This is a genomic window from Brevundimonas sp. AVps23W (assembly GCF_058681395.1).
This window is the reverse complement of the sequence record NZ_CM178738.1, coordinates 1996439-2105899: the sequence shown is the minus strand read 5'-3', so window position 1 is coordinate 2105899 and position 109461 is coordinate 1996439. Positions and strand designations below refer to the sequence as shown.

Annotated in this window: 118 protein-coding genes, 2 tRNA genes and 1 other RNA gene (2 of these 121 only partly in view); 73 read left to right on the top strand and 48 right to left on the bottom strand. The window is 66.2% G+C overall.

The window, feature by feature from the left end:
- A protein-coding gene (locus ACW177_RS10290; RefSeq protein WP_492025626.1) for a glycosyltransferase crosses the window boundary here: on the bottom strand, positions 1–244 show its 5' portion. Its footprint begins 1142 nt before the window's first position; the window shows 244 of its 1386 coding nt (coding positions 1–244); the start codon lies at positions 242–244; its stop codon lies off the left edge, out of view.
- Positions 245–374: 130 nt separating this feature from the next.
- Between ACW177_RS10290 and ACW177_RS10285 the strand changes: the two genes are divergently transcribed.
- The 4 genes from ACW177_RS10285 to ACW177_RS10270 are packed head-to-tail and all read left to right on the top strand — an operon-like array spanning position 375 to position 3545.
- Entirely contained in the window at positions 375–1004 is a 630-nt protein-coding gene (locus tag ACW177_RS10285) for a TetR/AcrR family transcriptional regulator (protein ID WP_492025625.1), read from the top strand.
- Positions 1001–1804 carry an ABC transporter substrate-binding protein gene (locus ACW177_RS10280; protein ID WP_492025624.1) on the top strand — a complete coding sequence of 268 codons (804 nt, stop codon included), beginning with the start codon at positions 1001–1003 and terminating at the stop codon, positions 1802–1804. Before ACW177_RS10285 ends, ACW177_RS10280 begins: the two co-directional genes overlap by 4 nt.
- A complete protein-coding gene (locus tag ACW177_RS10275) occupies positions 1801–2790 on the top strand; it encodes a FecCD family ABC transporter permease (protein ID WP_492025623.1) in 990 nt (329 codons plus the stop codon). The genes ACW177_RS10280 and ACW177_RS10275 overlap by 4 nt, the downstream gene beginning before the upstream one ends.
- A complete protein-coding gene (locus ACW177_RS10270) occupies positions 2778–3545 on the top strand; it encodes an ABC transporter ATP-binding protein (protein ID WP_492025622.1) in 768 nt (255 codons plus the stop codon). The genes ACW177_RS10275 and ACW177_RS10270 overlap by 13 nt, the downstream gene beginning before the upstream one ends.
- Here ACW177_RS10270 and ACW177_RS10265 read toward each other — a convergent pair.
- Positions 3539–5599 carry a lytic transglycosylase domain-containing protein gene (locus ACW177_RS10265; RefSeq protein WP_492025621.1) on the bottom strand — a complete coding sequence of 687 codons (2061 nt, stop codon included), beginning with the start codon at positions 5597–5599 and terminating at the stop codon, positions 3539–3541. The genes ACW177_RS10270 and ACW177_RS10265 overlap by 7 nt on opposite strands.
- Before the next feature lie 126 nt (positions 5600–5725).
- On the opposite strand from ACW177_RS10265, the gene dapA reads away from it, so the two are divergent.
- Complete coding sequence (dapA, locus tag ACW177_RS10260; protein WP_492025620.1) at positions 5726–6610, top strand: 4-hydroxy-tetrahydrodipicolinate synthase; 885 nt, start codon at positions 5726–5728, stop codon at positions 6608–6610.
- Positions 6610–7083 (top strand): SsrA-binding protein SmpB, encoded by a 474-nt coding sequence (gene smpB, locus ACW177_RS10255; protein ID WP_492025619.1) that lies wholly within the window; start codon positions 6610–6612, stop codon positions 7081–7083. Before dapA ends, smpB begins: the two co-directional genes overlap by 1 nt.
- A gap of 321 nt (positions 7084–7404) precedes the next feature.
- Here the strand turns inward: smpB and ACW177_RS10250 are convergent, their stop codons facing one another.
- Both ACW177_RS10250 and ACW177_RS10245 read right to left on the bottom strand, forming a co-directional pair.
- Complete coding sequence (locus tag ACW177_RS10250; RefSeq protein ID WP_492025618.1) at positions 7405–8043, bottom strand: uracil-DNA glycosylase; 639 nt, start codon at positions 8041–8043, stop codon at positions 7405–7407.
- On the bottom strand, positions 8040–8582 hold the full coding sequence (locus ACW177_RS10245; protein ID WP_492025617.1) for a LabA-like NYN domain-containing protein: 543 nt from the start codon (positions 8580–8582) through the stop codon (positions 8040–8042). The genes ACW177_RS10250 and ACW177_RS10245 overlap by 4 nt, the downstream gene beginning before the upstream one ends.
- Here ACW177_RS10245 and folK point away from each other — a divergent pair.
- The 10 genes from folK to ACW177_RS10195 all read left to right on the top strand — a co-directional run bounded on the left by folK (position 8581) and on the right by ACW177_RS10195 (position 17598).
- The gene (gene folK / locus ACW177_RS10240; RefSeq protein ID WP_492025616.1) at positions 8581–9156 is read left to right on the top strand and encodes a 2-amino-4-hydroxy-6-hydroxymethyldihydropteridine diphosphokinase; all 576 of its coding nucleotides are present in this window, start codon (positions 8581–8583) and stop codon (positions 9154–9156) included. The genes ACW177_RS10245 and folK overlap by 2 nt on opposite strands.
- An 85-nt stretch (positions 9157–9241) precedes the next feature.
- Positions 9242–9601 carry a DNA-directed RNA polymerase subunit omega gene (rpoZ, locus tag ACW177_RS10235; protein WP_271166033.1) on the top strand — a complete coding sequence of 120 codons (360 nt, stop codon included), beginning with the start codon at positions 9242–9244 and terminating at the stop codon, positions 9599–9601.
- An 89-nt stretch (positions 9602–9690) separates the two neighbouring features.
- Positions 9691–11892 (top strand): RelA/SpoT family protein, encoded by a 2202-nt coding sequence (locus ACW177_RS10230; protein WP_492025615.1) that lies wholly within the window; start codon positions 9691–9693, stop codon positions 11890–11892.
- Between the two features lie 39 nt (positions 11893–11931).
- Positions 11932–12516, top strand: coding sequence for an orotate phosphoribosyltransferase (gene pyrE, locus ACW177_RS10225; RefSeq protein WP_154726190.1), 585 nt, complete (start codon positions 11932–11934; stop codon positions 12514–12516).
- 24 nt (positions 12517–12540) lie between these two features.
- Positions 12541–13281: a pyridoxine 5'-phosphate synthase gene (locus ACW177_RS10220; RefSeq protein ID WP_492025614.1), complete on the top strand. Its 741-nt coding sequence runs from the start codon at positions 12541–12543 to the stop codon at positions 13279–13281.
- Positions 13278–13679: a holo-ACP synthase gene (gene acpS, locus ACW177_RS10215; protein ID WP_492025613.1), complete on the top strand. Its 402-nt coding sequence runs from the start codon at positions 13278–13280 to the stop codon at positions 13677–13679. Before ACW177_RS10220 ends, acpS begins: the two co-directional genes overlap by 4 nt.
- Before the next feature lie 57 nt (positions 13680–13736).
- Positions 13737–14693, top strand: a complete 957-nt coding sequence (gene lepB, locus ACW177_RS10210) for a signal peptidase I (RefSeq protein WP_492025612.1) — start codon at positions 13737–13739, stop codon at positions 14691–14693.
- Positions 14693–15403 carry a ribonuclease III gene (gene rnc, locus ACW177_RS10205; RefSeq protein WP_492025611.1) on the top strand — a complete coding sequence of 237 codons (711 nt, stop codon included), beginning with the start codon at positions 14693–14695 and terminating at the stop codon, positions 15401–15403. Before lepB ends, rnc begins: the two co-directional genes overlap by 1 nt.
- Complete coding sequence (gene era / locus ACW177_RS10200; RefSeq protein ID WP_492025610.1) at positions 15400–16347, top strand: GTPase Era; 948 nt, start codon at positions 15400–15402, stop codon at positions 16345–16347. Before rnc ends, era begins: the two co-directional genes overlap by 4 nt.
- Before the next feature lie 15 nt (positions 16348–16362).
- Positions 16363–17598 (top strand): serine hydrolase domain-containing protein, encoded by a 1236-nt coding sequence (locus tag ACW177_RS10195; protein WP_492025609.1) that lies wholly within the window; start codon positions 16363–16365, stop codon positions 17596–17598.
- A gap of 223 nt (positions 17599–17821) precedes the next feature.
- On the opposite strand, the gene scpC is transcribed toward ACW177_RS10195, so the two are convergent.
- Positions 17822–19333 (bottom strand): succinyl-CoA:acetate CoA-transferase ScpC, encoded by a 1512-nt coding sequence (gene scpC / locus ACW177_RS10190; RefSeq protein ID WP_492025608.1) that lies wholly within the window; start codon positions 19331–19333, stop codon positions 17822–17824.
- Between the two features lie 187 nt (positions 19334–19520).
- On the opposite strand from scpC, the gene ACW177_RS10185 reads away from it, so the two are divergent.
- The 3 genes from ACW177_RS10185 to recO are packed head-to-tail and all read left to right on the top strand — an operon-like array spanning position 19521 to position 21392.
- Positions 19521–20126 (top strand): flavodoxin family protein, encoded by a 606-nt coding sequence (locus ACW177_RS10185; protein WP_492025607.1) that lies wholly within the window; start codon positions 19521–19523, stop codon positions 20124–20126.
- A 22-nt stretch (positions 20127–20148) separates the two neighbouring features.
- Positions 20149–20661 carry a nuclear transport factor 2 family protein gene (locus ACW177_RS10180; protein ID WP_492025606.1) on the top strand — a complete coding sequence of 171 codons (513 nt, stop codon included), beginning with the start codon at positions 20149–20151 and terminating at the stop codon, positions 20659–20661.
- A complete protein-coding gene (gene recO / locus ACW177_RS10175; protein ID WP_492025605.1) occupies positions 20661–21392 on the top strand; it encodes a DNA repair protein RecO in 732 nt (243 codons plus the stop codon). Before ACW177_RS10180 ends, recO begins: the two co-directional genes overlap by 1 nt.
- Before the next feature lie 23 nt (positions 21393–21415).
- On the opposite strand, the gene ACW177_RS10170 is transcribed toward recO, so the two are convergent.
- A complete protein-coding gene (locus ACW177_RS10170; protein ID WP_492025604.1) occupies positions 21416–21904 on the bottom strand; it encodes a hypothetical protein in 489 nt (162 codons plus the stop codon).
- 372 nt (positions 21905–22276) lie between these two features.
- Here ACW177_RS10170 and ACW177_RS10165 point away from each other — a divergent pair, with 372 nt between their 5' ends.
- The 11 genes from ACW177_RS10165 to ACW177_RS10115 all read left to right on the top strand — a co-directional run bounded on the left by ACW177_RS10165 (position 22277) and on the right by ACW177_RS10115 (position 26051).
- Positions 22277–22615, top strand: a complete 339-nt coding sequence (locus tag ACW177_RS10165; RefSeq protein WP_267513023.1) for a RebB family R body protein — start codon at positions 22277–22279, stop codon at positions 22613–22615.
- A gap of 35 nt (positions 22616–22650) precedes the next feature.
- Positions 22651–22974 (top strand): RebB family R body protein, encoded by a 324-nt coding sequence (locus ACW177_RS10160; protein ID WP_492025603.1) that lies wholly within the window; start codon positions 22651–22653, stop codon positions 22972–22974.
- An 84-nt stretch (positions 22975–23058) separates the two neighbouring features.
- Positions 23059–23460, top strand: a complete 402-nt coding sequence (locus tag ACW177_RS10155) for a RebB family R body protein (RefSeq protein WP_492025602.1) — start codon at positions 23059–23061, stop codon at positions 23458–23460.
- Positions 23457–23813 carry a hypothetical protein gene (locus tag ACW177_RS10150; protein WP_492025601.1) on the top strand — a complete coding sequence of 119 codons (357 nt, stop codon included), beginning with the start codon at positions 23457–23459 and terminating at the stop codon, positions 23811–23813. The genes ACW177_RS10155 and ACW177_RS10150 overlap by 4 nt, the downstream gene beginning before the upstream one ends.
- Positions 23814–23837: 24 nt before the next feature.
- Entirely contained in the window at positions 23838–24065 is a 228-nt protein-coding gene (locus ACW177_RS10145; RefSeq protein WP_492025600.1) for a RebB family R body protein, read from the top strand.
- 3 nt (positions 24066–24068) lie between these two features.
- Positions 24069–24404 (top strand): RebB family R body protein, encoded by a 336-nt coding sequence (locus tag ACW177_RS10140; protein WP_492025599.1) that lies wholly within the window; start codon positions 24069–24071, stop codon positions 24402–24404.
- A gap of 18 nt (positions 24405–24422) precedes the next feature.
- Entirely contained in the window at positions 24423–24656 is a 234-nt protein-coding gene (locus ACW177_RS10135) for a RebB family R body protein (protein WP_008262209.1), read from the top strand.
- A 31-nt stretch (positions 24657–24687) separates the two neighbouring features.
- Positions 24688–25068, top strand: a complete 381-nt coding sequence (locus ACW177_RS10130; protein WP_492025598.1) for a hypothetical protein — start codon at positions 24688–24690, stop codon at positions 25066–25068.
- A 22-nt stretch (positions 25069–25090) separates the two neighbouring features.
- Positions 25091–25441 (top strand): hypothetical protein, encoded by a 351-nt coding sequence (locus ACW177_RS10125; RefSeq protein WP_492025597.1) that lies wholly within the window; start codon positions 25091–25093, stop codon positions 25439–25441.
- Positions 25442–25461: 20 nt separating this feature from the next.
- Positions 25462–25743, top strand: coding sequence for a hypothetical protein (locus tag ACW177_RS10120; RefSeq protein ID WP_492025596.1), 282 nt, complete (start codon positions 25462–25464; stop codon positions 25741–25743).
- Complete coding sequence (locus ACW177_RS10115; RefSeq protein WP_492025595.1) at positions 25740–26051, top strand: hypothetical protein; 312 nt, start codon at positions 25740–25742, stop codon at positions 26049–26051. Before ACW177_RS10120 ends, ACW177_RS10115 begins: the two co-directional genes overlap by 4 nt.
- 94 nt (positions 26052–26145) lie before the next feature.
- Here the strand turns inward: ACW177_RS10115 and ACW177_RS10110 are convergent, their stop codons facing one another.
- Positions 26146–29439 carry an autotransporter outer membrane beta-barrel domain-containing protein gene (locus ACW177_RS10110; RefSeq protein ID WP_492025594.1) on the bottom strand — a complete coding sequence of 1098 codons (3294 nt, stop codon included), beginning with the start codon at positions 29437–29439 and terminating at the stop codon, positions 26146–26148.
- A 324-nt stretch (positions 29440–29763) separates the two neighbouring features.
- Here ACW177_RS10110 and ACW177_RS10105 point away from each other — a divergent pair, with 324 nt between their 5' ends.
- On the top strand, positions 29764–31014 hold the full coding sequence (locus tag ACW177_RS10105) for a glycosyltransferase (RefSeq protein ID WP_492025593.1): 1251 nt from the start codon (positions 29764–29766) through the stop codon (positions 31012–31014).
- A gap of 85 nt (positions 31015–31099) precedes the next feature.
- Here ACW177_RS10105 and ACW177_RS10100 read toward each other — a convergent pair.
- Positions 31100–31176: transfer RNA gene (locus ACW177_RS10100), tRNA-Asp, on the bottom strand.
- Positions 31177–31257: 81 nt separating this feature from the next.
- A tRNA-Asp gene (locus tag ACW177_RS10095) sits at positions 31258–31334 on the bottom strand.
- A gap of 392 nt (positions 31335–31726) precedes the next feature.
- On the opposite strand from ACW177_RS10095, the gene ACW177_RS10090 reads away from it, so the two are divergent.
- On the top strand, positions 31727–32455 hold the full coding sequence (locus ACW177_RS10090; protein WP_492025592.1) for an RNA polymerase sigma factor: 729 nt from the start codon (positions 31727–31729) through the stop codon (positions 32453–32455).
- Here the strand turns inward: ACW177_RS10090 and ACW177_RS10085 are convergent.
- Positions 32452–34182, bottom strand: a complete 1731-nt coding sequence (locus ACW177_RS10085; protein WP_492025591.1) for a cytochrome c biogenesis protein DipZ — start codon at positions 34180–34182, stop codon at positions 32452–32454. The genes ACW177_RS10090 and ACW177_RS10085 overlap by 4 nt on opposite strands.
- Before the next feature lie 148 nt (positions 34183–34330).
- Between ACW177_RS10085 and parC the strand changes: the two genes are divergently transcribed.
- Positions 34331–36544, top strand: coding sequence for a DNA topoisomerase IV subunit A (parC, locus tag ACW177_RS10080; protein ID WP_492025590.1), 2214 nt, complete (start codon positions 34331–34333; stop codon positions 36542–36544).
- 46 nt (positions 36545–36590) lie between these two features.
- Here parC and ACW177_RS10075 read toward each other — a convergent pair whose 3' ends face one another.
- Together ACW177_RS10075 and ACW177_RS10070 are read right to left on the bottom strand one after the other, a co-directional pair.
- Positions 36591–37328 (bottom strand): arginyltransferase, encoded by a 738-nt coding sequence (locus ACW177_RS10075; RefSeq protein ID WP_492025589.1) that lies wholly within the window; start codon positions 37326–37328, stop codon positions 36591–36593.
- 114 nt (positions 37329–37442) lie between these two features.
- Positions 37443–38342 carry a flagellar motor protein MotB gene (locus tag ACW177_RS10070; RefSeq protein WP_492025588.1) on the bottom strand — a complete coding sequence of 300 codons (900 nt, stop codon included), beginning with the start codon at positions 38340–38342 and terminating at the stop codon, positions 37443–37445.
- A gap of 125 nt (positions 38343–38467) precedes the next feature.
- Between ACW177_RS10070 and ACW177_RS10065 the strand changes: the two genes are divergently transcribed.
- Positions 38468–39328: an NAD(P)-dependent oxidoreductase gene (locus tag ACW177_RS10065; RefSeq protein ID WP_492025587.1), complete on the top strand. Its 861-nt coding sequence runs from the start codon at positions 38468–38470 to the stop codon at positions 39326–39328.
- On the opposite strand, the gene ACW177_RS10060 is transcribed toward ACW177_RS10065, so the two are convergent.
- Both ACW177_RS10060 and ACW177_RS10055 read right to left on the bottom strand, forming a co-directional pair.
- Entirely contained in the window at positions 39329–39754 is a 426-nt protein-coding gene (locus ACW177_RS10060; RefSeq protein WP_492025586.1) for a GNAT family N-acetyltransferase, read from the bottom strand.
- Positions 39755–39822: 68 nt separating this feature from the next.
- On the bottom strand, positions 39823–42057 hold the full coding sequence (locus ACW177_RS10055; RefSeq protein WP_492025585.1) for a S9 family peptidase: 2235 nt from the start codon (positions 42055–42057) through the stop codon (positions 39823–39825).
- 92 nt (positions 42058–42149) lie between these two features.
- On the opposite strand from ACW177_RS10055, the gene ACW177_RS10050 reads away from it, so the two are divergent.
- Positions 42150–42968: a trypsin-like serine peptidase gene (locus tag ACW177_RS10050; RefSeq protein WP_492025584.1), complete on the top strand. Its 819-nt coding sequence runs from the start codon at positions 42150–42152 to the stop codon at positions 42966–42968.
- Between the two features lie 26 nt (positions 42969–42994).
- Here ACW177_RS10050 and ACW177_RS10045 read toward each other — a convergent pair whose 3' ends face one another.
- Positions 42995–44779: an acyl-CoA dehydrogenase gene (locus tag ACW177_RS10045; RefSeq protein ID WP_492025583.1), complete on the bottom strand. Its 1785-nt coding sequence runs from the start codon at positions 44777–44779 to the stop codon at positions 42995–42997.
- Positions 44780–44898: 119 nt separating this feature from the next.
- On the opposite strand from ACW177_RS10045, the gene ACW177_RS10040 reads away from it, so the two are divergent.
- Positions 44899–45450, top strand: coding sequence for a cytochrome b (locus ACW177_RS10040; protein WP_492025582.1), 552 nt, complete (start codon positions 44899–44901; stop codon positions 45448–45450).
- The gene (locus ACW177_RS10035) at positions 45447–46376 is read left to right on the top strand and encodes an L-threonylcarbamoyladenylate synthase (protein WP_492025581.1); all 930 of its coding nucleotides are present in this window, start codon (positions 45447–45449) and stop codon (positions 46374–46376) included. Before ACW177_RS10040 ends, ACW177_RS10035 begins: the two co-directional genes overlap by 4 nt.
- Positions 46377–46389: 13 nt before the next feature.
- Here ACW177_RS10035 and ACW177_RS10030 read toward each other — a convergent pair whose 3' ends face one another.
- From ACW177_RS10030 to yaaA, 3 genes are read right to left on the bottom strand one after another with little or no spacing between them, the layout of a single operon-like run.
- Positions 46390–47454: a patatin-like phospholipase family protein gene (locus ACW177_RS10030; protein WP_492025580.1), complete on the bottom strand. Its 1065-nt coding sequence runs from the start codon at positions 47452–47454 to the stop codon at positions 46390–46392.
- Positions 47455–47478: 24 nt separating this feature from the next.
- A complete protein-coding gene (locus tag ACW177_RS10025; RefSeq protein WP_492025579.1) occupies positions 47479–48333 on the bottom strand; it encodes a 3-hydroxybutyrate dehydrogenase in 855 nt (284 codons plus the stop codon).
- A 53-nt stretch (positions 48334–48386) separates the two neighbouring features.
- On the bottom strand, positions 48387–49157 hold the full coding sequence (yaaA, locus tag ACW177_RS10020; RefSeq protein WP_492025578.1) for a peroxide stress protein YaaA: 771 nt from the start codon (positions 49155–49157) through the stop codon (positions 48387–48389).
- A gap of 1249 nt (positions 49158–50406) precedes the next feature.
- Here yaaA and ACW177_RS10015 point away from each other — a divergent pair.
- A complete protein-coding gene (locus ACW177_RS10015; RefSeq protein ID WP_492025577.1) occupies positions 50407–51474 on the top strand; it encodes a type I restriction endonuclease in 1068 nt (355 codons plus the stop codon).
- A gap of 472 nt (positions 51475–51946) precedes the next feature.
- Here ACW177_RS10015 and ACW177_RS10010 read toward each other — a convergent pair whose 3' ends face one another.
- Positions 51947–53746 (bottom strand): response regulator, encoded by a 1800-nt coding sequence (locus tag ACW177_RS10010; RefSeq protein ID WP_492025576.1) that lies wholly within the window; start codon positions 53744–53746, stop codon positions 51947–51949.
- Between the two features lie 85 nt (positions 53747–53831).
- Here ACW177_RS10010 and ACW177_RS10005 point away from each other — a divergent pair, with 85 nt between their 5' ends.
- The gene (locus ACW177_RS10005) at positions 53832–54131 is read left to right on the top strand and encodes a type II toxin-antitoxin system RelE/ParE family toxin (protein ID WP_492025575.1); all 300 of its coding nucleotides are present in this window, start codon (positions 53832–53834) and stop codon (positions 54129–54131) included.
- Positions 54106–54447 carry a HigA family addiction module antitoxin gene (locus ACW177_RS10000; RefSeq protein WP_492025574.1) on the top strand — a complete coding sequence of 114 codons (342 nt, stop codon included), beginning with the start codon at positions 54106–54108 and terminating at the stop codon, positions 54445–54447. Before ACW177_RS10005 ends, ACW177_RS10000 begins: the two co-directional genes overlap by 26 nt.
- A gap of 513 nt (positions 54448–54960) precedes the next feature.
- Here the strand turns inward: ACW177_RS10000 and cobS are convergent.
- Positions 54961–55965, bottom strand: a complete 1005-nt coding sequence (gene cobS, locus ACW177_RS09995) for a cobaltochelatase subunit CobS (RefSeq protein WP_492025573.1) — start codon at positions 55963–55965, stop codon at positions 54961–54963.
- Positions 55966–56137: 172 nt separating this feature from the next.
- Positions 56138–56566 carry an organic hydroperoxide resistance protein gene (locus ACW177_RS09990; RefSeq protein WP_492025572.1) on the bottom strand — a complete coding sequence of 143 codons (429 nt, stop codon included), beginning with the start codon at positions 56564–56566 and terminating at the stop codon, positions 56138–56140.
- Positions 56567–56704: 138 nt separating this feature from the next.
- Between ACW177_RS09990 and ACW177_RS09985 the strand changes: the two genes are divergently transcribed.
- The gene (locus ACW177_RS09985) at positions 56705–59110 is read left to right on the top strand and encodes a penicillin-binding protein 1A (RefSeq protein ID WP_492025571.1); all 2406 of its coding nucleotides are present in this window, start codon (positions 56705–56707) and stop codon (positions 59108–59110) included.
- 225 nt (positions 59111–59335) lie between these two features.
- Positions 59336–60458 (top strand): peptide chain release factor 2 gene (prfB, locus tag ACW177_RS09980; RefSeq protein WP_492025570.1). Its coding sequence is split into 2 segments (ribosomal slippage): positions 59336–59404 and positions 59406–60458, totalling 1122 coding nucleotides; the frame shifts between segments, so codons are not numbered across the junction.
- A gap of 43 nt (positions 60459–60501) precedes the next feature.
- Here the strand turns inward: prfB and ACW177_RS09975 are convergent.
- The 4 genes from ACW177_RS09975 to tyrS form a co-directional block, all read right to left on the bottom strand.
- Positions 60502–61074: a bactofilin family protein gene (locus ACW177_RS09975; protein WP_492025569.1), complete on the bottom strand. Its 573-nt coding sequence runs from the start codon at positions 61072–61074 to the stop codon at positions 60502–60504.
- The gene (locus tag ACW177_RS09970) at positions 61055–62203 is read right to left on the bottom strand and encodes a M23 family metallopeptidase (RefSeq protein WP_492025568.1); all 1149 of its coding nucleotides are present in this window, start codon (positions 62201–62203) and stop codon (positions 61055–61057) included. Before ACW177_RS09970 ends, ACW177_RS09975 begins: the two co-directional genes overlap by 20 nt.
- Before the next feature lie 202 nt (positions 62204–62405).
- Positions 62406–62870 (bottom strand): peroxiredoxin, encoded by a 465-nt coding sequence (locus ACW177_RS09965; protein WP_492025567.1) that lies wholly within the window; start codon positions 62868–62870, stop codon positions 62406–62408.
- Positions 62871–63007: 137 nt separating this feature from the next.
- Positions 63008–64267 carry a tyrosine--tRNA ligase gene (gene tyrS, locus ACW177_RS09960; protein WP_492025566.1) on the bottom strand — a complete coding sequence of 420 codons (1260 nt, stop codon included), beginning with the start codon at positions 64265–64267 and terminating at the stop codon, positions 63008–63010.
- A 198-nt stretch (positions 64268–64465) separates the two neighbouring features.
- On the opposite strand from tyrS, the gene ACW177_RS09955 reads away from it, so the two are divergent.
- The 3 genes from ACW177_RS09955 (at position 64466) to ACW177_RS09945 (ending at position 68143) form a co-directional block, all read left to right on the top strand.
- Positions 64466–64969: a DOMON-like domain-containing protein gene (locus ACW177_RS09955; RefSeq protein ID WP_492025565.1), complete on the top strand. Its 504-nt coding sequence runs from the start codon at positions 64466–64468 to the stop codon at positions 64967–64969.
- A gap of 240 nt (positions 64970–65209) precedes the next feature.
- On the top strand, positions 65210–66412 hold the full coding sequence (locus tag ACW177_RS09950; protein WP_492025564.1) for an exo-beta-N-acetylmuramidase NamZ family protein: 1203 nt from the start codon (positions 65210–65212) through the stop codon (positions 66410–66412).
- A gap of 1041 nt (positions 66413–67453) precedes the next feature.
- Positions 67454–68143, top strand: a complete 690-nt coding sequence (locus tag ACW177_RS09945) for a hypothetical protein (protein WP_492025563.1) — start codon at positions 67454–67456, stop codon at positions 68141–68143.
- Positions 68144–68237: 94 nt separating this feature from the next.
- On the opposite strand, the gene ACW177_RS09940 is transcribed toward ACW177_RS09945, so the two are convergent.
- Complete coding sequence (locus tag ACW177_RS09940; protein WP_492025562.1) at positions 68238–68762, bottom strand: hypothetical protein; 525 nt, start codon at positions 68760–68762, stop codon at positions 68238–68240.
- Between the two features lie 417 nt (positions 68763–69179).
- Here ACW177_RS09940 and ahpC point away from each other — a divergent pair, with 417 nt between their 5' ends.
- Positions 69180–69743 (top strand): alkyl hydroperoxide reductase subunit C, encoded by a 564-nt coding sequence (gene ahpC / locus ACW177_RS09935; protein WP_492025561.1) that lies wholly within the window; start codon positions 69180–69182, stop codon positions 69741–69743.
- A gap of 142 nt (positions 69744–69885) precedes the next feature.
- Positions 69886–71472 carry an alkyl hydroperoxide reductase subunit F gene (ahpF, locus tag ACW177_RS09930; protein WP_492025560.1) on the top strand — a complete coding sequence of 529 codons (1587 nt, stop codon included), beginning with the start codon at positions 69886–69888 and terminating at the stop codon, positions 71470–71472.
- Between the two features lie 46 nt (positions 71473–71518).
- On the opposite strand, the gene ACW177_RS09925 is transcribed toward ahpF, so the two are convergent.
- From ACW177_RS09925 to ACW177_RS09905, 5 genes are all read right to left on the bottom strand, one after another.
- Positions 71519–71728 (bottom strand): hypothetical protein, encoded by a 210-nt coding sequence (locus ACW177_RS09925; protein ID WP_492025559.1) that lies wholly within the window; start codon positions 71726–71728, stop codon positions 71519–71521.
- Between the two features lie 114 nt (positions 71729–71842).
- Positions 71843–72499: an HAD family hydrolase gene (locus tag ACW177_RS09920; RefSeq protein ID WP_492025558.1), complete on the bottom strand. Its 657-nt coding sequence runs from the start codon at positions 72497–72499 to the stop codon at positions 71843–71845.
- Entirely contained in the window at positions 72500–73222 is a 723-nt protein-coding gene (locus ACW177_RS09915; RefSeq protein WP_492025557.1) for a hypothetical protein, read from the bottom strand.
- Entirely contained in the window at positions 73219–73980 is a 762-nt protein-coding gene (gene mazG, locus ACW177_RS09910; RefSeq protein WP_492028105.1) for a nucleoside triphosphate pyrophosphohydrolase, read from the bottom strand. Before mazG ends, ACW177_RS09915 begins: the two co-directional genes overlap by 4 nt.
- Before the next feature lie 26 nt (positions 73981–74006).
- Complete coding sequence (locus ACW177_RS09905) at positions 74007–75365, bottom strand: MFS transporter (RefSeq protein ID WP_492025556.1); 1359 nt, start codon at positions 75363–75365, stop codon at positions 74007–74009.
- A gap of 302 nt (positions 75366–75667) precedes the next feature.
- Between ACW177_RS09905 and ACW177_RS09900 the strand changes: the two genes are divergently transcribed.
- The 4 genes from ACW177_RS09900 (at position 75668) to ACW177_RS09885 (ending at position 78502) form a co-directional block, all read left to right on the top strand.
- Positions 75668–76525 (top strand): D-alanyl-D-alanine carboxypeptidase family protein, encoded by an 858-nt coding sequence (locus ACW177_RS09900; RefSeq protein WP_492025555.1) that lies wholly within the window; start codon positions 75668–75670, stop codon positions 76523–76525.
- Between the two features lie 127 nt (positions 76526–76652).
- Positions 76653–77255, top strand: a complete 603-nt coding sequence (gene wrbA / locus ACW177_RS09895) for an NAD(P)H:quinone oxidoreductase (protein ID WP_492025554.1) — start codon at positions 76653–76655, stop codon at positions 77253–77255.
- A gap of 4 nt (positions 77256–77259) precedes the next feature.
- Positions 77260–78018, top strand: coding sequence for a 4,5-DOPA-extradiol-dioxygenase (gene ygiD / locus ACW177_RS09890; RefSeq protein WP_492025553.1), 759 nt, complete (start codon positions 77260–77262; stop codon positions 78016–78018).
- A gap of 103 nt (positions 78019–78121) precedes the next feature.
- Positions 78122–78502, top strand: coding sequence for an endonuclease domain-containing protein (locus tag ACW177_RS09885; RefSeq protein WP_492025552.1), 381 nt, complete (start codon positions 78122–78124; stop codon positions 78500–78502).
- 47 nt (positions 78503–78549) lie between these two features.
- On the opposite strand, the gene ACW177_RS09880 is transcribed toward ACW177_RS09885, so the two are convergent.
- Positions 78550–80094, bottom strand: a complete 1545-nt coding sequence (locus ACW177_RS09880) for an AMP-binding protein (protein ID WP_492025551.1) — start codon at positions 80092–80094, stop codon at positions 78550–78552.
- Positions 80095–80277: 183 nt separating this feature from the next.
- On the opposite strand from ACW177_RS09880, the gene lipA reads away from it, so the two are divergent.
- The 14 genes from lipA (at position 80278) to ACW177_RS09810 (ending at position 92119) form a co-directional block, all read left to right on the top strand.
- A complete protein-coding gene (gene lipA, locus ACW177_RS09875) occupies positions 80278–81240 on the top strand; it encodes a lipoyl synthase (RefSeq protein ID WP_492025550.1) in 963 nt (320 codons plus the stop codon).
- Between the two features lie 8 nt (positions 81241–81248).
- Positions 81249–81701 carry a type II toxin-antitoxin system RatA family toxin gene (locus ACW177_RS09870; protein WP_492025549.1) on the top strand — a complete coding sequence of 151 codons (453 nt, stop codon included), beginning with the start codon at positions 81249–81251 and terminating at the stop codon, positions 81699–81701.
- Positions 81698–82813 carry an NAD(P)/FAD-dependent oxidoreductase gene (locus ACW177_RS09865; protein WP_492025548.1) on the top strand — a complete coding sequence of 372 codons (1116 nt, stop codon included), beginning with the start codon at positions 81698–81700 and terminating at the stop codon, positions 82811–82813. The genes ACW177_RS09870 and ACW177_RS09865 overlap by 4 nt, the downstream gene beginning before the upstream one ends.
- A gap of 127 nt (positions 82814–82940) precedes the next feature.
- Positions 82941–83123 (top strand): 50S ribosomal protein L32, encoded by a 183-nt coding sequence (rpmF, locus tag ACW177_RS09860; RefSeq protein WP_035305966.1) that lies wholly within the window; start codon positions 82941–82943, stop codon positions 83121–83123.
- A gap of 110 nt (positions 83124–83233) precedes the next feature.
- Positions 83234–83848: a hypothetical protein gene (locus tag ACW177_RS09855; protein WP_492025547.1), complete on the top strand. Its 615-nt coding sequence runs from the start codon at positions 83234–83236 to the stop codon at positions 83846–83848.
- Between the two features lie 89 nt (positions 83849–83937).
- The gene (gene eno, locus ACW177_RS09850) at positions 83938–85215 is read left to right on the top strand and encodes a phosphopyruvate hydratase (RefSeq protein WP_492025546.1); all 1278 of its coding nucleotides are present in this window, start codon (positions 83938–83940) and stop codon (positions 85213–85215) included.
- Between the two features lie 139 nt (positions 85216–85354).
- On the top strand, positions 85355–85654 hold the full coding sequence (locus ACW177_RS09845; RefSeq protein WP_492028104.1) for an FtsB family cell division protein: 300 nt from the start codon (positions 85355–85357) through the stop codon (positions 85652–85654).
- 133 nt (positions 85655–85787) lie between these two features.
- Complete coding sequence (pdhA, locus tag ACW177_RS09840; RefSeq protein ID WP_492025545.1) at positions 85788–86816, top strand: pyruvate dehydrogenase (acetyl-transferring) E1 component subunit alpha; 1029 nt, start codon at positions 85788–85790, stop codon at positions 86814–86816.
- A 3-nt stretch (positions 86817–86819) separates the two neighbouring features.
- Positions 86820–88184: a pyruvate dehydrogenase complex E1 component subunit beta gene (locus ACW177_RS09835; RefSeq protein WP_492025544.1), complete on the top strand. Its 1365-nt coding sequence runs from the start codon at positions 86820–86822 to the stop codon at positions 88182–88184.
- Complete coding sequence (locus ACW177_RS09830) at positions 88181–88480, top strand: DUF5076 domain-containing protein (protein WP_492025543.1); 300 nt, start codon at positions 88181–88183, stop codon at positions 88478–88480. Before ACW177_RS09835 ends, ACW177_RS09830 begins: the two co-directional genes overlap by 4 nt.
- A complete protein-coding gene (locus ACW177_RS09825; protein ID WP_492025542.1) occupies positions 88477–89760 on the top strand; it encodes a pyruvate dehydrogenase complex dihydrolipoamide acetyltransferase in 1284 nt (427 codons plus the stop codon). The genes ACW177_RS09830 and ACW177_RS09825 overlap by 4 nt, the downstream gene beginning before the upstream one ends.
- A gap of 15 nt (positions 89761–89775) precedes the next feature.
- Positions 89776–90255 carry a glutathione peroxidase gene (locus ACW177_RS09820; RefSeq protein WP_492025541.1) on the top strand — a complete coding sequence of 160 codons (480 nt, stop codon included), beginning with the start codon at positions 89776–89778 and terminating at the stop codon, positions 90253–90255.
- A 2-nt stretch (positions 90256–90257) separates the two neighbouring features.
- The gene (lpdA, locus tag ACW177_RS09815; protein WP_492025540.1) at positions 90258–91664 is read left to right on the top strand and encodes a dihydrolipoyl dehydrogenase; all 1407 of its coding nucleotides are present in this window, start codon (positions 90258–90260) and stop codon (positions 91662–91664) included.
- Positions 91664–92119, top strand: a complete 456-nt coding sequence (locus ACW177_RS09810; protein WP_492025539.1) for a YcxB family protein — start codon at positions 91664–91666, stop codon at positions 92117–92119. The genes lpdA and ACW177_RS09810 overlap by 1 nt, the downstream gene beginning before the upstream one ends.
- Here ACW177_RS09810 and ACW177_RS09805 read toward each other — a convergent pair whose 3' ends face one another.
- The 3 genes from ACW177_RS09805 to ACW177_RS09795 all read right to left on the bottom strand — a co-directional run bounded on the left by ACW177_RS09805 (position 92120) and on the right by ACW177_RS09795 (position 95926).
- Entirely contained in the window at positions 92120–92302 is a 183-nt protein-coding gene (locus ACW177_RS09805; RefSeq protein ID WP_026108366.1) for a DUF3606 domain-containing protein, read from the bottom strand.
- Positions 92303–92382: 80 nt separating this feature from the next.
- Positions 92383–93474 (bottom strand): PLP-dependent cysteine synthase family protein, encoded by a 1092-nt coding sequence (locus ACW177_RS09800; RefSeq protein WP_492025538.1) that lies wholly within the window; start codon positions 93472–93474, stop codon positions 92383–92385.
- A gap of 94 nt (positions 93475–93568) precedes the next feature.
- Positions 93569–95926 (bottom strand): ATP-dependent helicase, encoded by a 2358-nt coding sequence (locus ACW177_RS09795; RefSeq protein ID WP_492025537.1) that lies wholly within the window; start codon positions 95924–95926, stop codon positions 93569–93571.
- Positions 95927–96073: 147 nt separating this feature from the next.
- Between ACW177_RS09795 and ACW177_RS09790 the strand changes: the two genes are divergently transcribed.
- Entirely contained in the window at positions 96074–96298 is a 225-nt protein-coding gene (locus ACW177_RS09790) for a hypothetical protein (protein WP_492025536.1), read from the top strand.
- Here ACW177_RS09790 and ACW177_RS09785 read toward each other — a convergent pair.
- Entirely contained in the window at positions 96279–96998 is a 720-nt protein-coding gene (locus ACW177_RS09785) for an SIMPL domain-containing protein (protein WP_492025535.1), read from the bottom strand. The two genes, ACW177_RS09790 and ACW177_RS09785, sit on opposite strands and share 20 nt — an antisense overlap.
- A 25-nt stretch (positions 96999–97023) precedes the next feature.
- Positions 97024–97248, bottom strand: coding sequence for a ribbon-helix-helix domain-containing protein (locus tag ACW177_RS09780; protein WP_492025534.1), 225 nt, complete (start codon positions 97246–97248; stop codon positions 97024–97026).
- Positions 97249–97396: 148 nt separating this feature from the next.
- On the opposite strand from ACW177_RS09780, the gene ACW177_RS09775 reads away from it, so the two are divergent.
- Entirely contained in the window at positions 97397–98290 is an 894-nt protein-coding gene (locus ACW177_RS09775; RefSeq protein ID WP_492025533.1) for a DMT family transporter, read from the top strand.
- A gap of 2 nt (positions 98291–98292) precedes the next feature.
- Here the strand turns inward: ACW177_RS09775 and ACW177_RS09770 are convergent, their stop codons facing one another.
- A complete protein-coding gene (locus tag ACW177_RS09770; RefSeq protein WP_492025532.1) occupies positions 98293–98469 on the bottom strand; it encodes a DUF4169 family protein in 177 nt (58 codons plus the stop codon).
- Positions 98466–99701 carry a patatin-like phospholipase family protein gene (locus tag ACW177_RS09765; protein ID WP_492025531.1) on the bottom strand — a complete coding sequence of 412 codons (1236 nt, stop codon included), beginning with the start codon at positions 99699–99701 and terminating at the stop codon, positions 98466–98468. The genes ACW177_RS09770 and ACW177_RS09765 overlap by 4 nt, the downstream gene beginning before the upstream one ends.
- A gap of 136 nt (positions 99702–99837) precedes the next feature.
- Between ACW177_RS09765 and ACW177_RS09760 the strand changes: the two genes are divergently transcribed.
- Together ACW177_RS09760 and ACW177_RS09755 are read left to right on the top strand one after the other, a co-directional pair.
- Complete coding sequence (locus ACW177_RS09760; protein ID WP_492025530.1) at positions 99838–100077, top strand: DUF2171 domain-containing protein; 240 nt, start codon at positions 99838–99840, stop codon at positions 100075–100077.
- Between the two features lie 91 nt (positions 100078–100168).
- Positions 100169–100564 carry a YccF domain-containing protein gene (locus ACW177_RS09755; protein ID WP_492025529.1) on the top strand — a complete coding sequence of 132 codons (396 nt, stop codon included), beginning with the start codon at positions 100169–100171 and terminating at the stop codon, positions 100562–100564.
- Positions 100565–100679: 115 nt separating this feature from the next.
- On the opposite strand, the gene ACW177_RS09750 is transcribed toward ACW177_RS09755, so the two are convergent.
- The 3 genes from ACW177_RS09750 to fumC are packed head-to-tail and all read right to left on the bottom strand — an operon-like array spanning position 100680 to position 102660.
- Entirely contained in the window at positions 100680–100997 is a 318-nt protein-coding gene (locus tag ACW177_RS09750; RefSeq protein ID WP_492025528.1) for a CcdB family protein, read from the bottom strand.
- The gene (locus ACW177_RS09745) at positions 100991–101233 is read right to left on the bottom strand and encodes a type II toxin-antitoxin system CcdA family antitoxin (RefSeq protein ID WP_492025527.1); all 243 of its coding nucleotides are present in this window, start codon (positions 101231–101233) and stop codon (positions 100991–100993) included. Before ACW177_RS09745 ends, ACW177_RS09750 begins: the two co-directional genes overlap by 7 nt.
- A gap of 35 nt (positions 101234–101268) precedes the next feature.
- Positions 101269–102660, bottom strand: a complete 1392-nt coding sequence (gene fumC / locus ACW177_RS09740; RefSeq protein ID WP_492025526.1) for a class II fumarate hydratase — start codon at positions 102658–102660, stop codon at positions 101269–101271.
- A 79-nt stretch (positions 102661–102739) separates the two neighbouring features.
- On the opposite strand from fumC, the gene ACW177_RS09735 reads away from it, so the two are divergent.
- Both ACW177_RS09735 and ACW177_RS09730 read left to right on the top strand, forming a co-directional pair.
- Positions 102740–103360: a peptidylprolyl isomerase gene (locus ACW177_RS09735; protein WP_492025525.1), complete on the top strand. Its 621-nt coding sequence runs from the start codon at positions 102740–102742 to the stop codon at positions 103358–103360.
- Positions 103357–103713 carry a RusA family crossover junction endodeoxyribonuclease gene (locus tag ACW177_RS09730; protein WP_492025524.1) on the top strand — a complete coding sequence of 119 codons (357 nt, stop codon included), beginning with the start codon at positions 103357–103359 and terminating at the stop codon, positions 103711–103713. The genes ACW177_RS09735 and ACW177_RS09730 overlap by 4 nt, the downstream gene beginning before the upstream one ends.
- Here the strand turns inward: ACW177_RS09730 and ACW177_RS09725 are convergent.
- From ACW177_RS09725 to miaA, 4 genes are all read right to left on the bottom strand, one after another.
- Positions 103682–104443 (bottom strand): C13 family peptidase, encoded by a 762-nt coding sequence (locus ACW177_RS09725; RefSeq protein WP_492025523.1) that lies wholly within the window; start codon positions 104441–104443, stop codon positions 103682–103684. The two genes, ACW177_RS09730 and ACW177_RS09725, sit on opposite strands and share 32 nt — an antisense overlap.
- Positions 104444–104506: 63 nt before the next feature.
- Positions 104507–104977: an SspB family protein gene (locus ACW177_RS09720; RefSeq protein ID WP_492025522.1), complete on the bottom strand. Its 471-nt coding sequence runs from the start codon at positions 104975–104977 to the stop codon at positions 104507–104509.
- A 90-nt stretch (positions 104978–105067) separates the two neighbouring features.
- Positions 105068–105435, bottom strand: a transfer-messenger RNA (tmRNA) gene (gene ssrA, locus ACW177_RS09715).
- A gap of 10 nt (positions 105436–105445) precedes the next feature.
- The gene (miaA, locus tag ACW177_RS09710) at positions 105446–106339 is read right to left on the bottom strand and encodes a tRNA (adenosine(37)-N6)-dimethylallyltransferase MiaA (RefSeq protein ID WP_492025521.1); all 894 of its coding nucleotides are present in this window, start codon (positions 106337–106339) and stop codon (positions 105446–105448) included.
- A 53-nt stretch (positions 106340–106392) separates the two neighbouring features.
- Between miaA and ACW177_RS09705 the strand changes: the two genes are divergently transcribed.
- Both ACW177_RS09705 and ACW177_RS09700 read left to right on the top strand, forming a co-directional pair.
- Positions 106393–107469 carry an Mrp/NBP35 family ATP-binding protein gene (locus ACW177_RS09705; RefSeq protein WP_492025520.1) on the top strand — a complete coding sequence of 359 codons (1077 nt, stop codon included), beginning with the start codon at positions 106393–106395 and terminating at the stop codon, positions 107467–107469.
- A 78-nt stretch (positions 107470–107547) separates the two neighbouring features.
- A complete protein-coding gene (locus ACW177_RS09700; RefSeq protein ID WP_492025519.1) occupies positions 107548–108645 on the top strand; it encodes an NADH:flavin oxidoreductase in 1098 nt (365 codons plus the stop codon).
- Positions 108646–108664: 19 nt separating this feature from the next.
- Here ACW177_RS09700 and ACW177_RS09695 read toward each other — a convergent pair whose 3' ends face one another.
- Positions 108665–108985 carry a YbjQ family protein gene (locus tag ACW177_RS09695; protein WP_159851431.1) on the bottom strand — a complete coding sequence of 107 codons (321 nt, stop codon included), beginning with the start codon at positions 108983–108985 and terminating at the stop codon, positions 108665–108667.
- Positions 108986–108994: 9 nt separating this feature from the next.
- Positions 108995–109461: the 3' portion of a dihydrofolate reductase gene (locus ACW177_RS09690; RefSeq protein WP_492025518.1), read on the bottom strand. It continues 61 nt past the right edge of the window; the window shows 467 of its 528 coding nt (coding positions 62–528); its start codon lies off the right edge, out of view; it ends in the stop codon at positions 108995–108997.

Genomic DNA, 109461 nt, shown 5'->3' with positions numbered 1-109461 from the left:
GCCAGCGCGCCGGGCGAGGCGGCGACGGCGTGGGGCGAAGACTGGCGATCGCAAGCGCCGCACGCCAAAGAGCGCTGATGACGAAACCGACCTGGAGCGCCACGACCAGCGTCATCAGCGTGGCGCCGGGCCAGGCGACCAGGCCCGCCGTCAAGCCGCCCGCCAGGCCGAGCGTGACCACGGCCTGCCACAGGGTCGGCGTTCGCCGCGCGGCGCCGGACAGTGGCTGCCTGCGTCTTATCATGCCTGTTCGCCCCCAAGCTGCGCAGACATACAACCCAGAATATTCAGGTTGCGCAACCTTGTTATCCAAGGGCTGTTGGCGTCGGTGGCGGATTGTCGCTATTCAACGGCGGCCTGATCCGGAGTCGCCGTTGTCCGTCGTTTCGCCATCCTCGCGTTCCAATCGCAAACCCAAGGGCGAAGGCCATTCGCGGCGTGGAGAAATCCTGGCCGCCGCCGAACGCATCTTCGTCGAGCACGGCTACGAAGGCGCGACGATCCGCAAGATCGCCGACGAGGTCGGCCTGTCCTCGACGGCGCTCTATATGCATTTCCCCGACAAGGGGGCGATCCTTCAAGAGATATGCCGGGACGCCTTCGGCCGACTGATCGCGACCGGGGCGTCGCTGGACGCGCTGGACGCAGCCCCTGAGGTGCGTCTGAGGCGGATGATCGAGGCCTATGCCCAGTTCGGCTTCGACCATCCGAACGCCTACCGGCTGATCTATCTGACCCGGCCCGTCGAGGCGCGCGAAGGCGCCCAGAGCCTGTCGCAGGAACTGGGGGCGGGCGTGTTCTCGGCGTTCGAACGGCTCGTGGGCGAAGCCGTGGCGGCGGGGCGGATGACGGGCGATCCCCGCACCATCGCCCAGGCGATCTGGGCCGCAACCCACGGCGTGGTCTCGCTGATGATCACCAAGCCCTATTTCCCCTGGGCCGACCGCGACACCCTGGTGAAGACCACATTGGACGCCGTCTTCGCCGGTCTGCTGAAGCCGTGAGACCGGTCTGGGGGCTGGCGGCTGGAGCTGTGCTTCTGGCTGCGACCGGAAGCGTCGAGGCGCGGCCGTTGCGGGTGATGGCGCTGGATCAGTGCGCCGATCAGTATGTTCTGGCCCTGGCGCCCGACGCCGACCTGGCCCTGTCGCCGCGCGCCGACGATCCTGACGCCTGGATGCGGCGCGAGGCCGCCGGGCATAGGCGGCTGCGCCCTACGTTGGAGGCGGCGGTCGGGTTCAAACCCGATGTGGTCGTGCGATATTGGGGCGGCGAGCCTCGGCTGCTGGCGGCCCTGGAGCAGCGCGGGACCAAGGTGGTCACCATAGCGGACGCGACCGATCTGGACGGCGTGCGGGCTAACATCCGTGTGGCGGCGCTGGGACTGGGACAGGTCGAGCGCGGCGCGCGGCTGGAACGGACGATGCAGGCCAAGCTGGATCGCGCGGCGCCGCCTGCCGCAGGCCCGAAGCCGGGCGCGGTCTATCTGACCTCGGGCGGCTATACGTCCGGGCCGGGCACGCTGATGGATGCGATGATGCGGGCGGCGGGGTTCCGCAATCTGACCAAAGCGCCGGGCTTTGGGGCTATCAGCGTCGAGCGGATAGCGCTGGAGCCGCCGATCCGTTTCGTGCTGGGGTTCTTTGATCAATTGCGGGCCGACTGGCGGGGGCCGGGGCGTCACCCGGTGGTGAAACGCGCCGCCCAGGGCCGAACGGCGGCGAAACTGCCTGCGGCGGTGCTGACCTGCCCCGCCTGGTTCGCGGCGGACGGGGTGGAGATGATGGCGAAGGGACGGCCATGAGCCGGACGGTTCGGTTATGTCTGATACTGGGATTGGTCTGCCTGGCGGCTGTGGCGGCGGCGGTCCTGTTCGGCGAGACGGGTTTTGACGGCGCTCAATATGCGGCGGCGTTCAGCGACCCGGCCTCGGGGCCGTGGGAAGTGCTGTGGCAGGTGCGGGCGCCGCGCGCCGTGTGTGCTTTGGTCGTCGGGGCCTGCCTGGGACTGGCGGGGGCGGTGATGCAAGGCTTGCTCCGCAATCCGCTGGCCGATCCTGGGGTGCTGGGCGTGTCGGCGACGGCGGCTCTGGGGGCGGCGCTCGCCATTGTTCTGGGCGGCGCTGTGGTGGCTGGAGCGGTCGAGATTTCGGCCCTGGTCGGGGCCGGGGTGGCGGGCGGATTGCTGATCGTCGCCGCCGGACTGATGCGGGCGCCCGAGGCGCTGATCCTGTTCGGGGTCGCCCTGTCCAGCTTTGCGGGTGCGGCGACCGCCCTGATCTTCAACCTGTCGCCGTCGCCCATCGCCCAGGCCGAGGTCATGTCGTGGCTGTTGGGATCGGTGCAGAACCGGAGCTGGGTCGATGTGGCCTGGGTCGCGCCCGCACTTGCGGTCGCGGCGGTTTTCACCGGGCTGTCGGCGAAAGGCTTGCGGATGCTGACCCTGGGCGACGAGACGGCAGCGGCGTCTGGCCTGTCCATGGGGCGGTTGCGGGTCTTCGCCCTGATCGCGGCGGCGGTGGCGACGGGCGCGGCGGTGGCCGTGGCGGGCGTGATCGGCTTCGTCGGTCTGGCGGCGCCCCATCTGGTGCGGGCGGCGGTGCGGGGGGACGCGGGACGGATATTGGCGCCTTCGGCCCTGGCCGGCGGACTGATGCTGGTGGTCGCCGATCTGGCGGCGCGGCTGACGCCGACGGATCAGGAGCTGAAGCTGGGGGTGTTCACCGCCCTGATCGGCGCGCCCCTGTTCGCCCTGATCGCCTGGCGAGCGGCGCGGGAATGGCGGCTGTGATCGCGCCTCTGACGATGTGGGACGCCGATGCTAGCCTCGGCGGCCGCAAGGTGCTGGACGGTGCGGACGTGCAGGTCGAGTATGGCCAACTGGTCGCCTTGGTCGGTCCCAATGGCGCGGGGAAATCCTGCCTCATCAAGGCGTTCGCGAGTCTGCTTGAGCTGAATGGTGGTGTGGCTCGTCTGAATGGAGACGACGTCAGGACGCTCTCGCCGCGAGAGCGCGCCAGACGCATCGCCTATCTGCCGCAGGAACGCCGCATCGCCTGGAATCTTCCGGCCGTCGAAGTCGCCGCCCTGGGCGCGCCCTTCTTGTCCGGCGCCGACGCCTTGGTCCGGGCCCATGCCGCCCTCGCCGAGGTCGGCATCGCCCACCTAGCGGATCGTGGCGTGGCCGAGATGTCGGGCGGCGAGCGCGCCCGGGTGCTACTGGCCCGCGCCCTGACGACCGATGCGCCGTTGCTCCTGGCGGACGAGCCCATCGCGGGCCTCGATCCGGATGCGCAACGCCTGGTGCTGGAGCGGCTGCGCGCGCGCGCCGACAGTGGGGCCGGGGTGCTGGTCAGTCTGCACGATCTGACCTTGGCGGCCGCCGTCGCCGACCGGGTCGTGGTCCTGGACAAGGGGCAGGTCGTGGCGGACGCCCCGCCCATGGAAGCGCTGGAGCCGGACGTGCTCCGACGCGTGTTCGGCCTGGACGGGCAATGGATCCAGGGGCCGGACGGGCCGCTGCTGGCGGCCCGCCGCGCTCAGTAGGCCATATAGGGGCGAGGACCGACGGCCGCGCCGCGCGCGATGTCGGCCGAGGGCGTCAGGGGCGCCGACCCGCCGTTCAGACGGGCCTTGTAGACCGCCATATTCTCCATGACCCGCATCATATAGTTGCGCGTCTCGGTGAAGGGGGCGCATTCGATGAAGTCGATCGCCGCATTGGCGTCGCCGCGCGGGTCGCCGCAGCGGGCGATCCACTGGTTCGGACGGGCCGGGCCGGCATTGTAGCCGACCGTGGCCAGCAGCATGGAGCCGTTATTGGCCGCCATCAGCTCGCCCAGGTGATAGCTGCCCAGGGTCATGTTGTAGTCCGGATCCCACAGCTGTTCGGCTGAGAAGCTCATGCCCAGGCGACGGGCGACGCCGGCCCCCGTGGAGGGCAGAAACTGCATCATGCCGCGCGCGTCGGCGCCGGAGCGGGCGCGGGGGTCGAAGCTGGATTCCTGGCGGGTGATGGCCTGGGTGAACTCCAGCGGCGCGGCGCCGGCGACCTGGGGCGGGATTCGGACCGGGTACATGCGTTCGGGCATGACGAAACCACGCTGACTGGCGGCGCGGCCGACCATCATGGCGGTGAAGCCTTCGCCATAGCTGCGGGTCAGGTCGATCAGCAGGGCCAGATCTTCGATGGTCGGCAGATCATTGTCGAGCTGGTAGGCGAAGACGCGCAGCAGGCTGGTCTCGCCGGTTTCTCCCAGAATGCGGGTGGCGCGGACCAGTTCGTTGGACTCGAACCGGGTGATGTCGGCCTGGGTCGGAGCCGACTCGCCGGGCAGTTGCAGGGTGGTCAGTCCCGCCTTTTCCGCCGCCAACTGGCCGTAGAAGGTCTGCCAGTGCTGGGCGCCGTTGCGATAATAGGTCTGGGCGGCGTCGCGCTCGCCCCGCGCCTCGGCGGCCCGGCCCAGCCAGTAATAGGCGCGGCCCTGGGTGATCGGAGTGGAGGAGGCGGTGCGCAGGGCTTCGAAATGGCGGGCGGCGACTTCGGGCTGATTCAGCTTGGTCAGGGCGACCCAGCCGGCGAAGAACTCCGCGTCCACCATCCGGTCGCCGGAGGTGAAGCCGTGGCCGTTCATGGCGTCATAGGCGGCGCGCCAGTTTCCTTGCTGAAGCGCGTCGAGATAATAGTTGCGGCGCTCGGTCCACAGGGTGTTGTCGCCCGCCGAGTGGGCAGGTGCGGGCGGCAGATTGGCCAGAAGCGGGAAGGCTTCCGACTGGCGGTTCTGCGAACGCAGGATGCGGACCCGTTCCAGCGTCACCGCAGGATCGGCCGCCTGGGCGGGCGTTAGGCCGGCGATGACGGCGTCGGGGCTGTAGGCGGTGCGCAGCGTCATGACCGTATTGGCGATGGCCGCCCGTTCTGGCGAGACCAGGTTGAGCATGGCGCGCGTCGCCGGGCCGTGCGGGCCGAGCAGCAGCATGTTCAGCCGCGCCTCATGATCCGCCAGGGTCAGCTCGCCGCCCCAGCGGGCGAGGATGCGCGATTGCGGTTCGGCGTCGAACGAGCGGGTCCGCCACCAGTCGCGGATCAGGGCCTGGGCCTCGCGCCGCCGTCCGCGCTGTTCGAGGGCCGAGGTGTTGGCGATGGCGCCTTGTACGGTTTCGGGCGGGTGGTCGGAGAAGAGGGCCATGATGGCGTCCGGCGTGGCGCCGACGCGGTCCAGAACCGCTTCCGCGGCGGCGCGACGTGATTCGGCGCGCGGCCACCCCTTCAACGCGGTCTGGGCCTGGGCGAGTTCGGCGTAGGATAGCTGTTCGCCCGAGGTGTCGATCAGGGCCCATTCAATCAGTTTGCGCGCCGTCGGGTCGCCCAGTTGGGAGATGGCGGACTGGGCGCCCGGGATGTCGCGCGCTCGCGCCGCCGCCAGGCCCTGGCGGAACAGCGCCGTGTCCTGATCATTGAGGACGCGGCCCTGGTAGGTGGGGCTGTAGCCGGGAACGGATTGTGAGACGGCGGAATAGGGAACAGGTTGACCAGGCAGGGCGTCCTGCGGGGTCGGAGCGAGGACGGCGAGGGCCGCCGCCAGGCTGGTCGCGATCATGATATTTCCTGTTCTCATTCATCCCGGTTGCGGCGAAGCCGCTGGCGACCTAACGTCCCGCGCTCTTAAAGACAGAGGTTCTGGACATTCGTCCATCGCCCCTCCCCACGCAGGCTAGCTAGTCCCATGACCGCCCCCTTGTTCAAGGGCGTGATCACCGCCCTGATCACACCACTTCATGACGGAAACGTGGACGAAGCCGCATTCGCCACCCTCGTCGAGCGTCAGATCGCCGCAGGCGTCGACGGTATCGTACCCGTCGGCACGACGGGGGAGGGCGCCAGCATGGATCTGGACGAGCACAAGCATGTGATCGACCTGTGCGTCCGGCTGGTGGCGGGGCGCGTCAAGGTCATCGCCGGGACCGGATCGCCCTATACCAAAGAGGCCGTCGAACTGACCCGTCACGCCAAGGCGGTGGGGGCGGATGGGGCGCTGATCGTCACCCCCTATTATATCCGTCCTTCGCAGGCGGGCATGGCGGCGCATTTCGAGGCTGTCGCCGATGCGGTCGAACTGCCGATCCTGCTGTACAACGTGCCGGGACGAACCGGGGCCGATCTGGCCAATGAGACGGTGGCGCGGCTGGCGGTCCATCCGAACATCGTCGGCATCAAGGACGCCACCGGCGACATGAGCCGGGCGAGTTGGATGCGCGCCAACATCAGCGGCCAGTTCGATCTGATCTCGGGCGATGATTCCAGCTATCTGGGTTATCACGCCCACGGCGGGGTCGGTTTGATTTCGGTGGCGTCGAACGTCGCGCCCGAGGCCATGGTGGCGCTTCACAATGCGCTGGCGGCCGGGGATTACGCCGCCGCCCGCGATTGGCAGGATCGTCTGATCGGCCTGTGCAAGGCGCTGTTCCTCGACAATTCGCCGGCGCCGACCAAATACGCCCTGGCCCGATTGGGTCTGTGCCGCGAGGAGGCGCGCCTGCCGCTGTCGCCGACGTCGGATGAGGTCAAGCCGCTGATCGACCGCGCCATGGCGGATGCGGGCGTCGTCTGATGGCGCCAAAGCCGCAGTCGAAGTCCAAGGTGATCGCTGAGAACCGTCGCGCGCGGTTCGACTATTTCCTCGAGGACAATATCGAGGCCGGAATCCAGCTGCTGGGCACCGAGATCAAGGCCCTGCGCGACGGACGGGCCAATATCGCCGAAAGCTATGCGGCGGTGGAGGGGCGCGAGATCGTCCTGATCAACGCCGACATCCCGCCGTACAAACAGGCCAACCGCTTCAACCACGAGCCGCGCCGGCCCCGCAAACTGCTGTTGCACAGAAAGCAGATCGACCGGTTGATCGGGGCGGTGCAGCGCGACGGTCAGACGATCATTCCGCTAAAACTGTATCTGAACGACGCGGGCAAGGCGAAGCTTGAGATCGCCCTGGCCAAGGGCAAGAAGCTGCACGACAAGCGCGAAGCCTCGGCCGAGCGGGATTGGCAGCGCGACAAGGCCCGGCTGATGCGGGACAAGGGCTGAACCGAGCTTTCAGCGGGCCGAGCGCTTAACCCAGCGGTCGAGCGTCGGACACGCCGGGCAGATCGGCGAATCCGTATCCTGTTCGCCCCCCTGTTCCCGCCGAGGGGTTGAACAAGCCTCCCGTGAGCAAGGTCAGCGTCGTCACCGCCACCACGATGACCGCAGCCAAGAGCGCGAGCCTGCGCTCGCTGCGTGAAAACACCCCGTTCGTGCGTCGCATAGTCCAGCCTCCCGCTGGGAGACGAACGCCAAAGGCTCGCCTCTGTTCCGCCTTATTTGGAGATTGGCGTATTCGTGCGACAGGCGAGTAACAGTTGATGGTTAGCGGGCGATCAGGTCTCGCGCCCGCTCGAAAACGGCTTCGAACATGGCGGGGGTCAGGCGGCCCGTGTTCGTGTTGAGCCGCGAGCAGTGATAGGAATTCAGGATCACATATCCGCCGGCCTCGCCTTCCGCCCCGTGGCCCGCCGGCATGGACGAGGCCGGGCGGCCGAAAGCCTTCAGAATATTGCGGCGGGAGACGTCGCCCAGGGTGACGATCACTTTGAGATTGGGCAGCAGGGCCAGGCGGTCGATCAGGAAGGGGCGGCAGGTCGTCTCTTCGATCGGCAGGGGTTTGTTGCCGGGCGGGGCGCAGCGGACGGCGTTGGTGATCATACAGTCCACCAGTTTCAGGTCGTCGTTTCCGTCCGGATCATAAGACCCCTGGGCGAATCCGGCCTTCTTCAGGGTGTCGTAAAGGAGCCAGCCTGCGTGATCGCCGGTGAAGGGACGGCCTGTGCGGTTGGCGCCGGTGCGACCCGGCGCCAGGCCGGCGACCAGCAGGCGCGCGTTCGGGTCTCCGAAGGAGGGGGCGGGACCGTTCCACCAGTCGGGGTTCTGACGGGCGTTCTCGCGGCGATAGTCCACCAGACGGGGGCAGAGGGGGCAGTCGCGCGGCGGCTCGGGCGTCAGACTCATTGGGCGCCGCCGGTCTTGGGCCGGCCGAAGTCTGTCATCAGGTCGTTGAGATCCAGGAAGGCGTCGGCCTGGCGGCGCAGTTCGTCGGCGATATGTGGCGGCTGCGTCTTCTGGGTCGAGATGACGGTGACGCGGACGCCCTTCGCCTGCACCGCCTGGACCACCCGGCGGAAGTCGCCGTCCCCCGAGAACAGCACGACATGATCGAGATGCGGGGCCAACTCCAGCATATCGACCGCGATCTCGATATCCATATTGCCCTTGATCCGGCTGTGTCCGGAGCCGTCGGTGAACCGCTTCACCGGCTTGGTCACGACCGAGAAGCCGTTGTAGTCGAGCCAGTCCACCAGGGGCTTCACCGGCGAGAACTCTTCGCCCTCGACCACCGCCGTGTAATAATAGGCGCGTGTCAGGACGGACTTCTCGCGAAACCAGTCCAGCATCCGCTTGAAGTCCAGGTCGTATTGCAGCGCGCGGGCGGCGGAGTAGAGGTTTGACCCGTCGATGAAGATCGCCAGGCGGTCGGTGGAATGAAACATGGTCGAGGCCGTCGAAAGGGATGAAGAATATGGCGTCCCGGCGGGGGCTCGGGTCGATGTGGGAATCGACGGGGCGCTCGATCTGGACGCAGCAGTCATCGTGGCGCTGGGCTGTAATGACAAGGGGGTGTGGTCCTCTTGCCGCGAGGCGCTGGAAGCGGCGCTGGCGCGTTTCCGCAGCGAAGGGATCGACATCGTGGCCCGGTCGTCATGGTGGTCGTCGATGGCCTGGCCCGATCCGCAGGACCCGCCCTTCCTGAACGGGGTGGTGATCGTGCAGACGCGCCACGATCCGCACGCCCTGATGGCGGCGCTTGGCCGGATCGAGGACGTGTTCGGCCGACAGCGGTCCGTCCGCAACGCGCCGCGCACCCTGGACCTGGACCTGATCGCCTATGGTCGGTTGAGCGGGGATCTGGACGGACTGATTCTGCCGCATCCGCGGTCGGCCGAGCGGCGGTTCGTCATGGGGCCGATCGCCGAGATCGCGGGGGGGTGGGTGCATCCTCACGGCGGCGTGGCGAGGGATCTGGCCGCTGCGGCGACCGTGGCGCAGGACGCCCATCGGGTCTGACGCCGCACTTTCGCCCCGCTAGCGTTGCAAAACACAGTCCCTATCTGTATTTGACGCGGTTCTCCCCCGCGTTCGAGGAATTTTCATGGCCCGCGTCACCGTCGAAGACTGCATCGAGAAGGTCCCGAACCGCTTCGGCCTGGTTCTGCTGGCCGGTCACCGCGCGCGCAGCATCGCCAATGGCGCCGCTCTGACCATCGACCGCGATAACGACAAGAACCCCGTCGTCGCCCTGCGCGAGATCGCTGACGACACGGTCGTGCCGGACGAACTGCGCGAGACCATCATCACCACGCTGCAACGCGTCGATGAGCGCACTGAAGCCGAGGACGAGGCGGAAACCGTCGCCCTGCTGGCCGAGCCGCAACACATGAACATGGCTGAGGCCGAGCTGATCCGCGCCCTGCAAAGCGACCGCGACGGCGGCCAGGAGGAGCGGTACTGACGCCCGAGGGAGCCCCTGGCGTCACTATCCTGCCGGCGCGGACCGAAACGGTTCCGCCGGCGCCCCAAGCTGCGAATAAAAACGATCCCATGCCGACCGCGGATGATGCGGCGCCGGCGCCGAAGCGCGCGCCCATCCTGCGCCAGTTCGAGCTGATCGAGGCCGTCAAGGCCTATGACCCCACCGCCGACGAAGCGCTGCTGAACCGCGCCTATGTCTATGCGATGAAGATGCACGGCTCGCAGATGCGGGCCTCGGGCGATCCCTATTTCGCCCACCCGATCCAGGTCGCGGGCATACTGACCGACTACAAGCTCGACACCGCGACCATTGTCACAGCTCTGCTGCACGACGTGGTCGAGGACACGTCCGCGACGCGCGACGACATCGCCCAGATGTTCGGCGAAGAGGTTGCGGTCCTGGTCGAGGGCGTCACCAAACTGAGCCGGCTTGAACTTCAAGCCGAGCATACGCGCCAGGCCGAGAACCTGCGTAAGTTCATCCTGGCCATCAGCCGGGATGTGCGGGTGCTGCTGGTCAAGCTGGCCGACCGGCTGCACAACATGCGCACGCTTCAGTATGTGAAGCCTGAGAAGCGCGAGCGGATCAGCCGCGAGACCCTGGAAGTCTATGCGCCGCTGGGGCGGTCGATCGGTATTCACTCGATCGCGTCCGAGCTGGAAGAACTGGCCTTTACTCACCTGAACCCTACGGCCAAGACCGCCATCGAGCGGCGGCTGGAGGCGCTGAAGCTGGAACACGGTCGCGCCATTGAAGGCGTGGCGGGCGAAGTCGAGCGGGTGCTGTCGGAGGCCGGGGTCGGCGCCCATGTCTTCGGCCGCCAGAAGACGCCCTATTCGATCTGGCGGAAGTTGCAGCGCAAGTCGGTCGGATTCTCGTCCCTGTCGGACATCTACGGCTTCCGCGTGATCGTGGAGGCCGAGGACGACTGCTACCGCGCCCTGGGCGTGATCCATCGCGAATGGCCGATGGTGCCGGAGCGGTTCAAGGACTTCATCTCGACGCCCAAGTCGAACAACTATCGCTCGCTGCACACGACCGTGGTCGGGCCGCGCGGTCTGCGCATCGAGATGCAGATCCGCACCGAGGCGATGGATCGGGTCGCCGAGGACGGGGTCGCGGCCCACTGGCGCTACAAGAACAAGTCTTATGGCTTCGACCGCGAGGCGATGGAGCAGGGGGGCGGTCGCGACCCGCTGCAGAACCTGCGCCACCTGGTGCAGGTGATCGAACACGGCGAGGGCGGCGAGGACTGGGTCGAGCACGCCAAGCTCGAAATGTATCTGGATCAGGTCTTCGTCTTCACGCCCAAGGGGCGGCTGGTGACCCTGCCGCGCGGGGGCATGCCGCTGGACTTCGCCTATGCCGTCCATACCGAGGTCGGGGACACGGCCGTCGGCGTCAAGGTCAATGGCGAGCTTAAGCCGATGCGCACGCCGTTGCAGAATGGCGACGTGGTCGAGATCATTCGCGGGGCCAAGCGCGAGGTGCCGGCCGACTGGCGCAGTCTGACCGTCACGGGCCGGGCGCGGTCGGCCATCCGGCGCCACATCCGCACCTCCGAGCGGGAGGAATTCGTCAAACTGGGGCGCGTGGCCTTGCAGCAGACCTTGGCGCGCATCGACAAGACCCTGGCGGAAGTCTCGTTGAAGCCGATCCTGGAGACCCTGGCGGTCGCGGCCGACGATGATGTGTTCGAGAGCCTGGGGCGTGGACGGCTGTCGCCGACAACTGTTGCCGAGACCCTGTTCCCGGCGCTGAAGGGACGGCTCAAGGCCGGGCCGGAGAAGCAGAGGATCGAGGGCGATACGGCGCGTCTGTTCGTCCGGGGCGGTGGGCTGACGCCGGGCGTCAGCGTCCATTTCGGCCAGTGTTGCACGCCTGTGCCGGGAGACCGGATCGTCGGCATTCTGGAGCCCGAGGTCGGACTGACCGTCCACACCATCGACTGCCAGTCGCTGGCCGCCTTCACCGATGACGATTCGGTCTGGCACGACCTGCAATGGACGCCTCAGGCCGAGACCGACGCCGTGGCGGCGGTTCGCCTGAACGCCACCATCCGTAACGCGCCCGGCGTGCTGGGGCAGGTGACGACCCTGATCGGGGAGGCCGGCGGCAATATCATCAACCTGTCGATGGCCTATCGGCAGCAGGATTTTTTCGATGTGACCCTGGATGTCGAGGTCGAGGACGCGAAACACGCGACCATGATCATGGCGGCGCTGCGGGCCAATCCGTCGGTCGACAACGTGGATCGCGGTCGAGGCTGAGCCTTTCGCTCGGCGGGGCGAGGCGCTAAGACCGCCGCCATGAACACCCAAGACGTCCTCAACGAGTTCCGCGACGCCGGCGCCCTGCGCGAAGGCCATTTCGTCCTGTCTTCCGGCCTGCACAGCCCGGTCTTCCTGCAGAAGAACCTGGTCTTCATGCAGACGGACCGCTGCGAGCGGCTGTGCAAGGCGCTGGCGGACAAGATCGTCGCCACTGTCGGACCGGTGGATGTCGCCATTTCGCCGGCCGTGGGCGGCATCATCCCGGGGTATGAGACCGCGCGTCATCTCGGCGTGCCGTCGATGTATGTCGAGCGCGAAGGCGGCCAGTTTAAACTGCGGCGCGGCTTCTCGGTCGAGCCGGGGCAGAAGGTGGTGATGGTCGAGGATATCGTCACCACGGGCCTGTCGTCGCGTGAGTGTATCGCCGCCATCCAGGCCGCCGGGGGCGAGGTCGTCGCCGCCGCCTGTATCGTGGATCGGTCGGGCGGCAAGGCGGATGTCGGCGTGCCCTTGATCGCCCTGGCGTCGCTGGAGGTGCCTGCCTATCCGGCCGACGCCCTGCCGCCGGAACTGGCGGCCCTGCCGATCGAAGATCCGGGCAGCCGCAGACTTTCAAAGTGATGCTCGGGCTGGCGAGGAGCTGAGATGCGCGAACGGGTCAGGCTGGGCGTTAATATCGATCACGTCGCCACCGTGCGGAACGCGCGCGGCGGGACCCATCCGGACCCGGTTCGGGCGGCCGAGGCGGCGCTGGCGGCCGGGGCGGACGGGATTACCGCCCACCTGCGCGAAGACCGCCGCCACATCACCGATTCCGACATCGAGGTGCTCAGCGCCTTGTGCGCCCGGGCGGGCAAGCCGCTGAACTTCGAGATGGCGGTGACGGAGGAGATGCTGGCCATCGCCCTGCGTCATCGTCCCCACGCCGCTTGCCTGGTGCCCGAACGGCGCGAGGAAGTGACGACCGAAGGCGGGTTGGCGGTGGCCGGGTTCGAGGCGCGGATCGCGCCGGTGGCGAAGGCCCTGGCCGAGGCCGGGGTGCGGGTGTCGCTGTTCATCGAGCCGTCCGAGGCCCAGGTCGAGGCCGCTGCGGCTGTGGGCGCGCAGGTGGTGGAGTTCCACACCGGCCGCTATTGCCATCTGACCGATCCCGGCGAGCGGGAGGTGGAGTTCGAACGGATCGCCGCCGCTGCGGCCCAGGCCGACATTCTGGGGCTGGAGGTCCATGCCGGGCATGGTCTGGATTACGATACGGCCCCGCGGATGCTGGCCATTCCTGAAATCCGCGAGCTGAATATCGGTCATTTCCTGATCGGCGAATCCATCTTCATCGGCCTGGACGCTGCGATCCGGCGGATGCGGGCGGCGATGGACGCGGCCAAGTGATCATCGGGGTCGGCGCGGACCTGTCGGACATCCGGCGGATCCAGGCCTCGCTGGATCGGTTCGGCGAACGTTTCAAACAGCGCTGTTTCACCGACATCGAGCGGACCCGGTCGGATCGGAAGCCGGACCCGGCCTGGAGCTACGCCAAGCGGTTCGCGGCCAAGGAGGCCTGCGCCAAGGCGCTGGGCACCGGAATGCGGGCGGACGTCTATTGGCGCGACATGGGGGTGGTGAATCTGCGCTCCGGCCAGCCGACCCTGGCACTGACCGGCCATGCCGCCGAGCATCTGGCGCAGCTGATACCGGCGGGTCATGAGGCCAAGATTCACCTGACCCTGAGCGATGAACACCCCTATGCACTCGCCTTCGTGGTGATCGAAGCCTTGCCGCTGTCGTAATCGCGATATACCCGTCATTGAACGACCGCGCAGACGCGGCAAGGGATGCCTGATCGCATGAGCGAAGACCAGAAGCCGCAAGACGCCGAGGCGGCCAAGACCGATGCGACCGACCCCACGCCGGAGGAGGTCTTTGCTGCGTCTGAAGCTGATGCGCCCGTCGAGGCGGTAAAGAGCGATGCTGCTGAGAAGCGCCCTGTCTGGAGCGATGACGGCGACGCGCCGTTCGAAGAGCCGTCGGCCGCGCCGGTGAAAGCCCAAAAGAAGGCGAAAGCGGAACCGAGCGCCGGCGACGAGACGATGGAGATCGTGAAGACGATCTTCTTCGCCCTGCTGATCGCCATGGTGCTGCGGATCTTCCTGTTCCAGCCCTTCACCATTCCGTCGGCGTCGATGGAGCCGAACCTGTACGAGGGCGACTATATCGTCGTGTCGAAATGGTCCTACGGCTATTCGAAACACTCGATCCCGTTCAGCCCGCCGCTGTTTGACGGCCGGGTGATGGGTTCGGCGCCGAAGCGCGGCGATATCGTCGTGTTCAAGCTGCCGCGCGACGACAAGACGGACTTCATCAAGCGCGTCATCGGCCTGCCGGGCGACCGGATCCAGATGATCTCGAACAAGCTGTATATCAACGACAAGCCGGTTGAGGACGTCGTGGTCAGGGAGCGCGAGATCAACGACATCTTTGGGGCGCATCCGGTCGCGCAGGTGCGCGAGACCCTGCCGGAGGGCAAGAGCTTCATGACCCAGGACTTCGGTCCCGGAAACGACCTTGACGATACGCCGGTCTATGAGGTGCCGGTCGGCCATTACTTCATGATGGGCGATAACCGCGATAACTCGATCGACAGCCGTGTCGAACAGTCCAGCGGCGTGGGCATGGTCCCGGCCGAGAACCTGGTCGGCAAGGCGCAGATCATCCTGTTCTCGTGGGAGCCCGGCGCGTCGCTGTTCAAGCCCTGGACCTGGGCCAATGTTCGGCTCGGACGGTTCTTCAACGTTCTTCACTGATGGCCAATCTGAGAGCTGAGGCGGTCACGGCGCTGCAGACGCGCATTGGCTATCCGTTCAAGGATGCGGGCTTGCTTGAACGCGCCCTGACCCACGCCAGCGTCGGCGAGGGCGCGCCTGTCGGCGTGCATGGACCGCGCGATAACGAGCGGCTGGAGTTCCTGGGCGACCGGGTGCTGGGCCTGCTGGTGGCCGAGAAACTGTCGCGGGACTATCCCACCGCCCATGAAGGCGAACTGTCGTCCAGCCTGCACGCTCTGGTCGACAAGACCGCCTGCGCGCGGGTGGGGGAAGCATTGGGCGTCGGTCCGGCCCTGCGTCTGTCGCCGGGCGAGACCAAGACGGGCGGGCGTCGCAAGGCCGGGGTCATCGCCGATGCGGTCGAGGCCATTCTGGCGGCCGTCTATCTTGACGGCGGGCTGGAGGCGGCGCGGGCCTTTTTCGACAAGGCCTGGGCGGCCGAGTTCGCGGCCCCGCCCTCGCGGTCCGTGACCAACCCCAAGTCCGCCCTGCAGGAGTGGGCCCAAGGGCAGGGCCGGCCGCTGCCGACCTATCGGGTTGCGGATCGGACGGGTTCGGATCATGCGCCGACATTCACCGTCGAGGTGTCCGTCGAGGGCGTGGAGCCCTTGACCGCACAGGGGCGTTCGCGTCAGGAGGCGGAGAAGGCGGCCGCAACGGCTCTCCTCAAACGTGAAGGCGTCATTTGACCGATATTGAAAACCAGCGCGCGGGCTTCGCCGCCATCATTGGCGCGCCGAACGCCGGCAAGTCCACGCTGGTCAACCGGCTGACCGGATCCAAGGTCTCCATCGTCACCCAGAAGGTGCAGACGACGCGCTTCCCGGTGCGCGGCATCGCCATGGAAGGCGACGCCCAGATCGTGCTGGTGGACACCCCCGGCATCTTCACCCCGCGCCGTCGCCTGGACCGGGCCATGGTCGCTTCGGCCTGGGGCGGGGCGCAGGACGCGGACGTGGTCGTCCACCTGATCGACGCCCAGTCGCACATCAACTCGGAAGGCCGTGAAGGCACGGCGGCCGACCGTCGCTCGGCCGAGGACACTGAAACCATCATCGCCAATCTTCAGTCCACCGGGACGAAGGTCATTCTGGCGCTGAACAAGATCGACGGTATGCGCCGCGACACCCTGCTGGCCCTGTCGCAGAAACTGTTCGAGAGCGGCGTGTACGACGAGGTCTATATGATCTCCGCCGCCAACGGCGACGGGGTCGAAGACCTGAAGCAGCGGCTGGCGCGGTCGATGCCCAAGGGGCCGTGGCTTTATCCCGAGGACCAGGCGGCGGACGTGCCGGTGCGGGTGCTGGCGGCCGAGATCACGCGCGAGAAGGTCTATCTGCGCGTCCACGAGGAACTGCCCTATTCGGCGGCGGTGGAGACCACCAGTTTCGAGGACCGCGCCGACGGCTCGGCCCGGATCGAACAGACCATCTATGTCGAGCGTGAGAGCCAGCGGCCGATCGTCCTGGGCAAGGGCGGCCAGACGCTGAAATGGATCGGCCAGAAGGCGCGCGAGGAGCTGAACGAGATCCTCGGCCGCCAGGTCCACCTGTTCCTGACCGTGAAGGTCGATCCGAAGTGGCAGGATTCGCGGGCGCTCTACGCCCAGTTCGGTCTCGATTTCGACGTCTGAGTTCACGTGTTTGAAGTGCCGCGTACCCCTGGGGCTCATCCCCGGCTCGTTCTGGGCGTCCTGGGGGCGCTGATCCTCGGCGGCGCGGTCTGGGCCGGATTTTCGACGTCGGTCAAACCGGTCAGCGATGCGATGCGGGCGGCGATCAGCCCCGACACGCCGCCGCGTCCGCCGCTGGTCGTGGTCGAGGATCTGCCGCAGCTGGCGGCGCGGCTGGAGCGCGAGGGCGCGGCCGGGCGGTTCATGGGCGGGGTTCTGGTGGCCAAGGGCGACCGGGTCCTGTTCCGCCAGGTCTATGGCAAGGCCAACTATGAGCAGGATCGGCCGTTGAAGCTGGACTCGCGGTTCAGGCTGGCCTCCATCTCGAAACAGTTCACGGCGACCGCCATTCTGCGTCTTCAGGATGAGGGGAGGCTGAGCGTCTCCGATCCCGTCTGCAAATGGATCCAGCCCTGTCCGAAGGCGTGGGAGCCGGTGCGGATCAGCCACCTGTTGTCGCACACCTCGGGCATCCCGGACCTGATGGCGCGGCCGGGCTGGGGCATGCGGCGCACGACGCCGGCGACCCTGGACGAGCTGACCGAGGATTCGAAGCGGTTCGGCCTGCAGTTCGCGCCGGGGACCAAGGTCCGTTACGATAACGCCGGCTTCAACCTGGCTGCGGCCATCGTCGAGAAGGCCAGCGGACGGCCGTTCGAAACCTATATGCGCGAGACCTTCTTCGGTCCCCTGGGCATGAAGGACAGCGGGCTGGATCTGGACGGCGGCGACCATGGGGCGATCATGGGTTACGCCAACTTCCCCGCCGGACTGGCGGCCCAGCCGAACGCCAACACCTCGATCGTCGCGGGGGCCGGGGCGGTCTATTCGACGCTGGACGATCTGCTGGTCTGGCAGAGGGCGCTGCACCGGGGGGAACTGCTGAAGCCGTTCAGCTATCAGCAGATGCTGGCCGATCATGCGCCGGCGGACGCGCCCAAGGAGCGGGGCAGACCGCGCCGCGACTGGGGCTACGGCATATTCTCGAACCGGCTGGGCGATCAGGTCCAACCCAGTTTCCAGGATCGCCAAGTCTATCACACCGGCAGCTGGGGCGGGTTCCGCAATCTGATGCTGTATCAGCCCGAGGCCGATGTGACGGTGATCGTGTTGTCCAACAATTATCACCTGCGCGACCAGGTCTTCCTGATCAGCCAGCAGGCCATGGCCGAAGCCCTGGGCCGCGAGTTCCCGACGACCCTGGACCGATAGGCCCAAGCCGGCGGCATGGCGCAAAAACAGGGCGCCAAACGTGCCAAAGGCGCCAAACGTGCCAAAGGCGCCAAACCTGCCAAACGCGCCATACCTCAGTCTCCCCATCAACACCGGCTCCCAGTCTAAGGGCGTTTGAGGGCGCGGTGAGATGAAGGGTGAAAACGGGGCGCAAAGCCTTGCGCCGCCGTGTTCAGGATGGATGGGAAATAAATTTGGGCCGTCAGGCGGGGAGCATGGACCCTGTGTCGATGTAGCGCTGGTGCCAGGACAGGGCTTCGTTCAGCAGGTGGGGCGACTGGAGGCCGTAGGAGCCCTTCAGCGCGCGCTCGTAATAGTCGGTCAGGCCGTCGCGGTATTTGGGATGGGCGCAGTGGGCGATGATCAGTTTGGCCCGCTGTTTCGGCGACAGGCCGCGCAGGTCGGCCAGACCCTGTTCGGTGACGATGACCTGGACGTCCTGGGTGATGTGGTCCACGTGGCTGGCCATGGGGACGATGGCCGAGATGGCGCCGCCCTTGGCCGTGGAAGGCGTCACGAAACACGAGATGAAGGCGTTGCGCGAGAAGTCGCCCGAGCCGCCGATGCCGTTCTGGATGCGCGATCCCATGACCTGGGTCGAGTTGACGTTGCCGTAGATGTCGGCCTCGATCAGGCCGTTCATGGCGATACAGCCGAGGCGGCGGATCAGCTCGGGGTGGTTTGAGATCTCCTGGGGGCGCAGGATGATCTTGCCGCGGAACTGCTCCATCCGGCTGTTCATATCTGCCGCAGCCTCGGGGCTGAGCGAGAAGGCGGTGGCGGAGGCGACGGTCAGCTTGCCGGCGTCCAGCAGGTCCAGCATCCCGTCCTGGATCACCTCGGTATAGGCGGCCATTCGTTCGAACGGACTGTCCATCAGGCCCGCCAGCACGGCGTTGGCGACATTGCCGACGCCAGACTGAAGCGGCAGCAAGGCGGCGGGCAGGCGGCCGACACGGACCTCGTGCTTCAGGAACTCGATCAGGTGACCGGCGATGGCGCGGGCGTTGGCGTCCGGCGCGGCGAAGGGCAGGTTGCGGTCGGGGGCCTCGGTCTCGACGATGGCGACGATCTTGTCCGGATCGCAGCGGAAGGTCGGCTGGCCGATCAGCTGGTCGGGCCGGGTCAGGGGGATGGGCACACGATTGGGCGGCAAGGCCGTGCCGTAATAGATGTCGTGCATCCCCTCCAGCGCCGGATTCTGCCAGGCGTTGACCTCGAGGATCACCCGCTCGGCCCGGTCAAGCCAGGTCTTGTTGTTGCCGATGGAGGAGGAGGGCACCAGGCTGCCGTCGGCGTTGATGGCCGAGACCTCGACCACGGCGGTGTCCAGCGGCCCCAGCACGCCCTGCCATACCATGGGCGCCAACTGGCTGAGGTGCATGTCCAGATAGTCCATCTGGCCCGAGTTGATCTTCTCACGCGCGATGGGGTCGGAGTTGTAGGGCAGGCGGCGTTCGATGCCGTCGGCCTTGGCCAGGGCGCCGTCCAGTTCCGGGCCGGTGGAGGCGCCGGTCCAGAGGTTCAGGCGGAAGGCGTCGCCGGCGGCGTGGGCGGCCTCGATCCGCGTAGCCAGGGCCGAGGGTACGGCCTTGGGATAGCCCGAGCCGGTGAAGCCGCTCATGCCCACAGTGGAGCCGGCGGGGATCAGGGCGGCGGCGTCCTGGGCGGACATGACCTTGGAACGCAGGGATTGGCTGCGGATACGTGACATCGAACTCTTCAGGTTGGCGGCCGGGGAGGGCCTGGGCGTCTCGGTTAGGCGGCGCCGCTACGGCGATCTATTCGACCTTGGTCGAGGATGGGCGGCAGGTCCATGATCTCCATCAAATGATCCGGCCGATCCGATGGAACACCCGACGGAACCATAGGTTAGCAAGAGACCGACAGGAAGGATCGCCATGAAAGCCCTTGTTCTGAACTGCACGCTCAAGCCGTCGCCCGAGACTTCGAGCACCGAAGCCCTCGCGCAGGTGGTGATCGACGAACTGGAGAAGGGCGGGGCTGAGGTCGAGATGGTCCGGCTGGTCGATCTGAACATCAAGCCGGGCGTGAAGACCCAACAAGGGGCGGGCGACGACTGGCCAGGGGTGCATGAAAAGATCATGGCGGCCAATATCGTCGTCTTCGCCACACCGACCTGGGTCGGGCAGATGTCCAGCATCTGTATGCGGGCGCTGGAGCGAATGGACGCCCTGTTCGAAGAGACGGACCACAGCGGACGGCCCGTGGCCTTCGGCAAGGTGGGCGGCATCGTCATCACCGGCAATGAGGACGGCGCCCATCATATTGTGGCGACGGTGTCCCAGGCTCTGCTCGACATGGGGTTCACTATGGCGGCGCAGACCTGGACCTATTGGCACCTCGGCCCTGGAGCGGGGCCGGACTATGTCGAGACCGACGAGGGGCACGACTATTCGGATCGGGTTGGGCGCAACGCGGCGCGGAACATGCTGGCGCTGGCCAAAGTGCTGACACCGGACACCTACCCCGTTCCCGAAAGCTGAGAACAGGACTAGAACAGGCGACATGATCGCCGCTCTATTCACCGCCCTGGTCCTTCAATCCGCGCCGCCGCTGGCGGCCATGGTCCCCGCACGGGACGACCGTATCAGCACCGCCGCCCAGCGGGGGGCGGACGAAGCGGCGGCGACCCTGGATCGGATGCACCAGGCGGCGGCCGACGCGGACGGCGAAACCTATTTCGCCCAGTTCAGCGACGGCGCCCGGTTCGTCGGGACCGACGCCTCAGAGCACTGGGACATTCCAACCTTCAAGGCCTATGCGGAACCGATATTCACGCGGGGACAGGGCTGGACCTATCGGCCCTATGACCGGACCCTGATCATCTCGGGCGACGTGGCCTGGTTCGATGAGAAGCTGGACAACGACAGTTACGGCGCGCTGCGGGGATCCGGCCTGTTGAGGCGGACCGGGCCGGGCGAGGTCTGGAAGATCGAGCAGTATGTGCTCAGTTTCACGGTGCCGAACGACAAGGCCAGGGCGGTCGTGGACGTGATCAAGTCCGCCGCTGCCGACTGATGGATTTCCATGAAGAGGCCTTCGTCCTGTCGGCGCGCAGCCATGGCGACACCGGCGCCGTGGTGGACCTGCTGACCGAGAACCACGGGCGGCGCGCGGCCTATGTGGCGGGCGGGGCGTCGCGGAAGATGAAACCCTTCCTGCAAGCCGGCGCGCGGGTGGTGGCGGACTATCGGGCGCGGACCTCGGATCACCTGGGCGGGGCGCGGCTGGAGCCGGTGGGCGAGGGGCCCAGCGCCCTGTTCGACGACGCCCTGGCCCTGACCGGCCTGGCGGCGGCGGCGGGGGTGGCCCAGGGCGCCTTGCCGGAGCGGGAGCCGCATCCGGGGGTGTTTCTGGCCTTTGAGGCCTTGATGGGGGCCTTCGCCCTGCCGGACGTCTGGCCCGCCATCTTCGTGCGGTTCGAAGCGGGGCTGCTGGAGGATCTGGGGTTCGGGCTCGATCTGTCGAAATGCGCGGCGACGGGGACGGCGGACGATTTGGTCTACGTCAGTCCCCGCACCGGGCGGGCGGTCAGCCGCGAGGCCGGCGCCCCCTATGCCGACAAGATGCTGACCCTGCCGCCCTTCATGCTGGGGGCGCAGGCGGGGCTGGTCGAAGGCGACGTCAAGGCGGGCTTCGACCTGACCGGGCATTTCCTGGAGCAGTTCGTCTTCCACCCGCAGAACAAGCCCCTGCCGCCGGCGCGTGTCTGGATGCTGGACAAGCTGGCCGAGACGGGGCGTCTGTAGGACCGCCCCGTCCTATCGGCGCGTCAGTCTTGCCAGACCATGCTGGCGATCCCGATCGAGCGGTCGGGCGTAAAGGTGAGCGTAAAGCCGTGCAGCCGGGCCAGCTCCGCCTCCGACTCTGGGGAGAAGAAGATCCCCAAGACCATCTTGTGGGCCGGACCCAGTCCCATTCCCATGGCGCCGTTCAACTTCCAGACATCGTAGCGCAGCCCATCGACGAAGGCGCCCCAGTTGCCCAGGGATTCACACTTCATCTCGACGACGATCTCGTCTGCGGGCGGGTTCTGGAACGGGTCGTTGACCAGAAAGTCGGCGCGGGAATTGTCAGGATAGACGCGCGGCTCGCGCTGGATCCAGGCATCTGCGGCTGCGGCGTTGACGCAGGCGGCGATCTCCGCCTGGGCCCAGGCCTCCCAGCCGCCCGCCAAGGGCCAAACATTGCGGATTCGACCGACATTGGCGTCGGCCCAGCCCTGAACCAGGGAGAGAAAATCGCGGGGTAAAAGCGGCATTGGACCAGTTCTCCGATGAGGGGCCGGCTTCACCGCCGGCGGTTGAGTGGGCGAGCGGGCGGCGCCAGGCGCGAAGGGCTCTTGCCGCGTCGCCTTGGCGGCGAGGCTGAGGAGCAGCAGGTCGAAAGCGGTCCCCATGGATGACACCTCCCTGGTCTGTTCGGCAGGGCGGGAAGCCATGACCCTGCGCCTGGATCGCCCGAGGGGATGACGGCGGGCGGCCCGCTCCGTGAATGAGCATGGGAAAAGAAAATCAACCATGAGTAGTTCACATCCGTCGGCTTCGGACGTCATGCCTGTGGAGGTCGTCCTCAGCGGGGCCGGGCGATCTTCTTCCAGCGGGCCTCGATCCAACGGGTAAGGAGACAACTCATGGCTATTCCGACACCGGTGAACGGGCAGATCACCGACGCCGTCACCCAGGCGAATGTGAAGGTTCTAGGCGACGCCCCGGCCATGGCCATGGGGGCCATCTATCAGTCGCTCGCCCATTCCACGGGCATTCTCTACGAGAACGCCACCTCGTCGCAGCAGCAGCTGGCGATCGCGGCCCAGGCCGCCACCAATCAGGGCGTCATCCAGATCTACAGCGTGGACACCATGGCCGGCGCCGTGGCGACCTCGAAGATCGCTCAGTCCGATACGCCCGACAACATGCTGTCCCTGCTGACCGCGCTGCGCGCCGTCGGGCCGCACGCCGCCGTTTCCTGATTTTCGCTGCAACCCTCATTCAAAGGATTTGAGACATGGCGCTTCCGACACCCGTCAACGGCATGATCACCGACGCCGTCACCCAGGCCAACGTCAAGGTGCTGGGCGACGCCCCGGCCATGGCCATGGGCGCGATCTATCAGTCGCTCGCCCACTCGACCGGCATTCTCTACGAAAACGCCGCCTCGTCGCAGCAGCAGCTGGCCATCGCCGGCCAGGCTGCGACCAACCAGGGCGTAATCCAGATCTACAGCGTGGACACCATGGCCGGCGCCGTCGCCGCCAGCAAGATCAGCCAGTCGGACACGCCCGACAACATGATGGCCCTGCTGACCGCCCTGAGGGCGACGGCGGCCTGAAGCCGATCTGACGCTGACGACGGATATCCGTGACAGCCGCGGCGGGAGACTGGCGCCCGCCGCGCCCACACCTGGAGGACGACCATGGCCGAGGCGAAGACGACCGACAAACCGGCTGACAAGGAGACGGGCAAGGCCACGGGCAAAACGCCGGAAGCCTCCGCCGCCAACCTGGGCGACTTCGAGGACGTCATGAAGCTGATGCTTGAACTCAGCAAGAATCCGGCGACCGCCCCCACGGCGGAAGCGGTGGCCAACACCCTGCTGACCGTCATCGGGTCGGGACCGAGCTTCGCGGCGATGCAGAGCCTGGTGGCCGCCAATCAGGCCAGCGGCATGATGTACCACAACGCCGTCGCCAACCAGCAGACGACCAATATCCTGGGCATGGTCGCCACCATGAACTGCGTCCAGGCCCTGATGGACAAGCCGTCCGTGATCCCCTGGCCGGATCTGGGGCCGCGTCGCGAGGAGGCGTTCGAATGAGCGCGCAGACGAGACACGAGAAACGCGAAGACCGGCGGGCGTACGACGTCTGCCGCGAGGAGCCTCTGCTGCTGTGCGCCGGGGCGGGCATCTGCCAGGCCAGCCTGATCACCATCATGGCTTCGGCGGACGCCTTCGCCGCCCGCTTGGCGGCGTCCACGCTGCAAGCGGCCGAGTTGGCGACGCTCCAGACGCGATACCTCGCCGCCAGCCTGGCGGAGATGCAGCCGCTGCGCGCGGCGGCGCCTGTGGGGGTCGGTCTTGCCGCGCCTGCAGCGATGGCGGCGCACGCCGTGTCCCAGGTCCGCCAGGAGGCGCCGTCGGCCTTCTACGGTCCGCCGGTCGTCACCTGAGGAAAGAAGAAGGGGGGCTTCGTCATGACAGACACCGTCAATTCGCAGATCACCGACGCCGTCACCCAGACCAACGTCAAGGTGCTGGGCGAAGGCCCGGCCGAGGCCGTGGCCATTTCGGTCCAGGCCGTGGCCCACGCCACCAGCCTGTCGGTCGAAAACGCCAGTCAGGCCCAGGGCGGGATGCAGCAGATCAACAACGCTGCGGTCGGCGCCCTGATCGCCAAGATCCTCGAAATCCCGGTCGCTTGAGCCATGGCCTATCCGACCCCCGTCAATAGCCAGATCACCGATGCGGTGACCCAGCAGAACCTGATGGTCCTGGGCTCCGCTTCGACGATCGCCATGGGCTCGATCTACCAGAGCGCCGCTCATTCGACGGCGATCGTGTTCGAGAACGCGGTCCAGGCGCAGCGCCAGGCGTCGATCTGCGCCCAGGCGGCGACCAACCAGGGGGTCATGCAGGTCTATGAGATGGGCAGCATGGTCTCGGCCCTGGCCACCACGCGGATCGCCCACAAGGCGCCTGCATCCAACAGTCTGGAAAATGCGCTTGTCCTGCTTGTCGCCCTCAAATTGCTGAAACTCTAGAACGTCAGGATCTGAACCATGGCCGCCGACACGCCCGTCAACTCGCAGGTCACCGACGCGGTCACCCAGACCAACGTCAAGGTGCTGGGCGAAGCGCCGGCCCAGTCCATGGCGCTGGTCTATCAGAGCATGGCGCATTCGATCTCGCTGGCCATGCAGAACGCGCAACAGGCGCAAGGCGGCCTCCAGCAGATCGGCAACGCCGTGACCTCGAGCGCCGTCACCATGATCATGAACGCGGCGCAGAAATAAGCGCCAGGCCTGAAGAGAAAGCCGCTTCGCCGTGACCGATGCCGTCAACAGCCAGATCAAGGACGCCGTCCAGACCTCGACCAACTGGGCGCTGGGATTCGCGACGCTGGACGAGGGCACGCCGGCCAGCTCCACGCGGGTCTCGGCCGGGGGCGTCATCGCCTATGACAAGGCCACCCAGGCCGCCGCCCTGTCGGTCCAGGACGCCGCCGACTATCAGCGCAACGTCCTGTCGATCAGCACCACGGTCCAGGGCAAGGCCATGGCGATGATGCTGGCCTCGGGCGGGATGAACGAGCCGGCCCTGATCGCCTACGCCATGGCCCTGGTCAGTTCGTTCGCGGCGCCCATTGCGGCAGGGCTGGCGGCGGAGTCCGTCACCAAGGCCGTCCAGACCTTCCCTAGAAACTGAACCCAGAACCAAGGAGCATGCCATGTCCAGTTTGACGGTGTTGAAGACCAGCGAAGCCGAGGCCGTCGTCGAGGAGGCCCAGGCGCTGGAACGCGAGACGCGGTGCGAGACCGAACGGTGGCTGAACGCCGCCGACGACCTGTCGAATGCTGAGCGGCTGGAAGACAGTCAGGTGCGGTACCAGGAGTTGCGCGACGCCGCCCAGAGGGTGATCGCCTTGCTGTATCGCATCCAGGAGCCGCTGCTGGGCGATCCCTATGCGCCCCTGGCGGCCGCCGAGATGGACAAGGCCAAGGCGCTGCTGGCGGATATCGAGGTCGGCGAATTGGTCGAGAAGGTCACGCTGGTTCCGGCGTCGTCGGACAAGGAATGACCCGGAAAAGGGGGCTCGCCATGGCCGAAGAACAGTCTGCGGCCTCGGCTGAACCGGCGACGACGGGACCCGGCAAGGATCCCGTCGTCCTGGCCGCGCAGCGCATGGTCGTGGAGATGTTCAGCATGGCCGCCAAACAGATGCCTGACCTGATGAAGGCGCAGGTCTTGGGCCAGGCGCCCAATCAGGCGGCGGCCAGCGCCGAGGTCCAGAAATTCACTGAGGACATGCTCTCTCAGTTGCAGGCCCAGGTGACGCGAGCACTGGGCGTTGAGCCTGAGGCCAAGGGAGACAAGACGTGAGCGACGCTCATGGCGCGGCGGGACGCCACCTGTATGATTCCATCTCGGAGCAGAAGCATTCGGTGGTCGACAGTTTCGCCGATCAACGCACCGTGTTGAAGCGGGCCGTCGCCGAACAGCGGCTGGCCGCCATGCCGGAAGACATGCGGCGCGCTGAGATGGGACCGTCGGCCCAGGTCAGCCTCGAGATCGTCGAGGCCTTGCAGAAGATCATCGCCCGCGAGGTGACCCGGCAATTGGATCTGGCCATCTGCGCCATGATCGAACGGAGCAAGGCCGAGCCTTCAGGCGCGACCGCCGAAGCCTAGGGTCAGATCGGCCCCCGGTTTCAGTCGACGACCAACCAATGAAAAGGCCGCCGGATCGCTCCGACGGCCTTTTGTCGTTCGTGACGGCTTCCGATCAGAAGCGGAAGCTGGCCCGCAGCAGAAGCGAATAGCGGACATAGTCCTCGAGCAGTTCCGCATCGCCGGTCAGGGACAGCATGCCGAGGTCGTTGCCCAGGTTCAGACGGAAGCCGAGGATCAGGCCGCCGCCTTCAACCGCATCGGGCGACAGGGTGAAGTCCGGCCCGCCGCTGGCGAAGCGGGCGATGGTCTCGCCGGCGTCGACCGACAGGTTCTGGCGGTAGCCGATGCGCAGTTCGGGGCGGATCCAGCCGTCGCGGCCGAAGCCGTAGCCAACGTTCATCGCCGCGACGGCGGAGAAGATGTGGCTGTCGCGCGAATCGATGTCGAGGTCGAAGCCGTCTCCGCCGCCGCTTTCCGTCCGTGATCCTTCCGACAGGTGGAAGAACTCGGTGTAGACCTCGGGGCGCACGTTCAGGCGGCCGTAGTTGCGCTCATACGAGGCGCCGCCGGCCGCAGCGGCGGTCCAGCCGTGCCAGTCGGAGCTGTTGTTCAGATAGACGCCGTCGGCGACCAGGGAGCGGTCGGCGCTGAAGCTGGCGTAGCCGCCGGCCGCGCGGGCCCAGGTCGTCCAGTACTGACCCTGGGCGCGCCAGTAGAGGCCCAACTCCAGCAGGTTGGCGGACAGGATTTCCTCAGCCTCGGCCTCCGGGTCCTCGATGTCGGAGGAGGTAAAGGCGGCCGTGACGCCGAAGGCGCCCATGCTGGTGCCTTTTTCGACGCCGCCGGCGACGCCGAAGCCTTCCGAACGGAAGCCGTAGGAATCGGTCTTGTCCTTGTCGGCGTAGAAGTTGATCTCCTGGACCCAGGCGCTGGTCTCGCCGGGCGCGGCGGAGGCGTTGCGGCCCGTCAGGGCGCGCGTGACGGCGTCCACGCCGGCCGACAGGGACATCAGAGGCCCGCCCGAGTGGTCGGGGAGCATCTGCTCATAGACGTTGGCGAAGCCTTCGCGGTCGGTCTGGCTGAGGAACAGGTTTTGAAGCGTCGTGTTGTCGCCGAGGGCGGCGTAGACGGCGTCGAAGGCAGAGGCCTCGACCGGGATCAGACCGGCCTCTTCGGCCGTGCGACGGCGGGCGTCGACATAGACCTTGCCGGCCGCAGTGTCGGCCCCGGCCGAGACGACATAGAGGTAGGGCGAGTTCTCGCCCAGCAGCGTCTGGTCGATGGTTCCGATGGTCAGAGACCCGGCGTTGATGAGGTCGAAGCGGGCGGGCTCCTGCAACAGGGTGGCGAAGCGGACGCCGAGGGCGGCGCCGGTGGCGATATTGGCTGCGCCGCTGACATTGAAGCCGCCGCCGGTGTTCGTCGCAGGATCGACGGTGAGAACCAGGGTGCCGTCCGCGCCGACGTTCAGGCTGGAGATGTTGGTCGCCGTGGTCTGATTGGCGAACAGGGAACCGTTGGTCACATTGAGCGCCAGGCCGGCCGCATTGGTGATCGACCCGGAAATGGCGGCGCCGCCGGTGATGTTCATCGTGTCGGCGCCGCCGCCGAACGAGATGTCGCCGATGATGGTGCCGTTCTCGATGTTCAGGGTGTCCGCGCCCGAGCCCAGCCGGATCGCGCCGACCAGGGTGGGTTCAGCGCTGTCGGGCACGCCGTCCTTGTCGGTGTCGGTCGCAGTGCTGCCGGCGGCGGCGGCCACGCCGTACTGACGGAAGACAACGCCGGTCGTGTTGGCCGACAGATCGACGGCGACAGCCTCTCCGTCCTGGGTCGTGTCGTCGGTGGTGTCCGGGGTGATGCCGACCGCGATCGTGCCGGCGTTGGTGAACTGGGTCAGGCTTCCGGACGCATCCCGAATGGCCACGGCGTCGCCGTGATTGCCGGTGAAGGCCGAGGTGATGAGACCCGTATTGGTCATGGACGCGACATTGGCGCCGGCGCCGATCAGCACCGCCGTCGAGGTCGTGGCGGTATTGCCCGAAGCGCCGGCCTGGATCGTGCCGGTGTTGTACAGGGCCGGGGCGGTGACATTGGCGCCGATCCACACGGCGGTCGCGTTGGCCTTGGACGCAGAGGCGGAGATCGTGCCCTCGTTCCTGACGCCGCCGGCGACCGTGACGGCCTGGCCGCCGTCCACGCCGAGTTGCAGGGCGCGCGCTTCCCGCTCAGCATATACGCCTGAGCCGCTGATACCGCCCCGGTTGATCAGGCCGTAGGCGGCGTCGCCGGTTCCGACTGCGCCCAGGGTGACGGTGTTGGTCGCCGAGCCGATCAACAGGGCCGGGGCGCTGCCAAGCGAGCTCAGGGAGGCGGTCGTCTCGCTGGTGTCCAGAATGCCGTCGCCGTCGCGGTCGGTGTCGTCGCGGTTCTTGACGCCGTCGCCGTCGTTGTCCTCGTCGCCATTCTTGACGCCGTCGCTGTCGTCATCGCCGTCGATGCCCGCCGAACCGTAGGTCGGGCCGGTGTCCAGAAGGACGCCGCCGTTGATGTCTGCGGCCACGCGGACGGCCGGGCCGCCCTGCAACAGATCGTCCGCATCGAGATCTTCGAGATAGAGCGTCGAATCCGAAAGCTTGGCGGATTCAGGTATGGAGGACGGAGAGGTCGTGTAGCGATAGCCGGTGGTGGTGATCGCCGAATGGATTTTCAGGGCGCCGCCCACATCGCCTTCGATCGACACACCGGTCGCGCCTGCGCCCGTCGCCGTGATCGAACCTGCCAGATCGACATTGCCGGACACCGCGCCCGTGGTGCGAACCCCGACCGTGCCGTCGCCCAGCACCCGGACCGTGCTGAGGCTCTGCAGGCGACCGTTCAGGTCGGTCTCGACAGCCAGGCCATAGCTGTTGTTCCCCTCGACGGTGATCGCGCTGGTCGGTTCGAGGGTGATATTGCCGGTGAAGGCGGAGGGGCCGGCGACGCGCACGCCGTAGCGACCGGTTCCGGTCGCGAAGGGGCCGTCGATGTCGCCGTCGCTGTCGGTGTCCTTGTAGTCGGCGTCTTCCAGCGAATCGGTGATGGAGATCGAGCCGCCCATGGCGAGCGATCCGGTGTTGCCGCCGTTCACCAAAATGCCGGTCGCGCCGTCGGCCGCCTTGGCCATGGTGATCGAGCCGCCGCTATCGACATCGAGGGTGTTGTTCGAGTCCAGCGTCATGGCCGCACCGGAGGTGACGGCGATCGAACCGCCGCTGGCGATCCGGACGTTGTCGGCGGCCGTGCCGGTGGCGTTGGAGGTCTGGATCGGCGTCGTGCGAGCGGTCGAGACGACGACCTCGGCCTGAGCGCCCGTCACAGCCAGCAAGGGAGCGATCGCTACAGCGGTCGCGAGTAGAATACGCATTCGGAAGAAAACCCCTGGTGGCCACGCGATCACGAACAAGGCGGTCCATTACAGGATCGACGCCAACCTTGCTCAAGTTTATCGAATTTGAGGCGAATGCAAGGCCGTGTTCAGCATGTTGCCGTTCCGCGTCAGACTTGAAGCCTTGTGAAACGTCCGATTTTGCGGGGCGTTGCGGGGGGTGCGGAAGGATTTCCGCCGCGGCTATTGAGCTTTGCCGCGCCGGGGTCTAGGGGCGGACGCATGGTCAAACGCGTTTCACGACGACGCATCCAATCCACGTCCTCCGGCGTTGGCGAGCCCAGACCAGACGAGAACCTCTTTATGACACTGACCGACCTCGACGTTCACGAAAGCGAGCTCCGGCTGATTCCCGGACTGGACGTCGAAGTCGCGGACACGCTGCGGGCGCTGAAGCTGGCGGCGATGGATGATCGGCCCCGACTGGTGGACAGCACCATGCTTTACGCGCCGCGTTCCGGCGGGGTGAAACGCTATCTGCTGTCGAAGAAGGCCTGGATCGAGGCCAATCGACCGGGGGTCAGTCATTCGCTGATCGTGCCGGGCGCGCGACACAAGGCGCGGACCGACGGGATCGTGCAACTGCGGGCGACGAAGCTGCCGTTCGGGGACGGCTATCGCTGGCCCAGCTCGGTCAAGCGCTGGAGCGCCTGGGTGGCGGCGATGAAGCCGTCGATCATCGAGGCGGGCGACCCCTATACGCCGGGGCAGGGCGCCCTGGAGGCGGGCCAGCGGGTGGGATGCCCGGTCGTCGGCTTCTGTCACTCCGATCCAGCCAGTCTGGCGGCCCTGCATTTCGGCGAGTGGGCCAAGAAGCCGGTCGAAAAACGCTGGGCTCGACTGTTCTCGCAGTTCGACCGGGTGGTCTCGCCCAGCCGATTCATCGCGCGGCGGCTGGAAGAGGCCGGGGTGAGCAATATTGTCATCCGGCCGCTGGGTGTCGAGATCGACACCTTCCGGCCCGATCGCCGCGACCGTCAGTGGCTGTTGAAGCAACTCGGCCTGGGCGAGGACGCTCGGCTGCTGTGCTTCGCCGGCCGTCCGGCCAAGGAAAAGAACGTCGATATCCTGATTGAGGCCGTTCAGAAGCTGGGCGCGCCCTATCATCTGGTGCTGGTCGGCGCCGGGTCGGGCATGCCGGTTGAGGATCGGGTGATTTCGATGCCCTATGAGAAGGATCCGAAGGCGATTGCGCGGATCATCGCCAGCTGCGACGCCTTCGTCCATGCGAACGACAAGGAGCCGTTCGGCCTGATCGTGCTGGAGGCCATGGCCTGCGGGCGTCCCGTGGTCGGGGTCAACGCCGGCGGCGTGGCCGAGACGGTCGATGAGTCGGTGGGGCAGCTGGCGGCCAGCGCCGAGGCCGGCGCCTATGCCGAGGCGGTCGAGGCCCTGTTCGCACGGGACATCGAGGCCATCGGCCGGGCCGCGCGGGATAAGGCCGTCAACCAGTTCGCCTGGAACCGGGTCTTCGAGGACCTGTGCATGGTCTATGGCGAGCTGACGGGCGAAGCCGCCTTCGTGCAGCCTGACGAGGCTTTCGCCGTCCACTGAGGCCGGCGCAATCAATTCGGAAAAATAGGCGCTGTCTTCCACTCGTCAGAGAGCGGGGGCGCGCCACTTCTTTGTCTGTAAGAAGTGGCGCGAGTGACGGGGCTCGAACCCGCGACCTCCGGCGTGACAGGCCGGCACTCTAACCAACTGAGCTACACCCGCGTATCAGGTCGAAACTTTTGAGTTGTTTCGAAAACTTTAGAGGGAAGGCGGTCGCGCCACTCTGTCTATTTCTAGAAAGAGTGGCGCGAGTGACGGGGCTCGAACCCGCGACCTCCGGCGTGACAGGCCGGCACTCTAACCAACTGAGCTACACCCGCGTTTCCCGGCCGAAGCGGCTGTGCGCCCCGGCGAGGGGCGTCGTTTAGGCGGGCTGACCCATCGCGTCAAGCGGCCTTTTCCGAGAAAGACCGACCATGCGGCACGATAGGCTGTGGAGAAGATCCGCCGCTCGCGTCCGCCCGCCGTATGCGCCGCGCCGACAGGGGGCGGGCGGCCATTGTTGCGGGCTCTTTGGGGCCAAGAGAGCGAGATATTTGGCTCGATCACACGTTTAGCCTTCACAAAAAGCGAAAACGCCCGTCTAGGTTGCATGGGTGGGCTATGGCCGTGTTTGCAACGGCCGTCGGACAACCGCCCAGGGGGAGACGGAGGCCGGGGAGCGAGCCTGTTCAGGCTTGGCGGTCTTCTTCACGGGAAGGGGATTGACGCCATGACCATCGTCCCGCTGTTTCCGGATTGGAATGCGGAGAGCGGCGAACAGGCGAGGCCTGCCGAGCTTGTGGCCGGGCCCGCGCGTCCGTCCAGAGCCTATGGACCATCGCGACGTTCGCCCTCTCCGGTGGAGGTTCTGGCCAGGGCGGCGGGAGAAGGGCGTGGGCGATCCGTGACGCCTGCCGAGGTCATTGCGCAGTCCCTGGATCGCCGACCCTCGCTGGATCATTTCTGGGCGGTGTGGATGGCGCATCAGACCGTTCTGCGACAACGGAGCCTTCGCCTCAGCGGCGGCAATCGCGCCGACGCCGAGGATGCGCTGAGCGCGGCCATGGTCCGGGCGGCCCAGGCCTTCGACCGACAGCCGATCCAGAACCCAGGCGCCTGGCTGGTGCGAATTCTGCACAACACCTGCATGGACCAGCACCGCCAGAACGCCAGCCGTGTTCCGATCAAGACTGAGGACGATGATCTGCCGCCGCCGTCGGCGGCCGCCTGGGCTGCAGCTGAACCCTCGCCGGAGGAGGTGTTGTCTCAGCAGGAGAGCGACGCCGCCTGGGGAAGGGCGATGAGGGCCCTGCCGGCGAGCCTGGTCGAGCCGCTGAAGCTTCACCTGGACGACTGGAGCGACGAGCAGATCGCCGCCCATCTGAACATCAGCCGCGAACTGGTTCGCAAGCGTCGGCAGCTGGCTCGGAAACAGCTGCGCCTGCTGCTGGATATCTAGCCGAAGGTGAAGGCGAAGACCTGGGCGCCCGGATCGAGGAATTCGATCTCGAAGGTGCGCTCCCGCACCGGTCCGGACTGCCGCACCAGTTGGTAGAGGCGCTGCCCGTCGATGCGCCCCATGCCCTGGGCGTCGATGTCGGACCCGGCGGCGGCGCCCGGCGCCTGGCCGTCGATCAGGACGCGGAACCGCGGCGCCGCCCCGGCGGCGTCGGGCGCCATGACAAGATGAAGATCGCGCGCCTTGAAGCGGAACGAGACCCGGCCGCCGGACGCCGTCAGTTCGGCATGTTCGCGGGTCACGCGCCAGGCGCCGGTCAGGCTCCAGTCATTGAGGGCCAGCGAGCCGGCGGCATAGGTCTTGACCGCATTTCGGGCGAAGCCGCCGGGCGAACGGAAGTTTTCTGCGCGGGCGTAGCCGACATAGGTTTCGGGCGAGCCGAGCTGGCTCATGTCGGCGGCGGCTTCAGCGCCCTGGGCCTGGATCTGGACCACGTCCGCGCCGACGTCGGCGGCGCCCGCCTCCTTGAGCAGTTGCTGGATCACGCGTTCAGACCGGTCGTAGTCGCCTTCGCCGAAATGGTGGTGGCGGATGCGGCCCTGGGCGTCGATGAAATAATGGGCGGGCCAGTACTGGTTCTTGAAGGCGCGCCAGATGGCGAAGTCGTTGTCCATGGCGACCGGATAGTCGACGCCCAGGCGGCGGACGGCGTCGCGGACGTTGGCCTCGGATTTCTCGAAGGCGAATTCGGGCGTGTGGACGCCTATGACGACCAGGCCCTGATCCTTGTACTTGTCGGCCCAGGCGCGGACGTAGGGCAGGGCGCGCAGGCAGTTGATGCAGGAGTAGGTCCAGAAATCGACGACAACGACCTTGCCGCGCAACTGCTCCGGCGTAAGGGGCGGGGAGTTGATCCAGGTGGTGGCGCCGGTCAGGGGCGGCATCGTCCCCTCGACCGGCAGATTGGCCAGGTCCGCCGGGGCTGCGTTCGTCGGCACGCCGCGGCCGATGCCGCTCAGCAGCGCCTGTTCCAAACGGCCGGTGCTTCCGGCCGAAATCCGGGTCAGCAGGCCCGTGTCCAGGCCCAGGCCGATGGCGACAACGCCAATCAGCACCAAGGCGCCCAGGCCGCGCCGCACCCATTCGCCGACGCCCAGCGCGCCCTTCATGGCCTTGAACACTCGTCCGCCGACCAGCAGCGCCAACGCCAGGGAGGTGGCGGCGCCCGCAGCATAGGCCAGCAACAGGACGGTCGAGCCGACGCCGGCGCCCTGCAAGGCCGCGCCGGTCAGGATGACGCCCAGGATGGGGCCTGCGCAGGGCGCCCACAGCAAACCGGTGGCCACGCCCAGCAACAGGGAGGCGCGGACGTCGCCCTGGTCGCCCGCGCCGCGCTCGACGCGGTCGGTCAGCCAGGAACCGGCGGCCACGAACGGTCGCATCAACCGATCCCCGATGGAGGGCACAAGCAGGCTGAGGCCCAGGACGGCCATGACCGCGAGCGCGATCCAGCGACCGACCTCATTGGCGCGCACGGCCCAGCCCCCGCCCAGGGCAGCCAGGGTCGCTACGCCGGCGAAGGTGACCACCATGCCGACCAGCAGGGGCAGGCCATTGCGCACGAACGGCCGGCCGGCGCGGGCGAAGACGAAGGGCAAAACCGGCAAGATACAGGGGCTGACGATGGTCAGGGCGCCGGCCAGATAGGAGAGCAGGAACAGGATCATGGGAGCGGCCTGACGCGATGGGGTGACTTAAGATACGAAGCCGGGAGGCGTTCGGTTACCCTTCGACGTATTATCTCCCACAGATAGACGCCCTGTCTTGTGTCGAACGGGCTAGACTTCGCGCTTCCGATCCCCGATTCGCTGGCCCATGACGATCCACGCTCCGCCGCCGGAAGGCGGCCGTATCATCGACGAGCCGATGGAGGCGGCGCTCAGCCGCCGCTATCTGGCCTACGCCCTGTCGACCATCACCAACCGCGCCCTTCCCGATGTTCGGGACGGGTTCAAACCCGTGCACCGGCGCATCATGTACACGATGCACCAGATGCGGCTGAACCCGCAGGCGGCGGCGCGCAAATGCGCCAAGGTCGTGGGCGACGTGATGGGCACCTATCACCCGCACGGCGACGCCTCAATCTACGACGCCCTTGTCCGGCTGGCCCAGGACTTTTCGCAGCGCTATCCGCTGGTCGACGGCCAGGGCAATTTCGGCAACATCGACGGCGATAACGCCGCCGCCATGCGCTACACCGAGTGCAAGCTGACCACGGCGGCCGTCATCCTGATGGAGGGCATCGACCAGGACTCGGTCGACTTCCGCGCCACCTATGACGACCAGGGCGAGGAGCCTATGGTGCTGCCCGCCGGCTTTCCCAGCCTGCTGGCCAACGGCTCTTCCGGCATCGCCGTGGGCATGGCGACCTCGATCCCGCCGCACAATGTCGGCGAGCTGATCGACGCCTGCCAGATGCTGCTGGACCGGCCCGAGACGACGACGGCCGAACTGGTGCAACTGGTGCCCGGACCCGACTTCCCCACCGGCGGCGTCGCGGTTGAAGGCCATGCCGCCATTCTGGACGCCTATGAGACGGGTCGGGGCGGGGTGCGGCTGCGGGCGCGCTGGGAAACCGAGGACCTGGGGCGTGGCGTGTGGCGGATCATCGTCACCGAGATGCCGTACCAGGTGCAGAAGTCGCGCCTGATCGAGGCGCTGGCGGACCTGATCGAGCACAAGAAGGCGCCCCTGCTGGGCGACGTGCGCGATGAGTCGGCGGAAGACATCCGCCTGATCCTCGAGCCCAAGAACCGCACCATCGAGCCTGAGATGCTGATGGAGAGCCTGTTCAAGCTGTCTGATCTGGAAGTCCGCTTCCCGATCAACATGAACGTGCTGGACGCCGACGGCACCCCGCGCGTCATGGGGCTGAAGGCCTGTCTGAAGGCCTTCCTGGATCACCGCCGCGAGGTTCTGAACCGCCGGTCGCAATGGCGGATCGCGCGGGTCGAGAAGCGACTGCACCTGCTGGAAGGTCTGCGCGTCGTCTTCCTGAACCTGGACGAGGTGATCCGCATCGTCCGCGAGGAGGAACAGCCCAAGGCCGTCCTGATCGCGCGGTTCGGTCTGACCGAGGTCCAGGCCGACTTCATCCTCGACACCCGACTGCGTCAGTTGGCGCGTCTGGAAGAGATGACGATCGAGAAGGAGTTCAAGGAGCTGTCGGAGGAGCTGGCGAACCTCCAGGCCCTGACGTCTTCGGAAGGCAAGCAGTGGAAGGCCATCTCCAAGGAGCTGGAGGCCGTGCGCAAGGCGCTGATCTCGCCGCGCCGGACCACCATCGCCGACGCTGTGGACACGAGCGCATTCGTGGCACCCGAGGCCTTCATTCCGCGCGAGGCGATCACCGTCATCCTGTCGGAACGCGGCTGGATCCGCGCCGCAAAGGGCAAGGTCGAGGATCCGTCGGAGCTGAAGTTCAAGGAAGGCGACCAACTGGCCTATCTGGTGCCGGCCTATACGACCGACAAACTGCTGGTCGGGGCGTCGGACGGGCGGATATTCACCATCGGGGCCGACAAGCTGGCGTCCGGTCGCGGGCATGGCGAGCCGCTGCGCCTGATGATCGACCTGGATGAGAAGGCCGATATCATCAATCTGCTGGCGCACCAGCCGGGCGGGAAGCTGCTGATCGCCTCCAAGGCCGGCTATGGCTTTATCGCGCCGGAAGACGACACCCTGGCCCAGAAGCGGGGCGGCAAACAGGTGCTGAACGGCGACATGCTGGCCATGTTGCGGGTGCCAACCAGTCCTATGGGCGACCACGTCGCGACCATCGGCGAGAACATCAAGACCCTGATCTTCCCGCTGGACGAACTGCCCGAGATGGGGCGCGGCAAGGGTGTGCGACTGCAGAACTTCAAGCAGGGCGGTCTGGCCGACGTCACCGTGTTCAACGCCGAACAGGGGCCGGAATGGGCCGACGGGGGCGGACGGCGTCGCAACTGGCCGGACTGGAAGGACTGGCTGGGTAAGCGCGCGGGGGCCGGACGTCAGGGGCCGCGGGGCCTTCGGAAGTTCAGGTAGTGTTTAGCCTTTCCCTCCCCTGAGGGGGGAGGGAAACGCGGTTCGCCTAATCTTCCAGCCGAGACCAGCCCAGTTTGCCCAGCACCTCCATGGGGCGGAAGTCGGCCTTGTAGTCCATCTTCTCCGAGCCCCGGACCCAGTAGCCCAGATAGACGTAGGGCAGGCCGACCTGGGCCGCCTGGCGGATGTGATCCAGGATGGCGAACCGGCCCAGGCTGCGGCGGTCGAGGCTGGGGTCGTAGAAGCTGTAGACCATCGACAGACCGTCCTTCAGCAGGTCGGTCAGGGTGACGGCGATCAGGTCGCCGGGGCCGCCGTCGGCGGAGGCCAGGCGATATTCGATCAGATGGGTGCGAACGGCGGTGTCCTCGACCATGGCGACATAATCGAGCCAGCCCATGTCGCTCATGCCGCCGGTCGGGTGGCGGGTGGTCAGATAGCGGCGCAGCAGCTGGAATTGTTCGGTCGTCGCCTCGGCCTCGACCAGATCGCGCGACAGGTCGGCGTTGCGGGCCAGGACCTTGCGCTGCGACCGGCTGAAGGCGAACTCGGGCACGGGGAGACGCACTGAGACACAGGCGTCGCAGGCCTCGCAGGCCGGGCGATAGGCGATGTTCTGGCTGCGGCGGAAACCGGCCAGAGTCAGCTCGTCGTTGACGTGGGCGCCGTCGGAGAAAGGCAGATTGGCGAAGACTTTTCGCTCGGTCTTGCCCGGCAGATAAGGACACGGCGCGACCGAGGTCATGAAGAACCGGAGTTGTCGTGTCGGAACGTGCTGGGTCACGGCTCTATGTCCGCACCCGAACAGGCCAAAAATGCGACGGTCGAAGGCTCATGCCTGGATTTGCCGTCATTGACGGCCCGGCCGCAAGCGCCTGGGCGCCACAGCCGCACGGGATCACAGCGAGGTGTCCATCGGCAGGACCGGCGCCTCGCGCAACAGGACGATGGCGATACGGCGGTTGCCTTGCAGCGTGGGGTCGTCGGGATAGAGGGGGTCCGACCCCGCCTTGCCGGCGACCGAATAGACCCGGTCGGCATCCACGCCGGCGCTTTGCAGCACCAGTCGCGAGCCGTTGGCGCGTTCCGAGGACAGGGCCCAGTCGGCGGGGGCGCTGGCGCGGTTGGAGCCGGGCGTCGCGCTGGTGTGGCCGGTGATGGAAATGCGGTTGGGCAGTCGGTTAATGACCTTGGCCACGGCGCGCAGCAGGACCTGGGCGCGCGCGTTCGGGCGGGCCGAGTTGTTGTCGAACATTGAGCGGCCTTCCTGATCGACCAACTGGATGCGCAGGCCTTCCGGCGTCTGGTCGACGATCAGCTGTTTCGACAGCTCGGCCAGCTCCGGCATGGATTGCATGGCCTGGCGCAGGGATTCGGCGGCGCTGGCGAACTCCGCCGATTCGCGCTTCTGGATCTCGGCCTGGAGCGCAGCTTCGCTGGCGCTCGAGAGATCGGAGCTGGGGCCGGGATTGCTGGCGTCGGCCGGGGCCTCTGGCGCGAGCTGTTCGATCACCGACTGGGAGCCTGAACTTTTGGGACCGTCGTCGCCAAGGGCGGTGCCGCCCAGAATGCCGCCCGATCCCGACGTCGTCTCGGACACGCTGGCGGGCGCGAAATATTCGGCGATGCCCTTCTTCTGCTCGGGGTCCGTCGCGTTGACCAGCCACATGAGCAGGAAGAAGGCCATCATGGCGGTCACGAAGTCCGCATAGGCCACCTTCCAGGCGCCGCCGTGGTGACCGCCGCCGGACACCTTCTTGACCTTCTTGATGAGGATCGGACGATCGCTCACGGACATGGACGCACCCCGGGAATTTCACGTTCCAGTGTGGGGCTCCAAGGTTAACCGCACGTTGATCCGGGACTGCGGCTTGAACGCCCGCCCGACGCGGCCTAGTCCGGGCGAGAACCAAGGAGCCTGTCATGAAGATCGCATTCGCCGGCCTGGGCGTCATGGGCGCCCCGATGGCGCGTCACCTGGTGCAGGCCGGCCATGATGTCGTCGGCTTCAATCGCACGGCCGCCAAGGCGAAAGCCTGGGCCGAGGCGACGGGGGGGCGGTTCGGCGAGACTGTCGCCGAGGCGGCTCAGGGCGTCGATCTGTTCATCCTCTGCGTCGGCAATGACGACGACGTGCGCGCGGTCGTGACCGAGGCCATGCCGCATCTGGCCGAGGGGGCGGTGATCGTCGATCACACCACGACCTCCGCCAAGCTTGCGCGCGAGATGGCGGCATTGGCGGCGGAGCAGGGGCGCGCCTTCGTCGATGCTCCGGTGTCGGGCGGTCAGGCGGGGGCGGAGAACGGCCAACTCAGCGTCATGGCGGGCGGAGAGGCTGAGGCTCTGACAAAGGCGGAGCCGGCGCTCCAGGCCTATTCGAAGGCGATCAAGCATATGGGGCCGGCGGGGTCGGGGCAGTTGACCAAGATGGTCAACCAGATCGCCATCGCCGGCGTGGTTCAGGGGCTGGCTGAGGCGGTGCATTTCGCCCAGGTCGCGGGCCTGGACACCGACGCCGCCTTTGACGCCGTGTCCAAGGGCGCGGCTCAGAGCTGGCAGATGGACAATCGTTGGAAGACGGCGGCCAGGGGCGAGTTCGAGTTCGGCTTTGCGGTCGACTGGATGCGTAAGGATCTGGGCCTGGTGCTGGACGAGGCGCGGTCGAACGGGGCGCGTCTGGCCCTGACAGCCCTGGTCGATCAGTTCTACGCCGAGGTCCAGGCCATGGGCGGAAACCGCTGGGACACCTCCAGCCTGGCGGCGCGGCTTCAGTCGCGGGACTGACTATAGGCGTCGATACATGACGTGCAGGCCGACCAGACCGTGCGCGGGATGGTCGAAGGTCTCGGGGACGGTGCAGAGGATTTCGAAGCCCAGGGATTTCCATAGGGCCACCGCGACGGCGTTGGTCTCTACCACCGCGTTGAATTGCATTGACCGGAAGCCGGCCTCGCGGGCGAATTCGAGGGCCGCCTCGCCGAGACGCCGGGCGACGCCGCGTCCACGGGCCTGTGGGGCGACCATGAAGCTGCCGTTGGCGACATGGGCGCCGTTGCCGGGGCGGTTGGGAACGATCTTGGCGGCGCCGATCACGCGGCCGTCCTCGACGGCGACCAGGACGCCGCCCGGCGGGGGCGGGGTCCATAGCGCACGGGCGACCGTCTCGGACATGTCCAGCGGATAGGCGTAGCTGTCGCCGGCGCGGGTCACGCCTTCGATGATCGGCCAGAGATCCGGCCAATCATCGTCCGTCGCCAGGCGGATGTCGGGACTGGAAATCAGGCGGCCTCCCAGCCCTTCTCGACGGCCCAGACGGCGAAGGCGTAGTCGTGGGCGACCTCTTTCAGATAGTCGAACCGACCGGCCGCGCCGCCGTGCCCGGCTTCCATATTGATCTTCAGCAGCACCGGCTTGCCCGAGGTGGTCGCGGGCCGCAGCTTGGCCACCCACTTCTCAGGCTCCCAATAGGTGACGCGGGGGTCAGACAGGCCGCCGGTCGCCAGGATGGCCGGATAGGCTTTCGGGCCTACCTGATCATAGGGGCTGTAGCTCATCATATAGTCGTAGGCCTCCGGGTCCTCGATCGGATTGCCCCACTCGGGCCATTCCGGCGGGGTCAGGGGCAGGGAGGTGTCGCTCATGGTGTTGATGACATCGACGAAGGGCACCTGGCCGATGACGCCGGCCCACAGGTCGGGCCGCATGTTGTTGATCGCTCCCATCAGCAGACCGCCGGCCGAGCCGCCCTGGGCGACTATGTTTCCGGCGGCGACGTATTTGCCCGCGATCAGGTGTTCGGCGGCGGCGATGAAGTCGGTGAAGGTGTTCTTCTTCGTCATCCGGCGGGCGTCCAGGAACCAGCCCCAGCCCTTGTCCGAGCCGCCCCGGATATGGGCGATGGCGTAGATCCAGCCGCGATCCACGAGCGACAACCGGTTGGTCGAGAAGCTGGCGGGCATGGGGATGCCGTATGAGCCATAGCCGTAGAGCAGCAGGGGCGCCGAACCATCGACGGGCGTCGACTTGCGGCGCAGCACCGTGACCGGCACCAGCTGTCCGTCCGAAGCAGGGGCGTTCAGCCGTTCGACGACGTAGTCCGCGATATTGTGGCCGGACGGGATCTGCTGGGTCTTGCGCAGGGTCCGCTCGCGCGTCGCCATGTCGTAGTCGAAGGTCTGGGTCGGGGTGGACGGCGAGTTGTAGCTGTAGCGGGTCTGTGTCGTCTCGAACTCGGAGGCGCCGGACAGCGACAGGGCGAAGGCGGGTTCGTCGACTGCGATCTCGTGCTCGGTGCCGGCGCGGTCGCGGATGATGATGCGAGTATTGGCGTCGGCGCGTTCCTGGCGGGCCAGGTGGTCCTTGGTCAGGTCCAGGCCCTCAATGTATCGGCCGGGCGTGTGCGGGACCAGATCGGTCCAATGGGCCTTGGACGGGGTCGCGGTCGGCGCCTGGACGATCTTGAAGTCGATCGCCTCGTCGGCGTTGGTCCGGATCACCCAGCGGTCGCCCCAGTGATCGACGTCGTAGCGGATGGCCACCACGCGCGGTTCCAGCACCACCGGCGTCGCCGTCGGGGTGGAGGCGGGGATGTAGCGGGCCTCGGACGTCTCCTGGTTTTGGATGCTGATGACGATGAACTGGTCGTCGGCGGTGCGGCCGACGCCGATGAACATGCCGTCGTCTTCTTCCTGATAGACCAGGGTGGTCTCGCCGCCGCGTGCGGGGCGGCGGAAGATCTTGTCCGGGCGGCCGTTGTCGTCGCGGTTGGTCCAGAAGATCCACTGGCTGTCGGGCGAGAAGGTGAAGTCGCCGTTCGAATTCTCGATGGGGTCGGGCAGGACTTCGCCGGTGGCCAGATCTTTCATATAGATCTTGTGCACTTCAGAGCCTTGGGCGTCTTCGGCATAGGCGAAAAGGCTGTGGTCGGGGCTATGAGCAGCGGCCGACACTTCCGAATAGGCCTTGCCCTTCGCCAGTTCGTTGGCGTCCAGAAGCAGTTGGGGCGTGGGGGCCATGACGAAGTTTTTCGTTACGGGCTGACCGTTCACCAACCATGTGCCCTGGCGTTCGACCCGCATGTAACGGGGATGCTGGTCGCCGGTGCGGTACTCGACGAAGTAATTCCAATCGCCGTCGGCGGCGGGAACGGAGCTGTCGTCTTCCTTGATGCGGCCGCGCATCTCCGCGAACATCGCTTCCTGCAACGGGACGGTGGAGGCCATCATGGCTTCGCGATAGGCGTTTTCGGCGGTCAGATGCTCCTTGACCTCGGCCTTGATCAGGCTGGGATCCTTCAGCACGGCCTGCCAGTTGTCGTCCTTCATCCAGTGATAGTCGTCGGTCCGTTTGCGACCCAGCTGTTCGATGACGACGGGGATCTTCTTGGCGACAGGAGGTTGAGGCATCGAGGTTCCGGCAGGTTTGGCGGGCATAGCAAAAGCGGGGGCAAAGGCGGGGGAGGCCGCAGCGGCGGCTGTCGCGGCCGTGGAAAGGATCAACTGGCGACGGTTCATAGGCTAGGCCCCCTTTATTCGGATGACCGGACCTTGTGCGTGGCCTATGGGCGACGTCAAATGAAGAAAAGCCGGGGAAGTGCTTTCCATTGATGTTCGACCTTCAGACTCAGCCGACGCCCTATGTCGAGGCGGCGCAGACCGAACGCCGTCCTGCGTGGGACCTGACGGTGTCGCTGATCAACGCGACGGTTCAGATTGACCAGCCGACCGGAGACGGGACGCGGACGGTGGGGACCGGTTTCCTGTTGAACGCGCCTCGCCCTGACGGCACGCCGCGCATCGTGCTGGTCACGGCCGATCACGTGCTCAACCGGATGCCGGACAGAGAGGCGCGAATCGGTTGGCGCACCGAGCTGCCGGATGGCGGATGGCGGTTCGATCCCCAGCCCCTGGCTATCCGAGACGAGGCGTCTGATCCGCTTTGGGCCAAGCCGGAAGACCGCGACATCGCCGTGATGGAGATCACCGCGCCTGAGGCCTTCGCCCGCGCCGCCATTCCGATGGCCTGGCTGGCCGACAAGGACACGTTCGATGCGGCTGAGGTCGGGCCGGGCGACGACATGCTGTCGCTGGGCTTTCCGCGCGGTCTGTCGGCGAACCGGGCCGGGTTCCCGATCCTGCGGGTGGGGCGGATCGCCTCCTGGCCGCTGACGCCGATCAGCGCCTTCCCGACCTTCCTGCTCGACTTCGCCGTCTTCCCCGGCAACTCGGGCGGTCCGGTGTTCTGGACCCCGACCGTGCAGCGGCAGGCGGATGTGGAGAAACCGATTCATCCCTATGTCGCCGGCGTCCTGACCCAGGAAGTCATTGTGCAGGAAGAACGGCTGGGGATTGGGGTGGTGGTCCATGCCGACTACATCCGTGAAGCGGTGGCCCTGCTGGATCAGAAGGCCGCTCCGGCGCCCTGAGGCGCCGGAGCGGTCGTAAGCCGACCTCAACCCGCCAGGGCTTCGGCGGTCAGGCGTTGCAGCAGATCGCCGCCCTGGCCCACGGCCGCCAGGCGGCTGGAGACATGACCCAGGACGTTGGCGGCATAGACCTCGTAGAGGTCCAGCTTGCCTTGCAGCCAGACCGGATCGCCCTCGCCGGCGTCCAGCCGGGCCTTGGCCGCCAGGGCGCCCTTGGCCAGCATCCAGCCGCCGACCACGTCGCCCATCAGTTTGAGATAGGCGTCTGCGGCCGCCAGAACATCGGCGGCGCCGTCGGCGTCGGCCTTGCGGTCCAGCAGCCACAGGGTGGCGTCCTGCACCGCCTCGATGCCCGTGGCGAACCGCTCGAGGGGCTTGCCGGAATAGAGGACGCCCAGCTGCGTCAAGGTCGCCTTCATGTCGGCGATCAGGGCTTTGGCGGCCTCGCCGCCGTCCATAGACAGTTTGCGGCCGACCAGGTCCATCGCCTGGATGCCGTTGGTGCCTTCGTAGATCGGGGCGATGCGGGCGTCGCGATAGTATTGGGCGGCACCGGTCTCCTCGATGAAGCCCATGCCGCCGTGGATCTGGACGCCCAGCGAGGCGACCTCGCAGCCCACGTCGGTGGACCAGGCCTTGGCGATGGGGGTGAACAGGTCCTCGCGGGCCTTCCAGCGGCGGCGGTCCTCCTCGGTCCCCGCATGGCGAGCCAGGTCGGCGGCGACGCCGGTCGACAGGCAGATGGCGCGGGCGGCCGAGGTCTTGGCCTTCATCACGCCCAGCATTCGGCGCACGTCAGGATGGTCGAAGATCGGGGCGTTGGCCTCGCCGGTCCAGACCGAACGGCCCTGGCGACGGTCCAGCGCATAGGCCAGGGCGTGCTGATAGGCGCGCTCGGCGATGCCGACGCCCTCAACGCCGACGGCCAGGCGGGCGGCGTTCATCATCACGAACATATGGGCCAGGCCCTCGTTCGGGCGGCCGACCAGCTCGGCGCGGGCGCCTTCATAGCTCATGACGCAGGTGGGGGAGGCGTGGATGCCCAGCTTGTGCTCGATCCCGACCGGGCGGAAGGCGTTGCGTTCGCCCAGGCTTCCATCGTCCTTGACCGCGAACTTGGGCGTCAGGAACAGGCTGATGCCCTTGGGGCCGGCAGGCGCGTCAGGCAGGCGGGCCAGGACCAGGTGGATGATGTTGTCGGTGGCGTCGTGGTCGCCCCAGGTGATGAAGATCTTCTGGCCGTTCAGGGCGTAGGTGTCGTCGCCGTTGGGCGTGGCGGTTGCGGTCAGCGACCCCAGGTCCGATCCAGCGCCCGGCTCGGTCAGAACCATGGCCCCGGTCCATTCGCCGCTGACCAGCTTGGTCAGGTATCGGGTCTTCTGGTCCTCGGTTCCGACCTGATCCAGGGCCTCGATGGCGGCGAGCGACAGCATGGGGCAGAGGCCGAAAGCCATGTTGGCGGAATGGACCGTCTCGAAGGCCGCCAGCTCCAGCGCCTTGGGCAGGGCCTGGCCGCCGACCTCGGCGGGGGCGGACAGGCCGGTCCAGCCGCCGGCGGCGAATTGGCGATAGGCGTCGGCGAAGCCGGGGGCGGCGGTGACGGCGCCGTTCGCATAGTGAGAGCCTTGCTGATCGCCGATGCGGTTCAACGGCGCCAGCACTTCCTCGGAGAACTGGCCTGCCGCCTCCAGCACGGCGCCTGCGACGTCGCTGTCGTAATCCGGGAAGGCGCCGGTTGCGGAGACGTCGGCCATGCCGGCGATCGCCTCAAGGGTGAAGGCCAGGTCACGAACGGGGGCGCGGTAGCTCATGGGTTTCCTCGATCAATCTTCAGGCCTAAGTGCATCCTCGTCGCCCGGTCTCGCAAGCGACTTGGCGCATGGGCCTTCATCAGGGCACACTGGCGCCCTGCCGCAACGGAATGGAAGTCATGGCCGAGCCCCGCAATCGCTATTCCACAGTGTCCCTGGCGCTGCACTGGATCATCGCCCTGGGCGTCCTGACGCAGGTGCTGCTGATCACCGCTCATGAGGCCACGGAAGGGCCGCTGTCCGGCCAGTTCGTCATGCTGCACAAGTCGGTGGGGATCACGATCCTGGTTCTGACCCTGGCGCGGATCGGCTGGCGGCTGGCGCATCCGGCCATTCCCCTGCCGGTCGAGACGCCGCGCTGGGAAAAGTGGACGGCGCGGGCGACCCATGTGCTGTTCTATGTGGTCCTGATCGCCATGCCGATGACCGGCTGGCTGGCGTCCTCGGCCGCGGGGCGCGAGATCGCCTGGTTCGGCCTGTTCGACTGGCCGCTGCTGCCGGTCGGCGGCGGACGCGAGACGGCGGGGCGGTTCATGGACGTGCATGAGCTGGTGATGAAGGGGCTGTACGTCCTGATCGCGCTTCATGTGCTGGGTGCGCTGAAGCATCAATTCATCAATCGAGACAATGTGCTTCATCGGATGATCCCTCTGATCCCGCGTCGGCCATGAGCCTGCGGGACGGAGACAGGCCGGAACAGGCCGCAGAAGCGTTGCGGCGGGGCGAGCTGATCCTGCTGCCGACCGAGACCGTCTATGGACTGGGCGCCGACGCCGGTCGGGCGGAGGCGGTGGCGGCCATCTTCGAGGCCAAGGGAAGGCCGCGGTTCAACCCGCTGATTTCCCATGTCGCCGACGCCATGGCGGCCGAGGCGATTGGGGTGTTCGACGCCCAGGCGCGGGCTTTGGCCGAGGCCTTCTGGCCGGGGCCGCTGACCCTGGTGACGCCGGTGCGGGATCGTGATCGGGTCTGTGATCTGGCGCGGGCCGGGCTGGACAGCGTGGCCATCCGGGTTCCGGGCCATGCCGGGGCGAGAGCCGTGCTGTCGGCCTTTGGCGGACCGGTCGTGGCGCCCTCGGCCAATCGGTCGGGGCGGCCCAGCCCGACGACCTTCGCCGACGCCGTCGAGGAGACGGGGTTCGCCGTGACGGCGGCCGTGGACGGCGGGCCGTGCGCGGTGGGGCTGGAAAGTACGGTCGTGTCGGTGCTGGACGGACGGGTGTCGCTGTTGCGGCCCGGCGCCGTGACCCGCGCCGAGATCGAGGCCGTGGTCGGGCCGCTGACAGACAGCGGGGAGGGGCATCGGTCGCCGGGGCGGCTGGCGGTCCACTATGCGCCGGACGCCCCGGTGCGGATCGATGTGGTCGAGCCACGCGACGGCGAGGTCCTGCTGGGCTTCGGGGCCGGGGTGGGGGAGCCGCGCTGGAGCCTGAGTCCGTCGGGCGATCTGCGAGAAGCGGCCGCCAACCTGTTCAGATTGTTCAGGGAAGCGGATCGGACGCATCCTGTGGGCATCGCCGTATCGCCGATCCCGGCGCAGGGGCTGGGCGAGGCGATCAACGACCGGCTGCGTCGCGCCGCCGGCTTCGTCGGCTAGGGCGAACTCCACCTCAGCCGAACCGGGCCTGAAGATCGACGCTGGACTGACGTCCCACGCAGGGCAGGCAGGTGGTCAGCCAGTCTTCGGCGGCGGCGCGACCCCGGCTCTTGAGGTCGTTGAGGAAGCTCCATTCGGTGTTGAACTTGGATCGGAGCGACAGGTCCGACAGCCAGCCGTCCGCCTCGATGGCGTGGAGACGGACCTGGCGATAGGCGCCGGCGCCGTGTTTCAGCTGGCCGTCTGCGATCATCTCTGCGGCCATGGCGATGGCGCGCAGTTCGGCGATCAGGGGGGCGTTGAAGACGATTTCGTTCAGCCGATCGACGATGTCGCCAGCGGCGCGCGGGGTCTCCTCGCGGACCATGGGGTTCAGGGTGACCAGCAGGACGTCGTCGGGCGTGTCGTCGCCGGTCAGGGGCCACAGGGGGGGATTGGTCAGATAGCCGCCGTCCCAGTAGGGCTCGCCCTCGATCTCGACCGCCTGGAACAGGTGGGGCACGCAGGTTGACGCCATCAGGACGTCGGCGGTGAGTTCGCGGCTTTCGAAGACCCGGGCGCGGGCCTGGCGGACGGCGGTGGCGGCGACGAACAGTTTGATGTCCGAAGCCTGAACCGCGCCGAAATCGACCGCCGCCTTCAGAACCCGCTTGAGAGGATTGTGGTTCAGCGGATTGAATTCGTAGGGGCTCATGGACAGGGCCAGGCTTTCGCCGGCGCGCCACATCGGCGTGTCCTTGATCCAGTCCGGGGCCTGGGCCGGGTTCCACAGGGCGCTGTCGCCGAAGACGTTGCGGCCGCCCGACTGGTTGATCTCGCGCCAGAGCTTGTCGAGGGCGGCGCGGGCGTCGCCGGCGGCGAGACCCGAGACCAGGGCCGTCCCGTTCATGGCGCCGGCCGAGACGCCCGAGACGGCGCGGAAATCGAACCGGCCGTCCTCCAGCAGCCGGTCCAGCACGCCCCACTGAAAGGCGCCGTGAGACCCGCCGCCTTGCAGCGCCAGCGACAGCGGACGTCGTCCCGAGGGCGAGGGGACGATGTCCGTCGGTTCGGCGGCCTTTCTTTTGAAGATCGCCATGCCGCCGTCCCCTAGGTCATTGGTTTATTGCGCGGTCCAGCCGCCGTCGATGGAGAAGCTGGCGCCGTTGGCCGAGGCGCCCAGGTCGCTGACCAGATAGAGGAACAGGCCCGCCAGCTGGTCGGTCGTCACGAACTGTTTGGTCGGCTGGGCCGCCAGGATCACGTCCTTCAGCACCTGCTCCTTGGTCAGGCCGCGGGTGCGGGCCTGGTCGGCGATCTGTTTCTCGACGATGGGGGTCTCGACGAAGCCGGGGCAGATGGCGTTGCAGGTGATATTGTCCTGGGCCAGTTCCAGGGCGACGGTCTTGGTGAAGCCGACGATCCCGTGCTTGGCGGCGACATAGGCCGACTTGAACGGGCTGGCGACCAGGCCGTGAGCCGAGGCCATGTTGATGATCCGCCCGCGTCCCTGGGCCTTCATGATCGGGATGGCCGCCCGGGTGGCGTAGAAGGCCGAGGACAGGTTGATGGCGATGATCTGCTCCCACTTGTCGGTGGGGAATTTCTCGACGGATTCGACGTGCTGGATGCCGGCGTTGTTGACCAGGATGTCGAGCCGACCGAACTCGTGCTTGGCGAAGGCGACCATGTCGGCGATCTCTTCGCCGCGCGTCATGTCCGCCGCATGATAGCGGACCCGGCCGCTGGACGAGGCCTCAAGCCCGGCGCGGGTGCGTTCGATCTCGGCCGGATCGCCCAGGCCGTTCAGCACCACCTCGCCGCCGCGCGCCGCCACCGCCCGCGCCAGGGCCAGGCCGATGCCCGAGGTCGAGCCGGAGATGACCGCGACCTGGCCCTTGAGGTCGCCGATGTCCTTGAACGCCGGCGTATCGCCGTGGGCGGCGGCGTTCTTCGATGATTTCGACCAGTTGAACATGGATCCGCCCTTTGGTTCTTTGGCGAGAGACTAGCGGCAGGAGGGGCCGGGGATCAAGAATTTCCCGGCCTGATGAATATCCACTCGTTCTCGGTCGAAGCGGCCTTGTCGAACCTGTAGCCGTCGCGGTCGAAAGCCTTGAGATCCTCGACCCGTTCCACCCGTTCGTCGATGGCGAACCGGGTCATGGCGCCGCGCGCCTTCTTGGCGAAGAAGGAGATGATGCGGCTCTCGCCGTTCTTTTCCTCGCGGAACTGGGGGGTGACGACCGGCAGTTTCAGGGCCTTGGCGTCCACGGCGCCGAAATATTCCTGGCTGGCCAGATTGACCAGGGTGGGATCGGAATGACCCTCGGCGTCGGCATTCAACTGTTTGGAGATCCGGTCACCCCAGAAGTCGTACAGGCTGGAGCCGCGCCGGGTCTTTAACCGCGTGCCCATTTCGAGCCGATAGGGCTGGATCCGGTCCAGCGGACGCAGCAGGCCGTAGAAGCCGGACAGGATGCGTAGCCGGTCCTGGGCGAAGTCGAGGGCCTGGGCGTCCAACTCGCGCGCCTTCAGGCCTTCATAGACGTCGCCGGCGAAGGCGAAGGCGGCCTGGACGCCATCGGTCGATTCGGGATCGAAGGCCTTGAACCGTTCGACATTCAGGGTGGCGAGATCGTCGGAAATCCCCATCAGGCGACGCAGATCGGCCTTGGTCTGGCGCCGGGCGGTCGTGGACAGGCTGGCGGTGTCCTCTTGGAAGCGGCGTTCCGTGCCGGGAATGGCCAGGTCGGCCTCGGTGAAGTCGAGCCGCTTGGCGGGAGAAAGGACGATCAGCAACAGGCGGCTCCTTGTCAGCGCCGTTCACATAGGCCGCTTCGGTGCGGATTTGAACCGGGTGCGGCGACGCAGGCGTGACGAAGCGCTCCGTCCTTTCGGCGGAGTTGTGGAAGGCAGGACGGAGCGCCGGGCTTCGCCCGGAGTGGATTAGTTTTTACCGTTTCGACGAAGACAGACGCTCCGCGCGCATGGTGTTTCTGCCGGCCGGGGATATTGAAGCGGCAGTTGTGATGCCTCTTCCCCAAGGCCTGCGACGGGTCGGCGATCCCTGCGAAGGATCGTCCCGAGTGCGACCGGGTTCCTAACCCCGTGTCCTCCGCCGACGTTTCTGCGCGGGATGAGCCCACCGATGCACCGTCATGCGGCGCGAGGGAATCCCACCCCCGCCCCCGTTCCATACGCTCCCGCCGCCGCAAGGTCGCAGGCCTTACGAGCCCTCCTAGCGACGAGACCGGGGGTATTATGCGGGGGTTTTGGAGGGTGGTTAGAAGCGGGGGGTGAGATTTTTGTAAGGGGTTGGAATCGTTGGGGTGGAGGCAGCGTCATTGTGCGCGGTGCGGCGTCAAAGAGCCCCTCCGTCTCGCCGCTGCGCGTCGATCCCCCTCCCCACTGCGTGGGGAGGAGACAGATGTCCGTTGCGTCTCCTCCCCGCTTTGCGGGGAGGGGGACCGCCGCGCCTCTTTGCGCGGTGGTGGAGGGGCTCTTAGCCGCATCGCAGACGTCTGTAGGGGCAAGCACTTCTTAGCAGGCACCCCTGTGAATATCGCGGCCTTCGTGATCGCAGCGAATCGATGGAGCATTCCTTTGCCCAGTCACCTCGCCCAGGGGAGACCTAACTATGACGTACGCGCAATATCGCTGGATCGCCCATCTTATAGGTGATCGTCCCGGAGGTTTTCATAGTCGTTGGATCGATGACGAATGTATCGACTTCGGCCTAATTGATGAGAATGGAAACCTCACCCCTTACGGCGTACAACAATACAAGATCGAAAAATCACGCCATCATCAGACCTGAAATGATACTTCGACAGATCTGATGACCGACCCAGCGCCTGACACCGAGTCGCCCCCTCCTGGCGCTCGCTGACGCTCCCGCCTGTCCTCCCCGTCGGCCTTCGCCGACAGGGAGGTGAGCGTGGCGGCGGGGGCCGGCGCGCCAACCCGTCCAAATTGATCGTCAGCCGACTACGCTAGACTCTCGTGCCAGTTGCGGCTTAGCTACCGCCGTTCAATAAGGGGGAAAACCTTGGACATTCAAACGAAACTGGGCGAACTCCAGAAACGGACGATGGAGCACCGAGAGGTTTTGCTGACCGAAGAAGCCGCAAAGACGGCCTTGGTCATGCCCTTCATCCAGGCCCTAGGCTACGACGTTTTCAACCCGTCCGAGGTCATTCCGGAATATACGGCCGACGTCGGCACCAAGAAGGGCGAAAAGGTCGATTACGCCATCTGCCATGGCGGCAAGATCCGCATCCTGATCGAGTGTAAGCCTAGCAATGTGGCGCTCAATCTCAACCACGCCAGCCAGCTGTTTCGCTATTTCTCGGTGACGGATGCCCGGCTGGCTATCCTGACCAACGGCGTCGTCTACCAGTTCTATTCCGACGTCGAAGCCACCAACAAGATGGACGACAAGCCGTTCTTCACCTTCAGCATGGACGCGCTGAAGCCGACCGATGGCCGTACGGTCGAGAAATTCACCAAGCTCTCGTTCGACATCGACAAGATCGTTCAGGAAGCTGGACTGCTGAAACTCCAGTCCCTGCTCCGCAAGGAGCTGGAAAAGGAGATGGCGGAGCCCTCGGAAGAGTTCGTGCGGATGATGGCCACCCGTGTCCATGAGGGACGCGTCACTGCTCAGGTCCGCGAAAATTTCGGCAAGATGGTCGTGGCGACCTTTTCTTCGATCATTCGCGACAAGGTCAATGAGCGCCTGTCCACCGCCCTGAACGCGACCGGTCCGTCGATGACCGACCAAGACGAAGCCCCGCCGAGCGATCCGGAAATCGTCGTGACGACGGAAGAGGAGGTGTCCGGCTTCCACATCATCCAGGCAATCGCCTCAAAAGTGGTGAAGCCCAAACGCATCGTCATGCGCGACGCCCAATCCTATTGCGCCATCCTGCTGGACGACAACAACCGCAAGACTATCGCCCGCCTGCACTTCAACGGCGTCACCAAGAAGTATCTCGGCACCTTCTCCGACAAGGACGAAACCCGACATCTGATCGGCGACCTGACGGACATCTATCAACTGTCTGATCAGATCGAGAAGCGGATCAAAGAGCTTGAAGGCTCCGAAAAGCCCTAAGCGAAGGCGGGGAGGAAAATCGTTTAAAGGTTTGGAATCGTTGGGGTGGGGGCAGCGTCATTGTGCGCGGTGCGGCGTTGAAGAGCCCCTCCGTCTCGCCGCTGCGCGGCGATCCACCTCCCCACTGCGTGGGGAGGAGACAGGTGGTCTGTGCGTCTCCTCCCCGCTTTGCGGGGAGGGGGACCGCCGCGCCTCTTTGCGCGGTGGTGGAGGGGCTCTTAGCCGCGAACTCGCTCTCTGGCTTTCAACGCGAAGGCGCCGAGTCGCCCGCTCCTGGCGCTCGCTGACGCGGCGGTCACAGACCTTCCCCCGCTTGCGGGGGAAGTGTCAGCTCGTCGAGCGAAGCGAGACGGCTGACGATGGGGGAAGTCTTCCTTTGAGCGACACTCCCCCCTCCGAGCCTGGTCCGCTGCGCGGACGCCGGCCCACCTCCCCCGCAAGCGGGGGAGGGTCTGAGGTGACTGTGTGAAAATCAGGCGTCGATGGGCTGGTGGGCGGCGGCGATGACGGCCTGGAGGGCGGGGGGGTCGATGGGTTTGCGCAGGACGCCGTCGGCGCCGGCGGCCATGTAGCGAGCCACGTCCTCGTCGAACACATTGGCGGTGAGCATGTGGATCGGGGTGCGGGGGCGGCCCGCCACGGCCTCGTCGGCGCGGATGGCGAGCAGGGCCTCTACGCCGTCCATGACCGGCATCATCACGTCCATCAGGACGAGGTCGAAACGTTCGGCGGCGACGGCCTGGACCGCCTCCTGTCCGTTCTCGACCAGGACCAGGTCCAGACCGAAGGCCTGGAACAGCAGCAACAGCAGCTTGCGATTGGCGGGGTGGTCCTCAGCCGCCAGGACCCGGAGCGGGGCGGCGGCGTGCGAGGCGGGGCGGGCGTCCTGAACAGGGGCGGGGGCGGGGGCCGGGGCCTCGGTCGGGGCGGGCGCGGGCTGGGCGGTGAAGCCGAACCAGAAGACGGCGCCCTGCGCCACGTCCTGGGGGTGGGCCGCACGGACGCCCAGATCGCCGTCCAGCGCCTGGGCGGCGGCGCGACACAGGGCCAGGCCCAGGCCCGCACCCCCGGCGGCGCGACCGGCGGCCAATTGTTCGAAGGGTTCGAAGATGCGTTCGCGCTTGTCCTCGGGCACGCCCGGACCCTGATCGTGGACCTCGACCATCAGTTCGATGCGGCCGTCGCCGCCGGGCGCGGCGCGGGCCAGGATGCGGATGGTTCCGGCGGTCGTCAGCTTCAGGGCGTTGGACAGGTAGTTGATCAGGATCTGTTCGACACGGGCCTCGTCGCTGACGACGATGAAATCCTCGCGGCGGCCCTGAAGTTCGACCTCCAGCGTGAGGCCGAGTTCCTCGACCCGCGAGCGCCAGACGCGGGCGATGGCCTCAATCCGGGCAGCGAGATCGACGGGAGCCAGGCGCACTTCGACCTGGCCGGATTCGATCTTGGAGATGTCCAGGGCCCCGTTGAGCAGGCGAAGCAGCATACCCCCGGCCTCTGCCATGTCGTCGATGACGGCGGCCTCGGCCTTGGGACGGCGACGGCCGCGCAGGACTTCGGTCAGGCCGAGGATGACGTTCAGCGGGGTGCGGACCTCGTGGCTGATCATGGCCAGGAAGCGGGACTTGGCCCTGTTGGCCTGTTCGGCGGCGATGCGTTCGGTCTCGGCCTGGCCCAGTGCGGTCTGAAGCTCGCGCGAGCGTTCGGTCAGGGCCACCATCAGTTCGACCGTCTCGCGGTCGCTGCGCCACTGGCGCCAGGAGGCCGCTATGACGCCCAGAATGAAGAGAACGACGGCGATTTTGATGCCCGGGGCCGCCTGCGTCTGTTGCGAGGCGAGGACCATGGCCGCGATGGCCGGCGGCAGCACGGCGGCGGCGAAACTGCGCCGGCTGACATGGACCTGGAGCGCGCCGACCATAAGATTTCCGGCCAACAGCAATCGCAAGTAATCGAGATACTGGGGTTCAAAATGCCGGACGGCGATGATGAACAGGGCATTGTGGGAGGCAAGGCCCAGGGTGATCACCTCGGCGCTGCGCCGGAAGCGTCGCGCGGCGCCCGGCGCGTCGGACCGGGCGTAGGCGGCCTGGATCTCGCGCCAGAGCAGGAAATAAAGGCCGAACTGGAAGAGGGCGAAATTCGCCGCCCATCCCCATCCGAGCGCCCACCAGCCCAGAACCACGATGGCCACGATTGTCAGCAGCCGTACCGGGAACATGTCCCGGTAACGATCAGCATAGGCTTTTAGATAATCCGTACTGTCGGCCACTTCGCCAAGTCCCCGCTTCAAGCGTGGCCTTACTCCAGGGAACTTAACGAGGCCTCAATCGGGATTTATTGATCGGTATAACGCGATGCGTTATGCTGCCGCCATGATCCGCAGTTTCCGTGATCGCGAGACGGAGAAGGTTTGGAACGGTCAGCGGTCGCGGCGACTGCCGGGCGATATTCAGGAGGCGGCGCTGCGAAAACTGCGTCTGCTGAATAGAAGCCTAGTGTTGGACGAGCTTCGCATACCGCCCGGCAACCGGCTTGAGGCCCTGTCGGGCGACCGGAAGGGGCAGTATTCGATCCGGATCAATCAACAGTGGCGGATTTGTTTCCGCTGGAGCGACGGAGGCTGCGACGATGTCGAAATCTGCGATTACCACTGATCGTTTCGCCGATGTCGGCTCGGCGGACGACTGGCTGAAGAACCCGACGCCGGGCGACATTCTGCTGGAAGAGTTTCTCAAGCCGCTGGGCATGAGTCAGACGGCCCTGGCCAAGGCCGTCGGCGTGCCGCCGCGCCGGATCAACGAAATCGTGCTGGGAAAGCGTGCGGTGACGGCCGACACGGACCTGCGTCTGGCGCGGTACTGGGGCGTCCGGCCGGGGTATTTCCTGGGGTTGCAGGCGGACTACGATCTGATGGAGCAGCGTCGGAAGATGGGCGATGCGCTGGCGATGATTAGGCCGAGGGCGGCGTGAATAGAGCTGCTGAGGCGATGACTGTAGGCAGATGGCGGAGGCTGGACGCCTCAGACAACTGTTGCACCTTGCCGAGTGAGATACGGGCTGACGCCGGAAGGCGGGTGGTGGGCACGACGTAAAAGACCCACTGTGACGGCTCGCGATGGTCTGCTTCCTCGCCAGTCACCGGGTGATGGGCAAAAACATATAGGTGAGCGGCGCGCTTTCGACCCTTTGTCCAAGCCTCATCTTCCCACGCCTGAGATCGGTAAGCGATATCGAACGAACAAGCGCTCGTTCGACCGCTGCTCTTGTTCCAACTCTGCAAGGCCGCAGACTGCTTCACTTCAAGTCGGATCGGCCCGTTCTCGAAGTCCCAACTTGCGTAGTCTGCGGCGCACCAGCGCCATTCGGGTTCCAGCACCTGAGCGATCATCGCCTCGACCAGCAAACCCCGGACTGTATTCGTAACCAACGGTTTTCCGAATAGGGCGGACCCAGCTCGTGCAACGACGTCGGCTGCGGAGGGGGTCACCCCACCTTCACCCGCGTCGCCGCCTCAGGCAGGTCTTCGCCGAAGGCCCGCTGGTAGAACTCGGCGATGGTGGGGCGTTCCAGTTCGTCGCACTTGTTCAGGAAGGTCAGGCGGAAGCTGAGCGCCAGGTCGCCGCCGAAGATCAGGGCGTTCTGGGCCCAGGTGATGACGGTGCGGGGCGACATGACGGTGGAGATGTCGCCGTTCATGAAGGCGTTCCTGGTCATGTCGGCGACGCGGACCATGGCGGCGATGCGACGGCGGCCCTCGGCGTCTGACCATTCTGGCGCCTTGGCGGCGACGATCTCGGCCTCGACGTCGTGGTCGAGGTAGTTCAGCGTCGTGACGATGTTCCAGCGATCCAACTGGGCCTGATTGATCTGTTGCGCGCCGTGATACAGGCCCGTGGTGTCGCCCAGGCCGATGGTGTTGGTGGTGGCGAACAGGCGGAAATAGGGGTTCGGGCGGATGACGCGGTTCTGGTCCAGCAGGGTCAGGCGCCCTTGCGCCTCCAGCACGCGCTGGATCACGAACATGACGTCGGGACGGCCGGCGTCATATTCGTCGAACACCAGGGCGACGGGGCGTTGCAGCGACCAGGGCAGGATGCCCTCGCGGAACTCGGTGATCTGTTTGCCGTCCTTCAGGACGATGGCGTCCTTGCCGACGAGGTCGATACGGCTGACGTGGCTGTCCAGGTTGACGCGGACCAGGGGCCAGTTCAGGCGGGCGGCGACCTGTTCGATATGGGTCGACTTGCCGGTGCCGTGATAGCCCTGGACCATGACGCGGCGGTCGAAGGCGAAGCCGGCGCAGATGGCGATGGTCGTCTGCGGGTCGAAGCGATAGGCCTCGTCGATCTCGGGCACATGGCTGTCGCGCTCGGCGAAGGCGGGCACGGTCATGTCGCTGTCGATGCCGAAGGCTTCGCGCAGGGTCACGCGGCGGGCGGGTTCGAGCGTCAGCAGGGGATCGGGGAGGGCGTCGAGCAGGGAGGTCATGTCCAGCGATTAGCGCAGGTTCGGGGCCACTTAAACCCCGCTCGTCCTCGCGAAAGCGGGGATCCAGTTCTTTCGCTCGGCAGGACGTGGGATTGAGAGCTTAGACAGCCTGGAACGACTATCGCCTAAAGAACTGGGTCCCGGCTTTCGCCGGGATGAGCGGAGAGTAAGGTCAGGCTGCCGTCAGCCGGACATCCACATTTCCGCGCGTGGCGTTGGAGTAGGGGCAGACCCGGTGGGCTTCCTGGATCAGGTCGTCGATCACCGCCTGGTCCAGGCCGTGGTCGGTGACGGTCAGATCGACGTCGAGGTTGAAGCCCTCGCCCAGCGTATTCTTGCCGAAGCCGATCCCGGCGGTGATCTTGGTGTCCGGGCCGACCGGGGTTCCGGCCTTGCCGCTGACCAGACGAAGGGCGCCGAGGTAGCAGGCGGCGTAGCCGGTGGCGAACAGCTGTTCGGGATTGGTGCCGTCGCCGCCCTTGCCGCCCATTTCCGCAGGCGTGGACAGTTTGACGTCGATCTTGCCGTCGTCGGTGGCCGAGCGGCCGTCTTCGCGGCCGCCGCCTGAGGCTGTGGCCTGGGCGCGATACAGAACTTCCATGGTGGGCTCCTGGGGGTTGGGAAGGCTTCAGATGGGAGGTTAACGGGGGACGGGAAGGGGACGTTGCATCCGCGCCCTAGCCTTTGGGGGGCGACGCGGGCTAAAGCACGATTTCGGGGCGCGTCGTCGGAGTACGCAGTGAAGATTGCCGAACGCTGGTTCGTATGGGCGGGCATGGTTCTGCTGGGCGGCATCGCCCTGGCGGGGTTGGTCGTCGCCGTCTATGCGGCGTGGCTGTTTCACGACCTGCCGGACGCGTCCGAGCTGGCCGATTACCGGCCGCCGACCGCGACGCGGGTCTATGCCGGCGACGGCACCCTGATCGGCGAGTTCTCGGACGAGCGGCGAATCTATGTCTCTTATGACCAGATCCCGCTGGCGGTCGTGCAGGCCTTCCTAGCCGCCGAGGACCGGAACTTCTTCCAGCATGGCGGGATCGACGTGGGCGGCATCGGCCGGGCCTCGATCAAGAACGTCTTCAACCTGGTGCAGGGGCGCCGGCTGGAGGGTGGATCGACCATCACCCAACAGGTGGCCAAGAACGTCCTGCTGACCAACGAATCGAGCCTGAACCGCAAGCTGAAGGAAGCCATCCTGGCCAATCGCCTGGAGGCGACCCTGTCCAAGGAGCAGATCCTCAACCTGTATCTGAACGAGATCTTCCTGGGCTATCGCTCGTTCGGCATAGCCTCGGCGGCCTATAATTATTTCGGCAAGTCGCTGGCGCAGCTGACGCCGGACGAGGCGGCCTTCCTGGCGTCCCTGCCCAAGGGACCGAACAATTATCACCCCAAACGCCACCCCGGCGCGGCCAAGGGCCGGCGGGACTGGGTGCTGGGCGAGATGGAGCAGAGCGGCTGGCTGACCGAGGCCCAGCTGATCGAGGCGCGCGCCCGGCCGCTGACCACCCGCGATGCGCCGCAGCGGTCGGAATACAAGGACGCGGACTTCTTCGTGGAAGAGGCGCGGCGCCAGGCGGCGGCCAATCCGGACTTCGGGGCGCAGTTGCGGGCCGGCGGCTTCTATATGCGCACCACCCTGGACCCGACGTTGCAGACGGCGGCGCGCCAGGCCCTGATGCAGGGGCTGGAGAATTATGACCGGCGCCACGGCTGGCGCGGGGGCTGGGGCACGACCGACTTCGCTGAGGGCTGGCAGGCCGCGGCCCTGAAGGAACAGGCGCCGCCCGAGCGTCGCACCTGGCAGGCCGCCGCTATCGAGAGCGTCAGCGGGAACACGGTCCGCATCCGCACCGCCAAGGACGAGAGCGGAACCCTGATCGCCGCCGACGCCGCCTGGGCCAACGCCAACCGGCAACTGCGGCGCGGCGAGCTGATCTTCGTCGAGAAGAAGAACGGCCAGTTCGCGCTGAAACAGGTGCCGCGCGTCAATGGCGCCCTGGTGGCCATCGAGCCCCAGTCGGGCCGGGTGCTGGCGATGGTGGGGGGCTATTCCTACGCCCTGTCCAGCTTCAACCGGGCGACCCAGGCGAAACGCCAGCCGGGCTCGGCGTTCAAGCCCTTCGTCTATTCGACGGCGCTGGAGGGGGATTTCACCCCGGCCTCCATCGTGCTGGACGCCCCGATCAGCTTCGCCGGCGGGGCCAACGGCCAGCGCTGGACGCCCGAGAACTATAGCCGCGAATATTACGGGCCGCAGAGCCTGAGGCGCGGGCTGGAGCTGTCGCGCAACGTCATGACCGTGCGCCTGGCCGAGGCCGTGGGCATGAAGAAGATCGTCGATCAGGCGGATCGGATGGGGATCCCCGGCCTGACGCCGAACCTGTCGGTGTCGCTGGGCGCCGGTGAGGTGACGCCGCTGCAGATCACGGCCGCCTATTCCGCCTTCGCCAACGGCGGGCGCAGGATCACCCCCTATCTGATCGACTATGTGCAGGACCGGGACGGCGAGACGATCTTCAAGGCCGACAGCCGCAGCTGCCGCGACTGCGGTCGGGGCTTCTCAGGCCAGGAGTCGCCGCGTTTGCAGCCGCGCGGAACCCAGGTGATCGATCCGATCACCGCCTATCAGATGAGTTCGATGTTGGAGGGCGTGGTCCAGCGGGGCACCGCCGCCAGCGCCCGAGGCCTGGGCCGCTGGGTCGCGGGCAAGACAGGTACGACCAACGAGTACCGCTCGGCCTGGTTCGTCGGCTTCACCACCGACGTGGTGGTGGGGGTCTTCATCGGCTTTGACGACAACCGTTCGCTGGGGTCCGGCGAGACCGGCACGACGGCGGCTGTGCCGGTGTTCATCGACTTCATGCAGACGGCGCTGAAGGAACGGCCCGCGCGTCCGTTCGTGCGGCCCAAGAACGCCGTCTTCCGCACCGTGAACGGGATCGAGGAAGCCTTCCGCCCCGGCACCGAACGCCAGGCGCCGGCGCCGAGTCAGGCGCCGACCCAGCCGGTCGGGCCGCAGAATTACTACGACGTCGTGCGCCGCGAACAGGAGGCCGCCGCCGCGGCCAATGCGCCGCCGCCACCCGCCGCCGCCCCGCCGCCGAAGAAGGCGCCGGCTGAGGACTTGAGCGGATTGTACTGAGGCTCTAGTACCCACCCTCCGTCATCCTCGGGCCTGTCGCGAGGATCCACCGGTGGGCTGCGTGAACCGCAGGATGGTTCGACGATATCGCCCAGGCGGGTGATTTCGGGACTGCGCCGACCGTGGATCCTCGGGACAAGCCCGAGGATGACGATCATCAACCTGCCCTGTCGCATGGCCCGTTGGCCGCGCTGCTTGAGGGCTTTTCTGTCGCTGGAGAATGCGATGAGACCGGATGTCGAGGCCATGAAGGCCGACATCGAGCAGAGCGTCGCTCTGCTCAGGAGGCGTCTTTGACTGGGATGTCGCTCTAAGAAAGCTCGATGAGCTGAATGCGCGGGTCGAGGACCCGACGCTGTGGGACAAGCCCGACGAAGCCCAGGCCGTCAGCCGCGATCGCTCGCAGCTGGAAGCCAAGATCAACACCGTCAAGGCGATGGAGCAGGACCTCGAGGACGGGGTGATTCTGGCCGAGATGGCGGACGAGGAAGGCGACGAGGGCGCGCTGGAAGACGCGCGCGCGTCGCTGCGGGGCATCAAGGATCGCGCCGCCCGGGCCGAGCTGGAAGCCCTGCTGTCCGGCGAGGCCGACGGCAACGACGCCTATCTGGAAGTGAACTCCGGCGCCGGCGGCACCGAGTCCAACGACTGGGCCGGGATGCTGCTGCGGATGTATTCCCGCTGGGCCAAGGCACACGGCTATGAGGTCACGATCGAGGCCTATGAAGAAGGCGAACAGGCGGGGGTCAAGTCGGCCACCATCCTGGTCTCCGGCCCCAACGCCTATGGCTGGCTGAAGTCGGAATCGGGCGTACACCGTCTGGTGCGGATCAGCCCCTATGACGCGGCGGCCAAGCGGCACACCAGCTTCGCTTCCATCGGGGTGTCGCCGGTCGTGGACGATACGATCGAGATCGACATCAATCCGTCCGACGTGCGCACTGACACCTATCGCGCCTCGGGCGCCGGCGGTCAGCACATCAACAAGACCGACTCAGCCGTACGTCTGACCCACGTTCCGACCAATACGGTCGTGGCCTGCCAGGCCGGCCGGTCGCAGCACCAGAACCGCGAAATGGCGTGGAAGATGCTGCGGGCGCGGCTGTACGAGCTGGAACTGCAGAAGCGTGAGGCGGCGGCCCAGGCCCTGGCGGACGCCAAGACGGACATCGGCTGGGGTCACCAGATCCGATCCTATGTGCTGCAACCGTATCAGATGGTGAAGGACCTGCGGACCGAGGTCGAGACCTCGGACACCCAAGGGGTGCTGGACGGCGATCTGGACGCCTTCATGGGCGCTGCCCTGGCGGCGCGGGTCGGCGAGACGCGCGGATCGAACGTAGACTGAAGGCGCCTCCTCCCCATCCGTGATGGGGAGGAGGATTTTCAGCTCAGACCGCAGCCTTTTCGGCGGGCTTGTCGGCTGAGGCGCTCGACGTCGAGGCTGTGATAACCGAGGTCGGGGCGACGATGGGCGTCGGTTGCGGCGCGACCGGGGTCACGGCGGCGGGGGCAGGGGTTTGACGCTGGCCCTGGGCGACGCGGCCCTGGAAGAAGGCGCCGACGTCGATCGACAACTGTTCGGCGGTGATGTCGCCGTCCACATAGGCGGTGGCGACCAGCTTGACCTGTTTGCCCTGAACGCCGCCGACGACGCGGCCGCGCACCTCGACATAGTCAGCCTGGATATTGCCTTCGACCGCGCCGGTCTCGCCGACGATCAGACGGCCGACGCGCACGTCGCCCTTGACCTGGCCGTCGATCTGCAAGTCGCCGGCGCCCGAGACATTGCCTTCGAACACGAGGTCCGACGACAGGGTCGACAGGCCGCGGCCGGTAGGCACGGCCGAGGGGGCCGTCCCGGCGCGGGGCGCGGACGGCATGTCCGGCAGCGGGGGGATGACAGGCGACGACGGGCGGGGCGAAGGGGCCGGCGCCGGTGCTTTATTTGTTTTGTTGAACAAGTTGGTCTCCTGCTTTGAGGAAGCGTGCGGGGTTTTGCGGTCGGCCGTTCAGCCAGACTTCGTAGTGGAGGTGGACGCCGGTCGAGCGGCCCGTGGTGCCCATGCCGCCGATCCGTTGCCCAAGCGCGACCGACTGGCCGGGCTTGACCCCCAGGACGTTGAGATGGGCGTAGCGCGTCTTGAAACCGCGTCCATGATCTAGCTCGACTGTATTGCCATAGCCTGAACGGACGCCGGCAAAGGACACGACGCCGGGCGCCGTGGCGTAGATGGGGGTGTTCAGAGGGGCGGCGAAGTCCTGGCCCTGATGGATGGCGGGGCGGCCGTTGAACGGATCGAAGCGGACGCCGAAGCCGGAGGTGGTGCGCGCCTGGGTGGGGCGTTTGAACGGCATTCCCTCGGCCGCATCGGTCAGGGCCCGCATCTCGTTCAGACTGGTGGCGGCGTGACGAATGCGAATGGCGAAGGGTTCGTCCACGTCCAGAATCGCCGCCAGGGCGCGAGGGTCGCGCGCCTCGACCAGGGGGCCGCCGAGGGGGCCGGACGCGGCGACATAGGCGGCGGGGTTGAGACCGGCAAGACGGAAGGCGACGCGCAGGCGTTCGGCGCGAGTCTGGGCGAAGTCCTCGGCCCGGTCCAGCAGCCGTTCCTGATCCAGCCGCACTGCCAGGATCCGTTGAATCGGGCTGGCGCTTTCGGGGATGGGCGTGGGCGCCAGGGCTTTTTCCGCCCCCTCGACGCCGTGGAAGTCGGCCATCACATTGGTCAGGGCGGCGTGGCGCCGCGTGATCATGGCGGCGGTCTGCTCCAGCGAGCCGTTCGCCGCCGACATGCGCACCACGGCGCTTTCCAGCCGGGCCTGAAGGTCGGCGTTGAGGCGTTCGGAGGCGGCGCGGGCGCGGATGACCTCGGCGTCGGAACGGTGCTGGGCGATCAGGTCGAACAGGAAGGCGCCGGAGGCCACCAGCGACCAGGCCAGGGCGACGACAACCACGAGAGCGATGATCACCTGGCGCCGCGCGGTCAGGGCGTAGGCGCGGATGTCGTCATGGCTGCGGAGGTAAAGGTAGCGTACCGGCAAGAAACGGTCGTGCCAGGACGGTTCCTGCGATTGTTCTTGCGTACTCATTAAGCAACGCCCCCACGTCGAGGTGAGGTTTATCCGGTGCAATGATGACACGGGCAAGACCGTTCAGCGGCCGTTAATCACGATTAGGGCGCTAAATGGGCATTATCACGAGATTGTTGATTGAGACTCGCGCCCAGGGGGAATTTGCGAATCGTCATTTCAACCGGATTGCGATCCAGGTGGAGTCGAGGTCTGGCCGGGGTCAACCGAGGCTGCGGGCGGCGTCAAGAACGGCGGCGGCGTGGTCGGCGACCTTCACATTGCGCCAGGCCTTGGCGACCCGACCGTCGGCGTCGATCAGGAAGGTGGCGCGTTCGATGCCCATATATTCGCGGCCGTAGAGCTTCTTCTCCACCCAGACGCCCCAGGCCTCGCAGGCGGCGCCGTCCTCGTCCGAGGCCAGGACGACGGCGAGGTCGTATTTGGCCTTGAACCGGTCGTGCTTCTTCACCGTGTCCTTGGACACGCCGATGACCGGGACGCCCAGGGCGGCGAAGTCGGGCGCCAGGGCGGTGAAGTCCTGGGCCTCGCGCGTGCAGCCGGTCGTGTCGTCCTTGGGATAGAAATAGACGACGGCGGGCTTGCCCTTGAGGGCGGCGAGGGAGACCTGGCCGCCGTTGTCGGTCGGCAGGTCCAGGGCGGGGGCGGGATCGTTGACTTCGGGCATTTTGAACTCCGCTCATCCCGGCGAAAGCCGGGACCCAGTTCTGTCGTGAGGCAGTGCGTTGGACCGCCTTTGGTGAAACGTGACTACGGCTGATCGCCCAAAGGGCTGGGTCCCGGCTTTCGCCGGGATGAGCGGGATTAAGTAGGTCGAACGAGTTTGGATAATTTCTTGCCCTTTTGGATCAAGAAGGCCCCGTGTTCCGGATCAACCTGAGACTTGTCGAACATCTCAGAGCCGTTCACGACGACGCCATTTATCCTGATCTCGCCGTTCTGGATGGATCGCTTGGCGTCCTTGATTGACGATATGCCCGCAGCCTTCACAAGCGCTTCAGGCGACCGTTGCGTAAAACCTTCTTCTCCAGCCCAATCGAAGTCGAAGGTCTCAAGAACGACCTTCTCGCCACGTTCAAATTCCGCTTCTGAACGCGAGCGAGCCTTGGCCGCTTCGTCGGCGCCGTGCAACAGGGTGGTGGCGGCGTCGGCGAGGGCCTTCTTGGCGTCGTTGATGGCCGCGCCCTCAAGGGCCTCGTATTCGGCGATCTGCTCCAGGCTCAGGTCCGTGAACAGGCGCATGAAGCGGCCGACGTCGGCGTCCTCGGCGTTGCGCCAGAACTGCCAGTAGTCATAGGGGCTCAGCTGTTCGGCGTTCAGCCAGACGGCGCCCTGGGCCGTCTTGCCCATCTTGCCGCCCGAGGCTGTGGTCAGCAGCGGGGTGGTCAGGCCGAAGGCGGCCTTCTGATCCACCCGACGCACCAGATCGACGCCCGAGGTGATATTGCCCCACTGGTCCGACCCGCCCATCTGCAGGGTCACCTTCAGGGCGCGGTTCAGCTCCAGGAAGTCCACCGACTGCATCAGCATGTAGTTGAACTCGAGGAAGGTCATCGGCTGCTCGCGCTCGAGCCGCAGCTTGACCGAGTCGAAGCTCAGCATCCGGTTGACGGTGAAGTGGGTGCCGAAGTCGCGCAGGAACTGGATGTAGCCGTAGGTCGACAGCCAGTCGTCGTTGTTGACCATGACGGCGTCGGTCGGGCCGTCGCCGAAGGTCAGGAATTTGGCGAAGACCGTCTGGATCGAGTCGATGTTCGACTGGATCGTCTCTTCGGTCAGCTGGGGGCGCGACGTGTCCTTGCCGGTCGGGTCGCCGACCTTGGTGGTGCCGCCGCCCATCAGGACGATGGGCTTGCCGCCCGCCTGCTGGAGCCGGCGCAACATCATGATCTGGATCAGGCTGCCCACGTGCAGCGACGGGGCGGTGGCGTCGAAGCCGATGTAGCCGGCCACCACGCCGTCGGCCGCCGCCGCATCCAGCTCGACCGGATGGGTGATCTGATGGATGTAGCCGCGCGCCTGGAGGGTGCGGAGGAAGTCGGATTTGAAGGCTTGTTCGGTCATGGCGGGGCTCCGTTAGCAGGGATGCCGGCGGTCGTCTTCCATTTCCGAAGAGCGCGTCGCCAGCGAAGGCGGCGCGTGTTCGCGGGCCGCTCGCTTACAGCGGGCGGTAATACAGGCCGGCGATGGCGCGGGCGGCGAACATGGGTTCTGGATAAGGCGCAGCGTTGACCGGCGTCAAGCCTTCGCTACGAAGGACCAATGCGTCTGCCCCTGATCCCGCACCCGACCTGTTCCCCCGCCGGGCTGACGCTGGAGGTCGAGGCGCGACGGGCGGGACGGGTGTTGAGCCTGGAATATGTCCTGGCCGGGCCGGTCGAAATGGTGCGCTGGCCGCAGGCGGCGGCGCGGGCCAGGACGGGCGACCTGTGGCGGACGACCTGTTTCGAGGCCTTCGTGCGGACGGCGGACGGCTATGTCGAATATAATCTGTCGCCGTCGGGGGCCTGGGCGGCCTATCGGTTCGACGGCTATCGCGAGGGGATGCGGGAACTGGAGATCGCGCCGCCCTTCATCGTCACGCGGATGGCGCAGGGGCGGTTCGTACTGACGGTCGATGTCGAACTGCCGGAGGATGCGACGGGAATGGTCGGGCTCACGGCGGTGATCGAGGGGCTGGACGGGGCGATCGCCTATTGGGCCCTGGCGCATCCTTCGGAGGGGCCGGACTTTCACAATGAAGAGGGATGGGCGGCGGTTCTTTGAGACGCCGTTATCGCCCTAAACCCCGTCATCCTAGGCCTTGTGCCTAGGATCCATACGCCCGGTGTTTGGGGTTGGAGTCCGACCTTCGCCGCTCGAGTCTATGGATCCTAGGCACAAGGCCTAGGATGACGGGTTTGGTGGTTGTGACTTCAAGGTGATGACGCGTGGAGAGGGTGGGGGACGGGTTGTGAGCGGCCTCGGCCTGAGGCATGGCTGGGTCGAACGCCTCAGGAGCCGCCCATGAATTTCGGTCTCGACCGCCTGCTGTACGACGACGCCCTGAGGGCGCAGCTGAAGGGGCGGCGCGTGGCCCTGCTGGCGCATCCGGCCTCGGTGACGAAGGATCTGAGCCATGCGGTGGACGCCCTGGCCGCCTGTCCCGAAATTACCCTGACCGCCGCCTTCGGGCCGCAGCACGGGATGAAGGGCGATCTTCAGGACAATATGATGGAGAGCCCGGATTATCGCGATCCGGTGCACGGCTTCCCGGTCTTCAGCCTGTACGGCGAGGTGCGCCGGCCCAGGGACGAATGGATGGAGACGTTCGACGTCGTCCTGATCGACCTGCAGGACCTGGGCTGCCGCATCTACACCTATGTGACCACGCTTCTTTATGTGATGGAGGCGGCGGCGAAACACGGCAAGTCGGTCTGGGTGCTGGACCGGCCCAATCCGGCGGGGCGGCCGGTCGAGGGGCAGACGCTGAAGCCCGGCTGGGAGAGTTTCGTAGGGGCCGGGCCGATGCCGATGCGGCACGGCATGACCATGGGCGAACTGGGCCTGTGGTTCATCGACCAGTTCAAACTGGATGTGGATTACCGGGTGGTGGAGATGCAGGGCTGGGCGCCCGAGGCGGGGCCGGGCTTCGGCTGGCCGCTGGGCGAGCGGGCCTGGGTCAACCCCAGCCCGAACGCGCCGAACCTGTCGATGGCGCGGGCCTATGCCGGGACGGTGATGCTGGAGGGGGCGACCCTGTCGGAAGGGCGGGGCACGACCCGGCCGCTGGAGCTGTTCGGGGCGCCGGACATCGATGCGCGGGCGGTGATCGCCGAGATGCGCGCTCTGGCGCCGGAGTGGCTGGGCGGCTGCACCTTACGCGACATGTGGTTTGAGCCCACCTTCCATAAGCATGTCGGGAAACTGTGCAGCGGGGTGCAGATCCATGTCGATCACCCCGGCTATGACCATGCCGCCTTCAAGCCGTGGCGGCTGCAGGCCCTGGGGTTCAAGGCGATCCGGCGGCTGTACCCCGACTACGACCTGTGGCGGGATTTCCCGTATGAGTATGCGTTCGGGAAACTGCCCATCGATGTGATCAACGGCGGGCCCGGCTTGCGGGGATGGGTGGACGACGCGGCGGCGGGGCCGGGGGATCTGGATGCGGCGACGCGGCCGGATGAGGCGGCGTGGGAAGAGGCGCGGCGGGGGTTCCTGCTGTACTGAGGCGGGCGGGCCGGTTGATCGGCCGAAGTCTGTCGGCTTGGCGCTAAAACAGGGTGACAAACCGCCAAACCGCCAAACCGCCAAATGCGCCAGGTGGCGCCTGCTGTGGCGTCGATGGAGGGCGGACATCGCAGGCGGATTGCGGCGGGCGCCCGATGTCAAAGACCGGACGACGAGGCTAACACGGTTTCGAAGCGTGCTCGGTCAATGGCCGTTCGGGCGCGCCAGGGTATTGAAAGGATTGGCTTCGGTTCGGGAAATTACGAGCGGTGCGCTTCGTTTGCCGGCCTTGGTTCGGGGTTTAGGGTCTTCCCGCGCCGCATTTGCTTCAGCACGGCGATGCTGGAAATCGGACGTGCCGGACTTCTGTTCGGGGTGGGAAGCAGACTTTCCGGGTTAGTTCGGTCCGCAGGTCAAATCGATGAACTTTCGTGTCTGGACATCATAGGTTCCGAACACGAATTTGTCGTTCGAGCTATCGAGCCACATCACTTCCTGATCGGCCCGAAGTAAGTGACGGCCCGGAAGATACATGTCAGGCGACGCATTTTCGTGGAAGCGAACGTTGACCCTCGACGTGTCTGAGCCAAACCACGGACCACTCAGGAGCCACAAGAAATCGATCCGCGGCTCCCTTGTTGACCACGCGGGCCTTTCCCACACGTAGTAGCGGGACGGCCACCGAGCAGTCGAACCAACGCACGGGTCTTGTTCGAGCAGCCGATCAATCTCATCGGCAACGTCTGGGCTTGGGGCAGGCGTTATCGCCAGACCAAGGGCCATGATAACCGCAATGAGCACCCCACCCAAAAGAAGGGCGGCACGCTTTCCCGCTCTCGGTTTCCCTCGCATTGCTCGACCATAGCCTTAGGCGCAGTGTCCGCAATGGGTCGGTTTGCGTCATGGGTGTCAGCGCTGGAAGCAGACGTTGATCTTCAGGTCAGAAAATGGCCGCAGCCGTGGTCTGCAAGGGGGGGAAGCGGGACGTTGACCTTCGATGGGGAAACGGTTTCCATTCATTGAGGGGGAGCCGCAGCGATCATGAGACTGGCCGTTATGCTGGTGACGGGAGCCGCCCTGATCTCGGGGTGCAACCCGACGCCCGTCCCTATCGACCCGAAAAAATGTCCCGCTTGGCGCAGTGTCGATTATTCCAAGCTTCCCACCCATCTCAACGATGACCTGCAAAACCCATTGTTCGAAACCATCTGGAAAGCGTGGGCGAGTGAAGACGCCAGCGTTTCCTGGAGCACCGACACCCCGCATTCCACCGTCCATTTCATAACCTCGCCGGGCGGATTGTCGACTGACCCGACGGTGCGCGAGGTCATCGGCCGGGGGCGTGACGCGAACTGGGAAATATACGCGAGGTCCACGCCAGTTGGTCCGCCCTATCCACCACAGTGGACCGCCTGGCGGCGCGTCAGCCTCACCGCCAGCGAGGCCAAGAAGCTGGATTCAATCCTCGATGATCCTTGCTTCTGGGTTGCGCCGCGCTTCCTCGATGGACCGGTCCGCCTCGTGAATGGGCGAGGCGACAACAGACCTGACGGTCCTTCCACAGCCTATGATGTGACCCACGGCGAGCGTGCCTGGGGCGGGTGGCACTTTTCGTGGACGGTCGGGCCGCAAGGCCGACTACAGTTGTTCCTTCTTGCCAAGGCTTTCGGCTTGCCGGAATGGCCCGAAGACAAAATCGACGAGGAGGGTTGGTTTGAGTGGCCTCCATGACGTCCGAACCCGGTCGAGCGCGGCCTTTGGGCCCGGATGAATGTCGCTTTTCCACGCACCGCCAACATGAGGCTCGAGTCTTTGGGGTTCGCGCTTACTCGAGATGCGGCGGGCAGACAGGCGTCGCGTCGTCGGAGCGTTGCAGGCCGCCGATGACGACCTGGATGACGGGTTCTGGCCAGTGCTCGAACGACGCCATGCCCGCGGGCACCGTGCAGACCGACGTTTCTGCGGGCTGGCGCGCCTGACCACCGACGTATCGCACGATGAAGCCGCCATATTTCAGGCCCTGATCCTGGCCGTTCTCGACCTTGAGGATGGATCCGACATCCCGGCGGGCGTGCAGGCTGAAGCGGATCGTCCCCACGGGCGCGTCGTTCGGAAGGTCGCGCGATCCGTTGGCGGGCGGCAGGACGTCGCTGACCTGGATCCGGTCGACCCGCACCAGGTCATAGGTTCCGTTTGGATTGAGCTTCAGCGTCGCGCGTTCTCCAGCCGCAACATTGAGCGTGCCCTGGACAAAGGCGGACCGTCGCCCCTCGAACTGCTGAGGCGTGGTGGGGTGGGGAGGCGGCGCATCCTGCAGAGCGAGAGTGGCAATCAATACGGTCAGCAGCATGGTTCGCTCCGGTTGCGTCAACTGCAGCTAGGTCGTTTCCTGCTCTCGCGGTCAAGCGCTGAAACGTCGAACGCCAGGACAAATCGAACCCATAATCGTGAAGCGGGCTCGGGGAGGGTCGCGGACCGGTCATGGGGCCAGAAGCGCACGAAGAGTCAGATCTCCCAGGCCGCAAGTTGCAGAGCCCTCGGCGGCTACGCGCTCTTTGGGGGTCTGTAAGCCCGGTGTTTGCGGCCTGTGCTCGCTGTCCAGACACGGGGCGTATGGATCCTCGGGACAAGCCCGAGGATGACGAGATGAGAGGGGTTCTTGTTATAACCAAAATCTATCACGCACCTGCAAATAAGTGATTACACTTATCTGTTGCGGTGCGGTAGGAAGCGGGCCTCCCCAACTCCTGCTGAATGGACGCCCTGCATGGCCCTCATCAACACGACCATCAAACCCTTCACCGCCGAGGCCTATAAGGACGGCAAGTTCCTGACGGTCACGGACGCCGATGTGGCGGGCAAGTGGGCGATCTTCTTCTTCTATCCGGCCGACTTCACCTTCGTGTGCCCGACCGAGCTGGAAGACCTGGCCGACCATTACGCCGAGTTCCAGAAGCTGGGCGTCGAGATCTATTCGGTGTCGACCGACACCCATTTCTCGCACAAGGCCTGGCACGACTCGTCGCCGGCCATCGGCAAGATCACCTACACCATGCTGGGCGATCCCTCGGGCCTGGTGACCAATAACTTCGACGCCATGCGTCCGGGCGTGGGCCTGGCCGACCGTGCGACCTTCCTGGTCGATCCGGACGGCGTGATCCAGTTCACCGAGACCACTTCGGAAGGCATCGGCCGCAACGCCGCCGAACTGCTGCGCAAGGTCAAGGCCGCCCAGTATGTGCGTTCGCACCCGGGTGAAGTCTGCCCGGCCAAGTGGGAAGAAGGCGAAGCCACCCTGGCGCCGTCGCTCGACCTCGTCGGCAAGATCTAAGACTGACGCCTATCGGGTCCGGCCTTCGGGTCGGACCCACCCGGCCGCCTCCTTATCTCGTGGTGGCCGGACGTTATCGCGCAAGCCTCGCCGGGATCGGCTCGAAGGCGGCGCGCCACCCCTGGAATTCGAGGACTGCCCCATGCTGGACGCCAATCTGAAATCTCAGCTTGAGGCCTATCTCAAGAACATCGTCCATCCGGTCGAACTGGTCGCCTCGCTGGGCGCCGGGCCGAAGTCGATCGAGCTGAAGACCCTGCTGGAGGAGATCGTCTCGGTTTCGCACGGCAAGGTCGAGATGGGCCGCGACTATGACGACGAACGCCAGCCCAGCTTCCTGATCCGCCGCAAGGGCACGGACATCGGCGTGCGGTTCGCGGGCATTCCGCTGGGCCACGAGTTCACCTCGCTGGTGCTGGCCCTGCTGCACGTCGGCGGCCATCCGTCCAAGGTGGCGCAGGAGGTGATCCAGCAGGTCAAGGACCTGGACGGCGACTATGTGTTCGAGACCTATTTCTCGCTGTCGTGCCAGAACTGCCCCGACGTGGTGCAGGCGCTGAACCTGATGAGCGTGCTGAACCCGCGCATCAAACACGTCGCCATCGAAGGCGGCCTGTTCAAGGACGAGGTGGACGAGCGCAAGATCATGGCCGTGCCGACCGTCTTCCTGAACGGCGAACTGTTCGGTCAGGGCCGGATGGAGCTGGAGCAGATCGTCGCCAAGATCGATTCGGGCGCCGAGGCGCGCGCCGCCGAGCGGCTGAAGGCCAAGGACCCGTTCGACGTTCTGGTGATCGGCGGCGGCCCGGCCGGGGCGGCGGCCGCCATCTATACGGCGCGCAAGGGCATCCGCACCGGCATCGCGGCCGAGCGGTTCGGCGGCCAGGTGCTGGACACCATGGCGATCGAGAACTTCATCTCGGTGCCCCATACCGAGGGGCCGAAACTGGCCGCCCATCTGGAACAGCATGTCCGCGAATATGAGGTGGACATCATGAACCTGCAAAAGGCGGCCAAGCTGGTGCCGGCCAAGGTTCCGGGCGGGCTGCACGAGGTGGTGCTGGAGAACGGCGCCAGCCTGAAGTCGCGCACCGTCATCCTGGCCACCGGCGCGCGCTGGCGCCAGATGAATGTGCCGGGCGAGGACCAGTACAAGAACAAGGGCGTGGCTTATTGCCCGCACTGCGACGGGCCGCTGTTCAAGGGCAAGCGGGTGGCGGTGATCGGCGGCGGCAACTCGGGCGTCGAGGCGGCCATCGATCTGGCGGGCATCGTGGCCCATGTGACCCTGATCGAATACGACAGCGAACTGCGGGCCGATGCGGTGCTGCAACGCAAGCTGGCGACCCTGCCGAACGTGCGGATCGTCACCTCGGCCCTGACGACCCAGGTGCACGGCGACGGCGAGAAGGTGACGGGCCTGTCCTACAAGGACCGCAACTCGGACGCCCATCATGACGTCGATCTGGAAGGGATCTTCGTGCAGATCGGCCTGGTGCCGAACACCGAATGGCTGCACGGGGCGGTGGGTCTGACGCCGCGCGGCGAGATCGAGGTGGATCATCGCGGCGAGACGTCCCAGCCGGGCATCTTCGGCGCGGGCGATGTGACGACCGTGCCCTACAAGCAGATCGTGGTGGCGATGGGCGAAGGCTCCAAGGCGGGTCTGGCGGCCTTCGACTATATGATCCGCACCGTGCCGGCGCAGGAAGAGGTGGTGGCGGCCTAAACCCCGGGCTTATCTGTGGATTAGGCCTGGCGGCTGGGACTTTGCTTCAGGCCAGCCAGGCCGAAACACAGCAGACCATCAAAAGCAGGGCTATGCCCTCGATGAAAAGGCTGGAAAGGCTTGGGGCGCTGCTTGCGTGTGATCGCTCGATGATCTCCACGGGCGAGGTCTCCTCCCGGCAACGCGCCTGTTGGCCGTCGGAAATTGTCCGCGGGTTCTCCCAGCCCCTGACGTAGTTCTGCTCGTAGTCGCTCATTCACCCGCTCCCCAGACATCAGTCGTCCCATCGACCCAGATGCTGGATGGTGGAGCCTAAAGCGCAGGTGTAGAGATTGGGTTACCGTTGGTTTGCCACGTGCAAGCCGGGCGGCTAACGGTCCATGAAGGCGGCGACGGCGGCGTAGCTGTCGGCGATGTGGTGGGCGCCGCGCGCGACCAGGCGTTCGGCGTGGCCGTCGCGGATATGGCCGCCGGCGGTCAGGCCGATCACGGTCATGCCGGCCGCAACCCCGGCGGTGACGCCCGCCTCGCTGTCCTCGATCACCAGAACGCGGGCCGGATTGACGCCCATGCTGTCGGCGGCGTGCAGGAAGATGTCGGGGTGGGGCTTGCCGCGCTCGACCACCAGGCCGGTGAAGACGGCGCCGTCGAAATGATCGGTCAGGCCGAACAGGTCCAGGCCGACGCCGATCCAGTCGGGGCCGCTGGACGAGGCGATGCAGCGCGCCTCGGACCGGGCGGCGACGAAGTCGATCATGCCGGGGACGGGCTTCAGATGGATCGGCGCGCGGGCGCGGCAGGTGGCGAACCAGGTGGTGTGGAAGTCCTCGGGGCAGGCCCGGCCCAGGGCCGCCTCGACCACGGGCCGGTTGTCGCGCCAGCGCTTGCCCGTATAGGCGGCCAGCACCTCGTCCAGACTGGTGGGCAGGCCGATGGCGGTCAGTTGCTCGGCCATGACGGTGCTGTTCAGCACCTCGCTGTCGGCGACGACGCCGTCGTAGTCGAAGATGATCAGGTCGTAAGTCAATTAATCTCGGCCTCGCCTAAAAACCACCTCGCCAGACAGGTCCCATTCGATCTTCAGTCGGCTTCGCCCTAATCGGTCTGTTGCTGCGGCTTGAAATTGAGAAAACAACCTGTGTGTCTTTGGGTAGTCAACTATCCCTCTGCCTAATAGGTGTCGCAGAAGTTGATTTGCTTGAAATATTTTTAGTTTTGCTGTTTGAGCGTTGCGTTCGTCGAAACTACTAAATGCACGGCCAGATCTATCGATTTCTATCGTTTTAGCGAGCTGAGAGACTTCGTCCTTTAGCCTTCTAACGATGGCCATGTTGTCAATATAAACGTCTAAAATTCCTGGCAAATCAATAAGATTGTTTGCAATATCAGAATTCCTGAAATGACGGGTCAACGCCATTTCTTCGACGGTGAAGCTAATTCGATCTGGATCTGAAGAGAGTGGCTGAACGGCGTTTGCAAGTTCCATTTTATTGGTAACTGAGCTGATAAAGCCTTTGTCTATTTGCTCTTTTATCTGCTGTATATTTGTAAGGGCTCGATTTATTTTAATCATAATCGAAAAGGCCAGTACGGCCTCATGCTCGTCTTGCACTTCCCTTATTTTCTGGTCTGCCGCACGTCGCTCCACGCGTCGAATGCGATGCTGCTCTTGGAAGCTCAACCACTGTAATACACCGCTGATTGAACCCGCGATAAGCGCGCCAGCGAGAGCAGCAAAAAATTCGGTCATGGAGAATACCGTCGCTCCGCAACCTTTGCGGCGTCCCAGAGGCGGTCCATCTCATCCAGCGTCGATTGGTCGGGGGTGCGGCCGTCCTTGGCCAGTTCGGCCTCAATGAAGCCGAAGCGGCGGACGAACTTGGCGTTGGTGGCGCGCAGGGCGTCCTCGGGCTCGACGTCCAGCTTGCGGGCCAGGTTGGCGACGACGAACAGCAGGTCGCCCATCTCCTCGCGCGCCTTGGCCATGTCGCCGGCGGCGATCTCGACGCGCAGTTCCGCCACCTCTTCCGCCAGCTTGTCGAACACCTCGTCGGTCGAGGGCCAGTCGAAGCCGACGCGGCCGGCGCGCCTGGTCAGTTTGGCGGCGCGGGTCAGGGCGGGCAGGCCGACGGGGACGTCGTCGAGGACGCCGGGCTTCTTGCGGTCCTTGCGTTCGGCGGCCTTGATGACCTCCCAGGCGACGGTCTGTTCTTTCGAGGTGCGCTGGGCTTCGTCGCCGAAGACGTGGGGGTGGCGGCGTTCCAGCTTGTCGGCGATGGCGGTGACCACGTCATCGAAGGCGAATAGCCCCTGTTCCTCGGCCATGCGGGCGTGGAAGACGACCTGGAACAGCAGGTCGCCCAGTTCGCCCTTCAGCTCATTCAGGTCGTTGCGCTCGATGGCGTCGGCGACCTCGTAGGCTTCTTCGATCGTATAGGGGGCGATGGTGGCGAAGGTCTGCTCCACGTCCCAGGGGCAGCCGCCGTCCGGATCGCGCAGCCGCTCCATGACGCCCAGCAGGCGGTCGATGGGTCTCACGCCTGAGCCTCCGCGTCGCGGGCGTCCAGGGCCTGGCGGATTTCGTTGTGACGCGCCGCCGTCAGCGGATAGTTCTTCAGCGTCCAACTCGCCAGCACCAGCAGCACGCCGGGGACCAGGATGAAGAGGATCTGGAGCGTGAGCAGGGCCACGTCGCTGTTACCGTCCGGACCGGGAAGGGCGCGGAAGCCGACCCACTGGAGGATCAGATAGGGCACGAGGGCGACGACGTGGCCGATCTTGGTGGTGGCCGAGAGAATGGACAGCATCAGGCCGGTGCGGTCGACGCCGGTCTCGAACCGCTCCTGGTCGCCGGCGTCGGCCATCATGGCGCGGGTCAGGAACAGGCCGGCGGCGTAGGGCAGGCCGGCGATGAACATGACCACCGCGGTCAGGACGAAATTGCCGCCGGGGACCAGGGTGGCCCCGACATAGAGGACCGCCGAGACGATGCTGGCGATGGCCAGGCCCTTGTCCTTGCCGACGCGGGTCGCCAGCCAGGCCCAGAAGGGCGCGCCGCACAGGCCGGCGACGAAGTAGAACAGCATGAACAGCCCGGCCTCGGTATGGTCGTAGCCGCGGATCTGGCCGAAGAAGAAGAACAGCAGCGAGCCGGTGATGCCCGGCGCCACGCCCAGCAGCAGGTCGGCGATCAGCAGTTTCTGCACCACGCGCGTCCGCAGCAGGGCCAGATAGGCGCTGAGGCTGCCGTGCGGCTGAGCGCCGGTGGTGACGGGCTCGGGCACGGCGACCATGGCCAGGCCGATGGTGACCGGCAGGGCGATGACGATGCCCCAGCCCATGATCCGCACGCCGTCGGCATAGGTCCCGATGCCGGTCTGGACCACCACGGTCGGCAGGACCAGGATCAGCACCACCCCGATGATGTTGAACACCTGCCACCAGCCGTAGACGCGGCTGCGCTGATCATACTGGGGCGCGAGAACGGCGGCCCAGCCCAGCTGGCCCAGGGTGCCGATGGAGAAGCCGAGGTAGAGAAACAGCAGCCAGCCGAACAGATAGATCGGCGGCGCGCCCGGCTGAACCACGACGAACATCATCAGGGCCGCCAGCATCAGCATCGGCGTCGAGATCGCCATCCAGGGGCGATAGCGGCCCAAGCGGGTCTTGGTCTTGTCCATGCCCCAGCCGAGGAAGGGATCGAAGACGATGTCGATCAGACGCACGGCCATGAAGACGGTCGCCACCACCCCCAGCTCCAGCCCGACATATGTGGCGTAGAACTCCGGCAGGGTGACGGGCAGGGCGACGCCGAAGGCCGCCAGCGGCAGGCAGGGGCCGGAAAAGGCGGCGAGCACGGCGTTGGAACGACGGGGCGCGGAGGCGGCGGTCATGCAGCGGGTCCGAGGACAGCCCGGATGAGTCGGGCCGACGCAAGATTGCAGGTTTGGGCGCGCGAGCGGAGTCGGATTGTGCGCGCACCTCTCCGCGCGCGAAGGCGCGGGGGAGGACAGGCGGGAGCGTCAGCGGACGCCAGGTGGGGGCGACTCGCTGTTTGACGTCGAGCCGGTCGTCCCTGCCGTCTGAGTCGCCCCCTCCTGATCGCTGCGCGATCTGTCCTCCCCGTCGGCCTTCGCCGACGGGGAGGTGAAGTTCGGTGCTTGCTCAGTGGGCCGGCTTGGGGCTTGCTGTCGCCATGTGGCGATGTCTTCTCGCGTTTCTGACGATCTGGGCGGTCGTGGCCTTCGCCGGCGGGGCGCGTGCGGCGGGGCCGTGCCATACCAACGCCGACGTCTGGGGCGACGAGGCCCTGGTCAACACGGGCTCGGCCTATGGGATGGAATGGTCGCCGTTCGGGGCGACCGAATATGGCTGGATGGCCTATGTCCCGCTGATCCAGCAGGAGCTGCACACCCAATGCGGGCCGGGCACGCCGGTCTTCGCCTCGCAGCTGGCGGGGTTCCAGCAGACCCATGGCCTGGCGCCGACCGGCCTGTTCGACGCCGCGACCTTTCAGGTGTTGCGAGGCCTGTGGCAGGAGCGTCGGCCGTTCGTGATGGCGCGCACCCGCGGCGAATGCCCCGATCCGCCGCCGATCAATCAGCTGGGCTATCTGGTGGCCTCGGAGGAACACGCCGACCGGCTGACCCGCCTTTTGCGACGCGACGTGCTGGACGCCTATCGCCGTCTGGTCGCCGCCGCCCGTGCCGAGGTTCCCGAGGTCGCCGCCGATCCCGAACTGCTCCAGATCTTCTCAGGCTTCCGCGATCCCGAGGCGGACGCCGCGCGCTGCGCCCAGCAGGGCAATTGCGACGGTCTGCGCCGCGCCGTCTGTTCGCCGCACCGGACAGGGACGGCGGTCGATCTGTACGTCGGCCAGGCGCCGGGGTGGGGCGTCGATTCGACCGCGCCGGCCAGCCGCGAACATATGGCGCGGACGGCGACCTATCGCTGGCTGGTGGCCAATGCCGGCCGGTTCGGCTTCGTGCCCTATGTCTATGAGCCGTGGCATTGGGAATATGTGCGGCCGTGGGATCCGGCCTTCGCGCCGTGAACCTGGCCAAGCCGGGCCTGCGACAGGAAAACCGAACCAGAGGACTTGAATGACGGACAGGCTCACGCCAAGTTAGCAACGGTCGTTGTTGCGAATACGGCCCAGTTGTTTAACGGAGCCTCTCCCCATGCCCAAGATTCTCGTCCTCTATCATTCGACCTACGGCCATATCGAAGCCATGGCCGAGGCTGTCGCCGAAGGCGCGCGTCAAGTCGAAGGGGCTGTCGTCGATATCAAGCGCGTACCCGAACTGGTGCCCGAGGAACTGGCCAAGGCGTCCGGCTACAAGCTGGACCAGGCGGCGCCTATCGCCAAGGTCGAGGACCTGGCCAACTATGACGCCATCATCATCGGCGCCGGCACGCGTTTCGGCACCGTCGCCTCGCAGATGCGCAACTTCCTCGACCAGACGGGCGGGCTTTGGTTCAACGGCGCCCTGGTGGGCAAGGTCGGCGGCGCCTTCACCTCGACCGCGAGCCAGCATGGCGGCCAGGAAACGACCTTGATCGGCCTGGTCCAGACCCTGATGCACCACGGACTGATCGTCGTCGGTCTGCCGTATGCCTTCCAAGGCCAGATGAATATGGACGAGATCGTCGGCGGCAGCCCCTATGGCGCCACCACCCTGACGAAGGGCGACGGCTCGCGCATGCCCAGCCAGATCGACCTGGACGGCGCTCGCTTCCAGGGCAAGCATATCGCCGAGATCGCCAAGAAGCAGTTCGGCTGATCCGATGCGTCAGCCCGCCGTCTTCTTCGGTCACGGTTCGCCGATGAACGCCCTGGGCGGTCCCTATGGGGGCGCCTGGCGCGATCTGGGCGAGGCCGTCGGCAAACCCCGTGGCGTGGTGATGATCTCCGCCCACTGGGAGACGCGCGGGCTGGGCGTCACCGCGCAGGAGCGACCCGAAACCATCCATGATTTCGGGAACTTCTCGCGTGAACTTCATGAGTTTCAATATCCCGCGCCCGGCTCGCCCGCACTGGCGGCGCGGGTCGCGGCGCTGACCGGGGCGGTGCAGACGACGCAATGGGGCCTGGATCACGGGACCTGGTCGGTGCTGTGCCATGTCTGGCCGGACGCCGATGTGCCGGTGGTGCAGCTGTCGCTGAACCGGGAGCTGACGGCGCGCCAGCATTACGAACTGGCCAAGGCTCTGCGGCCGCTGCGGGACGAGGGGATCGTCATCGCCGGCTCGGGCGATTTCGTCCACAATCTGCGGACCTGGAAGCGGGAGGTGGGGGCCGAGCCCTATGCCTGGGCGACCGGGTTCAACGAGGCGGTAAAGGCGGCGTTCCGGGGCGGGGACCACGAGGCCCTGATCGACTGGGGCGGGTTGGCCGAGGACGCGCAACTGAGCGTGCCGACCGACGAACACTATCTGCCGGTGCTGTATATCGCCGCCCAGCAGGCGCCGGGCGAACCGGTGAGCTTCTTCAATGACACCATCGAGGGCGGCTCGATCTCGATGACGGGGGTCAGGGTCGGGTAATTTCACCTCTCCGTCGGCGAAGGCCGACGGGGAGGACAGGCGCGCTCTGCGCGCCAGGTGGGGGCGACTCGGCGCCAAGCTTGAGTTGTGCAATGCTCTCGTCATGGCTGACGGCTTGAGCTTCACCCGTGCAAAGGCGTTTCGGAAGGCTTTGACGCCGCCGGAGTTTCGGCTGTGGCAGGCGCTGCGTCGAAACAGCCTCGGCAAGTGCAAATTCCGCCGTCAGCATCCGATAGGGCCTTACATCCTCGACTTCTATTGCGCGGCGGCGAGGCTGGCCGTCGAGGTCGATGGCGCGGTCCATAACGAGCCGGCGCAGGTTACGCATGATCGTCGGCGAACCGCTTGGCTTCATGGACGTGGCGTTCGTGTCGTGCGGTTAAGCGCATTGAGCGTGATGCGGGATCAGGCGGCTGTGGTCGATTTTATCTATGATTTGGTGCGAGCACGTTTGGCGGCGGAGTCGCCCCCTCCTGACCGCTGACGCGGTCTGTCCTCCCCGTTCGCCTTCGCGAACGGAGAGGTGAAAAATCAGGCGCTTTCGACCATCTTCTGGATCGTCACATAGTCGGTCTTGCCGGTGCCCAGGACGGGGACTTCGGCGACCTTGACGATCTTCTTGGGGACGATCAGTTCGGGTGCGCCGTTGGCGCGGGCCCACTCGGCCAGAGGGGCGACTTCGGCCTCGGCGTGGTCGGTGACCAGGACCAGTTTTTCGCCCTTGCGGGTGTCGGGGATGGAGACGACAGCGTGGCGTTGGTCGGGCCAGACCGCGCCGGCGATGCCCTCGACCGCCGTCAGGGAGACCATTTCGCCGCCGATCTTGGCGAAACGTTTAGCGCGGCCCTTGATGGTGATGTAGCCCTCGGCGTCGATATCGACGATGTCGCCGGTGTCCAGCCAGTCGTTCTCGACGGGCGACCATTCAAGCGGCTCGGCCGAGGTGACATAGCCGCTCATCACATTGGGGCCGCGCAGATACAGGCGGCCGCCGTCGGAGATGCCTTCGACCGGCTCCAGCTTCCAGTCCATGCCGGGCAGGATCTGGCCGACCGTGCCGGGGGCGTTGCGATGCGGGTGGTTGACGGCCACGACCGGCGAGGCCTCGGTCGCGCCATAGCCTTCCAGCAGTTCGACGCCGCCGAACTTGGTGTTGAACAGGTTGCGGGTTTCTTCGCGCACCTTTTCGGCGCCGGCGACCGCGAACTTCAGGGTGGCGAAATCGTCCGCCTCGGCGACGCGGCCGTACTGGTTCAGGAAGGTGTCGGTCGCGAACAGGATCGAGGCCTTCACCTGGGGCAGCAGGTCGGTGATCTGTTTCGCGTGCAGCGGCGACGGATACTGGAAGGCCTTCAAGCCCTGAAGCAGGGGCAGGATGACCCCGCCGGTCAGGCCGAAACAGTGGAAGGTGGGCAGGGGATTGAACATCACCCATTCCGGCAGGAGGTCGATATGGGCCGCGACCTGGCGGGCGTTGGCGACCAGGTTCTTCTGGCTCAGCACCACGCCCTTGGGGGTGCCGAAACTGCCCGAAGTGAACAGGACGACGCCCGGCGAGTCCGGATCGGTCTTGACGCGGAACCGCTTGGGCACGGCGCCGGCGGCGAGGCCGTACAGCTTGTCGGCCAGGCCGATGGTCTTGCGCACGTCGTCCAGCCAGACGACTTCGGCCACCGTTTGCAGCTCCGCGATCAGGTCGTCGAGCTTGGCCTGGTCGATGAAGCGTTTGGCGGTCAGGACCTTCTTGACGCCCGAGGCCTTGATCGCGGCCTTCAGATTGGCTTCACCGGCGGTGAAGTTCAGCATGACCGGCACGCGCCCGTGAGCGTGCAGGCCGAAGAAGGTGACCACGACGCCCATGGACGAGGGCAGCAGGATGGCGACCCGCTCGCCCAGCGCCGTCATGTTGGCGATCTTGCGTCCCAGCACGAAGGCGGCGCGGATCAGGCCTGTATAGGTGAGGGGGTGGCGATCCTGGTCCTCAAGGATTTCCTTGTCCCCGAACCGGGCGCGCGCGTCGATCAGCGCGTCGATCAGCGAGGTGTCGTACAGCGAGGGATCCAGGGCCTGGCGCAAACGCGTCTCCTGCGGAGGGCGCGAGGGGCCCTCTCTGTTGTCGGGCGTTCGTCAATAATGACGCAACGACGTCTTGAAAAGATGCGTAACGCGGCGTGAGTTCCCAAGCCCGCCCTGGGGCGAGCCATCATCTGTAACCGGCCGTGGCTTGCCATTGCGCGTCGGAAGGCCGAAATACCGGCCATGGTCACACTGATCGACACCCTTCAGCGCAAGCCGTCGGAGCTGCGCCACCCGGAAAAACAGAACCGTCCGGAGTCGGTCGTTCTGAAAAAGCCCGACTGGCTGCGGGTCAAGGCGCCCGGTTCGGGCCAGTACAACAACACCAAGGACATCGTCCGGTCCAAGGGGCTGCACACGGTCTGTGAAGAGGCGGCCTGCCCGAACATCGGTGAGTGCTGGAGCCAGAAGCACGCCACCCTGATGATCATGGGCGACACCTGCACGCGGGCCTGCGCCTTCTGCAACGTCAAGACGGGCCTGCCCCAGCCGCTGGACCCGGAAGAGCCGGGCAAGGTCGGGCTGGCTGTCCAGCAGATGGGCCTGAACCATGTGGTGATCACCTCGGTCGACCGCGATGATGTCGCGGACGGCGGCGCGGCCCATTTCGCCGAGGTGGTGCGCCAGGTGCGCCTCCAGGCGCCGAACACGACCATCGAGATTCTGACGCCCGACTTCCTGCGCAAGGACGGGGCGGCGGCGGTGATGATCGACGCCAAGCCCGACGTCTTCAACCACAACCTTGAGACCGTTCCGCGCCTGTATCTGAAGATCCGGCCGGGCGCGCGCTACTTCCACTCCTTACGTCTGCTGCAAATGGTCAAGGAGCGTGACCCCGAGCAGTTTACCAAGTCCGGCATCATGGTCGGTCTGGGCGAGACCAAGGAAGAGGTCATGCAGGTGATGGACGACATGCGGTCCGCCGGCGTCGACTTCATCACCATCGGCCAGTACTTGCAGCCGACGCGCAAACACGCCGCCATCGACCGGTTCGTCACGCCGGAAGAGTTCAAGGCCTATGAGGCGATCGCCCGGGCCAAGGGCTTCCTGATGGTGTCGTCTTCGCCGCTGACGCGTTCGTCGCACCATGCCGGCGACGACTTCGCCCGGCTGAAGGCCGCGCGCGAGGCGCAGCTGCGCCGCTAAAGTTTCGAATGGCCGTCCACCGCGTAACGCGCATTCTTCCCTATGCGCCCGAACAGCTTGCCGATCTTGTCGCCGACGTGCGCGCCTATCCCGACTTCGTGCCCTGGGTCACGTCGATGCGGGTCTGGAACGAACGCGCCGAGGGCGAGGGCGTCACCGTGCTGGACGCCGAGGCGGGCGTGGGCTTCTCCTTCCTGAAGGAACGGTTCTCGACCTGGGTCCGGCATGACCGCAATGCGCCCAAGGTGGAGGTCGGCCTGCTGCGCGGGCCGTTCAAGCATCTGAAGAACCGGTGGGAGTTCTTCCCGCATCCCGATGGCGCGCGGCTGGAGTTCATGATCGACTTCGCCTTCAAGTCGCGGATGCTGGATATGATGCTGTCGGCGAACTTCGACCGGGCGGTTGAAAAGCTGATCGGCTGTTTCGAAGCCGAGGCGAAGCGGAGGTACGGCGGCCGATGAGTTTCGATTTCGACGCGACCGTCGTGGGCGCCGGGGCCGTGGGCCTGGCCTGCGGTCGGGCGTTGTCGAAACGGGGCCTGACGGTGCTGGTGCTGGAGAAGGAAGGCCACATCGGCCAGGGCGTCTCGTCGCGCAATTCCGAGGTCATTCACGGCGGCCTCTATTATCCGACCGGATCGCTGAAGGCGCGCTTCTGCGTCGAGGGGCGGCGGGCGCTCTATGACTTCCTGGCCAGTCACAAGATCGATCACTGGAAGTGCGGCAAGCTGGTCGTGGCGACGCAGGAGGCCGAGGTCGAGCGGATCGAGGCCATCTTCGAACAGGCGACGGCCAACGGGGTCGAGGGACTGGCGCACCTGACCGGCGCCCAGGCGCGGGCGCTGGAGCCCGAGCTGAACGCTCACGCCGCCATCCTGTCGCCTGAGAGCGGCCTGTTCGACAGCCACGGCTATATGCTGGCCCTCCAGGGCGAGATCGAGGATGCGGGCGGATCGGTCGTGGTTTCGGCCCCGTTCGAGGGGGCGGAGCCCCTGCCGGGCGGCGGCTTCACGATTCGCGTGGGCGGGGAGGGGGCGATGGAGGTCTCCAGCCGCCTGCTGGTCACGGCGGCCGGCCTGTCCGCGCAAGCCGTGGCGGGCGCCATCGAGGGCTATCCAGCCGGCGACATTCCGGCGGGGCATTTCGGCAAGGGGATCTATTTCCGCCTGGTCGGCAAGGCGCCGTTCGACCGGTTGATCTATCCGCCGCCCATTCCCGGCGCCCTGGGCACCCATTACCGCAAGGACCTGGGCGGGCAGGCGGTGTTCGGTCCCGACCTGGCCTATGTGGAGACGGAAGACTATTCGGTCGATCCGGCCAAGGCGGAGGTGTTCGCCGCCTATATCCGCCGCTTCTGGCCCGGCCTGCCCGACGGTGCCCTGACGCCCGACTACGCCGGGATCCGGCCCAAGCTGCATGGTCCGGGCGAGCCGCAGCCGGACTTTCAGCTGCGCGGCGTCGAACATCACGGGATCGAAGGGCTGATGGCCCTTTTCGGTATCGAAAGCCCCGGCCTGACCAGTTCGCTGGCCATCGGCGAGGCGGTGGCAGAGGCCTTGTCTGAAACGCCTTGAAATCGTCGTGCGGTTCATGCATAAGCCGCGCCTCGCGTGGCGGCTCTGTTGGGGCCGCCGCTATTGTTTTCGCGCTTGATCAGGCTTCGGCTCTGGGCGGCGCCCGACTTAGAAGATTGAGACGGACATGGCCGTTCCGAAGCGGAAAGTATCCCCCTCGCGTCGCAACATGCGCCGCGCCCACGACGCCCTGAGCTCGAACGTCTATGTCGAGGACAAGGACACCGGCGAGCTGAAGCGCCCGCACCACATCGACCTGAAGACCGGCACCTATCGCGGTCGCCAGGTCATCACGCCGAAGGAAGACTAGTCTTCTAAAGGCCTTCCGGCTCGCCCGGACGAAGTTATTTACGGCGCGCGGTGATCCGCGCGCCGTTTTCGTGCGTTCAGTGCGGCGAAGCTTGCTGGAGACTTCGCCCCATGATTCGTTTCGCCGCCGTCAGCGCCGTTGCGCTGCTTACGCTCGCCGCCTGTGAACGCCGTGACGACCCGGTCGCTGAGCCTCCAGCGGCCACCGCCAACCGACCGACGGAAACTGCGCCTGCGCCGGTCGATGCGACCGTCCTGATAGGTGAAGGCCTGGGGCCGGCGCGAATCGGCATGACGCGCGCCGAGCTGGTGCAGGTTTGGGGCGAGGATTCGCAGCCAGACGCCGTCGGCGGGGCCGATCCGGAGACCTGCGACGAGTTTCATCCGGTCAATGCGCCGGCGGATGTCATGGTCATGATCCAGAACGGGGTGCTGACCCGCATAACCGCTGCGCGCGGCGCGACGACCAGGACGGATCGCGGGTTCGGCGTCGGCGACACGGGAATGGCGATCAAACAGGCCTATGGCGGCGCCGTCTTCGCGCAGCCGCACAAGTACTGGCCGGCGCCGGCGGAGGATCTGTTCGTCTGGTCCCTTGGCGGATCGACCGCCTATGTGACCGATCCCGCCGCACGCGGCATCCGCTACGAAGTCGGCACGGACGGGAAGGTGACCATGGTCCACGCCGGCGATCCTTCGATTCAACTGGTCGAGGGTTGTTCCTGACGGCGGGCGGCGAAGCAGGCATTGGCGATTCGCGGGGAGACGGCTAAACCCCTCGGACCTGTTTTCCGCCTGAGCCAAAGAGCCGAGCCATGACCGACATCGCCGACATCGTCGCCCGCCAGATCCTCGACAGCCGGGGCAATCCGACGGTGGAAGTCGATGTGATCCTGGATGACGGCTCGTTCGGCCGCGCCGCCGTGCCGTCGGGCGCCTCGACCGGCGCCCACGAAGCGGTCGAACTGCGCGACGGCGATAAGGATCTGTGGGGCGGCAAGGGCGTGCAGAAGGCGGTGGACGCCGTCAACGGCGAGATCTTCGACGCCCTGTCCGGCATGGACGCCGAGGACCAGCGTCGTCTGGACGAGGCGATGATCGACCTGGACGGCACGCCTAACAAGGGTCGCCTGGGCGCCAACGCCATCCTGGGCGTGTCCCTGGCGGCGGCCAAGGCCAGCGCCATCTCGGCCGGCCTGCCGCTGCACCGCTATATCGGCGGCGTCTCGGCCCGCGTCCTGCCGACGCCGATGATGAACATCATCAACGGCGGCGCCCATGCCGATAATCCGATCGACATCCAGGAGTTCATGATCCTGCCGACCGGCGCCGAGACCTTCACCGACGCCCTGCGTATGGGCACGGAAATCTTCCACGCGCTGAAGAAGCAGCTGAAGGACGCCGGCCATAACACCAACGTCGGCGACGAGGGCGGCTTCGCCCCGAACCTGGCCTCGGCCGAAGAAGCCCTGAGCTTCATCACCAAGGCGGGCCAGGCGGCCGGCTATCTGGCCGGTGAGGACTTCCACCTGGGGCTGGACGTCGCCTCGACCGAGTTCTTCAAGGACGGCAAATACGTCATGGCGGGCGAGGGCAAGACCGTCGACGCCGAGGGCATGGCCGCCTATCTGGTCGATCTGTGCGAGCGCTTCCCGATCGTCTCGATCGAGGACGGCATGGCCGAGGATGATTTCGACGGCTGGCGCCTGCTGACCGAGCGGCTCGGCGACCGGGTCCAACTGGTCGGCGACGACCTGTTCGTGACCAATCCCGCGCGTCTGGCCGCCGGCATCGGCGAAGGCCTGGCCAACTCCATCCTGATCAAGGTCAACCAGATCGGCACCCTGTCCGAGACCCTGGACGCCGTCGATATGGCCCACCGCGCCGGCTATACCGCCGTGATGAGCCACCGCTCGGGCGAGACCGAGGATTCGACCATCGCCGACCTGGCCGTCGCCACCAACTGTGGACAGATCAAGACCGGCTCGCTGGCTCGCTCGGACCGGGTGGCGAAGTACAATCAGCTGCTGCGCCTCGAGGAGATGCTGGGCGACCAGGCCGTCTATTTCGGCGACGGCATGCTGCTGCGCTAAACCCGTGAATTGTCGGCGAAGAATCAGTGTTCTTTGCCGACTTTCTTACGGTCAAGCTACATTTTATTAGGCATTTTCGGGCACGGTTCCTGAGCTGTGTTTTTCGCGCTCAGAAGGAGCGTTTGTCGTGCCCGAACGGATGAAGCCGTACCGCCTTTCCATCGCCCTGCTGCTGTTGCTCGCCTATCTCGGCGTGCAGGCTCTGACGGGCGAGCGAGGCCTGCTGAGCGGATCTTCGCGCGACGCCCTGATGGGGCGTCGTGAGGATCAGCTCGCCCACCTGACCGAACAACGGCGGGACCTGGAGACGCGGGTCCGCTATCTGCGCACTGACAGCCTGTCTAAGGATTTGCTGGAGGAGCGCGCGCGCGCCGTTCTCGGCTTTTCCGACCCGCGGGACTATGTGATCCGCGTTCAGCCCCAGCCTGTTCAAGGGTGAAAACCCTCGCCACTTGAACTATTGTTACAGCCGAGCCCGGACCCCTTTGCGTTTCGGGAAGGAAGGCTGCTAAAGCCCCCTTCCGTAACGATAAGAAGGCGTCGCTCCCCGGCGCCTAGCCGGGAGATACCGGATGGCGAAAGCCTCAGCCAAAGCCGTTCAGACCACTGCGCCTGACAAGCTTTCAAATACGCCTTCGGCGTCCAAGGAGGACCTCCTCCGCTTTTACCGCGAGATGGTTCTCATCCGTCGCTTCGAGGAGCGTGCGGGCCAACTCTATGGCATGGGTCTGATCGGGGGCTTCTGCCACCTGTATATCGGCCAGGAAGCCGTGGCCGTCGGCGTTCAAGAGAGCGTCAAGCAGGGCCACGACAAGATCATCACGGGCTACCGTGACCACGGCCACATGCTGGCCGCCGGCATGGATCCCAAGGAAGTCATGGCCGAACTGACCGGCCGCATCGGCGGTTCGTCGCGCGGCAAGGGCGGGTCGATGCACATGTTCGACGTGCCGACCGGCTTCTATGGCGGCCACGGCATCGTCGGCGCCCAGGTGTCGCTGGGCACCGGCCTGGCCTTCGCCGGCAAGTACCGCGGCGATGATTCGGTGGCCTTCGTCTATTTCGGCGACGGCGCCTCGAACCAGGGTCAGGTCTACGAGAGCTTCAACATGGCTCAGCTGTGGAAGCTGCCGGCCATCTACATCATCGAGAACAACCAGTACGCCATGGGCACGAGCATCGAACGCTCGTCGTCCACGACCCAGCTCAGCCAACGCGGCGCCAGCTTCGGCATTCCGGGCGAGCAGGTGGACGGCATGGATGTTCTGGCCGTGCGTGACGCGGTCAAGAAGGCCGTCGATCGCGCCCGCGCCGGCGAGGGCCCGTACATTCTCGAGGTCAAGACCTACCGCTATCGCGGTCACTCGATGTCCGATCCGGCCAAATACCGGACCAAGGAAGAGGTGGACGAGGTCAAGAAGACCCGCGACCCAATCGACCACATCAAGACCCTGCTGGCCGCCGCCAATGCGACGGAAGACGAGCTGAAGGCCATCGACAACGAGATCAAGGCCATCGTCGCCGAGGCCGTTCAATTCGCCCAAGAAAGCCCGGAGCCCGATCCGTCCGAGCTCTATACCGACGTCTACGTGGAGGCCTGATCCGTGACCGACATCCTCATGCCGGCGCTGTCCCCCACGATGGAAGAGGGCACGCTGACCAAATGGCACATCAAGGCAGGCGACAACGTGTCGGCCGGCCAGGTGATCGCCGAGATCGAAACCGACAAGGCCACGATGGAAGTCGAGGCCGTGGATGAAGGCGAAGTGCTGGAAATCCTGGTCGCCGAGGGCTCGGAGAACGTGAAGGTCAATACGCCCATCGCGCGTCTGGCCGGTGAAGACGGCGCAGCTGCGCCCGCGCCTAAGGCCGAGGCCGATACGCCCAAGGCGACCGCCGAAGGCAAGACCGGCGATCCCGAGAAGGCCCCGACCCAGACCTCGACCCCCAAGGTCGAACTGCGCGATCCGGAAATTCCGGCCGACGCCAAGCTGGTGAAGACGACCATCCGCGACGCCCTGCGCGACGCCATGGCCGAAGAGATGCGCCGCGACGACAAGGTCTTCCTGATCGGCGAGGAAGTCGCCCAGTATCAGGGCGCCTACAAGGTCAGCCGCGAACTGCTGCAGGAGTTCGGCGACCAGCGCGTCGTGGACACCCCGATCACCGAGCACGGCTTCGCCGGCCTGGGCGTCGGCGCGGCCATGGCGGGCCTGAAGCCCATCGTCGAGTTCATGACGTTCAACTTCGCCATGCAGGCGATCGACCACATCATCAACTCGGCCGCCAAGACCCTGTATATGTCGGGCGGTCAGATCCGCGCGCCCATCGTCTTCCGCGGGCCGAACGGCGCCGCCTCGCGCGTCGGCGCCCAGCACAGCCAGGACTATTCGGCCTGGTACGCCCAGGTTCCGGGCCTGAAGGTCATTGCGCCCTATGACGCGGCCGACGCCAAAGGCCTGCTGAAGGCTGCGATCCGCGATCCGAACCCGGTCGTCTTCCTCGAACACGAGATGATGTACGGCCTCGAGTTCGACGTGCCCGAGATCGAGGACTATGTCGTGCCGATCGGCAAGGCCAAGGTCCGTCGCGAAGGCAAGGACGTCACCATCACGGCGCACAGCCGCATGGTCGGCTTCGCCCTCCAAGCCGCCGAGAAACTGGCCGAGGAAGGCATCGAGTGCGAGGTGGTCGACTTGCGCACCCTGCGTCCGCTGGACAGCGAGACCATCATCGAGAGCGTCAAGAAGACCAGCCGTCTGGTCTCGGCCGAAGAGGGCTGGGGTCCGATGGGCGTCGGCGCCGAGGTCGTGGCCCGCGTCATCGAACACGCCTTCGACTATCTGGATGCGCCGCCGCTCCGGGTGCACCAGGAAGACGTGCCGCTGCCCTACGCCGCCAATCTGGAAGCCCTGTCGCTGCCGGGCGTGGACAAGATCATCGCGGCCGTGAAGCAGGTGATGGCATGAGCCTGGACGAGAAGGCGCTCGCCATCCCGGAACAGCTGAGCCAGGTCGATCCCGCCCAGGTCACCGAACTGGCGCGGATCTGGTGGGGCGGAACCACGCCCCATATGAACATCCGCCCGGCGCTTAACGAACCGCGCCACATGGGAACGGTTCTGGCCGAGTGCGCCTGGCACTTCTCCAACGCCTACGCCCAGATGGCGGGTCTGGACCAGAAGGAGGCCTTCAAGGCCATCTGCGACGGCTGGACCGACGCCCACGCCCGCGCCGCCCTGACCGAGAAGGAAGTTGCTCAATGACCGACATCCTGATGCCCGCCCTGTCTCCGACCATGGAAGAGGGCGTTCTGGCCAAGTGGCACGTCAAGGTGGGCGACGTCGTCTCCGCCGGGGACGTCATCGCCGAGATCGAAACCGACAAGGCCACGATGGAAGTCGAGGCCGTGGACGAGGGCGAGATCACTGACATTCTGGTCGCCGAGGGCACGGAAGGCGTGAAGGTCAACACCCCCATCGCCCGCCTGAAGGACGAGGGCGGGGCGGCTGCGCCCCAGAAGGCCGAAAAGCCGGCCGCCAAGGCTGAGGAGGCCCCGAAGGCCGCACCGGCCGCCGTCGAGGCGCCCAAGGCGTCCGCACCGGTCGCTCCGGCTCCGGCCGCCCCGAAGTCGGACAATGGCGACCGCATCTTCTCGTCGCCCCTGGCCCGTCGGATCGCGGCCCAGAACGGCGTCGATCTGAAGTCGGTCAAGGGCACCGGCCCGCACGGCCGGATTGTCAGACGCGACGTCGAAGCCGCCGGCAAGGGCGCCGCTCAACCGGTCGCCGCCGCTGCAACCTCGGGCATTGCACCGCGTCAGGTGCAGTCGCTGGCCCAGATGGGTATTCCGGACGGCAGCTACGACCTGATCCCGCTGGACGGGATGAAGAAGGCCGTCGCGCGTCGCATGGTCGACAGCATCCAGAACGTGCCGCACTTCCCGCTGTTCATCGACTGCGAGATCGACCAGCTGATGGCCGTCCGCGCCAAGGTGAACAAGCTGCTGGAGCCGCAAGGCATCAAGGTGTCGGTCAATGACTTCGTCATCAAGGCCGCGGCCCTGGCGCTGAAGATGGTGCCGGAAGCGAACGCCTCCTACACCCCCGAAGGCATCGCCATGCACCACAACGCCGACGTCTCGATGGCGGTGGCGATCGACGGCGGCCTGATCACCCCGATCATCAAGAAGGCCGAGACCAAGGGCCTGGCGCAGATCGCGACCGAGTCCAAGGACCTGGCCAAGCGCGCCCGCGAACGCAAGCTGAAGCCCGAAGAGTTCCAGGGCGGCACCTTCTCGGTGTCCAACCTGGGCATGTTCGGCATCAAGCAGTTCACCTCGATCATCAATGAGCCCCAGGGCTGTATCATGAGCGTGGGCGCGGGCGAGCAGCGCGCGGTCGTCAAGAACGGCGAGGTCGTGCCGGCCACGGTCATGACCGTGACCCTGACCTGCGATCACCGCGTGGTGGACGGCGCGACCGGCGCCCGCTTCCTGCAGGCGTTCAAACCGCTGATCGAAGATCCCGTCGCGATGCTGGCGTAAGGGGAGGGTGAGGTCATGACCTCGGTCTATGACTTCTCCGCCCGCGCCATCGACGGCACGGAGGTTTCGCTGGACCGTTTTCGCGGTCAGGCGCTGCTGATCGTCAATACGGCGTCCAAGTGCGGTTTCACCGGCCAGTATGACGGGCTGGAGAAGCTGCACCGGACGTTCGCCGACCGGCCGTTCGAGGTGCTGGGCTTTCCCTGCAACCAGTTCGGCGACCAGGAGCCGGGACGGGCGGCGGAGATCGCCGCCTTCTGCGCCACCAGTTTCGACGTGACCTTTCCCTTGTTCGACAAGGTGGAGGTCAATGGGCCGAACCGGCATCCGCTCTATGCCTGGCTGACCAGGCAGAAGCGCGGTTTCTTCGGCTCCAAATCCATCAAGTGGAACTTCACCAAGTTCCTGACCGACCGCGAGGGCAGGGTGGTCGCCCGCTATGCCCCGCAGACAGAACCCGAGGCCATCAAGGCCGACATCGAGAAGTTGATCTGATCATGGCTGCTGAATTCGATCTCGTCGTCATCGGCTCGGGCCCCGGCGGTTACGTCGCGGCCATCCGCGCCAGCCAACTGGGCCAGAAGGTCGCCATCGTCGAGCGCGAGAACCTGGGCGGCATCTGCCTGAACTGGGGCTGTATCCCGACCAAGGCCCTGCTGAAATCGGGCGAGAAGTTCGAGAGCCTGAGCCATCTGAAGGACTACGGTCTGTCGGCCGCCGGCGCGTCGTTCGACTTCGACGCCATCATCCAGCGCTCGCGCGGCGTCGCGGCGACGATGAACAAGGGCGTCGCCTTCTTGATGAAGAAGAACAAGATCGAGGTCATCGAAGGCACGGCCAAGCTGGAAAAAGGCGCTGCGGCGCCCAAGGTGGTCATCGCGCTGAAGGCCGGCGGTTCGCGCACGGTCGAGGCCAAGGCGGTCATGCTGGCCGTCGGGGCGCGGGCGCGCGCCCTGCCGCAGATCGGCCTGGAGGCTGACGGCGACAAGATCTGGGCCTATCGCGACGCCCTGGCGCCGAAGAAACTGCCCAAGTCCTTCGTGGTCATCGGCTCGGGCGCCATCGGCATCGAGTTCGCCAGCTTCTATCGCGCCCTGGGCGCCGAGGTGACGGTCGTCGAGGCGGTCGAGCGCATCATGCCGGTCGAGGACGAGGAGGTCTCCAAGGCCGCCCAGAAGTCGTTCGAGAAGCGCGGCTTCAAGTTCAAGCTCGGGGCCAAGGTGACCAAGGTCTCCAAGACCGGCGCCGGCGTGAAGGTGGACATCGAGGTCGGCGGCAAGGCCGAGGCGCTGGAGGCCGAGGTCTGCATCTCGGCCGTCGGCATCACCGCCAACACCGACGGCATCGGCCTGGAGGCGCTGGGCGTCGAACTGGACCGCGGCCACATCAAGACCGACGGCCACTGCCAGACCAACGTCAAGGGCCTGTTCGCCATCGGCGACTGCGCCGGGGCGCCCTGGCTGGCGCACAAGGCCTCGCACGAGGGCATTCACGCCGCCGAATATATCGCTGGCTACAAGACCCCGAACGTCCATTCGCCCATCGCCGGCTGCACCTACGCCCAGCCGCAGGTCGCCTCGGTCGGCGTCACCGAACAGGCCGCCCGCGCCGAGAAGCGCGAGGTCAAGATCGGCCGTTTCCCGTTCCGCGTGAACGGCAAGGCCGTGGCCGCCGGCGAGATCGACGGCTTCGTCAAGGTGATCTTCGACGCCAAGACCGGCGCCCTGATTGGCGCCCATATGATCGGCCACGAAGTGACCGAGATGATCCAGGGCTATGTCACCGCCATCACCATGGAGGCGACGGAAGAAGACATCCACGGCATCGTCTATCCGCACCCGACCATGTCGGAAGCCATGCACGAGGCGGCGCTGGACGCCTACGGGCGGGTGCTGCACATCTGATGCCGTCCGTCGTCTACGCGCTTCGGCGAGACGAGGTCTGGCATTGGTACAAGAAGGCGTGGTTGCGGAGTCTTTGGCCCTTCCACGTCTTTGTGCTGATCATGCCTCTCGGCTTGATCTGCCTGTTGCGTCAAGAAGTAGGCTTCTCGTCCGTCGTTGAAGGTCTGCTGTTTGGCCTTCTGGCTTGCGGTTTCGTGGTGGCTTACCCTCAACTGAGGTATAGATCAGACACGCGGACGCTTGTGCTTGACGATCGTGGCATCCGTGCCGTTCGGGGCAAAACAGATTATTTTGTCGAGTGGGCCAAGATTGCGCGGCTGGATGACGACGGGGGCTATCTGATCATTACTGAGCGTAAACGGAACGCCTTCATTGTTCCCGCACGAGCATTTGCTTCTAAGCGCGAGCAACTGGCGTTTCGCACGTTCGCGGACGCTCGGATTTCTCAGGATTAGTCAGCGCTTCTTGCCCAGCTCCGCCGCGATGTCCTTGGTCATGCGGCCGACCTTGCGGTGGGCTGCGGTGATCTGGTCCTTGGTTACGCCCCAGCGCTTCATCCAGTATTCGACCGACTGACGCTCGGTCAGGTCGATGCGGTCCTTGTCGATGAAGCCGCGCTTGTCCTTGAGACCGGCCATGGTCGGCTCCTGTGAAGGTTCTGACCGTTGCCGGTCGCTGGGGCCTTCTTAGCCCCGTCCGTCTCGACGGAACAGGCGGTTCAGGCCTCCGGTAAGATCCCCGTTTCGAAGAAGGCGTCCAGGCGGGCCTCCCAAGGGGCAGTGTCCAGGCCCTGTGCGGCGATCCAGGCGTCGTCGAAATAGGTGGAGGCGTAGCGGTCGCCGTGGTCGCACAGGATGGACACGATTGATCCGCACTCGCCTGCGCGCGCCATTTCCTGGGCCAGTTGGACGCAGGCCCACAGGTTGGTGCCGGTCGATCCGCCGCAGGGGCGACCCAGGCGCCGGCTGAGGACGCGTGTTGCGGCGATGGAGGCCGCGTCGGGCACGACGATCATCCGATCCACCACGTTGGGGATGAAGGAGGGTTCGACTCGCGCGCGACCGATGCCCTCGATCAGCGACGGCCGGTCAAGGCTGGTCTGAACCGTCGCATCGGCCCAGTGCCGGTGAAAGACGGAGGCTTCCGGGTCGGCGACGCAGATCCGGGTGTCGTGGCGGTTGAAGCGGGCGAACCGGCCGATGGTCGCCGAGGTGCCGCCGGTGCCCGCGCCGCACACGATCCAGCGCGGGACGGGGCAGGGCTCGCGTCGCATCTGGGTGAAGATGGATTCGGCGATATTGTTGTTGCCGCGCCAGTCCGTCGCCCGTTCGGCATAGGTGAACTGGTCCATGTAGTGGCCGCCCAGCTCGTCGGCGAGCCGCTGACTTTCCGAATAGGCCTGGCCCGGGACGTCCACGAAATGGCAGCGGCCGCCGTAGAATTCGATCGCGGCGATCTTCTCCTGGGCGGTGGAGCGCGGCACCACGGCGATGAAGGGCAGGTTCAGCATCCGGGCGAAATAGGCTTCGGACACGGCGGTCGAGCCGCTGGACGCCTCGACAATGGTCATGCCCTCGCCGATCCAGCCGTTGCTGAGGGCGTAGAGGAACAGCGACCGGGCCAGCCTGTGCTTCAGGCTGCCGGTCGGGTGGCTGGATTCGTCCTTCAGATACAGGGCGATGTCCGACAGGGCCGGCATGTCCACCGGGATCAGATGGGTGTCGGCCGAGCGGTTGTAGTCCGCCTCGATCCGCCGCATGGCCCAGCTCAGCCAGGCGCGATCGACGGTAGGGCGGGCAGGGGCGGACATGGCGGACTCGGTCGTAGACGGGAAGGCGATGGCTTAGGCCAAAGCTTGGCCGCGGCAAAGGCGGATGAGGCCCGGCGCGTGGGTTTGGACCCGTTTACTCCGCCTTCTCCACGAAACTGTCGATGACCCGTTTCTCGCCCGCCTTTTCGAAATCGACCAGCAGTTTATTGCCTTCGATGACGCGGACGTGGCCGTAGCCGAACTTCTGGTGGAAGACGCGTTCGCCCTTTTTCCAGCCGGAGCCGGACTTGGGATCGGCGGTGGCGATCAGGCGGCCGTCGCCCTCGATCACGGCCTTGCGGGCGGGGATCTTGTTCGGGGTCTGGGCGGCGGTGAAGCTTTGGGCGCGTTTCCAGCCGGGGGAGGAATAGCCGCTGCCGAAGCTGGGCGCGTCGTCCCAGCGGCTCTTGGCCTCCTTCATGCCCGTCGAGGCGCCGTAGTAGCCGGTGTCGGATTGCGGATCGACGTGGGCGATGGGCAGTTCGTCGACGAAGCGGCTGGGCAGTTGCGAGGTCCAACGGCCATAGACGAGGCGGTTGGCGGCGAAGGAGATGCGGGCGTCCTGTTTGGCGCGGGTGACGCCGACATAGGCCAGGCGGCGTTCCTCCTCGAGGCCCTTTTCGCCCTTTTCGTCGATGCTGCGCTGGCTGGGGAAGACGCCTTCCTCCCAGCCGGGCAGGAAGACCAGCGGGAACTCCAGCCCCTTGGCGCCGTGCAGGGTCATGATCTGCACCGCCCCGTCGCCGTTCGGATCGTCGCTGGTCGCGCGCTCCAGATCCATGACCAGGGAGACGTGTTCCAGATAGGCCTGCAGCGTCTCGAACTGCTGCATCGACTGGGTCAGTTCCTTCAGGTTGTCCAACCGGGTCTGACCGCTGGTCCGGTCGGCCTTCTGCATGTCGGTGTAGCCGCTCTCTTCCAGCACCGTCTCCATAACCTCCCAATGGGGCGTGGTCTCGGACAGGGCGCGCCAGCGGTCGAGGTCGCGCACGAAGTTGGACAGGGCGGTGCGGGTGCGGGCCTGAAGCTCGTCGGTGTTGATCAGGCCGCGCACGGCGGTCAGGGCGGACAGGTCGTGCTGACGGGCCAGTTGCAGGATCTTCTGTACACTGGTGTCGCCGATGCCGCGCTTGGGCACATTGACGATCCGTTCGAAGGCCAGGTCGTCGTCCTCGGACTGGATCAGCCGCATATAGGCGTGGGCGTCGCGGATTTCGGCCCGCTCGAAGAAGCGCGGGCCGCCGATCACCTGATACGGGATGGCCAGCATGACCAGCCGCTCCTCGAAGGCCCGCATCTGGAACGAGGCGCGGACCAGGATGGCCATGTCCTTGTACTTCAGCCCCGGCTCGCCGGCGTGGGGACGGCGCGCGGTCTCGATTTCGTCGGCGATCAGCCGGGCCTCGGCCTCGCCGTCCCAGACGCCGCGCACCCGGACCTTGTCGCCGCTGTCGTCCTCGGTCCACAGGGTCTTGCCCAGCCGGTCGCGGTTGGCGGCGATCAGGCCCGAGGCGGCGCCCAGGATATGGCTGGTCGAGCGATAGTTGCGCTCCAGCTTGACGATCTTGGCGCCGGGGAAGTCGCGTTCGAAGCGCAGGATGTTGTCCACCTCGGCCCCGCGCCAGCCATAGATCGACTGGTCGTCGTCGCCGACGCAGCAGACATTGCCGGTCGAGGCGGTCAGCAGCCGCAGCCACAGATACTGGGCGACGTTGGTGTCCTGATATTCGTCGACCAGGATGTAGCGGAATCGGCGGCGATATTCGTCTGCCAGATCAGCATGTTTGGACAGGATGGTGATGTTGTGCAGCAGCAGATCGCCGAAGTCGCAGGCGTTCAGGCTGCGCAGGCGGGCCTGATAGGCGGCGTACAGGCCCTGGCCCTTGCCGTTGGCGAAGTCCTCGCCGGGCGGCAGTTTCTCGGGCGTCCAGCCACGGTTCTTCCAGTGGTCGATCAGGCCGCTGAGCGACTTGGGTGTCCAGCGTTTGGTGTCGATATTGGCGGCTTCCAGTAGCTGTTTCAGCACCCGCTCCTGGTCGTCGGTGTCCAGGATGGTGAAGCTGGACTTCAGCCCGACCAGTTCGGCGTGGCGGCGCAGGATCTGGGCGGCGATGGCGTGGAAGGTGCCCAGCCAGCGCAGGCCCTCGGCCGAAGGACCGATCAAATGGGTGATCCGCTCGCGCATCTCGCGCGCGGCCTTGTTGGTGAAGGTGACGACCAGCAGTTCCCACGGCTTCGCCCGGCCGGTCGCCAGGATGTGTGCCAGACGGGTGGTCAAGACCCGCGTCTTGCCGGTGCCCGCGCCGGCCAGGACCAGGACCGGGCCCTCGGTCGTCTCGACGGCCTCGCGCTGTTCGGGGTTCAGGCCCGCCAGATAGTCGCGCGCCTCACCCTCCTGCGGCGCGCGCGCCCGGGCCAGGTCTGAAATACGGGGGGCGGGAAGATCGGTCACAGGCGGGAAAAAGTCCGGTCAATCAGAATCGAATAGGGGAACATAAGGGGACCGGACGGCGATGTCAGGGCCGCCGCACAAATGAAACTGCGGAACCGCCTTGATCCACGACCTGTTCCTCTTGCGATGCAACGAAAGGCGCAGAGGATGAAGCGGCCGCCGGACCCAGGACCTGAACAGGACAGAGGCGGCTGGCGCGCCTTCGCCTTGGGCATGGTGGGGATGTTCGTCGTTATCGCCGTCTGGATCGCTCTGTTCGAGACGGGGGGAGACCCTAAGATCGAGAAGGTCCAACCCATCGGGCGGCCCATGTCCGACGCCGTTCAGCCGGAGACGCTCAGCGCCGACCCGCCTATTTCAGACTATAGGTGATGGTGGTCACGACCCGGACCTTCTTGTCGATAGAGCCGGACTCGTCGCCGCCTGAACCATCGCGCGGCAGGATCTCGAACGAGCCCTGTGTCGCCTGACGGATCGGACCGAGAGGCGTGCCGGAGTCCTTGGCGAACTGTTCTGCGCCGGTGCGCGCCGCCGCCGTGCCCTCGGCGATCATCTGGGGCCGAACGGCGTTCAGCTTGGTGAAGATGTAAGACGGCCCCTGGAAGTCCTGCAGCACCACGCCCTGACGCACGAGGTCGTTCAACGCGCGGGTGGTGGCCTGGACGCGGGCGACGTCGCCGGTGCGGACGATGACCGTCTGGGCCAGGATGAAGCGAGGGCCGCCGTTCTGGACGCCGTATTCGCGCGAGCGGGTGTCGGCGACCTCCAGCCGGCCCAGATCGACGGCGTCGGAGGGATAGCCCTGGGCCTTCAGGAACTGACGCACCAGGGCCAGGTCGCCGTCGATGCGCGCCTGGACTTCAGACAGGACCTCGCCGGAGGCCGTGAAGCGGAGCGGCAGCACCGCCAGGTCCGCCTTCACCTCACGTTCCGACAGACCGCGTACGGTCACGGTGCGGTCGCCCGCGCGAGCGTGGATCACGCCCTGGCCGATCAGGGCGCCGGCCCCGACCAGGCCGAGGGCCAGCAAGCCGCCGAAGGCGGCGGCGGGGATCAGGCGTTGGCTGTCCATGGAGGGCTCCTTTTGAAGACCCATGTTACGCCGTCGGGCCGTGCTCCGCCACCCAGGACAGGGCCAGAAGACGGCAGGCCGAGGCGAGCGGGCGGCGTCCGCGGTTCGCGTCGATATCGGCCAGAAGCTGGGCCTTGCTGAAGCCGCGCGCCGCCGCGATCCGGTCCAGAACAGCCCAGAATTCGGGCTCCAGCGCCACAGAGGTGGCGTGACCGGCCAGCACGACCGAGCGTTTGGTCAGACCGCTCATTGCGCGGTGTTCCGTCGGCGCGCGGGGATCGTGAAGCGGCTGCGCATGGCGTTCTCCTATACGGCGCAGTTTGTCACACTCGGGCGCAAGACGTGAGCGGCGCTTGTGGGGGCGCAGTGGTAAGCGGGCGTCGCCTAAGGAGCCTTGCATGAGTCGCCCCTTCACCGTTCTCGCCATCCTCGCCTGCGCCCTGATCTGGGGCACGACCTGGTTCGCCATCACCCTGCAGCTGGGCGTGGTGGATCCCATCGTGTCCATCGTCTGGCGTTTCGGTCTGGCGGCCGTCGTGCTGTTCGGCTTCTGCGCCGTGACGCGTCGGCCGCTGCGCCTGACGCGGGCCCAGCATCTGGCCGCCGTAGGGCAGGGCGCCTTTGTCTTCGCCGTCAGCTACGGCTTCGTCTATGCGGCGGAAGAGCGGGTGGCCTCGGCGGTCGTCGCCGTGATTTTTGCGGCCCTGGCCTTCGTGAACCTGGTGCTGTTTCGCCTTCTGGAGGGCCAGAAGCCGGCGGTCGGCGCCTGGCAGGGCGCGGTCCTGGGGATATTCGGGGTGGCCGTTCTTTCGTTTGGACAGTTGTCCGGGACTGGGGTGTCGGCCGGTGCTGCGCCGGCGCTGGGCATTGTCCTCGCCCTGATCGCCGTCGTCGCCTCGGCTTTCGGCAATTGGTTCGCCTGGCGCGGTCAACAGGCCGGGGCGCCGGTGATGGCGGCCACCGCCTGGGCCATGACCTATGGCACGGCCATGCTGGCGATCTATGGATTTGCGACGGGGGTGGAGTGGCGGATCGAGCCGACCTCGGCCTATGTCCTGTCGCTGCTGCACCTGTCGCTGTTCGGGTCGGTCATCGCCTTCGGCCTGTATTTCACCCTGGCGCGGCAGCGGGGGTTCGCCCTGGCCAGCTATATTTCGGCCCTGACGCCGCCGATCGCCGTTATCATGTCCGTCCTGTTCGAGGGCGCGCATGTCGGGGTGACTATGTTGATCGGCCTGGGCCTGGTGCTGGCCGGGCAGGTCCTGCTGATCCGGGCGCCGAAGGCGGCTTAGGTTCAGTCTTCCCGCTTCTGGCCGTCCAGCAGTCGCGCCGCCCGCGCCTGCTCCATCTGTGAGGCCTGCTTCTGTGACTTGGTCCGCCCATGGGCGACACGGTTGGCTGCGGCCTGGGCCTTGTCCTGAGCCTTTTCACGCGCCTTGCGCGCCCGGTTCAGGTTGATGATCTCGGTCATGGCTGTTCCTGCGGCGTTGCGCCCGGCGCGCTCTTGGGCTTCAGGGCCTCGGGCACCTGGTCGGCGGGCAGCTCGGAAAGCGGGATGGCAGAGGGAGCCTTTTCGGTCGGGTCCAGCCGCGTCCAACCGGCAGCGGACTGACCCTGTCGGCGGCCAAGATCAAACAGCGCCGTCATGGTCTTCTGGTCGAACTTCAGGCTAGACGCTTCGACATTGTCCGGAATGGCGGCCAGCGACAGGCTCATGCCGTTACGCTGGGCGAAGGCGGCCGTCGTGGCCAGATGGGTGCGTAGCGAGGCCTTGCTCATACTGTCGTAGCTTCGCATCAGGATGGCGGTCAGCCGCCCCGGCGTGACCCCGTCATTGCGTCCGACCTGCCCATTGACCACGACATAAAGCGCGCCCCCGCCCGGCTGGCCCGGGTCGCGGGTCCACAGCGACAAATTCTCCGGAATGGCCAGGAAGGGAATGTTGACACCGCCGTCGGCGTGCATCTCCATGACCACCGTCTGGTCTGGCTGAAGCCCGGCGATCAGGACCGGAGGGAAGACGGCCGGGATGCTGGCCGAGGCCACCAGCACTTCCTTGAACAGGGCGCGGGAGTTGTCGTCATTCTGGCTGGCCAGCAGGCCCATGTCCCAGATGACCGTCTCCTCGCTGTCCAGATTTGTGGTGGCGACCAGCAGGCGGCGGCCCTTGGCGTGTTCGCGGGCGATGGCCGCCAACAGATCCGGCGTGACGTTGTCATCGACCAGATTTCGCAGGGCGCTGGCGCTGAATAGACTGGGGTAGAGGAAGATCGCAAAGCTTCGCCAGCTGAGCAGGCTGCTGGCGGCGCCGCCGGTATAGGCCTGAGCCAGTTGTGGATCCCATTCGGACCCCGCGAAGGCGAAGGGGGCGGCCAGCGCGCCCGTGCTGACCCCGGTGACGATGTCGAAGACCGGTCGGTCGCCGCGCTCGGTCCAGCCGACGAGAATGCCGGCGCCATAGGCCCCGTTCGCCCCGCCGCCGGACAGGGCCAGAATCGACAGGTCATGGTTCTGTGCGAGCCGGGCGCCGACCTCTTCGGTGAAGGCTTCCAGCCGCGCCGCGTCATTGATGCGGGGGTCTTGCGCCGGCGTCAGGGCGCCGTCGGCGAACCGCAAGGGTCCCGTCGGACGCTCAAGCGTGCCGCATGACGCTACCGACAAAGCCATCGTAACGGCCAGCAGGGTCGAACAGATCCGTCTCATCCGTTGCCTTCTCTCCGGGCCGGCGAACCGCCCATTAAAGTCCCTCGCCCCCGATTACAGCAGCAAGCGCTGCGGTTTGAAACCCGCTTCATCGTCGGACGTTTTTGTGACTGGATTCAACCGAAGGACAAACGCCATGATCGACGCCACGCTTATCAAGGAACATCTCGAAGTCGTCGGATCGGACGGCGGACATGTCGGCCGTGTGGACCATGTGCTCGGCGACCAGATCGAACTGGCGAAGCTGGATCTGGCGGGCGGGTTCAAGCATCACATGATCCCGGTCAGCTGGGTCGAACGGGTTGACGACAAGCATGTCCACCTGAGCCTGACAAAGGACGACGCCAAGTCGCGCTGGACCGAGAAGCAGAATTAGGCGCCCCAGGTTTCGGCGAATTAATGAAGGCCCCGCTGTCGCCGGCGGGGCCTTCGTTCTATCTGGAGGACGTTGTTCTCGGAGGGATGCGATGATCCGCCTGATCCTGAATATCCTGTGGTTCATCTTCGGCGGCTGGTTGTCCGGTCTGCTCTGGCTGCTGGGCGGCGCAATCCTGGCGTTGACCATCGTGGGCTTACCGTGGACCTTCGCGGCCTGGCGGATCGCCAGCTATTCCTTCTGGCCGTTCGGGCGGGAGGTGGTCTGGCGCGAGCCGGATGCGACGGCGCTGGGTGCGGGCTGTTTCGGCATTGGCCTGAACGTCATCTGGTTCGTGGTCGCCGGCTGGTATCTCGCATTGACGCACGTGCTGATCGCGGTCGCCGAGGCCATTACGATCATCGGCATTCCCTTCGCCCTGAAGGACCTGGAACTGGCCAAGCTGGCCCTGGCGCCGATCGGTCGGACGATCCGCGACAAGCCTTAGTCGTTCTAGCGGGCGGGGCGTCCTGTTGGCCGTGGCGAAAGACACCTTCGCGTCGGCCATGTCGGCTCCCGGTGCTTAAGTCGTCGCAGCCGTGGTGTGATTTCAGTTCGTTGGATCAGAAACCGGTGAACAGGCGCTCCAGGGCGCGACGAATATCGTCCTCATGGGACGCGAGGGAAGCGACTTTCTGACGTAGGCGATCAGAGGGCAGATAGGCCAGTTCGCTGATCACCAGGACGACTTCCAAATCGTCTATCTGCAACGGTATCGACAGACCGGCCAGTCGCTCGGTTGTGGCGGCCGTGTGCAATGGAGCCACAATCTGGCTGTCGAGGCCGGGCAGATAGTGAGACTGGATCACAATGATGAAGGGTGTTCGGTGCCTGAGCGACGCGGTTGGGTTCCGGAAAACGTCGAACTGGCGAATTACCAAGTGCGCCACTCTTCGCCGAAACAGCCGTCCTTTTCGAGACGGTCGTTATAGGCCTTGATCGCCTCGGCGTTCTCTCTGGCCCAGCGGTCCGCTCGCGACTCGGCGCCGGCGGGATCGATCTTCTGCAGATGCAGGCGCAACTGGCTTTCGCTCAATCCTGAAACGGCGACGCCGAGACGCGCCGCCTGTTCCAGCAATTCCGGATCGATGCCGATGTTCAGTTCGACCTTGCCCATGAGCGAAGCCTAACCCGGAACCCGTGAGGCGCCAATCAGCCCGGCGAGATCATCTTCTCGGGCCGGACCGCCTCGTCGAACTCGGCGTCGGTCAGGTAGCCGCCGCCGACGGCTTCCTCGCGCAGGGTGGTGCCGTTCTTGTGCGCGGTCTTGGCGATCTTGGCGCAGATATCATAGCCCAGCTTGCCGTTCAGGGCCGTGACCAGCATCAGCGAGTTGTTCAGGCCGCGCGAGATGTTGTCCTCACGCGCCTCGATGCCGACGACGCAGTTGTCGGTGAAGCTGATGGCCGCGTCGGCGACCAGACGCACCGACTGCAGGAAGTTGTAGGCCATGACGGGATTGTAGACGTTCAGCTCGAAATGTCCCTGCGAGCCGGCGAAGGTCAGGGCGGCGTTGTTGCCGAACACCTGGACGCAGACCTGGGTCAGGGCTTCGCACTGGGTCGGATTGACCTTGCCCGGCATGATCGACGAGCCCGGCTCGTTCTCCGGCAGGGCCAGTTCGCCCAGGCCCGAACGCGGACCGGAGCCCAGGAAGCGGATGTCATTGGCGATCTTGAACAGGGATGCGGCGACCGTGTTGATCGCGCCGTGGCTGAAGACCATGGCGTCGTGGGCGGCCAGGGCCTCGAACTTGTTCGGCGCGGTGGTGAAGGCCAGGCCGGTGATCTCGGCGATCTGGGCGGCGACCTTTTCCGCGAAACCGATGGGGGCGTTCAGGCCGGTGCCGACGGCGGTGCCGCCCTGGGCCAGTTCCATCAGCTTGGGCAGGGTCTGTTCGATCCGCTCGATGCCGTTGGCCACTTGCTGGGCATAGCCGCCGAACTCCTGGCCTAGGGTCAGGGGGGTGGCGTCCTGGGTGTGGGTGCGGCCGATCTTGATGATGTGGGACCAGGCCTTGGCCTTGGCGTCCAGGGCGGCGTGCAGGTGCTTCAGCGCCGGGATCAGGTCGTTGACCACCTGTTCCGCACAGGCCACGTGCATGGCCGTCGGATAGGTGTCGTTCGACGACTGGCTCATGTTGACGTGGTCGTTGGGGTGGACGGGCTTCTTGGAGCCCATCTCGCCGCCCAGGATTTCGATGGCGCGGTTCGAGATCACCTCATTGGCGTTCATGTTCGACTGGGTGCCCGAACCCGTCTGCCAGACGACCAGGGGGAAGTGGTCGTTCAGCTTGCCTTCGATGACTTCATTGGCGGCCTTGATGATGGCGTCAGCCAGGGCCGGATCCAGCTTGCCCAGATCGCGGTTGGTCTCGGCGGCGGCGCGCTTCACGATGCCCAGGGCGCGGACGACCGGCAGGGGCTGTTTCTCCCAGCCGATCTTGAAGTTCCCCAGCGACCGCTGCGCCTGGGCGCCCCAGTAGCGATCAGCGGCGACCTCAATGGGGCCGAAGGTGTCGGTTTCGATGCGGACGTTGCTCATGCGCGGATCTCGTCTCAAACGTGGCGGTTGGTTGCGCGGGGGTGTAGCACGAGAGCGGGACAGGGCAAGGCGAGGCCGGATGATGAGATCAAAGGCGATACTGGCGGCGACGTTGCTGGCGCTGGCGAGCTGCGCCGGCCTTCCTGCGGACCCGGCGCGTCCCAGGGTCGTGCTGGACACGACGGCGGGTCGGATCGTCTTGGCGCTCGACGCCGCCGCTGCGCCGATCAGCACCTGCAACTTCATCGGCTATGTCGTCTTCGGGGACTACGACAACGGGTCCTTCTTCCGCACGGTCGTCCGCGAGACCAATACGGCCAACCCCAATCCCATCGACGTTATTCAGGCGGCGACGCCCCGCGGCAGCGATGACGACTCCCGGCCTCCCATCGTGCTGGAGCGGACCCGCGACACCGGGCTACGCCATCTTGCCGGGACTGTTTCCATGGCGCGGGGCGCCCCGGACAGCGCGACTTCCAGCTTTTTCATCGTCACCCAGGACACGCCCAGTCTCGACTTCGGCGGCGCCCGCAACCCGGATGGTCAGGGGTTCGCCGCGTTCGGACAGGTGGTCGAGGGGCTGGACGTCGCGCGCCGCATCCAGCGGATGCCGGCAGACGATGCGGAGCAGCTGATTCCGCCGGTGATGATCCGTTCCGCACGGTTGCTGGACGCGGCGCCGGCCGTCTGCACCCGATGACGAAAGCCTGGATCGGGACGGGCAAGGTCCGGGCGCGGGAGGACGGCGAGGCGGTCGAGATCGTCATCGAAGGCCTGACCACCCAGGCCAAATACTACAAGCCTCTGGTCTATGAGTTCATGCGCAAGGAATGGGCGTCACGACCGTCGTGGGGCGATCATGTCGTCGAAATCCGCATGGAGCATGTCGGCGAACCGCCGTGGATGGACCTCGACAATCTGGCCAAGGCCCTGCTCGATTCCATCAAAGGCTATCTGTTCCACGACGACAGCCAGGTCGCCCGCCTGCTCGTGGAGCGCCATGAAGGCGAGCGGGAGCGGATCACGATCCGATCCTATCCCCGGAAGGCCTGAACCTCAGGGTCGGCAGCAATAGTTGCATAGTGGCGCCGATCGCTGTCTGGGGTTCGGAGGCGGGCGTCAGATTTTCGGCCTGTTCGCGGGTGGCGACGCAGGCGGTGGTGGCTCGGGACAGTGCGATGAAGTCCGGCGCGGTCTTCAGGCTCACCAGCACGCATTCGTCGAAATAGGGATAGGTCGCGTCGGCGGCGCAGCCGAACGACGACCGGTCGCGGCGGGCGGCGGTCATCACCATCCGGTTTGGACCTTTCAATCCATCGACAAAGATTCCGGAGAAACAGGCGGACAGCACGACCACCGTCGGGCGGTCGCCGCAGATCCGGCGCAGGATCGGAATCAGGCGTTCCGGGGCCAGGGTGGCGTCTGACCCGAAGACCAGGCCTTCGGGGGAGCCGTGCGAAGTGACGTAGAACATGCAGCCGCGCGGCGCGCGTTCAGCCGCCTCCGCGAAACGACGTAAGCTGTCTTCCGCCTCGACTGGGTTGGGCACATCGGGTCGCAGGCTGACGCTGATCATGGCGTTCGGGTCGAAGCCGGCGCGCTGGAAAGCGGTCGTCAGGTCGCGCTGAGCGTTGTCGAAGGCGGCGATGGGACGGCCGTCGCTGTCGCGCCAGTCGGCGGCGATCACCGCCGAGGCCCAGCCATCGAAACGGCTTTGTGCATGGGCCGCGCAGCCCAGGACCGTCAGGCCCAGCACCGAGAGCGCCGCCATGAAACGAAACATCGCGTACCCCTCCGCCTTGGTCTGCCCCCAGAGCTTATCGCGAGGTGGCGAGGAGGGAAGGGCCTACTTTTTCCGGAACTGGTCCAGCGACACGACCTTGGGGCCGTCCGAACCGGGCGTCGGGTCTTCGGGCGGGGTCGCTTCCTCGACGGCTTCGACGATCTCGGGTTCGTCGAACTGCAGCAGGAACTGGACGCTGGGGTCGTAGAAGCGAGTGACGGCCGAATAGGGCATGGCCAGGGTACGCGGCACGCCGCCGAACCGCAGCTTGACCGAGAACCGGTCGGTTTCGACCTGAAGATCCTCGTACTGGTGCTGCAACACCACCGTCATCTCGTCGGGGTATTTGGCCAGCATGTCCGGGGGGATGCTGACGCCGGCGGCCCGGGTCTTGAAGGTGATGTAGAAGTGGTGGGCGCCGGGCAGGCCTTCGGCCAGAACATGATCGAGCGCAGAACGGATCACGCCGCGCAGCGCTTCATGCGCCAGCCGCTCGTACTGCATCTCGTCGACCGGAGGGGTCTGGTCGGTCATCGTCACCTCGCAATTGAGCGCGACTGATAGCGGCGCAGGCGCGCGCGCGAAAGATGCGAATGAGGTAAACGCGCAGGATGTGAAGGAATAAGCGCCGGGATTCTGTTGCCAGGCTCCCGACAGGCCCCGCCCAAGGATCTGAACCCCTAGGACTTAAGGTTCGAAATCACCCGAACCGCATTACGCGGCGAGAGCGACTTCTCCAGCGAAGTTATCGTTCGCAGTTAGAAAATGGCCCGATACGGTGGGCCAGGACGAGCGAAAGCAATCCTCTTTACACGTCCGTCGATGCTAGTCGGCCCCATGACGCCTCCGCCGATAACGCGGGGAAGAGAATGGTGGAGCCGCCGGGAATCGCACCCGGGTCCGGTCCGCTTATTACAAGCGCGTTTATCGCTATAGTCCGGCCGAAACCGGACAAGGCGAATATAGGCGCTGCGTGGACGCTTTCCAAGCGTCGCGTGCGCTTCAGACCCGCGTCCAGTCCGGGGTCTGGTTCCTGAACCAGGTCAGTTGGCGTTTGGCGTAGTTCCGGGTCGCCTGTTTCAGGGCGTCGATCGCTTCATCCCGGCCGATCTCTCCGGCCAAATATGCCGAGAGTTCGCGCACTCCGACCGCCTTCATGGCGGGGAGAGCCGGGGACAGGCCTCGCGCGATCAGCGCGCGAACCTCGTCGAGTGCGCCGTTCTCCATCATCAGATCCACACGCTGGTCGCAGTTTGCATACAGGGCGACACGGTCGGGTTCGATGACAAGCCCTGTCCACGACCCCGGCGCGAGCAGCGGGCGTGTATCCGCCTTCCAGTCGCTCAAGGCGCGCCCGCTGGCCGAATGGACGCTCATGGCCCGGATCAACCGCTGGCGGTCGCCTTGCGCGATGGTCCGGGCGGCGTTGGCGTCGTGCTCGGCCAAACGGGCGCGGAAGGCCAATTCGCCCCATGCGGCATAGTCCGCTTCCACCGTGTCGCGGACGTCCTTAGGCACAGGCGGAATGTCCGCCAGCCCACGCGTCAGCGCGTTGAAATACAAGCCGGTGCCGCCGACGAGAATCGCCGGCCGGCCTTCGGCGTGCGCGGCGTCCAACAGATCCAGAGCCGCCCGGCTCCATTTGCCGACAGACCAAGCCTCCGCCGCGTCGGCGACGCCGTAGAGGCGGTGGTCGGCCAGCGCCTCTTCATCTGGCGACGGGCGGGCGGTCAGGATGCGGAGGTCGGCGTAGAGCTGTTGGCTGTCCGCATTGATGATCACGGCGCCGGTCTCGCGGGCCATCTTCAACGCCAGGGCCGATTTGCCCGAGGCGGTGGGACCGGCGATCAGGGTGACTAATGGCGGCTGGGACAAATCGAGGCTCGCGGGCGGCATCCATGGGCGATAGAACGCGCCCCTTATCGCCTGCAAGTCTTGTGGAGACCGTCTTGGTCGAACGTTCCGCTGTCATCGCCGCCCTGGACGCCGTCACCGACCCGATTTCCGGTCAGGGGCTGATGGCCTCTGGCCTCGTCCAGGGATTGGTCGTCGCGGAGGATCGGGCCGGTTTTGCGCTGGAGGTTGATCGCAGTCTGGTCGCGACCTATGCCCCGGTGCGGGACGCCGCCGAGGCGGCATTGAAGGCCGTGCCCGGTATGAACCGGGTGTCGGTGATCCTGACGGCCGAGGCTAAACCGGGGCTCAGCAAGCCGGCGCCGCGCACAGCCGGTCTTTCGAAGGCCGCTGTGGATCAGGGACGGGCCAAGGCGCCGGTCCCCACCGACCGTCCGGCGCATGTCCGCCGCGTCCTGGCCGTCGCCAGCGGCAAGGGCGGGGTGGGCAAGTCCACGGTGGCGGTCAACCTCGCCGTCGCTCTGGCGGCGCGCGGCCTGTCGGTCGGAATTCTGGACGCTGACGTCTATGGCCCGTCGCTGCCGACCATGCTGGGGATCAGCGGTCAGCCCGCCTATGAGGACGGCGCCATTGTTCCGCATGAGGCGCATGGTCTGAAGGCCATGTCGGTCGGCCTGCTGACCAAGATGGACGACGCCATGATATGGCGCGGGCCGATGGCGTCGCAGGCCATCACCCAGATGCTGACCCAGACCCGGTGGGGCACGGCCGAGGCTCCGCTGGATGTGCTGGTGGTAGACCTGCCGCCCGGCACCGGCGACGTACAACTGACCCTGATCCAGAAGACGCCGCTGGACGGCGCCGTCATCGTCTCGACGCCGCAGGAAGTGGCTCTGGCCGATGCGCGGAGGGCGCACACCCTGTTCCAGCGGGTCAATGTGCCGACTCTGGGTTTGATCGAGAACATGAGCGGTTCGGTGTTCGGACAAGGCGGCGCAAAGACCGAGGCCGAACGTCTGGCGATCCCGTTCCTGGGCGATCTGCCGTTGGACGCCGCATTGAGAGCGGGGGGCGACGCCGGCGTTCCGACGGTCGCCGCCAATCCATCGGGGGACATTGCCGCCCGGTTCGTTATCGTCGCTGACCGTATCGCGGCTGCGCTCGAGCTTTAGAAAATATCCCTACCGTGGGGGTTTTCAAACGCAACCCTGTTCGCCACCTTGGGTCTTACCGATACCCAAGGAGATCCGATGAGCGTCGACGCCCTGTTTCGCCCCTTCACCATCAAGGGGCTGACCCTGCCCAACCGCATCGTCATGGCCCCCATGACGCGGTCCTTCTCGCCCAACGGCATCCCGACCTCCGATGTGGCCGGCTATTATCGCCGACGGGCCGAGGGCGGCGTGGGGTTGATCGTTACCGAGGGCACGGTCGTGGAGCGGCCCGCCGCCCGTAATGACGCCAATGTTCCGGTCTTCCACGGCGACGCCCTGCCGCAATGGAAGGCGGTGGTGGACGAGGTGCACGCCGCCGGCGGGCTGATCGCGCCGCAGATCTGGCATGTCGGATCGGCGCGGGGGCAGGGCGAGGCCTGGTCGCCGCTGGGCAAGGTGGACAGTCCGTCGGGCCTGACGGCGCCGGGCAAGGCCAAGTATGAGCCGATGACCGAAGAGGACGTCGCTGACACGATCGCCGCCTTCGGTCGTTCGGCGCGCGCGGCGCGCGAATTGGGCTTTGACGCCGTCGAAATCCACGGCGCCCACGGCTATCTGATCGACCAGTTCTTCTGGGGCGGAGTCAATGTGCGCGAGGACCGCTGGGGCGGCCCGACCATCACTGATCGCGCCCGGTTCGGCGCCGAGGTGGTCAAGGCGGTGCGCGAAGGCGTGGGCGACGACATCCCTGTGATCCTGCGCCTGTCGCAATGGAAGCAGCAGGACTTCGCCGCCCGGATCGCCGAGACGCCGGACCAGATGGTCGAATGGCTGACGCCCCTGTCGGACGCCGGGGTCGATGTCTTCCACTGCTCGCAGCGCCGCTTCTGGGAGCCCGAGTTCGAGGGTTCGGACCTGAATTTCGCCGGCTGGACCAAGAAGTTGATGAACAAGCCGACCATCACCGTCGGCTCGGTGGGGCTGGACGGGGAATTCATCGCAGCCTTCGGCGGCGAAGGGTCCAAACCTGCCTCGTTGGACGGCCTGCTGCGTCGTCTGGAGAATGAAGAGTTCGACCTGGTTGCGGTCGGCCGCGCCCTGCTGGCCGACCCGCACTGGGTGCAGAAAATCCGCGACGGCCGGTCTGACGAACTGCGCAACTTCGAACGCGCAGACCTGATGACCCTGTCCTGACCTGAGACGTCGAGCCGGTTCAGGCCGGCTCGACGATCACGCCCGTGCCGTAGCACAGCACCTCGGTCACACCGGGCATGATCTCGGTGGCGTCGTAGCGAACGGCCAGTATGGCGTTGGCGCCGTGGGCCTCGGCGTGTTTGACCAGTTCGTCATAGGCTTCCTGACGCCCGGCCTCGGCCAGTTTCACATAGGCGCCGACCCGGCCGCCCAGCATGGACTGGACCCCGCCGATGGCGTCGGAGATGGCGTTGCGCGAGCGCACCGTCACGCCGCGCACCAGGCCGATATGGCGAGTGACGCGGAAGCCTGGCAGGTCGTTGGTGGTGGTGACGTACATCGACTTCTCCTAGCGACGTTCCAGCACCCGGAAGGTGAAGGCGTGATCGTCCTTCTCGCCAGCCGGATGGGATTCCGACGATACCTCGACCCATGCCGTTTCGTCGAATGCCGGGAAGACGGCGTCGCCCTCGGGCGAGGCCTCGACCTCGGTGATGTAGAGGCGTTTGGCGCGCGGCAGGACGGCTTCGAACACGGCGGTGCCGCCGATGACGCAGATTTCGTCCACACCGTCCTCCTCGGCCGTTTCGCGGCCGATCTCTATGGCCTCGTCCAGGGTGGCGCAGACCAGGGCGCCCTTGGACATGCCCTCGGCCTCATAGGACTCGTCCTTGGTCAGCACCAGATTGAGCCTGCCGGGCAAGGGCTTCAGCGGCAGGCTCTCCCAGGTCTTGCGGCCCATCAGGCAGGGCTTGCCCACGGTGATGGCCTTGAACCGCTGAAGGTCTGAGCGCAGCCGCCAGGGCAGATCGCCAT

Coding starts and splice junctions, on each gene's coding strand:
- ACW177_RS10275 (WP_492025623.1), top strand. CDS start 1,801: ATGAGCCGGACGGTTCGGTTATGTCTGATACTGGGATTGGTCTGCCTG.
- ACW177_RS10270 (WP_492025622.1), top strand. CDS start 2,778: ATGGCGGCTGTGATCGCGCCTCTGACGATGTGGGACGCCGATGCTAGC.
- ACW177_RS10265 (WP_492025621.1), bottom strand. CDS start 5,599: ATGATCGCGACCAGCCTGGCGGCGGCCCTCGCCGTCCTCGCTCCGACC.
- dapA (WP_492025620.1), top strand. CDS start 5,726: ATGACCGCCCCCTTGTTCAAGGGCGTGATCACCGCCCTGATCACACCA.
- smpB (WP_492025619.1), top strand. CDS start 6,610: ATGGCGCCAAAGCCGCAGTCGAAGTCCAAGGTGATCGCTGAGAACCGT.
- ACW177_RS10250 (WP_492025618.1), bottom strand. CDS start 8,043: ATGAGTCTGACGCCCGAGCCGCCGCGCGACTGCCCCCTCTGCCCCCGT.
- folK (WP_492025616.1), top strand. CDS start 8,581: ATGGTCGAGGCCGTCGAAAGGGATGAAGAATATGGCGTCCCGGCGGGG.
- ACW177_RS10245 (WP_492025617.1), bottom strand. CDS start 8,582: ATGTTTCATTCCACCGACCGCCTGGCGATCTTCATCGACGGGTCAAAC.
- rpoZ (WP_271166033.1), top strand. CDS start 9,242: ATGGCCCGCGTCACCGTCGAAGACTGCATCGAGAAGGTCCCGAACCGC.
- ACW177_RS10230 (WP_492025615.1), top strand. CDS start 9,691: ATGCCGACCGCGGATGATGCGGCGCCGGCGCCGAAGCGCGCGCCCATC.
- pyrE (WP_154726190.1), top strand. CDS start 11,932: ATGAACACCCAAGACGTCCTCAACGAGTTCCGCGACGCCGGCGCCCTG.
- ACW177_RS10220 (WP_492025614.1), top strand. CDS start 12,541: ATGCGCGAACGGGTCAGGCTGGGCGTTAATATCGATCACGTCGCCACC.
- lepB (WP_492025612.1), top strand. CDS start 13,737: ATGAGCGAAGACCAGAAGCCGCAAGACGCCGAGGCGGCCAAGACCGAT.
- rnc (WP_492025611.1), top strand. CDS start 14,693: ATGGCCAATCTGAGAGCTGAGGCGGTCACGGCGCTGCAGACGCGCATT.
- scpC (WP_492025608.1), bottom strand. CDS start 19,333: ATGTCACGTATCCGCAGCCAATCCCTGCGTTCCAAGGTCATGTCCGCC.
- ACW177_RS10185 (WP_492025607.1), top strand. CDS start 19,521: ATGAAAGCCCTTGTTCTGAACTGCACGCTCAAGCCGTCGCCCGAGACT.
- ACW177_RS10180 (WP_492025606.1), top strand. CDS start 20,149: ATGATCGCCGCTCTATTCACCGCCCTGGTCCTTCAATCCGCGCCGCCG.
- recO (WP_492025605.1), top strand. CDS start 20,661: ATGGATTTCCATGAAGAGGCCTTCGTCCTGTCGGCGCGCAGCCATGGC.
- ACW177_RS10170 (WP_492025604.1), bottom strand. CDS start 21,904: ATGCCGCTTTTACCCCGCGATTTTCTCTCCCTGGTTCAGGGCTGGGCC.
- ACW177_RS10165 (WP_267513023.1), top strand. CDS start 22,277: ATGGCTATTCCGACACCGGTGAACGGGCAGATCACCGACGCCGTCACC.
- ACW177_RS10160 (WP_492025603.1), top strand. CDS start 22,651: ATGGCGCTTCCGACACCCGTCAACGGCATGATCACCGACGCCGTCACC.
- ACW177_RS10155 (WP_492025602.1), top strand. CDS start 23,059: ATGGCCGAGGCGAAGACGACCGACAAACCGGCTGACAAGGAGACGGGC.
- ACW177_RS10150 (WP_492025601.1), top strand. CDS start 23,457: ATGAGCGCGCAGACGAGACACGAGAAACGCGAAGACCGGCGGGCGTAC.
- ACW177_RS10145 (WP_492025600.1), top strand. CDS start 23,838: ATGACAGACACCGTCAATTCGCAGATCACCGACGCCGTCACCCAGACC.
- ACW177_RS10140 (WP_492025599.1), top strand. CDS start 24,069: ATGGCCTATCCGACCCCCGTCAATAGCCAGATCACCGATGCGGTGACC.
- ACW177_RS10135 (WP_008262209.1), top strand. CDS start 24,423: ATGGCCGCCGACACGCCCGTCAACTCGCAGGTCACCGACGCGGTCACC.
- ACW177_RS10125 (WP_492025597.1), top strand. CDS start 25,091: ATGTCCAGTTTGACGGTGTTGAAGACCAGCGAAGCCGAGGCCGTCGTC.
- ACW177_RS10120 (WP_492025596.1), top strand. CDS start 25,462: ATGGCCGAAGAACAGTCTGCGGCCTCGGCTGAACCGGCGACGACGGGA.
- ACW177_RS10110 (WP_492025594.1), bottom strand. CDS start 29,439: ATGCGTATTCTACTCGCGACCGCTGTAGCGATCGCTCCCTTGCTGGCT.
- ACW177_RS10105 (WP_492025593.1), top strand. CDS start 29,764: ATGACACTGACCGACCTCGACGTTCACGAAAGCGAGCTCCGGCTGATT.
- ACW177_RS10090 (WP_492025592.1), top strand. CDS start 31,727: ATGACCATCGTCCCGCTGTTTCCGGATTGGAATGCGGAGAGCGGCGAA.
- ACW177_RS10085 (WP_492025591.1), bottom strand. CDS start 34,182: ATGATCCTGTTCCTGCTCTCCTATCTGGCCGGCGCCCTGACCATCGTC.
- parC (WP_492025590.1), top strand. CDS start 34,331: ATGACGATCCACGCTCCGCCGCCGGAAGGCGGCCGTATCATCGACGAG.
- ACW177_RS10070 (WP_492025588.1), bottom strand. CDS start 38,342: ATGTCCGTGAGCGATCGTCCGATCCTCATCAAGAAGGTCAAGAAGGTG.
- ACW177_RS10065 (WP_492025587.1), top strand. CDS start 38,468: ATGAAGATCGCATTCGCCGGCCTGGGCGTCATGGGCGCCCCGATGGCG.
- ACW177_RS10055 (WP_492025585.1), bottom strand. CDS start 42,057: ATGAACCGTCGCCAGTTGATCCTTTCCACGGCCGCGACAGCCGCCGCT.
- ACW177_RS10050 (WP_492025584.1), top strand. CDS start 42,150: ATGTTCGACCTTCAGACTCAGCCGACGCCCTATGTCGAGGCGGCGCAG.
- ACW177_RS10045 (WP_492025583.1), bottom strand. CDS start 44,779: ATGAGCTACCGCGCCCCCGTTCGTGACCTGGCCTTCACCCTTGAGGCG.
- ACW177_RS10040 (WP_492025582.1), top strand. CDS start 44,899: ATGGCCGAGCCCCGCAATCGCTATTCCACAGTGTCCCTGGCGCTGCAC.
- ACW177_RS10035 (WP_492025581.1), top strand. CDS start 45,447: ATGAGCCTGCGGGACGGAGACAGGCCGGAACAGGCCGCAGAAGCGTTG.
- ACW177_RS10030 (WP_492025580.1), bottom strand. CDS start 47,454: ATGGCGATCTTCAAAAGAAAGGCCGCCGAACCGACGGACATCGTCCCC.
- ACW177_RS10025 (WP_492025579.1), bottom strand. CDS start 48,333: ATGTTCAACTGGTCGAAATCATCGAAGAACGCCGCCGCCCACGGCGAT.
- ACW177_RS10005 (WP_492025575.1), top strand. CDS start 53,832: ATGCGTTATGCTGCCGCCATGATCCGCAGTTTCCGTGATCGCGAGACG.
- ACW177_RS10000 (WP_492025574.1), top strand. CDS start 54,106: ATGTCGAAATCTGCGATTACCACTGATCGTTTCGCCGATGTCGGCTCG.
- cobS (WP_492025573.1), bottom strand. CDS start 55,965: ATGACCTCCCTGCTCGACGCCCTCCCCGATCCCCTGCTGACGCTCGAA.
- ACW177_RS09990 (WP_492025572.1), bottom strand. CDS start 56,566: ATGGAAGTTCTGTATCGCGCCCAGGCCACAGCCTCAGGCGGCGGCCGC.
- ACW177_RS09970 (WP_492025568.1), bottom strand. CDS start 62,203: ATGAGTACGCAAGAACAATCGCAGGAACCGTCCTGGCACGACCGTTTC.
- ACW177_RS09965 (WP_492025567.1), bottom strand. CDS start 62,870: ATGCCCGAAGTCAACGATCCCGCCCCCGCCCTGGACCTGCCGACCGAC.
- tyrS (WP_492025566.1), bottom strand. CDS start 64,267: ATGACCGAACAAGCCTTCAAATCCGACTTCCTCCGCACCCTCCAGGCG.
- ACW177_RS09955 (WP_492025565.1), top strand. CDS start 64,466: ATGCGTCTGCCCCTGATCCCGCACCCGACCTGTTCCCCCGCCGGGCTG.
- ACW177_RS09950 (WP_492025564.1), top strand. CDS start 65,210: ATGAATTTCGGTCTCGACCGCCTGCTGTACGACGACGCCCTGAGGGCG.
- ACW177_RS09945 (WP_492025563.1), top strand. CDS start 67,454: ATGAGACTGGCCGTTATGCTGGTGACGGGAGCCGCCCTGATCTCGGGG.
- ACW177_RS09940 (WP_492025562.1), bottom strand. CDS start 68,762: ATGCTGCTGACCGTATTGATTGCCACTCTCGCTCTGCAGGATGCGCCG.
- ahpC (WP_492025561.1), top strand. CDS start 69,180: ATGGCCCTCATCAACACGACCATCAAACCCTTCACCGCCGAGGCCTAT.
- ahpF (WP_492025560.1), top strand. CDS start 69,886: ATGCTGGACGCCAATCTGAAATCTCAGCTTGAGGCCTATCTCAAGAAC.
- ACW177_RS09925 (WP_492025559.1), bottom strand. CDS start 71,728: ATGAGCGACTACGAGCAGAACTACGTCAGGGGCTGGGAGAACCCGCGG.
- ACW177_RS09915 (WP_492025557.1), bottom strand. CDS start 73,222: ATGACCGAATTTTTTGCTGCTCTCGCTGGCGCGCTTATCGCGGGTTCA.
- mazG (WP_492028105.1), bottom strand. CDS start 73,980: ATGGAGCGGCTGCGCGATCCGGACGGCGGCTGCCCCTGGGACGTGGAG.
- ACW177_RS09905 (WP_492025556.1), bottom strand. CDS start 75,365: ATGACCGCCGCCTCCGCGCCCCGTCGTTCCAACGCCGTGCTCGCCGCC.
- ACW177_RS09900 (WP_492025555.1), top strand. CDS start 75,668: ATGTGGCGATGTCTTCTCGCGTTTCTGACGATCTGGGCGGTCGTGGCC.
- wrbA (WP_492025554.1), top strand. CDS start 76,653: ATGCCCAAGATTCTCGTCCTCTATCATTCGACCTACGGCCATATCGAA.
- ygiD (WP_492025553.1), top strand. CDS start 77,260: ATGCGTCAGCCCGCCGTCTTCTTCGGTCACGGTTCGCCGATGAACGCC.
- ACW177_RS09885 (WP_492025552.1), top strand. CDS start 78,122: ATGGCTGACGGCTTGAGCTTCACCCGTGCAAAGGCGTTTCGGAAGGCT.
- lipA (WP_492025550.1), top strand. CDS start 80,278: ATGGTCACACTGATCGACACCCTTCAGCGCAAGCCGTCGGAGCTGCGC.
- ACW177_RS09870 (WP_492025549.1), top strand. CDS start 81,249: ATGGCCGTCCACCGCGTAACGCGCATTCTTCCCTATGCGCCCGAACAG.
- ACW177_RS09865 (WP_492025548.1), top strand. CDS start 81,698: ATGAGTTTCGATTTCGACGCGACCGTCGTGGGCGCCGGGGCCGTGGGC.
- rpmF (WP_035305966.1), top strand. CDS start 82,941: ATGGCCGTTCCGAAGCGGAAAGTATCCCCCTCGCGTCGCAACATGCGC.
- ACW177_RS09855 (WP_492025547.1), top strand. CDS start 83,234: ATGATTCGTTTCGCCGCCGTCAGCGCCGTTGCGCTGCTTACGCTCGCC.
- eno (WP_492025546.1), top strand. CDS start 83,938: ATGACCGACATCGCCGACATCGTCGCCCGCCAGATCCTCGACAGCCGG.
- ACW177_RS09845 (WP_492028104.1), top strand. CDS start 85,355: ATGAAGCCGTACCGCCTTTCCATCGCCCTGCTGCTGTTGCTCGCCTAT.
- pdhA (WP_492025545.1), top strand. CDS start 85,788: ATGGCGAAAGCCTCAGCCAAAGCCGTTCAGACCACTGCGCCTGACAAG.
- ACW177_RS09830 (WP_492025543.1), top strand. CDS start 88,181: ATGAGCCTGGACGAGAAGGCGCTCGCCATCCCGGAACAGCTGAGCCAG.
- ACW177_RS09825 (WP_492025542.1), top strand. CDS start 88,477: ATGACCGACATCCTGATGCCCGCCCTGTCTCCGACCATGGAAGAGGGC.
- ACW177_RS09820 (WP_492025541.1), top strand. CDS start 89,776: ATGACCTCGGTCTATGACTTCTCCGCCCGCGCCATCGACGGCACGGAG.
- lpdA (WP_492025540.1), top strand. CDS start 90,258: ATGGCTGCTGAATTCGATCTCGTCGTCATCGGCTCGGGCCCCGGCGGT.
- ACW177_RS09810 (WP_492025539.1), top strand. CDS start 91,664: ATGCCGTCCGTCGTCTACGCGCTTCGGCGAGACGAGGTCTGGCATTGG.
- ACW177_RS09805 (WP_026108366.1), bottom strand. CDS start 92,302: ATGGCCGGTCTCAAGGACAAGCGCGGCTTCATCGACAAGGACCGCATC.
- ACW177_RS09800 (WP_492025538.1), bottom strand. CDS start 93,474: ATGTCCGCCCCTGCCCGCCCTACCGTCGATCGCGCCTGGCTGAGCTGG.
- ACW177_RS09790 (WP_492025536.1), top strand. CDS start 96,074: ATGAAGCGGCCGCCGGACCCAGGACCTGAACAGGACAGAGGCGGCTGG.
- ACW177_RS09785 (WP_492025535.1), bottom strand. CDS start 96,998: ATGGACAGCCAACGCCTGATCCCCGCCGCCGCCTTCGGCGGCTTGCTG.
- ACW177_RS09780 (WP_492025534.1), bottom strand. CDS start 97,248: ATGAGCGGTCTGACCAAACGCTCGGTCGTGCTGGCCGGTCACGCCACC.
- ACW177_RS09775 (WP_492025533.1), top strand. CDS start 97,397: ATGAGTCGCCCCTTCACCGTTCTCGCCATCCTCGCCTGCGCCCTGATC.
- ACW177_RS09770 (WP_492025532.1), bottom strand. CDS start 98,469: ATGACCGAGATCATCAACCTGAACCGGGCGCGCAAGGCGCGTGAAAAG.
- ACW177_RS09765 (WP_492025531.1), bottom strand. CDS start 99,701: ATGAGACGGATCTGTTCGACCCTGCTGGCCGTTACGATGGCTTTGTCG.
- ACW177_RS09760 (WP_492025530.1), top strand. CDS start 99,838: ATGATCGACGCCACGCTTATCAAGGAACATCTCGAAGTCGTCGGATCG.
- ACW177_RS09755 (WP_492025529.1), top strand. CDS start 100,169: ATGATCCGCCTGATCCTGAATATCCTGTGGTTCATCTTCGGCGGCTGG.
- ACW177_RS09745 (WP_492025527.1), bottom strand. CDS start 101,233: ATGGGCAAGGTCGAACTGAACATCGGCATCGATCCGGAATTGCTGGAA.
- fumC (WP_492025526.1), bottom strand. CDS start 102,660: ATGAGCAACGTCCGCATCGAAACCGACACCTTCGGCCCCATTGAGGTC.
- ACW177_RS09735 (WP_492025525.1), top strand. CDS start 102,740: ATGATGAGATCAAAGGCGATACTGGCGGCGACGTTGCTGGCGCTGGCG.
- ACW177_RS09730 (WP_492025524.1), top strand. CDS start 103,357: ATGACGAAAGCCTGGATCGGGACGGGCAAGGTCCGGGCGCGGGAGGAC.
- ACW177_RS09725 (WP_492025523.1), bottom strand. CDS start 104,443: ATGTTTCGTTTCATGGCGGCGCTCTCGGTGCTGGGCCTGACGGTCCTG.
- ACW177_RS09720 (WP_492025522.1), bottom strand. CDS start 104,977: ATGACCGACCAGACCCCTCCGGTCGACGAGATGCAGTACGAGCGGCTG.
- miaA (WP_492025521.1), bottom strand. CDS start 106,339: ATGCCGCCCGCGAGCCTCGATTTGTCCCAGCCGCCATTAGTCACCCTG.
- ACW177_RS09700 (WP_492025519.1), top strand. CDS start 107,548: ATGAGCGTCGACGCCCTGTTTCGCCCCTTCACCATCAAGGGGCTGACC.
- ACW177_RS09695 (WP_159851431.1), bottom strand. CDS start 108,985: ATGTACGTCACCACCACCAACGACCTGCCAGGCTTCCGCGTCACTCGC.